This is a genomic window from Blastomonas aquatica (assembly GCF_014639875.1).
GTDB classification, from domain to species: domain Bacteria; phylum Pseudomonadota; class Alphaproteobacteria; order Sphingomonadales; family Sphingomonadaceae; genus Blastomonas; species Blastomonas aquatica.
Map to the genome: position 1 here is coordinate 56039 of NZ_BMGD01000002.1, position 115343 is coordinate 171381.

The 115343-nt window shown below is 62.3% G+C and carries 97 protein-coding genes (2 of these 97 running past the window's edge); 35 read left to right on the plus strand and 62 right to left on the minus strand.

From position 1 onward, the window contains the following. The 10 genes from IEW00_RS04285 to IEW00_RS04330 form a co-directional block, all read right to left on the minus strand. Positions 1 to 499 carry the 5' end (the start) of a CHAT domain-containing protein gene (locus IEW00_RS04285; protein ID WP_188513166.1) on the minus strand. Its footprint begins 659 nt before the window's first position, so 499 of the gene's 1158 nt are visible here — the first part of the coding sequence; the start codon lies at positions 497 to 499; the stop codon falls past the left edge of the window. An 825-nt stretch (positions 500 to 1324) separates the two neighbouring features. After that, complete coding sequence (locus tag IEW00_RS04290) at positions 1325 to 2626, minus strand: TIR domain-containing protein (protein ID WP_188513167.1); 1302 nt, start codon at positions 2624 to 2626, stop codon at positions 1325 to 1327. Between the two features lie 307 nt (positions 2627 to 2933). Then, positions 2934 to 3566, minus strand: a complete 633-nt coding sequence (locus IEW00_RS04295) for a tyrosine-type recombinase/integrase (protein ID WP_188513168.1) — start codon at positions 3564 to 3566, stop codon at positions 2934 to 2936. Positions 3567 to 3918: 352 nt separating this feature from the next. Next, complete coding sequence (locus IEW00_RS04300) at positions 3919 to 4989, minus strand: sugar phosphate isomerase/epimerase family protein (RefSeq protein WP_188513169.1); 1071 nt, start codon at positions 4987 to 4989, stop codon at positions 3919 to 3921. Continuing rightward, positions 4986 to 6137: a Gfo/Idh/MocA family protein gene (locus tag IEW00_RS04305; RefSeq protein WP_229736808.1), complete on the minus strand. Its 1152-nt coding sequence runs from the start codon at positions 6135 to 6137 to the stop codon at positions 4986 to 4988. Before IEW00_RS04305 ends, IEW00_RS04300 begins: the two co-directional genes overlap by 4 nt. After that, positions 6134 to 7798 (minus strand): GMC family oxidoreductase, encoded by a 1665-nt coding sequence (locus IEW00_RS04310; RefSeq protein ID WP_188513170.1) that lies wholly within the window; start codon positions 7796 to 7798, stop codon positions 6134 to 6136. The genes IEW00_RS04305 and IEW00_RS04310 overlap by 4 nt, the downstream gene beginning before the upstream one ends. Positions 7799 to 7806: 8 nt before the next feature. Beyond that, positions 7807 to 9006, minus strand: a complete 1200-nt coding sequence (locus IEW00_RS04315; RefSeq protein WP_188513171.1) for an MFS transporter — start codon at positions 9004 to 9006, stop codon at positions 7807 to 7809. Between the two features lie 11 nt (positions 9007 to 9017). After that, the gene (locus tag IEW00_RS04320; RefSeq protein WP_188513172.1) at positions 9018 to 9407 is read right to left on the minus strand and encodes a C-glycoside deglycosidase beta subunit domain-containing protein; all 390 of its coding nucleotides are present in this window, start codon (positions 9405 to 9407) and stop codon (positions 9018 to 9020) included. A 61-nt stretch (positions 9408 to 9468) separates the two neighbouring features. Continuing rightward, positions 9469 to 10485 (minus strand): sugar phosphate isomerase/epimerase family protein, encoded by a 1017-nt coding sequence (locus tag IEW00_RS04325; RefSeq protein WP_229736809.1) that lies wholly within the window; start codon positions 10483 to 10485, stop codon positions 9469 to 9471. Between the two features lie 85 nt (positions 10486 to 10570). After that, on the minus strand, positions 10571 to 12931 hold the full coding sequence (locus IEW00_RS04330; RefSeq protein ID WP_188513173.1) for a TonB-dependent receptor: 2361 nt from the start codon (positions 12929 to 12931) through the stop codon (positions 10571 to 10573). 209 nt (positions 12932 to 13140) lie between these two features. Between IEW00_RS04330 and IEW00_RS04335 the strand changes: the two genes are divergently transcribed. Next, complete coding sequence (locus tag IEW00_RS04335) at positions 13141 to 14055, plus strand: LysR substrate-binding domain-containing protein (RefSeq protein WP_188513174.1); 915 nt, start codon at positions 13141 to 13143, stop codon at positions 14053 to 14055. A 394-nt stretch (positions 14056 to 14449) separates the two neighbouring features. Here the strand turns inward: IEW00_RS04335 and IEW00_RS04340 are convergent, their stop codons facing one another. From IEW00_RS04340 to ppc, 11 genes are all read right to left on the minus strand, one after another. Beyond that, complete coding sequence (locus tag IEW00_RS04340; RefSeq protein ID WP_229736810.1) at positions 14450 to 15739, minus strand: T6SS phospholipase effector Tle1-like catalytic domain-containing protein; 1290 nt, start codon at positions 15737 to 15739, stop codon at positions 14450 to 14452. Positions 15740 to 15762: 23 nt separating this feature from the next. Beyond that, a complete protein-coding gene (locus tag IEW00_RS04345) occupies positions 15763 to 17070 on the minus strand; it encodes an MBL fold metallo-hydrolase (RefSeq protein ID WP_308419310.1) in 1308 nt (435 codons plus the stop codon). 564 nt (positions 17071 to 17634) lie between these two features. Beyond that, complete coding sequence (locus IEW00_RS04350; RefSeq protein WP_188513176.1) at positions 17635 to 18714, minus strand: helix-turn-helix transcriptional regulator; 1080 nt, start codon at positions 18712 to 18714, stop codon at positions 17635 to 17637. 7 nt (positions 18715 to 18721) lie between these two features. After that, positions 18722 to 19033: a hypothetical protein gene (locus IEW00_RS04355; protein ID WP_188513177.1), complete on the minus strand. Its 312-nt coding sequence runs from the start codon at positions 19031 to 19033 to the stop codon at positions 18722 to 18724. Between the two features lie 76 nt (positions 19034 to 19109). Further along, on the minus strand, positions 19110 to 19793 hold the full coding sequence (locus IEW00_RS04360; RefSeq protein WP_188513178.1) for a hypothetical protein: 684 nt from the start codon (positions 19791 to 19793) through the stop codon (positions 19110 to 19112). An 81-nt stretch (positions 19794 to 19874) separates the two neighbouring features. Next, entirely contained in the window at positions 19875 to 20570 is a 696-nt protein-coding gene (locus IEW00_RS04365) for a hypothetical protein (protein ID WP_188513179.1), read from the minus strand. Between the two features lie 97 nt (positions 20571 to 20667). Beyond that, positions 20668 to 22341 carry a beta strand repeat-containing protein gene (locus IEW00_RS04370; protein ID WP_188513180.1) on the minus strand — a complete coding sequence of 558 codons (1674 nt, stop codon included), beginning with the start codon at positions 22339 to 22341 and terminating at the stop codon, positions 20668 to 20670. Positions 22342 to 22408: 67 nt separating this feature from the next. After that, positions 22409 to 23818 carry a beta strand repeat-containing protein gene (locus IEW00_RS04375; protein ID WP_188513181.1) on the minus strand — a complete coding sequence of 470 codons (1410 nt, stop codon included), beginning with the start codon at positions 23816 to 23818 and terminating at the stop codon, positions 22409 to 22411. Between the two features lie 294 nt (positions 23819 to 24112). Continuing rightward, the gene (locus IEW00_RS04380; RefSeq protein ID WP_229736811.1) at positions 24113 to 25102 is read right to left on the minus strand and encodes a CsgG/HfaB family protein; all 990 of its coding nucleotides are present in this window, start codon (positions 25100 to 25102) and stop codon (positions 24113 to 24115) included. Positions 25103 to 25104: 2 nt separating this feature from the next. Continuing rightward, positions 25105 to 25545, minus strand: coding sequence for a curli assembly protein CsgF (locus IEW00_RS04385; protein ID WP_229736812.1), 441 nt, complete (start codon positions 25543 to 25545; stop codon positions 25105 to 25107). A 657-nt stretch (positions 25546 to 26202) separates the two neighbouring features. After that, a complete protein-coding gene (ppc, locus tag IEW00_RS04390) occupies positions 26203 to 28893 on the minus strand; it encodes a phosphoenolpyruvate carboxylase (RefSeq protein ID WP_188513182.1) in 2691 nt (896 codons plus the stop codon). Between the two features lie 128 nt (positions 28894 to 29021). Here ppc and IEW00_RS04395 point away from each other — a divergent pair, with 128 nt between their 5' ends. After that, complete coding sequence (locus IEW00_RS04395; protein ID WP_188513183.1) at positions 29022 to 30515, plus strand: alkaline phosphatase family protein; 1494 nt, start codon at positions 29022 to 29024, stop codon at positions 30513 to 30515. A gap of 303 nt (positions 30516 to 30818) precedes the next feature. On the opposite strand, the gene IEW00_RS04400 is transcribed toward IEW00_RS04395, so the two are convergent. Continuing rightward, on the minus strand, positions 30819 to 32429 hold the full coding sequence (locus IEW00_RS04400) for an amidase (RefSeq protein WP_188513184.1): 1611 nt from the start codon (positions 32427 to 32429) through the stop codon (positions 30819 to 30821). A 102-nt stretch (positions 32430 to 32531) separates the two neighbouring features. Between IEW00_RS04400 and IEW00_RS04405 the strand changes: the two genes are divergently transcribed. Continuing rightward, entirely contained in the window at positions 32532 to 32696 is a 165-nt protein-coding gene (locus IEW00_RS04405; RefSeq protein WP_188513185.1) for a DUF2256 domain-containing protein, read from the plus strand. A gap of 18 nt (positions 32697 to 32714) precedes the next feature. Here IEW00_RS04405 and IEW00_RS04410 read toward each other — a convergent pair whose 3' ends face one another. From IEW00_RS04410 to IEW00_RS04425, 4 genes are all read right to left on the minus strand, one after another. Then, on the minus strand, positions 32715 to 33587 hold the full coding sequence (locus tag IEW00_RS04410; protein ID WP_188513186.1) for an HpcH/HpaI aldolase/citrate lyase family protein: 873 nt from the start codon (positions 33585 to 33587) through the stop codon (positions 32715 to 32717). 21 nt (positions 33588 to 33608) lie between these two features. Further along, on the minus strand, positions 33609 to 35681 hold the full coding sequence (locus IEW00_RS04415; RefSeq protein WP_229736813.1) for a CHASE2 domain-containing protein: 2073 nt from the start codon (positions 35679 to 35681) through the stop codon (positions 33609 to 33611). Beyond that, positions 35656 to 36570 (minus strand): MBL fold metallo-hydrolase, encoded by a 915-nt coding sequence (locus IEW00_RS04420; protein WP_229736814.1) that lies wholly within the window; start codon positions 36568 to 36570, stop codon positions 35656 to 35658. Before IEW00_RS04420 ends, IEW00_RS04415 begins: the two co-directional genes overlap by 26 nt. 116 nt (positions 36571 to 36686) lie before the next feature. Beyond that, positions 36687 to 37022, minus strand: a complete 336-nt coding sequence (locus IEW00_RS04425; RefSeq protein WP_229736815.1) for an STAS domain-containing protein — start codon at positions 37020 to 37022, stop codon at positions 36687 to 36689. 137 nt (positions 37023 to 37159) lie between these two features. On the opposite strand from IEW00_RS04425, the gene IEW00_RS04430 reads away from it, so the two are divergent. Further along, positions 37160 to 38404, plus strand: a complete 1245-nt coding sequence (locus IEW00_RS04430; RefSeq protein WP_188513190.1) for a Coenzyme F420 hydrogenase/dehydrogenase, beta subunit C-terminal domain — start codon at positions 37160 to 37162, stop codon at positions 38402 to 38404. A 112-nt stretch (positions 38405 to 38516) separates the two neighbouring features. Here the strand turns inward: IEW00_RS04430 and IEW00_RS04435 are convergent, their stop codons facing one another. Continuing rightward, entirely contained in the window at positions 38517 to 39194 is a 678-nt protein-coding gene (locus IEW00_RS04435; protein WP_188513191.1) for a spermine/spermidine synthase domain-containing protein, read from the minus strand. A 41-nt stretch (positions 39195 to 39235) separates the two neighbouring features. Beyond that, the gene (locus IEW00_RS04440; RefSeq protein ID WP_188513192.1) at positions 39236 to 39568 is read right to left on the minus strand and encodes a DUF6481 family protein; all 333 of its coding nucleotides are present in this window, start codon (positions 39566 to 39568) and stop codon (positions 39236 to 39238) included. A gap of 304 nt (positions 39569 to 39872) precedes the next feature. Between IEW00_RS04440 and IEW00_RS04445 the strand changes: the two genes are divergently transcribed. The 4 genes from IEW00_RS04445 (at position 39873) to IEW00_RS04460 (ending at position 46355) form a co-directional block, all read left to right on the plus strand. Beyond that, the gene (locus IEW00_RS04445) at positions 39873 to 40142 is read left to right on the plus strand and encodes a GlsB/YeaQ/YmgE family stress response membrane protein (RefSeq protein WP_188513193.1); all 270 of its coding nucleotides are present in this window, start codon (positions 39873 to 39875) and stop codon (positions 40140 to 40142) included. Between the two features lie 378 nt (positions 40143 to 40520). Next, positions 40521 to 41744, plus strand: coding sequence for an efflux RND transporter periplasmic adaptor subunit (locus IEW00_RS04450; RefSeq protein WP_188513194.1), 1224 nt, complete (start codon positions 40521 to 40523; stop codon positions 41742 to 41744). Between the two features lie 158 nt (positions 41745 to 41902). After that, positions 41903 to 45085, plus strand: coding sequence for an efflux RND transporter permease subunit (locus IEW00_RS04455; protein WP_188513195.1), 3183 nt, complete (start codon positions 41903 to 41905; stop codon positions 45083 to 45085). Positions 45086 to 45101: 16 nt separating this feature from the next. Further along, a complete protein-coding gene (locus IEW00_RS04460) occupies positions 45102 to 46355 on the plus strand; it encodes a DUF445 domain-containing protein (protein WP_188513196.1) in 1254 nt (417 codons plus the stop codon). A gap of 33 nt (positions 46356 to 46388) precedes the next feature. On the opposite strand, the gene IEW00_RS04465 is transcribed toward IEW00_RS04460, so the two are convergent. Beyond that, positions 46389 to 47792 carry a protein adenylyltransferase SelO family protein gene (locus IEW00_RS04465; protein WP_188513197.1) on the minus strand — a complete coding sequence of 468 codons (1404 nt, stop codon included), beginning with the start codon at positions 47790 to 47792 and terminating at the stop codon, positions 46389 to 46391. Between the two features lie 37 nt (positions 47793 to 47829). Between IEW00_RS04465 and IEW00_RS04470 the strand changes: the two genes are divergently transcribed. Together IEW00_RS04470 and IEW00_RS04475 are read left to right on the plus strand one after the other, a co-directional pair. After that, entirely contained in the window at positions 47830 to 48732 is a 903-nt protein-coding gene (locus IEW00_RS04470) for an alpha/beta fold hydrolase (RefSeq protein WP_188513198.1), read from the plus strand. Positions 48733 to 48752: 20 nt separating this feature from the next. Next, the gene (locus tag IEW00_RS04475; protein WP_188513199.1) at positions 48753 to 49916 is read left to right on the plus strand and encodes a glycosyltransferase family 4 protein; all 1164 of its coding nucleotides are present in this window, start codon (positions 48753 to 48755) and stop codon (positions 49914 to 49916) included. A gap of 891 nt (positions 49917 to 50807) precedes the next feature. Here IEW00_RS04475 and IEW00_RS04480 read toward each other — a convergent pair. From IEW00_RS04480 to IEW00_RS04490, 3 genes are all read right to left on the minus strand, one after another. After that, the gene (locus tag IEW00_RS04480) at positions 50808 to 50984 is read right to left on the minus strand and encodes a hypothetical protein (RefSeq protein WP_188513200.1); all 177 of its coding nucleotides are present in this window, start codon (positions 50982 to 50984) and stop codon (positions 50808 to 50810) included. Continuing rightward, positions 50981 to 52345: a hypothetical protein gene (locus IEW00_RS04485; RefSeq protein WP_188513201.1), complete on the minus strand. Its 1365-nt coding sequence runs from the start codon at positions 52343 to 52345 to the stop codon at positions 50981 to 50983. Before IEW00_RS04485 ends, IEW00_RS04480 begins: the two co-directional genes overlap by 4 nt. Positions 52346 to 52481: 136 nt before the next feature. Then, positions 52482 to 53573, minus strand: a complete 1092-nt coding sequence (locus IEW00_RS04490; protein ID WP_229736816.1) for a succinylglutamate desuccinylase/aspartoacylase family protein — start codon at positions 53571 to 53573, stop codon at positions 52482 to 52484. A gap of 303 nt (positions 53574 to 53876) precedes the next feature. Here IEW00_RS04490 and rpsM point away from each other — a divergent pair, with 303 nt between their 5' ends. From rpsM to IEW00_RS04525, 7 genes are all read left to right on the plus strand, one after another. After that, on the plus strand, positions 53877 to 54245 hold the full coding sequence (rpsM, locus tag IEW00_RS04495) for a 30S ribosomal protein S13 (protein ID WP_188513202.1): 369 nt from the start codon (positions 53877 to 53879) through the stop codon (positions 54243 to 54245). A 97-nt stretch (positions 54246 to 54342) separates the two neighbouring features. Then, positions 54343 to 54732, plus strand: a complete 390-nt coding sequence (gene rpsK / locus IEW00_RS04500) for a 30S ribosomal protein S11 (RefSeq protein WP_188513203.1) — start codon at positions 54343 to 54345, stop codon at positions 54730 to 54732. Positions 54733 to 54842: 110 nt separating this feature from the next. Next, positions 54843 to 55895, plus strand: a complete 1053-nt coding sequence (locus IEW00_RS04505; protein ID WP_188513204.1) for a DNA-directed RNA polymerase subunit alpha — start codon at positions 54843 to 54845, stop codon at positions 55893 to 55895. Between the two features lie 229 nt (positions 55896 to 56124). Then, the gene (rplQ, locus tag IEW00_RS04510) at positions 56125 to 56544 is read left to right on the plus strand and encodes a 50S ribosomal protein L17 (protein ID WP_188513205.1); all 420 of its coding nucleotides are present in this window, start codon (positions 56125 to 56127) and stop codon (positions 56542 to 56544) included. Positions 56545 to 56845: 301 nt separating this feature from the next. Continuing rightward, positions 56846 to 59557 (plus strand): glycoside hydrolase family 2 TIM barrel-domain containing protein, encoded by a 2712-nt coding sequence (locus tag IEW00_RS04515; protein WP_188513206.1) that lies wholly within the window; start codon positions 56846 to 56848, stop codon positions 59555 to 59557. 124 nt (positions 59558 to 59681) lie between these two features. Continuing rightward, positions 59682 to 61970 (plus strand): TonB-dependent receptor, encoded by a 2289-nt coding sequence (locus IEW00_RS04520; protein ID WP_188513207.1) that lies wholly within the window; start codon positions 59682 to 59684, stop codon positions 61968 to 61970. A 103-nt stretch (positions 61971 to 62073) separates the two neighbouring features. Further along, positions 62074 to 63339 (plus strand): MFS transporter, encoded by a 1266-nt coding sequence (locus IEW00_RS04525; protein ID WP_188513208.1) that lies wholly within the window; start codon positions 62074 to 62076, stop codon positions 63337 to 63339. Here IEW00_RS04525 and IEW00_RS04530 read toward each other — a convergent pair. Both IEW00_RS04530 and manD read right to left on the minus strand, forming a co-directional pair. Next, a complete protein-coding gene (locus tag IEW00_RS04530) occupies positions 63302 to 64159 on the minus strand; it encodes a sugar kinase (protein WP_229736889.1) in 858 nt (285 codons plus the stop codon). The genes IEW00_RS04525 and IEW00_RS04530 overlap by 38 nt on opposite strands. Positions 64160 to 64189: 30 nt before the next feature. Next, positions 64190 to 65398, minus strand: coding sequence for a D-mannonate dehydratase ManD (manD, locus tag IEW00_RS04535; RefSeq protein ID WP_188513210.1), 1209 nt, complete (start codon positions 65396 to 65398; stop codon positions 64190 to 64192). A 110-nt stretch (positions 65399 to 65508) separates the two neighbouring features. On the opposite strand from manD, the gene IEW00_RS04540 reads away from it, so the two are divergent. From IEW00_RS04540 to IEW00_RS04550, 3 genes are read left to right on the plus strand one after another with little or no spacing between them, the layout of a single operon-like run. Continuing rightward, entirely contained in the window at positions 65509 to 66291 is a 783-nt protein-coding gene (locus IEW00_RS04540; protein WP_188513211.1) for a FadR/GntR family transcriptional regulator, read from the plus strand. Next, positions 66291 to 67709, plus strand: a complete 1419-nt coding sequence (uxaC, locus tag IEW00_RS04545; RefSeq protein ID WP_188513212.1) for a glucuronate isomerase — start codon at positions 66291 to 66293, stop codon at positions 67707 to 67709. Before IEW00_RS04540 ends, uxaC begins: the two co-directional genes overlap by 1 nt. After that, positions 67706 to 69118, plus strand: coding sequence for a mannitol dehydrogenase family protein (locus IEW00_RS04550; RefSeq protein ID WP_229736817.1), 1413 nt, complete (start codon positions 67706 to 67708; stop codon positions 69116 to 69118). Before uxaC ends, IEW00_RS04550 begins: the two co-directional genes overlap by 4 nt. A 14-nt stretch (positions 69119 to 69132) precedes the next feature. Here IEW00_RS04550 and IEW00_RS04555 read toward each other — a convergent pair whose 3' ends face one another. Further along, entirely contained in the window at positions 69133 to 69810 is a 678-nt protein-coding gene (locus IEW00_RS04555) for a GntR family transcriptional regulator (RefSeq protein WP_229736818.1), read from the minus strand. A gap of 137 nt (positions 69811 to 69947) precedes the next feature. On the opposite strand from IEW00_RS04555, the gene IEW00_RS04560 reads away from it, so the two are divergent. Further along, positions 69948 to 71072: a Rieske 2Fe-2S domain-containing protein gene (locus tag IEW00_RS04560; RefSeq protein ID WP_188513215.1), complete on the plus strand. Its 1125-nt coding sequence runs from the start codon at positions 69948 to 69950 to the stop codon at positions 71070 to 71072. Between the two features lie 9 nt (positions 71073 to 71081). Here the strand turns inward: IEW00_RS04560 and IEW00_RS04565 are convergent, their stop codons facing one another. The 13 genes from IEW00_RS04565 to IEW00_RS04625 all read right to left on the minus strand — a co-directional run bounded on the left by IEW00_RS04565 (position 71082) and on the right by IEW00_RS04625 (position 81199). Further along, on the minus strand, positions 71082 to 71453 hold the full coding sequence (locus IEW00_RS04565) for a nuclear transport factor 2 family protein (RefSeq protein WP_188513216.1): 372 nt from the start codon (positions 71451 to 71453) through the stop codon (positions 71082 to 71084). Then, entirely contained in the window at positions 71450 to 72199 is a 750-nt protein-coding gene (locus IEW00_RS04570; RefSeq protein WP_188513217.1) for an alpha/beta fold hydrolase, read from the minus strand. Before IEW00_RS04570 ends, IEW00_RS04565 begins: the two co-directional genes overlap by 4 nt. Next, entirely contained in the window at positions 72186 to 72683 is a 498-nt protein-coding gene (locus tag IEW00_RS04575) for a cupin domain-containing protein (RefSeq protein ID WP_188513218.1), read from the minus strand. Before IEW00_RS04575 ends, IEW00_RS04570 begins: the two co-directional genes overlap by 14 nt. Next, positions 72680 to 73645 carry a fumarylacetoacetate hydrolase family protein gene (locus IEW00_RS04580; RefSeq protein ID WP_188513219.1) on the minus strand — a complete coding sequence of 322 codons (966 nt, stop codon included), beginning with the start codon at positions 73643 to 73645 and terminating at the stop codon, positions 72680 to 72682. The genes IEW00_RS04575 and IEW00_RS04580 overlap by 4 nt, the downstream gene beginning before the upstream one ends. A gap of 19 nt (positions 73646 to 73664) precedes the next feature. Beyond that, positions 73665 to 74597 carry an NAD-dependent epimerase/dehydratase family protein gene (locus IEW00_RS04585; RefSeq protein WP_188513220.1) on the minus strand — a complete coding sequence of 311 codons (933 nt, stop codon included), beginning with the start codon at positions 74595 to 74597 and terminating at the stop codon, positions 73665 to 73667. Beyond that, complete coding sequence (locus IEW00_RS04590; RefSeq protein ID WP_188513221.1) at positions 74587 to 75354, minus strand: SDR family NAD(P)-dependent oxidoreductase; 768 nt, start codon at positions 75352 to 75354, stop codon at positions 74587 to 74589. Before IEW00_RS04590 ends, IEW00_RS04585 begins: the two co-directional genes overlap by 11 nt. 3 nt (positions 75355 to 75357) lie before the next feature. Next, complete coding sequence (locus IEW00_RS04595) at positions 75358 to 76152, minus strand: cyclase family protein (RefSeq protein ID WP_188513222.1); 795 nt, start codon at positions 76150 to 76152, stop codon at positions 75358 to 75360. A 4-nt stretch (positions 76153 to 76156) separates the two neighbouring features. Continuing rightward, positions 76157 to 76606 carry a hypothetical protein gene (locus IEW00_RS04600; protein WP_188513223.1) on the minus strand — a complete coding sequence of 150 codons (450 nt, stop codon included), beginning with the start codon at positions 76604 to 76606 and terminating at the stop codon, positions 76157 to 76159. Continuing rightward, positions 76603 to 76923, minus strand: a complete 321-nt coding sequence (locus tag IEW00_RS04605; protein ID WP_188513224.1) for a DUF2218 domain-containing protein — start codon at positions 76921 to 76923, stop codon at positions 76603 to 76605. Before IEW00_RS04605 ends, IEW00_RS04600 begins: the two co-directional genes overlap by 4 nt. Beyond that, positions 76920 to 78092, minus strand: a complete 1173-nt coding sequence (locus tag IEW00_RS04610; protein ID WP_188513225.1) for an alpha/beta hydrolase family protein — start codon at positions 78090 to 78092, stop codon at positions 76920 to 76922. Before IEW00_RS04610 ends, IEW00_RS04605 begins: the two co-directional genes overlap by 4 nt. A 3-nt stretch (positions 78093 to 78095) precedes the next feature. Further along, a complete protein-coding gene (locus tag IEW00_RS04615) occupies positions 78096 to 78998 on the minus strand; it encodes a VOC family protein (RefSeq protein ID WP_188513226.1) in 903 nt (300 codons plus the stop codon). Between the two features lie 41 nt (positions 78999 to 79039). Then, positions 79040 to 80158, minus strand: a complete 1119-nt coding sequence (locus tag IEW00_RS04620) for an FAD-dependent oxidoreductase (protein WP_188513227.1) — start codon at positions 80156 to 80158, stop codon at positions 79040 to 79042. A 135-nt stretch (positions 80159 to 80293) separates the two neighbouring features. After that, positions 80294 to 81199, minus strand: a complete 906-nt coding sequence (locus IEW00_RS04625) for a LysR family transcriptional regulator (protein WP_188513228.1) — start codon at positions 81197 to 81199, stop codon at positions 80294 to 80296. 138 nt (positions 81200 to 81337) lie between these two features. On the opposite strand from IEW00_RS04625, the gene IEW00_RS04630 reads away from it, so the two are divergent. Beyond that, the gene (locus IEW00_RS04630; protein ID WP_188513229.1) at positions 81338 to 83650 is read left to right on the plus strand and encodes a TonB-dependent receptor; all 2313 of its coding nucleotides are present in this window, start codon (positions 81338 to 81340) and stop codon (positions 83648 to 83650) included. Between the two features lie 32 nt (positions 83651 to 83682). Further along, on the plus strand, positions 83683 to 84621 hold the full coding sequence (locus tag IEW00_RS04635; protein WP_229736819.1) for an MBL fold metallo-hydrolase: 939 nt from the start codon (positions 83683 to 83685) through the stop codon (positions 84619 to 84621). A 15-nt stretch (positions 84622 to 84636) separates the two neighbouring features. Here IEW00_RS04635 and IEW00_RS04640 read toward each other — a convergent pair whose 3' ends face one another. From IEW00_RS04640 to IEW00_RS04650, 3 genes are all read right to left on the minus strand, one after another. Beyond that, positions 84637 to 85521 (minus strand): amidohydrolase family protein, encoded by an 885-nt coding sequence (locus IEW00_RS04640; RefSeq protein WP_188513231.1) that lies wholly within the window; start codon positions 85519 to 85521, stop codon positions 84637 to 84639. Continuing rightward, positions 85518 to 86567, minus strand: a complete 1050-nt coding sequence (locus IEW00_RS04645) for a 4-oxalomesaconate tautomerase (protein WP_229736820.1) — start codon at positions 86565 to 86567, stop codon at positions 85518 to 85520. The genes IEW00_RS04640 and IEW00_RS04645 overlap by 4 nt, the downstream gene beginning before the upstream one ends. Before the next feature lie 117 nt (positions 86568 to 86684). Beyond that, positions 86685 to 87356, minus strand: a complete 672-nt coding sequence (locus tag IEW00_RS04650) for a 4-carboxy-4-hydroxy-2-oxoadipate aldolase/oxaloacetate decarboxylase (protein ID WP_188513232.1) — start codon at positions 87354 to 87356, stop codon at positions 86685 to 86687. A 98-nt stretch (positions 87357 to 87454) separates the two neighbouring features. On the opposite strand from IEW00_RS04650, the gene IEW00_RS04655 reads away from it, so the two are divergent. The 7 genes from IEW00_RS04655 to pobA are packed head-to-tail and all read left to right on the plus strand — an operon-like array spanning position 87455 to position 93974. Beyond that, on the plus strand, positions 87455 to 88660 hold the full coding sequence (locus IEW00_RS04655) for a LysR family transcriptional regulator (RefSeq protein ID WP_188513233.1): 1206 nt from the start codon (positions 87455 to 87457) through the stop codon (positions 88658 to 88660). 54 nt (positions 88661 to 88714) lie between these two features. After that, a complete protein-coding gene (locus tag IEW00_RS04660) occupies positions 88715 to 89578 on the plus strand; it encodes an NAD(P)-dependent oxidoreductase (protein WP_188513234.1) in 864 nt (287 codons plus the stop codon). Further along, positions 89575 to 90600, plus strand: coding sequence for an amidohydrolase family protein (locus tag IEW00_RS04665; RefSeq protein ID WP_188513235.1), 1026 nt, complete (start codon positions 89575 to 89577; stop codon positions 90598 to 90600). Before IEW00_RS04660 ends, IEW00_RS04665 begins: the two co-directional genes overlap by 4 nt. Then, positions 90597 to 91019: a protocatechuate 4,5-dioxygenase subunit alpha gene (ligA, locus tag IEW00_RS04670; protein WP_188513236.1), complete on the plus strand. Its 423-nt coding sequence runs from the start codon at positions 90597 to 90599 to the stop codon at positions 91017 to 91019. Before IEW00_RS04665 ends, ligA begins: the two co-directional genes overlap by 4 nt. Then, positions 91019 to 91861: a class III extradiol dioxygenase subunit beta gene (locus IEW00_RS04675; protein WP_188513237.1), complete on the plus strand. Its 843-nt coding sequence runs from the start codon at positions 91019 to 91021 to the stop codon at positions 91859 to 91861. The genes ligA and IEW00_RS04675 overlap by 1 nt, the downstream gene beginning before the upstream one ends. After that, positions 91858 to 92799 (plus strand): Gfo/Idh/MocA family oxidoreductase, encoded by a 942-nt coding sequence (locus tag IEW00_RS04680; protein ID WP_188513238.1) that lies wholly within the window; start codon positions 91858 to 91860, stop codon positions 92797 to 92799. The genes IEW00_RS04675 and IEW00_RS04680 overlap by 4 nt, the downstream gene beginning before the upstream one ends. Further along, positions 92796 to 93974, plus strand: coding sequence for a 4-hydroxybenzoate 3-monooxygenase (gene pobA, locus IEW00_RS04685; RefSeq protein ID WP_188513239.1), 1179 nt, complete (start codon positions 92796 to 92798; stop codon positions 93972 to 93974). The genes IEW00_RS04680 and pobA overlap by 4 nt, the downstream gene beginning before the upstream one ends. 12 nt (positions 93975 to 93986) lie before the next feature. Here the strand turns inward: pobA and IEW00_RS04690 are convergent, their stop codons facing one another. Next, complete coding sequence (locus tag IEW00_RS04690) at positions 93987 to 96842, minus strand: PAS domain S-box protein (protein ID WP_188513240.1); 2856 nt, start codon at positions 96840 to 96842, stop codon at positions 93987 to 93989. A gap of 382 nt (positions 96843 to 97224) precedes the next feature. Between IEW00_RS04690 and IEW00_RS04695 the strand changes: the two genes are divergently transcribed. The 4 genes from IEW00_RS04695 (at position 97225) to IEW00_RS04710 (ending at position 102869) form a co-directional block, all read left to right on the plus strand. Further along, positions 97225 to 99030 carry an SLC13 family permease gene (locus IEW00_RS04695; protein WP_188513241.1) on the plus strand — a complete coding sequence of 602 codons (1806 nt, stop codon included), beginning with the start codon at positions 97225 to 97227 and terminating at the stop codon, positions 99028 to 99030. A 235-nt stretch (positions 99031 to 99265) separates the two neighbouring features. Then, positions 99266 to 99433 (plus strand): YezD family protein, encoded by a 168-nt coding sequence (locus IEW00_RS04700; RefSeq protein WP_188513242.1) that lies wholly within the window; start codon positions 99266 to 99268, stop codon positions 99431 to 99433. 139 nt (positions 99434 to 99572) lie between these two features. Next, positions 99573 to 102071 (plus strand): TonB-dependent receptor, encoded by a 2499-nt coding sequence (locus tag IEW00_RS04705; protein WP_188513243.1) that lies wholly within the window; start codon positions 99573 to 99575, stop codon positions 102069 to 102071. A 27-nt stretch (positions 102072 to 102098) separates the two neighbouring features. After that, the gene (locus IEW00_RS04710) at positions 102099 to 102869 is read left to right on the plus strand and encodes a sulfite exporter TauE/SafE family protein (RefSeq protein ID WP_188513244.1); all 771 of its coding nucleotides are present in this window, start codon (positions 102099 to 102101) and stop codon (positions 102867 to 102869) included. Between the two features lie 103 nt (positions 102870 to 102972). On the opposite strand, the gene IEW00_RS04715 is transcribed toward IEW00_RS04710, so the two are convergent. From IEW00_RS04715 to IEW00_RS04760, 10 genes are all read right to left on the minus strand, one after another. Further along, a complete protein-coding gene (locus IEW00_RS04715; RefSeq protein ID WP_188513245.1) occupies positions 102973 to 106005 on the minus strand; it encodes a TonB-dependent receptor in 3033 nt (1010 codons plus the stop codon). 86 nt (positions 106006 to 106091) lie between these two features. After that, positions 106092 to 107015 (minus strand): FecR family protein, encoded by a 924-nt coding sequence (locus IEW00_RS04720; RefSeq protein ID WP_188513246.1) that lies wholly within the window; start codon positions 107013 to 107015, stop codon positions 106092 to 106094. Between the two features lies 1 nt (position 107016). Continuing rightward, positions 107017 to 107517, minus strand: coding sequence for an RNA polymerase sigma factor (locus tag IEW00_RS04725; protein ID WP_188513842.1), 501 nt, complete (start codon positions 107515 to 107517; stop codon positions 107017 to 107019). Between the two features lie 67 nt (positions 107518 to 107584). Next, on the minus strand, positions 107585 to 109033 hold the full coding sequence (locus IEW00_RS04730) for a PHP domain-containing protein (protein ID WP_188513247.1): 1449 nt from the start codon (positions 109031 to 109033) through the stop codon (positions 107585 to 107587). 268 nt (positions 109034 to 109301) lie between these two features. Further along, on the minus strand, positions 109302 to 110063 hold the full coding sequence (gene arsH / locus IEW00_RS04735) for an arsenical resistance protein ArsH (RefSeq protein ID WP_188513248.1): 762 nt from the start codon (positions 110061 to 110063) through the stop codon (positions 109302 to 109304). Next, on the minus strand, positions 110060 to 111124 hold the full coding sequence (gene arsB, locus IEW00_RS04740) for an ACR3 family arsenite efflux transporter (RefSeq protein WP_188513843.1): 1065 nt from the start codon (positions 111122 to 111124) through the stop codon (positions 110060 to 110062). Before arsB ends, arsH begins: the two co-directional genes overlap by 4 nt. Positions 111125 to 111141: 17 nt before the next feature. Then, positions 111142 to 111657 carry an arsenate reductase ArsC gene (locus tag IEW00_RS04745; protein WP_188513249.1) on the minus strand — a complete coding sequence of 172 codons (516 nt, stop codon included), beginning with the start codon at positions 111655 to 111657 and terminating at the stop codon, positions 111142 to 111144. A gap of 8 nt (positions 111658 to 111665) precedes the next feature. Then, positions 111666 to 112028, minus strand: a complete 363-nt coding sequence (locus IEW00_RS04750) for an ArsR/SmtB family transcription factor (RefSeq protein WP_188513250.1) — start codon at positions 112026 to 112028, stop codon at positions 111666 to 111668. Positions 112029 to 112076: 48 nt separating this feature from the next. Further along, positions 112077 to 112538, minus strand: coding sequence for a DNA-binding protein (locus IEW00_RS04755; protein WP_188513251.1), 462 nt, complete (start codon positions 112536 to 112538; stop codon positions 112077 to 112079). 298 nt (positions 112539 to 112836) lie between these two features. Next, complete coding sequence (locus tag IEW00_RS04760; RefSeq protein WP_229736822.1) at positions 112837 to 113559, minus strand: Crp/Fnr family transcriptional regulator; 723 nt, start codon at positions 113557 to 113559, stop codon at positions 112837 to 112839. 468 nt (positions 113560 to 114027) lie between these two features. On the opposite strand from IEW00_RS04760, the gene IEW00_RS04765 reads away from it, so the two are divergent. Beyond that, positions 114028 to 115343, plus strand: partial view of an EAL domain-containing protein gene (locus IEW00_RS04765; RefSeq protein ID WP_188513252.1) — the 5' portion only. It continues 1024 nt past the right edge of the window; only the first 1316 of its 2340 coding nucleotides appear in the window; its start codon is at positions 114028 to 114030; its stop codon lies beyond the right edge, outside the window.

A 115343-nucleotide genomic window follows, 5' to 3' on the forward strand; every position in this document is an offset into this window, starting at 1 on the left:
TGGTAATCGACGTGCGATCGACCAGGGCATCGTTATTGCCGAACGGCTTCAGTGCCGGGAATGGTACGGTTCCGATCGAGCCTGCAGGTACAATGATGAGATGTTCGATGCCTGCCAGCGTTGAAGCAATGCTTGGCGGCAGCAGCATGCCGGTCAGATTGGTTTCGGCCGTTCCAGGTGAGAGCAAGACGTCCGGAGGGGGCTGTACTGGCTCGGCCGATCGCCGCGCAGCACGGACCTGCTGCAGTTCCTCGACGCCATAGGCCCAGCGAAGCGCCTGGACCGATTTGAGCAGCGAACTTTCGTCTGTGGCAGATAGCGCTGATGCGACAACCCCAGTTGGATTCACTAGGCACATGGTGAGGCTGCCGTCGGCGCCACGGGTGTAGAACAGAAGTGCGGTTGATGGCGGCAACGCTCCAGCTTCGATTTGGCGTTGGAGCCGCTTTGCAAGCTGTCCGGTCGACGTCTGCTCCGCATTCCTGGCGGTGGCCTGCATTCCACGCGAGGCACCTACTCTCGCCCTGGCGCGCTGTTGCTGCTGCGCCGCCGCGTCGCAATTGGCGGTGCGAGCGTTGAGCGGTGCCCCCGCGCTGAACATGGCCAACGCAGTCAGTGGTAGCAACCACCTGAGAATTGCAGCACATCTGAACACGGAATGCATGATCGGCATCTCCCCCTTGCCCTGTTGACTTGGCTAGCATTGCCATCGGGTCGCGTAAATCTGATCCGCAGGCGCAGCATGGGGCAATGGCAAAGGCAACGTTGTTAGCAACCAGGTGTCACTGGAAGGGCTTATACCAAGGTGCACTGATCCAAACCCATGAGGACGGCCTTGCGGTGGTTCTCGGCAAGGAGCGGCTGACGGGTCGATGTAGTTGCCGCGACGCAGTCCGAGGGCCCCCGCCAGGCCGCCCGCAGGGTTGTCATTCCCGCTTGCTGGCTCGCTCCCTGATCACCGTCGGACCGGCTTGGCGATGAACCACATCGCCTGCGCCAATTCTTCTTGCCAGCAACCGGGAATGACAATCCTCACGGGTTCGGATCAGCGCACCTTGGTATTATGCCCAGTTAATAGCAGCCGTTGAGCGTTAGCTGGAGGCCTCAGAACCTGTCAGTCCTCAACCGACCAAGTTTCGCCATTCCGGGGACGGTGCGCAGACGTCCGTTCCTGACACTAGCGGAGATCGCGTTACGAATAACATGTTTATCGGCGAATTGGCCCCCAACCACCCACACGCCGGCTGATCAATGTAGGCTTGCTGACTCCGATCCATAATTATGATGCTCGCACCGCAAGCACCAGATGCCCAGATACAGAACCCTATTGATCATTGCCTAAAAACAGAGGAATGCCCTCTATCGCTTCCCTCGCCACATGCGCCGGAATCTCGAAAAGCCTTTTACTTCCGAATATCCGCTCTGGATCCTCGTAGTAATCCCAAGCCATTTTTCTATCTTGGAGCTTTAGAACTAGGTCAACGAGGGCATGGTCAACCTTATTTGCCCTAAGGTAGGATTTCACGTCCGGATTCTCGTAAAAATCTTTCATCGCCGTGTTAAACGCCCTTGGATTTTCTCCAAGCTTCCCGCGATAATGGTGTAGATAACGCCAAGTAGCAATCACAGGGTCAATCTTGTCCAAGGATTTAAAAATTATGTAAATAGGGTCAATTGGGTCCGCCATAATCCTATTTGCAGCTTCAAAAGCGCGCCTGTGTTTATCACTCAAAAACATCCAAATGAATTCGTTGGAGATACGTTTCCGTTCAGACGGAGGTACTGTTCTAAGCCGCTCCTCTGCATAAATTCTTGCCGTATTTCTCTTATGATTATTTAGGCTCGTGTAAGTCGGAATGTCTCCCAAAACGACTTCATTTAACTCATGATACGCAATGCAAAGCGCTATGTCGGAAAACTCTTGCTGACTGACTGTATGACTTAAGTGGGGCAATAAACAATCGGCAAGATGCGCAAGTGAGAATAAATGATCATATATTGAGCGGACTCGAACTGGAGGTCTAAATCCCTCAAGTCTGACTTTCTTCCCAGATCTCGGAAGAGTTTTTAATGTCTGAACGATAGGCATTCTTCTGTGCATAGGAAGTGATATCTGCTCTCTGTCAATATCATCTAATATGTCTCTAGTCATCTCGAGCACGGAACCGGACTTAACTGCATTTTCCTTGATGTCATTGGCATCGATATCAAGTGACAGTTCGCTCAAAAACGACAGAAGGGTAGAGAGATTTTCCTCGTATTCTTCCTTCTTTCGAAAGTCCAAATACCGCCTATCCGCCAAAAATGATGGTATCTGGCAATCATTCAAGACAACAGGTACAACAACAACATTATTAAGGTTCATCAATTTGAAGAAACTTGTTTGCCACTCGGTGCTTACCCAGCGTGACGCCACGGATGCATCACTCAGAAAGACGAGTACAACGTTAGCCTTGCTTAGACCCGTTTGCACATGCTCCGTAATGGATCCACCAAGCGGAATGTCCTGCTCGTCAAGCCAAGTTTCGATTGATCTTGACTTCAGATCCTTGTTCAGCCGGCGTACAAATGCCTTGTCACGACTAGAATGGCTGAGGAATACGAGAAGTCGTCTAGAACTTGTCACGTGACCCCCTCCCCAAATTTTGCTTCCAACCTACTCATGTTGACCATTCTTTCCTCTGAAGTAAAGGTTACATTTTCGGTGCGCAAGCCTTGGGTAGGTTTTGGGTGATGTCTGCACCAGAAATAGCTTTCGTTTGAAAGCCACCGTTCCGTTTTCGGCCTTGCCCTTATCTTTCAGAAGTGTCACGCCTCAGCGAATGAATGTCCGCTCCTGCCGCAAAGCGTCTCTGGCGGCCGGCGCCACGAATGACGCCTAAGTCCCAAATGCAGTAAGGTCAGCTCCCCGCTGGAGACGAGGAGCTGATCATTCAAATTTCTGTGTTTTCGGCAAGGGCTAGCGCGTCTTCCACATCGATTCCAAGGTAGCGCACTGTGTTCTCGATCTTGCTGTGACCGAGAAGGATCTGGACAGCGCGCAGGTTGCCGGTGGCCCTGTAGATTATCGACGCCTTCGTGCGCCGAAGCGAATGAGTGCCATACTCGCTTTGCATTAGGCCGACCGCCGTAACCCAATCATCCACGAGCCGCGCATACTGGCGCGTGCTGAGATGCCGAGCATGATCAACGCGGCTTGGAAAAACATAGTCGTCTACCGTACCGCCTCGGCGTTCGAGCCATGCAAGCAAACTCGCTCGTGCGTCCGCAAGCAATTCGAACTGAACTGGGCGACTTGTTTTTTGTTGCATCACGATCGCGCGCGTTCGGATCTGTCCTCCGCTGACAATGTCTCCAATTTTCATCCGTACCAAGTCGCAGCCGCGAAGCTTGCTATCGATTGCAAGGTCAAACAGTGCGCGATCGCGCAGGCGACGGTTATGATTGAGGTAGAACCGGATCTGCCATACTTGCTTTGGCTTCAGCGCACGCTTCGCACCGACGGTTCGTCCCGCATTCCAGACCTGACGTTTGGTCGCAACGGTTTGGGATTCAGTCATTTCCATGGTCATTCTCCTTTGGCCGGATTGGCCATTTGGAGAACGGTCCACAGGTTGGGGTGTGTAGATCCAGTCGGGCTCGTACCGACCCAGAGCCGGTCGTTCACGTGGCCGATTATGAACGTCCGCTTCAGACATCAACTGCCATTTGCATGCCTCGATCTAAACGGTCAGCAGCACGCTCTCGTTCCAGACATTACTGGGTTGAAGCAACCTTCCCAACAGCGGACGACAAATTGGTTGAACCCGTATGGGGGTAGTGGTCGATCGCTGCTGCGTGATTGTTGGCGTAGCATGCACTCACCAAACAATTGATCGCAACCCGCCAGTGGCAGCAATGCAGAAATCTTTTGCACAGTCAGTTCGGGGAGACTTGACCGGGCGTATCGAGACCCAGAACACGCCGATTGCCTTCCTTGTCCGGGGCGGTTGCGGCAAAATCATCGAAGGCGTGGTTGGCCCTGCGGATCATATGGGCGGCGATAAACGGCGCGCCTTCGGCAGCGCCCTGCTCGGGATGCTTCAGCGCGCATTCCCATTCGAGCACGGCCCAGCCATCGAAACCATATTGGGTGAGCTTCGAGATTATCGCGCGAAAATCGATCTGCCCGTCACCAAGCGATCGGAAGCGACCGGGGCGATCAACCCAGTCAGCATAGCCGCCGTAAACACCGGCTCGCCCGTTCGGACGGAACTCCGCATCCTTGACGTGGAAGCATTTGATGCGTTCGTGATAGATGTCGATGAACGCCAGATAATCGAGCTGCTGCAGCACGAAATGGCTGGGATCGTACAGAATATTGGCGCGAGCGTGATTGCCGACAGCGTCGAGGAACCGCTCGAAGGTGATGCCGTCGTGCAAATCCTCACCGGGGTGGAGTTCATAAGCAACATCGACCCCGTTCTCGTCGAACGCATCCAGCAAAGGGCGCCAGCGACGCGCCAGTTCGGCAAAGCCTTCCTCGACCAACCCGGCCGGACGCTGTGGCCATGGGTAGACCGTCTGCCACAACAGCGCGCCGGAGAACGTCGCGTGCGCGGTGAGGCCGAGGCGGCGGCTGGCGAGCGCTGCCAACCGCAACTGATCCATCGCCCATGCCGTGCGTGCTGCGGGCTTTCCGCGCACCTCTTCTGCCGCAAACCCATCGAACAATGCATCGTAGGCAGGGTGAACCGCGATTAGCTGGCCCTGCAGATGCGTGGACAGCTCGGTGATCTGTACCCCCGCCTCGCTGCAAATTCCGGTGACCTCGTCGCAGTAACCCTGGCTTTCGGCAGCGAGCGCCAGGTCGAACAAGCGCGCATCCCAAGTGGGGATCTGCACGCCCTTGTAGCCCAACCTGGCGGCCCACTGCGCGATGCTTTTGAGCGTGTCGAACGGCGCGGCGTCGCCTGCAAACTGCGCGAGGAAAATGCCCGGTCCCTTCATGCGATGTCTCCGTTCAGGTTGATCCACGCGCTGCCTTGGGCGCTGCTTTCATAGGCCGCCTTGATGAAGCGCATTCCGGCAAGGCCATCGTCAAGGCTGGCATAAGCCGGATGCAGCGACACGTTGCCGCGAACGGCATCGGCGAAATCGCGATAGATGTTGGCGAAGGCTTCGAGATACCCTTCGGGATGACCCGAGGGCAGCCGGACCTGCGCCAGTGCCGACGCATCAAGCCACGCGCAATCGGTTCCCGGCACCCAGATTTGCTCGGGCGCACCGCGTCGCGCGACACGCAGCCTGCCCGGCTCTTCTTGCCGCCAATGCACTCCGGCCTCTTCGCACCACACCGATATTTCAAGCCCGTTGGCATCACCGGTGCAGATCTGGCTCGCCACCAACGTGCCGCGTCCACCGCCGGACAGATGGAACATCGCCCCGCCATCATCGTCGAGCTGCCTGCCCGGCACCGCTGCGCGAATATCGGCGGCGATCCGCGTCATCGTTTCGCCGGTGATGAACTCGACGAGGTTGAAGGCGTGGGTGCCGATGTCACCGAATGCGCCGCCCAACCCCGAGCGCGCCGGATCGATACGCCACTCGGCCTGTTTGCCCGATGCATCTTCAGCCTTGGCGAGCCAGCCTTGCGTATAGCGCACCGAAACGCGCCGCACTGCACCCAGGTCACCCTGAGCAATCAGCGCACGCGCCTGCCGCACCATCGGATAGCCGGTATAGGTGTGGGTCACACCGACAAGCCCGCCGGTCTTCAGCGCCACTGCCTGCAGGTCCAGCGCCGCTGCCAGCGTGTCGGTCAGAGGCTTGTCGATCAGAACGGGAAAGCCCGCCTCAAGCGCCGCGATGGCTGCAGGGGCGTGAACATGGTTGGGAGTAACGATCGCGATGAATTCCGCGCGATCTTCGGCGGGCAACACGCGCTCTCGCTGCAGCAATTCCGCATAGCTGCCATAGCTGCGATCCTGCGCAATGCCGACGGCCTCACCCGACCGCCGCGCGCGCTCCGGATCGCTGCTCAACGCGCCAGCGACCAGACGGCAATTGCCCGCAATCGCCGCAGCGACACGGTGAACCGGCCCGATAAACGCCCCTTCACCGCCGCCAATCATCGCATAGCGCGTCTGCCCGGTCATTGTGTCGCCTGATGCGCCGGGGTGCGGCTTCCATCCCGGTCCTCAAGGATCAACTCGGCGGCGCGCCAGCCGATGACCATCGCGGGGCCGTTAGTGTTTCCGGCGGGCGGCACGGGCATCACCGAGCAATCTACCACGCGCAGGCCTGACACGCCATGAACGCGCAGGCGGCTGTCGACGACGCTGTCGCCTGCGTTGCCCATACGGCATGTGCCCGTGGCGTGGATGCCGGGGCTGGTCAGCCATTCGAGCACTTCGCCGATCTGCTCGTCACTCTCGACAGCCGCACCCGGCACGACCTCTTCGCCCACGAAGCGCGCCAATGCTGGCTGGCGCATGTAACGGCGCACCAGCCGCACCATATCGATCATGAAGGCCTTGTCCGCCGGATCACCCCACCAGTTGGCGTCGATCTCGACATTGTCGGCGACGTCCGCACTGCAGATGGAGATAGCGCCGCGGCTCTTGGGGCGCAGCGATATCGCGTTGACGGTGATCCCCGGCCTGTCTTCCAGTGCGCCGCGGCCCGGATCGGCCTTGCGCTCTTCGGACGAGCGCATCGAGAATGGGCCGATGCCGAACTGCACATCGGGCCAGTCCGCAGGCGAGCGCATCGAAAGCAGCGCGGTAACCTCTGGCGAAGTGTAGGCCATCATGCCCTTGCGGGTGAGATAATAGCGCACGACGTGCGACATCATGCGCCAGCCGGAGAACTCGCGGTTTGCACCTTGATCATTGTGCAAGCGATAGGAAATCGAGAACATCGCGTGGTCGGCCAGATTGCGGCCCACTGCAGGCAGATCATGCTTTACCGGCACACCTGCACCGGCGAGCACGTCTGCCGGGCCGATTCCGGACAGTTGCAGCAGCTTGGGGCTTTGCACTGCGCCAGCCGACAGGATGACCTCATGCCGCGCTGTGATCGTGCGGGTGCCATCAGCGGTACGGATGCGCACCCCCGTCGCGCGGCCATTGTCGATCTCGACGCGCTCGACCAAGGTATCGATCATCACCGTCAGGTTGGGGCGCGCCATCGCGGGCTTGAGAAACGCCTGATAGCTGGAAGCCCGCCGACCCCGCCGATCGACCGTCGCCTGCGTATAGCCGATGCCGGTGGTGCCGGGGGTGTTGATGTCCTCCAGCCGGGGAAGCCCCATTTCGACGCCCGCTTCGACGGTCGCGGCGATCGCAGGCGACCGATAGGGCAGCTGCGTGATCTGCAACGGGCCATCGCGCCCTCGCGAGGCGTGCGCGTCTGCGCCTTGATAGCTCTCCATCGCGCGATAGCAGCGCTCGATCTCGGACCAGCGCCATTCGGTGTGGCCTGCGGCAGCCCAGCCATCGTAATCGGTAGGCATTCCGCGCAGATACCAGGTGCCGTTGGTCGAGCTCGATCCGCCCAGCCCTCGGCCATAAGGCCATACCTCGCCTTCGGGGCGACCATGCTGGCCTTTCACCGGAAAGTGCCAGAAATGGATGGGGTTGCCGAACATCTTCATGAAGGCGCGCGGCATGTTGACCAGTTCGGTCTCGTTGGTTCCGCCTGCCTCAATGAGCAGCACCTGCGACTTGCCATCCGCGCTCAGCCGGTCGGCCAGCACGCAGCCAGACGACCCCGCGCCCACGATGATATAGTCAAAAACGGTGTCTTGTGCGGTCATAATGTCGCTCACTGTGCAGCCGCAGCGGCATTGCGCGCGCGGCCCATGAAAAGGAAAACCGCCGCCGCCAGTACCAGCGCGCTGACGCCCATGATGATGATCGCCGGCTGAAGACCGCCTGCCGTTGCGGCCAGGGCGGAAACGATCGGCGGGCAAACGAATGCACCCGCGAAGAACGCCGTCGCCCATATACCCATGCCGCGCCCCCGCTGATCGAACGGCAGCTTGGCCTGGCCCCAGGCGAGCAGTGCCGGGATGATCATGCCGCCGCCCAGTTGCTGGATCGTCGCCCCGGCGGCTGCCGTTTGATAGCTGTCCGACAGACCGATCACGATCATGCCTGCGCCGATCAAAGCGCCAGCAATGCCCAGCAGCACGCCGATGCTTTGCTCATGCAACCGACGGTACAGGAAGGCCCCGGCGATATAGGCGAGGCTTGTCGCCGCCTGGATCAGGCCGACATTGGTGGAAGAGCCTGCGCCCTTGTCCGCCAGCACCGTGGCGATATTGAGCGGCTCGACGTAGTAGACGACCGACGTAATCAGCGTGACCGATCCGATAATGGCGGCGGCGCGCCACGGGAAACCCGCGGGTTTGGAAGTCTGCGCCGCCGCCTTTTGCGTCACCGGCTCATCGATATAAGCGACCGCCATGATCAGCAGCGGCACGGCGAGCAAGTAGATCGCGAACGGCCCCCGCCAGCTGATGTCCGCAAGGATACCGCCAGCGGCGATCAGCGCCGTGCCTGCAATCGATGTTGCCGCCCCGGTCCAGGCGACCCAGCGATAGCGCTGCTCGCCGAAATAATCGCCGATCAGCGCGCTTGAAATGGTGATCGCAAAGGCATCCGCGAGGCCCAGTACGGCGCGGCTGGCAACGATGATACCGAGGTCATCGACGAACAGCGGTACGATGCCTGCAAGGATATATAACGCGATTCCAAAGATGAACGCAGGCCGCCGCCCGAAGCGATCCGCCACCCAGCCCGCGGCAGGCGCGAACAGCGCGGCGCACAGCGATGGCATGGTCACGATCATCGGCACCAGCAACCCTGCGTTGGGCGAGCTGCCAAACTGTTCGAACAGCTTGGGGATGGCGGGGAACAGCGCGACGATCGCCATGACCGGCAACACCTGCGCAAACACCAGGGTCACGCCCTTGGCGGTCTGGCGGTTTGCAGTTTCTCCCTGCAGATATGTTGCGGCCATAATGTGCGTCCTCAGGTCGAAAGATCAGGGGCCAAGGTAAGCGACTTGCTGTCTTCTGCCAGAAGCGGGAACGGCAGGTAGGAAATTCGCAAGACCTCCTTCAGACCCAGGTGATAGGTGCCAGCAGGCATCGGCCCTTCGCGCTTCACACTGATCGTCGCCTTTGCGCCAAATGGCCAGCGGCGATCGAAGACGTGCTCCATTTCGGCGAGGCTCAGCGGCCCCTTGCCTTCATCGAAGCGCACGTCGTCGCGCGGCACTGGCTCGCCGTCCACGCTGATCGCCAGGTCGTCGATCATCGACAGCCCCAGGCCGCGATAATATCCCAGCTTGGCGTCGAACGCGAAGCCATCTGCGGTGCTGCGAAGGCTGTCTTCCACGATGATGTATTTGTCGAACATTTAAGTCACTCGCCTGTCAGGGAAACGCTGGCTTGATGCCGGATGGTTGCGATGGCGCAGATCACGCGAAGGCCTTGGCCGGGGCGAGTGCTTCTGCATCGGCGATCAGCCGCTCGAACATCACATGCTGCCGCCGCACCTGCTCACGGCTGTCGACCGGCTGCACGTCCTGCACCCAGCGATTGCCCTCATATTCGCTCGACAGATACCCGTCCCATCCGCCTGCGACCAGCTCGGCGATCACTTCGGCATAGGCATGGGTGGGGTCGGTGCAGTCGGCATCCATCTCATAGAACTTCGCTTGAATGTGGCGGAAATACGGGATGAAATCGCGGATGCGCTTGGGGTTGGCGAACGGGTGGTGGCGTAGCGTTTCGGCCATCGCGACCTCCGCCTTGTTGCCGCGCAGCTTCACCGCGACCTCGTAGATCGTGTATTCGGCCATGATCTTCTGGTCGTGCTGATCGAGGATGAACTGCACGATTTCAGGCCGCGCCCCCTGCCGGATGAAGCGATCGCGGAACACCGGCGGATAGTGCTTCATGAAAATGCCCATGTCGGGCAACAGCCCCAGATGCTTGGTGCCCAGCCGGTCGGCGACTTCAACCGTGCGCAGAATCCAAGCATGGTCCATGTACCACGGCGCATGGACCTCGACCCCCATATGCACGTCGAGGTCTTCGGCATAAGGCACGCAACGTTCCAGAATGTCTGGCCGCACGAACACCAGCACCCGCATGTTGCGGATGCCCAGCCGGTTGCACAGCACCAGATCACGACGGATCGAAGCGACCTGCTCGTCATCGGTCATCAACCGATCCTTGCGCAGCTTGGTGTCCAGGAACATGTCGTAGCAGGTCAATTCGGTGCCGTGCCTGGCCATCATCTCATGCCACTGGCCAATCTCCCGGTCCGAAATTTCGGGGAACGTCGGCATGTTCTGCTCGGGCAAAACCTCAATGCCTTTTGCGCCGATGGATGCCGCGCAGGCCACGCAATCCTCGACCGTCATCTGCCCCAGAAACATCTCTTCCTGAAAGCTGTACAGGCTTACGCCGCGTTTAATCTTGGAAATCATCGGTAAACACGCTCCAATGGCGACGCGGGCAATGCGTCAGGCAGTATCGCTGGCGGACAGGCATAGGCCCGCCCGCCAGCAGGGATCAGAATTCAAAACCGAAGTTGACGCCGACCTGCACCACCGAGTTGAAGTTGGTGAGGAAGCCCGTGCCAAGGCGGCCCTGGTTCGCTTCACCATTGTCGATGCCGAGGAAGGAGGGGACAAACTTGTCGGTGCAGTTGCGGCAGAACAAGGACATCCGCCAGCCGTCATCACTCTTCACGCCAAAGCTGGCACCCAGCGTCTGAAACGCGCCCAGTCTGGTGCCTGGGGCCTGATTGATGGTGAACCACTGCGACGAGCGATGCAGGATATTGCCCTCAACAAATGCGCTGAGCGATCCGTTGACGGTCCATTCGTACTGCGCCTGCGCGGTGGCAACGAACTTCGATGTCGCCGGGGTCACCAAACCGCCAGCATTGAACTGGCGTCCCGTTGGAACGAGGCAGGACGGCGTCGGCTGCCCGATATAGCATTCGGCACCCGGGAAATCCTGGAACTTGGAGTCGAGGATGGTCGCTGCGACATTGAATGTCAGCCCTTCCACAGGGCGCGCGTTGACCGAAAACTCGATTCCCTGGCTCTTTGACGATGCCGCGTTCTGGATGATGCTTGACCCCAATTCCGGGCTGAATGAGGACACTTGCAGGTTCTTGAACTTCGAGCGGAAGGCCGCGATGTTGAGCGTGATCTTGCGGTCCATCAACGTCGATTTCAGGCCAAGCTCAATGTTGTCGTTCGTTTCCGGCTCAACGATCGGCGACACGCCAACCCGTGGCACGTTCTGCGAAAAGCCCGGCCCCTTGTAGCCGCGGCCAAAAGTGCCGTACGCCATGATGTCTGGCGTGAAATTATACTGCGCGCCCAGCCGATAGCTGAAATTGGTGTTCGATGTTTCCGCACTGGCAGTGAGCGGCACGCCCAGCGTCACGAAGTAGAACATCTGGTTCTGCGCCAGATCAATCTTCAGGCGGTCATGCGTCACACGGCCACCGGCGATCAGCTTCAGCCCATCGACGACTTCGTAAGTAAACTGGCCGAACGCCGCATAGCTTTTGCTATCGAGATCGAAATCGAAATCATTACCGATAAAGAACGCATTGCTGCGGCGACATTGACCCGGATTGGTACCGATGCTGGTCGCGCCAACGCAAAAGGGAAAGCCCGGTCGCACTGCCGGACCATAGTTGGCACCGGCAAGGCCGCCCACACTGGACGTATCGGCGCTATAGAAAAATAGGCCAACCTGCCCGGTAAAGCGGTTTTCGGCAGGAAGCGCGACACGCAGTTCGTTGGTGAACTGTGAGTATTTCGTGTCAGACTGGTTGATGTCTACACCCAGCGCTTCGGTATAATCGGTATCGAAATTCTGCTGACGCTCGGCTGCCTTCCAGGCAAAGATATTGCTGATCTCGATGCCCGATGGCAGCTCGTAAGACAGCTTGGCCTGAACCCCACCGCGCTTCACATTGCGGAAAAACTGACCGTTGCCGCCAATAAACAGGTTTCGCTCGCTTGGTACGATGCCAACAGCGTTGAGAAACGGCAATGCACGGGCGGCAGGGGGCAAGCGGAGATAGGGGCGGTCGAAATACGTCGCGATGCCCTTTTCTTCGTTGTAATCGCCAATGACGTAAAGTGACAGTGCGTCAGTAAACTCGACGAGGTATTTCGCCCGCACACCGAACTGCGTCAGGCCGAAATCGCCACCGCCGGTGCCGATGAACTTCACCACCGGATCCTGCGACGAATAGGTCGCGTTGATGCGCAGCGCCGAATTCGCGCTGACCGGCAGGTTGATCGTGCCCTGCCCCACGACACCAAGCCCGTTGGTGGGGGTGGATGGACGGTAGACGCCTTCCAGTTGCAGCTCTCCGCTGGTTTCGCCAAGCACAGGGCGCCGGGTGACGATGTTGAGCAGACCAGCCGATGCGTTCTTGCCGAACAGCAGGCCCTGCGGGCCGCTCAGCACTTCAACCTGCGCGACATCGTAAAACGTACCGACGGCCCCGCCCAGGATCGAGCTGACGAGGTTGACCTCATCCTGCGCGATCGCGACGCTCGATTCCAGCGTTTGCTGGAAAGCCAGCGTGCCGACACCGCGAATGGTGAAGTTGTTTTCGCCGCTGACCTGAAGGCTCGGCGCTGCCTGGCTGAGCTGTGCCAGATTGTTGATGCCGCGCGCTTCGAGCGCTTCTGCGGTCACTGCGGTAACGCTGACCGGAACATCCTGCAGCCGCTCGGCGCGGCGCTGGGCGGTTACAACGATCTCGCCTTCCATGGCAGGTCGCTCAGTCTGATCGGCGGCGGCCACGGCCAGTTGCTGCACGGCGGCCTGGCCATCGGCCTGCGCCAGTGCGGGAGTCGCGGTTCCAAGAAGCAATAAAAATGTCAGCTTGCGCATATGTCGTCCTCTCCTGTTGCCCAGATCTGTCCTACGGCGCTTGGTCCGTGGCGGTCTGGCTTGCTCGTCATTGCCTTGATGGTCTTGGCCGCGCCGGTTTGCATTGACCGGATCGACCCGCATAAATTGGCACCGGAGCGGCCATTTGCATAATTGTTTGTTATGATGCAAAACTACCGTTTTGTGTGATACCTAATCGGGAGCGGGTGATGCGGTTCAAGGGTCTGGATCTCAACCTCCTCGTCGCGCTCGACGTGCTGCTTGAGGAGCAGAACGTATCGCGCGCAGCCGAGCGGATGCATGTCGGCCAGTCGGCGATGAGCGCTGCGCTATCGCGGTTGCGGCACCATTTTGAGGACGATTTGCTGATGGTCACCGGGCGGCGGATGGTGCCGACGGCGCTGGCAGACTCGATGCGTCAGCCCTTGCGCGATGCTATTTTGCATATCGAGTCCGTGGTCGAGATCGAGCGCACGTTCATCCCATCCACCTCGACCCGCACGTTCACCATCGAGATGCCCGATCATCTGGTGCCGGTGATTCTCCCCGCGCTGATGCGCCGCATGTCGGATGAAGCACCGCGTATCGTGCTGGAGGTGAGTCGCCCCGTCGGCGATCCATCGCCCCTGCTGCACAAGGGTGAGCTTGATCTGGTGTTGACGCCGAACATCTATTCCGACCCCGCCTATGTTACCGAGCAACTGGTGAGGAACGAACTCGTTCTGGTGGGCTGGCGCGACAATCCCGCGCTTCAGACGCAGCCGGACCTTGCGACGGTGATGACGCTGCAGCAGGCCATCGTGAAATTCGATCGCGTTCGTCTGGCCAGCATCCTGTCCGAACAGCAGCTTGCGATTTACGGCGGATCTGGCCGCGTGGCGCTGGTCGCACCGAATTTCAGCTGCATCCCGCCAAGTCTGGTCGGCACCAGCATGGTCGCCGTGCTCAACCGCCGCCTGGTCAACGCCGCCGCACGCGACCTACCCCTGGCCGTATGGGAAGTACCGGTCGCGATGCCATCGATGATGGACGTGATGATGTTCCACCCCATGCGCCGCCAGGACAACGGCCTCGCTTGGCTGCGCGACCAGTTGCGCGAAGCGGTGGCAGAGATGGGCACCTGATCGATCAGATAGGTAGTGAGTGTCGGCTATTTGAAAAACCTGCCGCTTATTATCTCGCCGGGGAATGGCAGCAAAGTCCCAGAAGCGGCATTAATGGAACGCGGCGGCCACAGACTCACAATACGCCGTTCGATGCGAACCTGGGCCTGTCGTCTTATTCCGGAACCGGCCATCCGCAAGTTTGGCGGCTGCCGCGAGACAAGGCTCGCCCTAATCTATCCACTGAGCTGTCATCCCAAGAGCTTGGAAGCTAACCTTTCATAACAGGTTCGAGAAAGCGCTTCGCCTAAGCTGATCCCGCAGCAGCTGGCGCGTGCGGCCCGAGGAAGTGATGGAAGCTGGTGACACACGCCGGGAAGCAGGCGGCCCACGTCCGTAGTGGCGTTGATAGGTGCTACGGTGATAAATCGTAGGGGCAAGAGGGGCTGCCGGGCGGGGCTGGCGGCAGCACAGCGCCAGGGACGTAGTCAGCGAGACGTGACTTCCGACAGTAAATGCTGTCGTCAATGACATGTTCCGAGCGCATCCGCCTGGGTTCGGCAAGCGGCAGATAGAACCCGAAGAGTTTGTGCCGCCGCGTCTCGCGATATCTGGTGCTCTTCGGCAGGATTTCGAGCGGCATCCAGGCGCGGCCCAGCAAATTGTGCATCATCCCAAGCGCGCTGGGCCTGACATATTGATGTTGTGCCATTGGACCTGACGTTCGTGCGCCGGGTCTTGGTTCGCCATAAGCGAGGTGCAGATGCGTGGCAGGGGTAATGACCAGGCCGGCCTTCTTTGCTTCCTCCACCATCCAGATAAGCGGAATTTTGGAAAGCGCGCTCTCGCGTTCGGGATAGCCACCGCCGACATCAGAATGAACTCCTGGGAACCAGCGCTGTTCGATGTCCTGCGCAATCTTCTGACCTGGCTCGAAACGGTTCGGGACGTGCTCCTGTGGCTGCTGCCATTCTGCTACGCGAAACATCCGGCGCCGCTCATCGAGCGCGAGGGCATGCCGGAAGATTTTCACCGCAGGATTGGCGTCAGTGTAAGGCAGCGTCTCCAGGCTTGGCAGCCACATCCGATCGGAGCGGGGAACGAGCACAGAGGCAACCGTATCCCAGCAGCCCATGAAATGGATGGTCGGCGCTCGCGTGCCCATGACCCGCGCAAAATGCCACGCGACAGGCAACGCATTCTCCTTCGCGGCACGCTTGTATGTGGCCAGCGCATTGTCGCACAGATTGATCTGTGACGGGCGGACGAGCCCGACAAGATGGAGCAGTCCGGCGAGGACACGTACCGTCCATGCTCCGCGGCTGAAGCCGAAGAGGAAAATGCGATCCCCTTCCTCCCAGTTCTCGACGAGGAATCGATAGGCACCCAGCACATGGTCGTCGAGGCCGTAGCCGGTCGCAAGGCCGATGACGCTTTCCATCTTCTGGCTCCAGCGAGTCAGCCAGTTGGGGCGCCCGATGGTGCCAATGCCCTGCGCATAATAGACGAGCTGCTTTTTGCCTTTCTGCGCGATGCGGAACAGCTTCAGCACATTAGATATTCGGATGTCTCGGGCATGCTGGGTGAGCGCTCCCCCAAGCTCATTGCCTGTTCCGTCGCACAGAATGACGATGTTGCGTGGTTTTGGTTCGCGCGGCTTTCGCACCATGTTCTCTTCGACAGATACAGCGGGAATGCGAGCCATGTCATTCTGTCCTGTAGTTTGTGTCAGTCCACGAGACCCGAGTAGCCGGCGGTAAGCGGACCGTTCCCGGTGACGCTGATCAGGATATTGTCACATCCACCAGGCGTTTCGTCTGCATCGGGTCCGACCTTGCGGTCCCGCATCTCGCAAGAGCGGGCATCATCCTCGATCCGGAAACCATCTTCGCGGTCGGTGCGCAGAACCTGTCCGCGCCGCTCAAGCTCTTCGACTATGTCTGCATCGGGCAGGCGGACACGGCGATAGGGATATGGCCCTGAAGAGATCGCGTAGACTTTGGCTCCAACCGCATCGAGGAAGCTGGTCCGCGACGATGTCAGGCTGCCGTGATGCCCGACCACGAGCACATCGGCTTTGAGGTCGCTGGCGCAACATTCCAGAAGCTTCGCTTCAATACTGCGCGGGCTGGGAAGGCTCGCAGGTGGTTCGCGCTCTCCACCTTCGGCATCGCCGGCGAGAAGGATGCGCCGGTCGGCAAGGTCAAGCCTGATCACCACGCTGTTACCATTGGGATCTGAATAAGGGTGGGCGTCGCGATAGAGGAAATGCATGCGGGCATCGGCGCCGAGCGCAACCGGTGCGACTGTCATCATTTCGGACTGGCGGACGGTTACAGTCCCGTTGCAGCCGCTACCGGTGAACGTCACGGCGCGACTGCTGTTGGCTGCGATGGCATCATAATAGCGTGAGCCTGGCTCGGCCATGGCCGCTTTCAGAAAATGGCAGTAGCCGTCCGTTTTGTTGACGCGCCCGGATTCCCAGACGTTGTCGATCTGGAAAGCCGCGAACACGCCAGGCATGAGCTGGAGATGGTCCTTGTGCGGATGGCTGAGGATGAGGTGGTTTATCCGGACCAGGTCGGGCCGCGCCGCGCGTATGTAAGCGACGACACGGTTTTCTTCCCCGTCATGCAGATCGTCCTGGCTGCCCGCATCATACAGGACAGCGTACCCCGGGCCTTCGACGAACACAGCCAGGCCTGTGCCCACATCAATGACGTGCACCTTGTGTGCTGAACCGGGGAGGGGCGCTTCACCTTCCTCAGGCAGAACGATCGTCCACGCCTTGCTCACGTAGCCCCGCGTTCCATCCTCGAGAGCAACGATATACCAGCCGCTGACCTCGCCGACCAACGTCGCACTCTCTCCCGGGCGGAGCCGGGCGAGAATGGCAGTATCAGTGGATGGGCCCTCGCGGACCAGTACCGCGCTAGACACGCGTGCGCTCGGCGCGACATCGTCAGCCCTGGCAGGCGCAGTCGCCATAGCCATAAGACAGACCAGCAGGGCAGCTATGCAGGATCGAAGATTCATAAGACCCCCTCCGGGATCAGATTGTATGCGGTATTGCTCCGCATGGACAGCGATGCCTCTATAAGGGAGCGGCGAGACTGATCCAGATTGGAGCCTTTGCCGTCCCGGTGGAGGGAGTATGGTCCTTGGCGGTAGTAGCTTTCCGTACTGCCGGGCCGTGTGGGGGCAATCGCCAGAAAGCAGCAGCTTGGTTAGAACAGCTGTTGGTGGATAGTGAGCGCTTTCGATTGGGAAAGGTTGTCAGTCTAAATGGCCGAATCGGTTTGCCATGAGTGCCTGAGCAATGTAATGAGGAAGTAAGAGACAAATAATTCTGAGAACCCGAACCCTTAAAGAAATTATTTTTAGTGCCACGATTTGTGCCACCGAGAAAAACCAAATTTCCTTTAAAAAACAATATCAAATCGTTATTTGATGTTATTGCGTTCTCTTCTGGCACCATTTTTCCAGGCGGGCGAGCTATGCTTCCGTCGGCCGGAAAATCCTCACACTCAATCTTCGGTTGGCAACGGTGTGCGCGTGAAAGCGCGTGCCGTTTTGCGTCGTTGTTCAGCGCAGCAGTGGTTAGGCGAAGCGGTCGGCGAGGCGCAGGAGGTCGGCTTTGCGGCGGACGCCGGTGCGGTCGTAGATCTGCCCCAAGAACACCCGTGCGGTGTTGCGACTGATCGACATGATGCGGGCTGCTTCGTCGAGTGAGTAAACGCTCCGCATGATCTGCAAAAGTTCGGCCTGCCGGCGGGTCAGACCGAAAGAGCACATGAATATCTGTTCGGTTTCGCTGTTGTGCTTGAGGTACGTCACCTCGATCGCCGCGAGCTTTGCCCACTCCGGTCCCGTGACACCTGATATGTTGAGAATTGTGTTGGCGATCGCGGTCTTGTGCGTAATTTGGACGTCATGATGCGGCGGAGGGTTCTGGAACACGGCGGCAATCGCGTTGCTGAAGTCCATATGGAGCGCGGTCAGCCGGTGTTCGTCGTCAAGCCTTGCCAGCCCCGTCAACGGTAGCCGATACCGGGTCTTGTCATCGACATCCGTCACAAGCAGCGTTTCATCGACGCAGAAATCAAAGCAATCGATGTTACGCAGCGACAGCGCAGGACCGAGAGCATGACGGCGGTTGTGACCATCCAGCCGGACCATTGCGTTGACCGCATTCAGCTTGTCATAGAATTTCGAGAAGAACTGGATGAGGTTGGCGTCGCACTCCAGCTTTCTGTCGCGATGCACTGCGAGCATGATCCGCGCATCACCCACACACGGCATCACCAGGATGGCGGCATCGCGCGGCGCGTTCGACTGCTTGAGCCAGAGCCAGAATTCGTCCTGCTCTTCGGCTGGCCCAGAAGTCTGGAAATCTTCGTTGAAAATGACGCCGTGTCCCGGCGTGTTCTGGACAAACGCCAGCCGCGGATCGATCCGGTGATAATAGCTCGCATAGGCATCGACCGTCGCCTTGTCGAAGCCCAGCGCGCCCAGCGACGTCACCGACTGGTTGTTACCAAAAACCAGGTCGAGAGACATCCGTTCCGCACCCACCAGGGGTGCCATCAGTCCAAGCGCTTGCGACCAACTGATCGACCCCAAGGCTGCCTCTGCAATGTACTCGTCAAGCTTGTCGAACTGGTTGGAGACGATGATCATGTTGCGATCATTGGCCCTCGGCGGATGATCGGAGAATGGTATAATCCTCGCGGCCGTCGATCGACACCGTGAGCTTTACGCTCCACTCGTCCGATCCGCCAAAACGGATGTTGCTCATCACATTGCCTGCCGCGCCGATTGCACTGAACGAGCTGGTGTTGGCGGTGCGGTTTGACGACCCCGATTCGGATTCGATCCGAAACCGGCCCGGACAGGCGCAGCTTGAGGTCGACACGACCTTGGCTTCGACGAGCGGGCCGTTCTGCTGGACGATCAATGTTACGGGTTGGTCAGTGGGCAGTGCGGGGGAGGGTGTCATGGAATCTTCCAGTGAAGAGGCCTGCGCCGTGCCGAGGCACGCAAGAGTGAGCAGGCCGGCAAGCAACCATCGGGACTTATTCGGGAACAGCCGCATTGATCACCCCCAATATGACGTCGATGGCATTGGTGGCATCGGCTGGAATGTCCGTGCCGGTTTCGCTCGCCGGAGGTTGGCGACCGCCTTGGTCGGCGGTGACCGTGGCCGCAATCGCCAGGTCTTCATTGCTGAGGTCCGCGCTGCGTCCGGCGGCCAGCCTGCGCGCGGTGGCATCGGTGGTGTCGCCGGTTGCGGATGTCGAAAACTGCTGCGCGAGCAGCCTCTGCTCGGCAGACAGCTGCGGACGGCCCCTTCCGGCAAACTCGCCTGCCCGGGTTTCAAGCGGATTGGCACATACATCGGGGCCGCTGCCATCTGGCGCGTCATCGCAGGCATCATTGCCCTCGAGGCGCTGGGGTGCCAGCTGGCCGCGATCTTGCCCTGCAGATGTCAGCTGATTGGAAACCGAGGGTCTGCCCAACTGGACAGGCACCTGGTTGGCTCCGGTGATCCCGCGGGTATCGGGGCGCTCATTCGAAACCGCCGGAACGTCGAGTGAACGATCCTTAGCCATCGCCTGGTCGCTCGATACGGCGAGGCTGCGGTCGGAAGCTTGGTCCGGTTCGGCGGCGACGCTGTTTGTATCGCGTGGATCTTGAGCATCCTGCGCGGATGCGCCGGGAAGAAGCTGGGTCGACCCCATCGCCGCCAGCACCAGCAACGCAAGAACGGCAAAACGTCCCAGAGCCCGAGGACCCGGAAAATATCGCCATAGCGTTGTCAAGGACGGCGGTTGAGCCACTTAGTTGCCCCCGTTGGACTGCGTGATCGAGATGGCCTGATTTCCGCTCTGCACGATCTGCAAATCGGAAAGCCCGTTACCGTCCTGCACCCAACGCAGTTGATTGGCCGACCCATTCTGGGTTGCGGTCATCGCGTTGTTGTCACCGGTCTGCACCAGTTCAGCGCGATTGTCGGATCCGGCCTGGTTGAGCTCCATTTTATTTCCCATTCCCTGCTGGGCAAGGACTGCGCCATTCAGATTACCGACTGTTGCAAATTGATCAAGCAGGATCGCATTGTTCTCGCCATCCTGCTCGGCGACGGCGATGTTGCCGCCGCCAGATTCGGCGGTCTGCCGTACGACGAAGCTGTTGAGCAGGCCTGCCTGATCGACCTCGAGATAGGCGATGCCTTCGCCTTGCTGATCGACCCTGGCGGTGCCTTTGTCGCCGGTCTGGGTGATGCTTGCGAACTGGTTGGACGAACTCTGGCTGATGCTGGCGTCATTCGCGTCGCCGATCTGCATCACATAGGCGCTCGTCCTCAGGGGTTCGGGCCGTGAAATCGTGATCGACTGTGAAGATGTGCCCGATACGCAGGATCCGCTGGTTGCAGCAGAGCAGGGGTCGCCCGCAGGCGTCTGGGCAAAGGCCCCATGCGCGGCCATAACACAAGCCACCGTCATCAGGCTGAGCTTCGTCAGGGTGTTGCGCATGGGTGTATTCCTTTTCAGTTGGTCGAGGTGACCCTGCATCCTGGATAGGCCGGATACAGGGTCACATCAGGTCAGATGACCCCAAGGACCGAAGTGATCAAAACCCCTGGGTGACGGTGGCGCTATGGCCGGTGCCGCCCTGGGTGATGTTCGAGGTGTTGAAGTCGGAGTTCTGCGTGACAGTGGCCTGATGTCCGCTGCCGGTCTGGACGATCGTCGAGAGATTGTCCTCGCCGTACTGTGACACGTTTGCCGTCTGGCCAATGCCGCTCTGGTTGATACCCGAAACATTGTTCGCGCCGAGTTGGACTACGTCAGCATTGAGTTCAATTGCACCACCGTTGCCGGTCTGCATGATCATGCTTTCGTTATTGCCGTTGTCACCCTGAAAGACGTCGGCCGAAAGGCCGGTGCCCTGCTGGTTGGTCAACGCACGGTTGGCGTCAGAGATCTGGATGATCGACGCGGCGTTATCGCTGCCATTGTCGCCACCCTGAATGATCCGAGCACCGTAGGCGAAGCCATTGCCACCGACGTTGTTCGATCCGATTTGCTGGATCGTTGCGCTCTGGTTTTCACCGCGCTGGGTGGTCAAGGCCGAGTTGTCGTTGCCTTCCTGCGTGATGCTCGCCATCTGGTCTGCACCGAAGCCGGTATCGAACAGCCCACCGAGGAAGCCACCGCGGTCACGACCCTGATCGATTTCGGCTTCGTTGCCGCTGCCAGGCTGGGTGATCGATGCAGTCTGATTCTCACCGCGCTGGGCGATTTTGGCAAGGTTCTCGTTGCCCTGCTGGTCGACGAACGCATTGTGGTTGCGACCAACGCCGCCACCCTGATCCACAGTAGCGATATTGTCGCCACCACCCTGGAGCACAGCGGCGTTCTCGTTGAAGCCACGCTGTACGACGGTTGCGGTGTTGTCGCCACCATCCTGACGGATGTCAGCGGTGTGGTCGGAGCTGGCATTTGCGCCCTGATCGATCGAAGCGAAGTTGTCGTTGCTGCCCTTCTGTTCGATGAAGGCTTCATGCAGGCCGCCGGCCTGACGAACAACGGCTTCGTTGCCGTCGCTCAGCTGGACGACCCCGGCTGCGGTCGAATTGCCGATGCCGTTACCGGCGCCACCCTGGATGATGTCGGAATCGTTGCCCGAGCCCTGCTGCAGCACGTTGGCGACGTTCGCGCCAAGCCCGGTCTGCACCAGTGTCGATCCGTTGAAGCCACCGCTCTGCGTGACGACGGCCTGGTTCAGTCCGCTGCTCTGCGTGAGAGTCGATTCATTGTTGCTTCCGCTCTGCACGACATCGGCGGTGTTGAGGTTGCCCGACTGGGTCACCGTCGAAAGGTTGTCGTCCCCGGTCTGGGTCACGTCGGCGGTGTCGAGGTCGCCGGTCTGGTTCACTGTCGAGATGTTTCCAAGGTTTTCCTGAGTGACGGTCGCAGTTCCAAAATCGTTGGTCTGGCTGACGTTCGACAGGTTCTTGGTACCTGACTGCGTAACCGTTGCGGTGTTGTTGTCATCGCTGCTGCCGACACCGTTGTCCTGCTCGATGTAGGATTCGTTGCTGTTGCCCGACTGGGTCAGCGTTGCGGAATTGTTGGCACCGCCCTGATCGATTTCCGAGTAACCGAAAACACCGGTCTGGGTGACAGTGGCGTCACCGTTAGTGCCCGACTGGTCAGCGATCGATGTGTTGTTCTGCGCCATAGCGGGAACGGCGGTGAGAAGCGCCAGCGACGATGCACTGAGCATCAAAAACTTTTTCATGATTTTTCTTCCAAAAGAATGCCCTGGCTGGCGCCCCCGTCCGGACGCCAGCCAGAAACATTATGTCTTAGTTAACGCCGGGGGTTCCCTGGATCACCGTTGCAGTGTTTCCGGTACCAGTCTGGCTAACGCTTGAGTCGTTGAAGTCGGAGAACTGTGACACGGTAGCGCTATGGCCAAAGCCGGTTTGGGTGATGTCCGAGACATTGAAATCACCAGTCTGGGTCAGTTCGGCGGTATTTTCGGCACCGTTCTGAATAATCGACGATTCATTGTCATCGCCGCTCTGGATCGCGGTCGCATCATTCTCAGACGCAACAGCATTGATCAGATTATTCGTCTGACTGATTGTGCTGCTATTGTCGCTACCGCTCTGGTTGCTCGAAGCCGTCATAAGTCGAGCACTAGTGGTTGAATCACCGCCAAACTGAGTGATTGTGCTAGTATTGTCGTCACCACCCTGAGTGATATTGGCAACTACGACACGCGGATCAGGGCCGCCCGGAGGGTTTGGGGCATTACTAACAGACTGGGTGATCGTGGCAGTGTTGTCATCGCCAATCTGGCTAACGAAAGCTTCCGAAAGCTGACCGCTTTGAGTGACGGTCGATACGTTGTCGTCGCCCGTCTGATTCACACCGACAAGCGCGGCAGAGATATCACCCGACGAGTTGTCGAACCCCGACTGAACTACCGTCGACAAGTTGTCGTTGCCGCCCTGGTTAACATTAACTTCACCGCTCGAACCGGACTGCGTAACGAACGACTGGTTATCAAGACCGCTCTGGGTCACCAGCGCTTCTTGGCTGTTGGTCTGGAAGTTAGTTGGGGTAGGGCGCCCCTGAATTACAGACGAAAAGTTTCCGTTAGCTGACTGAATGACGGTAGCCTTAGATCCATCGGAAGTCTGACCAACTTCCGAAGTGCTTCCGGTGCCGATCTGTGTCACCGACGCGGTGCCGCCAGCCTGGTCCTGCTGATTGACTGTCGAAGAGTTCAACTGACCGGTCTGTTCGACTTCGGCAAAGTTGGTGTTGACGGCAGTGCCGTTGGTGCCCTGTGTCGTCGTTGCGGTGTTGCCGTCGCCAGCTTGGGTAATGCTAGCCTCATTCTTGTCTGCAGTACCAACGGCATTGCCGAACTGGTTGATTGTCGCGCTGTTGGTTGCGCCCGCAGCATTGTCATTGTCCTGCGTTACTGACGCAGTGCTGAAGCTGCCCGACTGATTGATATCGGAATTATTGGCTGCCGTACCGAACGTAGGTGATCCGGCAGGGTTGGTTTCCTGATCAACGGTGGCGGTGTTGTTGTTGCCATCCTGATCGACATCCGAGACGTTTTCATTACCCACTTGGGTAACTGTGGCACCCATGCTGGCACCGTCCTGAGTGATGACCGAAGTTTGCGACTGCGCCATGGCAGGGGCAGCGAACATCAGCGCAAGCGCCGAGACGGAGGTATAGATGGAGGTCTTCATGGTTGATAATCCTCTTTCAAAGGGTCATAACCATGCTGCTCCGAAAGCGGACTGCCTTCGGGGTCAGCATGATTGTTTCACACGCACTCATTGTTGTCACGCTCACGCATCGGAGTTGCACCTCCGGTGCGTGAGTATTGTCAGGCTTTTGTTACATCGCCGAATACCGCCTGACCGGCTCCAGCTCTCTTCCGCGATCCTAAGGCTTTGAACGACCCTGAATTACCAGGCTTGCCCTTTACCCTTGTTATTGCCGGTCAGGTCGCAGCAACTGCGACTGACCGGGGAAAACTGTTAATCCGTTTCCGAATTCCCCTTATTGCCTTCCCCGTTATTCTTTTTTTCCTTAACTTTCATTGGGGCCAGTGAACGCGCCTTTTCTTCGGCGCGCTGGACCTGGCCCGGGGTAAACTTGCCATCGCGTTCCTGCTGATACTGCAGCAGCTTCGCCATGCCCGCGGTGCGATCGGCGAAATCCCACAGCTTCAGCTCTACGCCTTCCATCACCAGCGCATAAACCGCCTTTTCGATGGCCTGCTGCAGCGCCAGCTGGTCGGGTTCGTTGGTCGTGAAGCCGGCTTCGGCCTCGAGCAGTTCGCGGAATGCGACGAACTTGAAGGCGCTCGCACCCATCGATTGCGATGCGATGGTTTTCGATGCGGTAACCGTCGTCAGAACTTCACCTGTGCGCACCGACACAGCGCGCAAATAAACCGTCACCGTGTCCTGGCGATATTCGGTGCGGCCGCCGATGCCGAGGAACGCAGCGCCTGCGCCACCGGTCAGCGTGTTGGTGTCATAGCCGATCACGCCGCCTTCAAGCAGAACGCCGGCAAACAGCAGCGCGGGAAGCGCATCGGGGTTGACCGCGCGCTCGCCAAGATAGCGTTCGCGCATCTCGCGGATGATCTGCCGTTCGTTGAGCAGGTTCTTGAGGTTCTCGCGCTCGACGATGGTGAACCACGACCGACCGCCGACATCCTGCAACGCCTTGACCAGCACCGAAGCACCGCCCTGGCTGACCGCACGCGAGAGCGTCTGCCCGGTAGAGCTGGGTTTGAACTGGCCGGTCTGGTCGGTGAAGTTGTAGACCGCGACCGCGACTTGCCGCGATGGGGCAGGGATGCCCTGCAACAGCAGCTGGGTCTGGGTGGCGTTGGGCAGAAAGGCATAGCTGGTGGTTTCGGGAATGGCAGCCTTGCCGCTTCCACCCACGGTGGTGCAACCTGCCATCAGCGCGGTCGTCATCAGCGCCGCAAGGCGTATGGTTTTGCCCCCCATCATGGTCAGTTCACATCGATGAAGGTTGGCACGACGATCACGGTCTCTTCGCCGGTATCGTCGTTGATGATGGTGATGGTCACTTCGGTCAGCGAGCGGATGAAGTTGACCGTCTGTCCGCCGAAGCTGATCGTTCCGTTCTCTTGCGGATTTTCACCAAAGATGGCGTTCACGAGCTGAGAAGACAGCGCTGACAACAGCCGCGACTGCAGCTGGCGGGCAAAAATGTCTGCCTGCGAAGAGCTGCTTGAAGACGTAGGATTGGTGAAATCGTTCTGTGCATTGGCAATGCCAAGCAGGTGATTGGAATTGAAGGGGTTACCACCGAAGCTCGGATTGATGGGTTGATAAACAATATCCTGGGCTTGAGCGGTAGCGCACAGCGGAGCTGTGACGCACAACACTCCAATCAAGACCGAAAGCCCGGCCTTGGCAGCACCTGTCAACGAGTGCACAATCGATCTCCTGCGTTATGCCCTGCGAACCTTTTCGTCCGTCAGGTGCATCAATATTTCTTGCGACTCGAAGTTGTTAAGGTGACCTTAAGGAGGTTTAATGAGGGGTAAAATAATGCAAAATGACTATAAGCCTGCCCCGAACTGATGGTGATTTTTTCAGGCTCGCCCGCATATTGCTCGGGCGATCGCCCTCGATCCCAGCATTTCTCCCGCATTCGCGAAGGATCAGCGCTCCGACAGCGCGTCGGCCAGCCCGCTTCAGGCTCTGGAACCAGACGCCAAGCCGCTGATTGATTTTACATTATGTCCGGAATTGACACAATAAATTGTCAGAAAAGCGGCAATTAGGTGTCATCGCGGGTGCTGAATTCGACCTTCGGGACCCGATTTCAGACCTCGCGCAGTGGGTCAGCAGTGATTTGATGAACGTTAACGACGTTTGGTAACATATTGGAATCGCATAACGCCATGCGCATCATCGTCGGTGACCGGGTTGCATCAGCCCATTTTGGGACAATACACGACGTGCGCCGGCTCGGACAACGGCCTGCCATGATGAACAGCCTTTGGGCGTGCCCAAAGCTCACCGGCCGGACCTTGGCGATCACCGCCCGGAAGATGTGGCAGCGGATTGATCCGCCACTATCATCCGCTGTTGCGTAACGCGGTCGCGATCGCATTGATCGAGAGCTGAATGCCTTCGGGGATGCGCTCGTCGGCTTCGCCCGCACGGTGGCGCTTGATCAGTTCGATCTGCAGCAGGTTGAGCGGCACGATATAGGGCAGCCGCAACCGGATCGAGGTGTCGAGCGCGGGGTTGTTGGCGAGCAGCCGCGACTGTCCGGTGATGGTCAGCAGATTGTCATGCGCGGCGTCCCAGCCTGAAGTGATCGCGCCGAAAACGTGATCGCGCAGCGCTTCATCGGGCACCAGCCCGGCATAATGGCGGGCGATATCCATGTCGGATTTGGCCAGCACCATCTCCATATTGCCAAGCAGCGCCTGGAAGAACGGCCATCCTTGCGCCATCGCGCTCAACAGCCCCTTGTCGGCATGGGTCTCAAGCGCCTGGCCGACGCCATACCAGCCCGGCAGCATGATCCGCGCCTGCGCCCAGCTGAACACCCAAGGGATCGCCCGCAAATCCTCGATCTTCTGGCTTTTCGACCGGCTTGAAGGGCGCGATCCGATCTTGAGGTCGGCGATCTCGCTGATTGGGGTCGCGGCACGGAAGAACTGGTTGAACCCCTCGGTGCCGTAAACAAGGTCCCGATAGGCACGGAACGCCTCGCGCGAGATCATGTCCATCGCCGAGGCAAAGCGCGCCTCGTCGGCTTCGCTCAAGCCGTCATGGTCGAGCGTCGCGATCAGCGCGGCCGAGGTGATCGCCTCGAGATTGAGCTCGGCGCTTTCCACGGTTCCGTATTTGGCAGCGATGACCTCGCCCTGTTCGGTGATGCGGATGCGGCCCTGCACCGTGCCTTTAGGCTGCGCGCGGATCGCGGCAAAGCTCGATCCGCCGCCACGCCCCACCGCGCCGCCGCGCCCGTGGAACAATTGCATCGCTATGCCCGTCTCGGAGAACACCTTGGCCAGCGCGCGGCTGGCGTGGTTGAGGCTCCAGGTCGAGGTGAGGTAGCCACCGTCCTTGTTGCTGTCCGAATAGCCGACCATCACCTCTTGATAGCCGCGCGCCTTCACCAATGCTGCGATCTCGGGGAGCGCGAAATAGGCGCGCATGATCTGCGGCGCGTTTTCCAGATCGCCGATCGTCTCGAACAAGGGCACGGCCATGATCGCAGCCTGAGGCGTTGGTCCCGGGCGGTAAAGGCCTGCTTCCTTGAGCAGCAGGTTGACCTCGAGCATGTCCGAGACGCTTTCGGCCTTGCTGATGTTATATGCGGTGATCGCCTGCGTGCCATAATCGCCGTGTGCTTGGGCCGCGGCCTCGATGATCGCGAGCTCCTTGGCGGTTTCCTCGCTATAATCATGCCAGCGGTTGACCAGCAGGCGGCCATGGCCAAGCTCGGCGCGCAGCAGTGCAACCCTCGCAGCCTCGTCCAGCGCCAGATAATCGGGGCAGACTCCCGCGACCTTGAACAGCTCTGCCACCACGCGTTCGTGAACATCGCTGTTCTGGCGCAGGTCGAGCGTGGCCAGATGGAAGCCGAAGATCTCGACCGCACGGATCAGCCGCCCGAGCGCGCCGCCGCTGGCCAGCATCCCCGCACCATCATCGGCCAGGCCATTGGCGAGCGCTGCCAGGTCGTTGCGCAGATCGCCGGGGCTGGCATAGGCGTCTCCCGTCAATGCCGATGGGCGCGGGGGCTGCTTGCCGGTCAAATGAATATGGGTCGCACACAGCCGGGCATAGATGCCGGCCAGCGCGCGGCGATAGGGTTCATCGGCGCGGCTGGGCGAGATATCGCCGCTGCGTGTCGCAAGCGCCTGGACGGCTTCGGGGGTGTTCGACAGCCCGGTGGCGATCGAAAGGTCCTGTCCCAGCGCGTGGACGCAATCGAGGTAATGGATCATGGCGGTTTCGGCCTGCCGCCCCAGCGCGTGGCGCAGCGCATCTGCGGTGACGAACGGATTGCCATCGCGGTCGCCACCGATCCAGCTGCCCAGCCGCAGGAAAGGCCCCGGGCGGCGGCCCAGCACGCGCTCCCAGCGCGCGTACAGCATCGGCAGTACGGGCAGGAACACGTCCTGCATATAGGCGCGCGCGTTCTCGACCTCATCGGCAACAAACAATCGTTCGCGGCGCAGCGGGCGGGTTTGCCACAGCAGCGCGATCTGGCGGTGCAGCGCCTCGTCGATCGGGTCGCCATTGGGGGTCTGGTCAAGCCCTGCGTCCTTCATCTTCATCAGATCGGCGACACGGTTCTTGTGGTCGATCATCGACTTGCGACGGACTTCCGTGGGGTGCGCGGTCAGCACCGGCACGATCAGGCTGTGGTCGAGCAGGTCGGTGATAGCGGTGTCACTCACGCCGTTGGCGCGCAGCCGCGCGACCGCTTCGGCGACGGTCGCGCCGGTTTCCTGCGCCACGCCCTGACGGTCTTCGGCCAGGTTGGCGAGCATCGAAAAGTGCATGAACCCGCGCACGAATGCCAGCGTATCATCAAGGCTCAGCGCTTCGAGGCCGGTATCGATCGCCTCGGCGCCCGCGACGCCGCGATGCCGGTCGACACTGGCCGAACGGATGTACTCGGTCTGGCGGAACAGCTTTTCTCCGCCATATGCGCGGATGACGTCGCCGAGAATCCGGCCAAGATAGCGGATGTCGGGGTTCTGACTGATGGGGGCGGGCGGGTTGTTTTCGATATCGGCCATGCGCTTATGCTGCGCTGCAAAAATCACAGGGTCAAGGCGTAGCGGACGACATTGCGACGGGAGATCGAAATGTCTCGAAATTGTCACGCGTTCATGAAAGACGGGCCCAAAGTCGAGGAGACCTTCCCATGATCCGTTTGTTTGCCGCCGCGCTGTTGATATCCACCGCGATCGTTTCACCCGCCATCGCGCAGGACACCGCTGGCGCAAAGGCACCCGAGCAGACCGCCGAGAGCTACGCCGCGCAGGGCCGCGCACAGCTTGAGGCGCGGCTGGCGATGCCGGTGAACGAGGGCAAGGCCAAGAACCTGATCATCTTCATTGGCGATGGCATGGGGGTCAGCACGTTGACCGCTGCGCGCATCTGGCAGGGGCAGAAGGCGGGCAAGGATGGCGAATCCACCGAAACCGCGATGGATTCGCTGCCCTATTCGGCCATCGTCAAGACCTACAGCCACGATTTCCAGGTGTCCGATTCGGCGGCGACGGCGACGGCGCTGGTCACGGGTACCAAGACCCGGTCGGGAATGTTGGGACTCACGCCTGCCGCCCTGCGCGGCAAGTGCGACACAGCAGCGGGGCAGGAGGTGTCGACGCTGTTCGAGCAGGCCGAAACCGCAGGAAAAGCACTGGGCGTGATCTCGACCGCGCGCATCACCCATGCCACGGGCGCGTCCGCCTACGCTCACAGCGTCGATCGGAACTGGGAGAGCAATGCGGATCTGCCAGCGGGCGCGGCGTGCAAGGATATCGCACGCCAGCTCGTCGAATGGCCCCATGCCAAAGGGTTGAAGGTCGTATTGAGTGGCGGCCGCGCGGCGTTCATGCCCAACACCCAGGCGGATCCTGAATATACCGACAAAATGGGAAGTCGCAGCGATGGCCGCGATTTGATCGCCGAGTGGCAGCAGCGCAACCCGCAAGGCGAGTATGTCTGGAACGCCGCGCAGTTCAACCTGCTTGACGGCGCAAAGGACACGCCGGTGTTCGGCCTTTTCGAGCCCAGCCACATGCAGTTCGAGGCCGACCGGGAGAAAGATAAAGCAGGCGAGCCATCGCTTTCGCAGATGACGGCGTTGGCGATCACGCGTCTGCAGCGCGCCGACAAGGGCTATGTGCTGATGATCGAGGGGGGCCGGATCGACCACGCCCACCACGGCGGCAACGCGCAACGCGCGCTGGAGGATACCGTGGCGTTTGACGAAGCGGTGGCGCGGGCTTTGGAGATGGTCGATCTCGACGAGACCCTGGTGCTGGTCACCGCCGATCACAGCCATGTCTTCACCATCGCGGGTTATCCGCCGCGCGGAACCTCGATCTTCGGTCTCGCCAGCGTCACCGAGGATGGCGAGCCACTCAATGCCAAGGACGGAAAGCCCTATACCACGCTGGGTTACGCCAACGGCCCGGGCGCCAAGGTCGATGGCCCGCGCAACGATCCCGCGCAGGAAGACACCGAAGCGCTCAACTATCAGCAACAGGCGACGGTGCCGACATCGGGCGAGACCCATGCGGGCGAAGACGTGGTGCTGAAGGCTGCTGGCCCCAGCGCGCACCTGTTCGGCGGCACGCTGGAACAGCACAGCATCTACCACATTGCCAAGCATATCTTGGGGATGTGACCTCTGTCTCCCCTTCCGCAGGCGGGAGGGGAGAGGATTGGCATCCGCCGCGCCCCGCAAAAGCCCTCCCCCTTGATGGGGGAGGGTTGGGTTGGTGTGATCTCGCCGGCTTGCGCTAAAGGTGCGACGCCGCGACGCATGTACCCAGCCGCACCATCGCCCTCACCGCTGCGACTAGGTGGCTAAGCCACCAAGTCTCACCGCCTCTCCCATCAAGGGAGAGGCCAACAGGGCCGCCTCTCCCATCAAGGGGGCCGCCTCTTTCATCGAGGGAGAGGCCAGATATGCGCGCCTGTCTCGGTTTTATCGCTGGATCGGCTCGGCCGCCGCATCTGCGGTTGACGCATAGCCCGGAGCGACGCGGGCCTGGCTTGCCTGCTCGAAGGCATATCCCGCCTTGATCACATCATGGTCCTGCCATGCCCCGCCAATGATCGACAGGCCGATAGGCAGCCCAGCCACGTATCCCATCGGCACGGTGATGTGCGGATAGCCTGCGATCGCGGGCATCTGGCTCTGGCTGGGGCCGCTGCCGTTATCGCCATTGACCAGGTCGCTGACCCAGGCAGGCGCATTGCTGGGGCCGATCAGAAAGCGCACGTCATGCGTTTTCATGAGCTTGTCGATGCCCTCTGCTCCCGCCAGCCGCTTCGATTTGGCCAGCGCTTCGATGTACTCCGGATCGTCGAGCCCCTTTTGGCTTTCAGCCAGATCGAACAATCCCTGGTCGAACCACGCCAGCTCGGTGGCGGCATTGGCGGCGTTGAACGCGATGATGTCCTTGAGCGTCCGATGCTTCACCGCGGCGGGGGTGCTCGCCAGATAGGCATTGAGATCGGCCTTGAGCTCGACCATCAGCACCTTGAACTCGGCTTCGCCCAGGCTCTCGAGCCCGGTGCGGCTTTCTTCGATCTCGACCAGTTCGGCCCCGGCTGCGATGAACCAATCGAGTGCGCCCGCGAACACCGCCTGCACCCGTGCATTGTTTCCGGTGCGATCCCTCAGCACCCCGATGCGGACGCCTTTCAGATAATCCGCCGACAGCCCGGCAGCGTAATCGGTCTTGCGTGCATCCGCCTCTGCGGTGGCCGGGTCAGCCGGATCTGACCCCGCCAGCGCGGTCAGCACCAAGGCGGCGTCGGTGACGCTGCGCGCCATCGGTCCTGCGGTATCCTGGCTGTGGCTGATGGGTACGACATGCGTGCGCGAGACGAGGCCCACGGTAGGTTTGAAGCCGACCAGCCCGTTGGTCGATGCAGGGCAGGTCACAGAGCCATCGGTCTCGGTGCCGATCGTCGCCGCCGCAAGGCTCGCCGCGCCCGCAGCGCCGCTGCCCGAAGAAGACCCGCAACTGTTGCGATCGAGCGCATAGGGGTTCTTCACCAGCCCGCCGACACTCGACCAGCCGCTGGTCGCGTTGTCCGATCGGATGTTGGCCCATTGCGACAGGTTGGTCTTGCCCAGGATGATCGCGCCCGCCGCGCGCAGCCGCGCCACCAGAGGTGCATCGCGGTCGGTGACGTTGTTCAGCAACGCGGTCGATCCGGCGGTGGTGGGGACGGGGCCCTTGGCCTCGATATTGTCTTTGATCAGGATCGGGATGCCATGGAGCGGCCCGCGAACATCGCCTCTCTTGCGATCGGCATCGCGCGCCCGCGCTTCCTCGATGGCACCGGGCATGACCGCGATAACACTGTTGAGCTTCGGCCCCTTGCGGTCGAGTGCCTCGATCCGGTCCATATGGGCGCGCACCAGTTCCTCGCTGCTGATCGTTCCTGCCGCCAGCATCGCGGCCAGTTCGGGGATCGATTTTTCCTCGACCTGCACCGCCATGCGGGCGATGCGCGGCGGTTCATCTTGGGCAAGGGCAGGGAGCGGGGCGAGGGCGGCAAGCGCCAGGGCAAGGGTTCGCATGTCGCCACGATAGCGTGGCGTTTTCGCCCGGCAAGATGGTGCGCGGGCATTTTGTTGTCCATGCACTGGCCAAGGCCCGGTGCAGCGCCCATATCGCGCGGGATGCCCGAGAAACGCTACACCAAATCGAACCTGCCCGAGAAGATCTGCGCGGCGTGCGGGCGGCCGTTTGCCTGGCGCAAGAAATGGGAGCGCGACTGGGACAACGTGAAAACCTGTTCGGAACGCTGCAAGGGTGACCTGAGGCGCAAGAACCGCCCGGCCTAACCCGCCAACACTCCTGTTTCAGGCCTGCTCGGATATTGCCTCGGCAATCGCCACCTGCTGCCGGGCCTGTTCGAGGTGCAGCAGTTCGACCATCCGGCCATCGACCCGGATCGCGCCCTTGCCGGCATTCTCGGGCAGGGCGAACGCTGCGATCACCGCTTGGGCGTGCGCCAGTTCGGCTGCGCTCGGCGAGAACACAGCATTGCACGGACCGATCTGGTCGGGATGGATCAGCGTCTTGCCGTCGAACCCGAACATCAACCCCTGCCGCGCCTCTGCCTCGAAAACATCCAGATCGCGGAACTCGTTGCACACCCCGTCGAGTACGGCCACGCCATGGGCACGCGCTGCCACCACCGCTAACGACATGATCGGCAGGAAGGGCGTGCGCTCGGGCGTCAGCTTCGCGCGCATTTCCTTGGCGAGATCGTTGACCCCCATCACGAAGAGCGACAGCCGGGTTCCCGCCGACAGCGCGGCGAGCGCATCCAAGTGCGGCACCACGGCGCAGGTCTCGATCATTGCCCACAGTTGCACCCGCGACGGTGCGTCGGATAAAGCTGCGTTGCAGGCTGTGATGTCCGAGGGACGATAAACCTTGGGTACCAGCACCGCGTCGATCTGGGCATGCGCGACGGCGGCGAGATCGTCTTTGCCCCAGGGTGTGTCGAGAGCGTTGATCCGGATCACCAGCTCGCGGTTGCCGAAGCCTCCTTCAGCAGCCGCAGCGATCGCAGCCTCACGTGCGCTTTCCTTGGCCTCGGGCGCGACCGCGTCTTCGAGATCGAGGATGATCACATCGGCAGCCAGGCTGCGCGCCTTGGCCAGCGCGCGCGGATTGGAGGCGGGCATGTAGAGCGCGCTGCGCCGGGGGCGGACGGTTTCGGTCATGGCGGTTGTCCTGGCTGAAGGTCACCCCGGATTAGCACCCAGATAGCGGAAGGCAACCACGGTGAGGTCGTCGCTGGGGTCGGTGCCATCTTCGAACGTGCGCACCTCACCGCACAGGGTGGCGACCATCGCAGCCGCGCTCGACTGGTCGGCGACCAGCGCATCGCGGGTGCGCTTTGTGCCGAACAGCTGCTCCTGCCGGTTCTGCGCTTCGGTCACGCCATCGGTGATCAGCACCAGCGCCTCGCCGGGGAGCAAGGTGAGGTGCTCGGCGGGCCAGGGATAATCCATGATGCAGAACGGCGGCCCACCCTCGAGCGGTTCGTCGATCACCTCGCCTGCGGTGGTGATCCGCAGCGGGTTGTCGTGCCCGGCATTGACCATCTCGACTCGTCCGGTGGCAAGGTCGATCAGGCACAGCAGCATCGTCAGCCCCAACTGGTCGCCGCTGTCGCGCATCAGCTCGGCGTTGAGCATCGCGGCGGTATCGGCCAGATCGCCCGGGCTGCGCAGCATCACGCTGCGCGACAGCGCCTTGGACAGCGCCATGAACAAGGCGGCAGGGACGCCCTTGCCGGTGATGTCGGCGATCAGGATCACCACCCGGTCAGAATCGAGCGGGATGATGTCGTAAAAATCGCCGCCCACCGACTTGGCGGCTTCCAGCTGTGCGGCGATATCGATGCGCGGATCGAGCTTTGCCAGCGCAGCACGATCAGGCAGCATGCCAAGCTGGATTGCGCGCGCTGCGCCCAGTTCGCCCTCGCTGCGGCTTTGTGCATCTCGGAGCACCGCGCGTTCGCGTCGCGCCTCGCGGAACAGCGCGCCGAACACCGCGAGCGCGGCGCCGCTGCCGAGCAACAAAGGCCGCAGCGGATCGAACAGCGTATCGGCCAGGCTGAACAGCAGCCATGATGCCATCGGCAGGACCAGCACCGCGCCTGCGAGCACGGCCCACGTCATACGCCCCCGGGTCTGGCGCGCGGCGAGCAGCAGCAGGATGACCGCCAGAGCCACGCCTGCGATCCATTCGGCAGCTTTGCTCCACATCGGCCGGACCAGCCAGCCACCGCGCCGGATCGCGTCGGCTGCCTGCGCCTGGACCAACACCCCGAACATCTCCGACCCCAAAGGCGTCGCGACGATATCGGGCGAACCTTCGGCGGTCAGCGAGACGATCACCGTCTTGCCGCGCAGCTGCGAGAGGTCGAAGTCCTCGGACAGGATTTCGATCGCCGAATAGACGTGGGCCTGCGGGATCTCGGCAAAATGCAGCCGCATCCGGCCGGATTCGTCGACCGGGATCGTGCGGTCGCCGATCCGCACGCTGCCCGGGGCCATCGTGATCTCAGTGTCCGCACCGCTCTGCTGCTCGAGCGCGACCCGCGCCAACTCGAGCGCAAGCCCGGGCACCACCGCCTCGCCGGTCTGCAGCACCAAAGGCACCCCGCGCACCCGGCCATCGCTGTCGGGCTTGCCGTTGAGCAGGCCGAAGCCCGGTGCGCGCTGCTCGAGCGTTTCGAGGTTGCGCTGGACCAACGGGAAGCGGGGCAGGGCGGCGGGCGGTTTGCCGGTGATCGTCGCCCATTGGGTGAGGCCGGCAGGGTCGGCGCCGCCCAGGGTTACCCCGGCGCGGCCGAGCACCACCGGCGCGGTGCTGATCGCATCGGCAAATTCGTCGTCCATGCTCCCCAGCCCGTCCAGCCAGGCCTCGGTCGCGGGGCTGTCGGGCGGGTACAGCCGGGAGAAGCGCGAGGGGCTGACCGCGTCGGGTTCGGCAAAGATGATGTCGAAGCCGATCGCGCTGGCGCCGCCTTCGGTGAGACGCTGGGTCAGCGTGGCAAACACCCGGCGTGGCCAGGGCCAGCTGCCGATGACATCGAGGCTCTCGTCGCCGATCGCGACGACCCGCACATCGCTGGCCGAAAGATCGCGCGGGGCAAGCCATTGCCAGCCATCGAAAACGGTGTTCTGCGCGCGCGGGCTGAGCGCCAGGCTAAGCAATGCGGCGAGCGCAAACCCCGCCAGCGCCGCCAGCCACAGCGTGCGCGAGGGGAGCGCGGCGGCGCTAGAGGACGACTTCAAGGCCGTCATAGGCGCACAGCACCTCCAGCGGAGCATGCTCGCGGGTCAGTTCCTCGTAGCGGATGCTCTCGGCGTGCATCCGCGCGATGTCGGCGTCCGAATAGACCGGCTCATGGTGGAACAGCGCGAGGCGTTTGGCACGTGCACCATGGCACAGGTCGATCGCGACGATATTGCTCGAATGGCCCCAGTCTTCCTTCATCGAAACGCTGTCGGCGAGCGAATACATCGTGTCGCAGATGACCAGATCGGCCTGGCTGAAGAACTGCTCAACATCGGCCTCGCCGTGCATCTTCTCCATCTTGTGCTCGCTGTCGGTGCTGAACACCGCGACCTTGCCTGCAGCATCGGTGAAGCGGTAACCGAAGCTGCTGTGCGAATGGTGCTGCTCCATCACCTCGACCTGCACCGAGCCGATCTGATAGACCTCGCCCGCGCTCAGCGTCACGAATTCGATTTTTGCGCGCAGCCAGTCGAATGCAACTGGGAACGAGATTTCCTCCTGCTGGCGGCGCAACGCGGTCTCGGCATCGGCATGGCCCGAATGGATGATGATGTGGGCGTTGGGGTCGAACGCCGGCACGAAGAACGGGAAGCCCATGATGTGGTCCCAGTGCAGGTGCGACATGAAGAAGTGATAGACTCGCGCATGCCCCCCGGCGCAGCGGCGCATGGCATCAAGGCCAAAGCCGCGCAGCCCGCTGCCCATGTCGCAGATGATGTAGGGATCGCCCGCCGCCGGATCACCGGCCTCGATCTCGACGCAGGTGGTTGCCCCGCCGAAGGTGCCGCCGGTGGCAAAGTCGAGCTCGTTACGGGTAAAGCCGCGCGCCTCGTTGATATCCGCAAATCTGCGCCCCGATGCGGCAAGCAGTGCATTCGCGACCTTTTCCTGCATGATGGACGCCGTTGCCGCGACTGGCAAAGACCCGCGTGTTCCCCAGAACCGGACCAGCATCCGCACCCCCCTCAGTTCAGTCTACCGCCGGTGCGCCCCGCCGCTGCCGGCATGGTCTATAGTGCATCCTCGATCGTATCGCTGACCACGAACAGCTTGTCGTAGCGGCTGATCGCCAGAATTTCGCGCATCACCGTGTTGGGGCGCGCGAGCGACATCGCCACGTCTGCGGCATCGGCCTCGCGCTTGGCCAGGGTCAGCGCGCGCAGGCCGCGCGACGACATATAATCCAGCCCTGCGAAATCGACCACCAGCTTGCGCCCCGGCGACTCGGCGGCCATCGCGACGCTGCTTTCCAGATGATCGGCAAACGCCTGCGCGGTTGCCTCGTCTACCCGGCCGTCGGGGCTCGCGACAACGCATCCCTGCCGCTCGGTGCTGGACCACTGCATGTCTTCTGCCTTTCGCATCTCGAGCAAAGCGTAGCGACAAATTAACCTCGTGGGAAGTTGCCCTGAGCACCGTGGCTGCAGTGATATGAAAAGGGACAGATTGCTGTCCGGTGCCGCACCGGCTAGTGTCAACTCCAATGGACACTGTACCCGCGCCGAACCCGCATATCACCACGGTGGATTTCGCTCCCGCCGTCCCGCGCAGCCTGTGTACCGATTGCGGTATCTCGCGCAGCAGTGACCCCAAGGCGTGCGGGCGGGCGTGCCAGTTCATCCAGCCCGATTACCCCGCGCTCGAGGCGCAGGCGCACGGGCGCGCGCGCGATATCGGCAAGCAAGACGAACTGTTCTTCGGCCCGTATCAGCGGATGGTGATGGCCGAACTGGTGCCCGCATCCCCCGGAGCGCAATGGACCGGAATCACCACCCGCATCGGCGCGCGGTTGCTGGAAACCGGCGCGGTCGATGCGGTGCTGGCGATCGGCCCGCATCCCGATGATCGCTGGCGCCCGCTGCCGATGCTGATCACCCGGGCTGAGGACATGGCAAAGGTGCGCGGCATGCGGATGGGCTATGCACCGTTGCTGGCGTTGCTCGAACCCGCGCGCGCGGCGGGCCACAAGCGGATCGCGGTGATCGGCATTCCGTGCCAGATCCATGCGCTGCGCGCACTCGAGGCGGAGCTGGGGTTCGAACGGATCTACGTCATCGGCACGCCATGCTCGGACAACACCACCACCGAGAATTTCCACACATTCCTGGGGCTGCTCTCCGACCAGCCCGAGACGATCAGCTATCTGGAGTTCCGCGCCGATTACCACGTCGAGCTGCGGTTCGATGATGGCAAGACCCGGGACATTCCGTTCCTGCAGCTGCCGATCTCGGACCTGCCGGGGGATTTCTTTCCGCTGACCTGCCGGACCTGTGTCGATTACACCAATGTGCTCGCGGACATCACGGTGGGGTACATGGCGGGGCAGGGCAAGCAATGGCTGCTGGTGCGCAACGAACGCGGCGAGGAGCTGGTGCGGCTGCTGGGCGATGAACTGCACTGCGCCGAGGTCGGCAGCGCGGGCAAAAGGGCAGGGCCGGTCAAGGGCTTCAAGACCAACACCGAACTGGCGGCAGGCGGTCTGCCACTGCGGCGGATGCCCAAGATGCTGCGCAGGATCTTTGGCTGGCTGATGCCGCGCATCGGCCCGCGGGGCAAGGAGTTCGCCCGCGCGCGGCTCGAGATGAAGGCGATCGAAACCGTGCTCCACCTGCGCCGCGCAGAACCTGCGCGAATGAAGACGATGATCCCCGATCACATCTGGGCTTTGGTCAAGCCGTACGGGATCGAGCCGAAGCCCGGGGAGCGGCACGAGCCAAGCGACGCCTAACGCGCCATCTCTCGTCACCCCCGCGAACGCGGGGGTCCCGCTTTTTTGCCACCTTCGCCCACAAGCGTCATTCCCGCGTTCGCGGGAATGACGGGGTTGGGAGGTGCTGAGGTCAGCTACGCCGAACCGCGATCCAGATGGTGTGGCGTGCGCCGCGGCCCGATGCGGTGGCGCGGACGGTTTCTTCGGACACATCGAAGCCCGCCTTGCGCAGCCGTGCGGTAAAGCGCGGATCGGGCCCGCTCGACCATACAGCCAGCACGCCGCCGGGGCGCAAGGCCGCGCGCGCCTCGGATAGCCCGGCAAGCGTGTAGAGCGCATCGTTGCCTTCGCGCGACAGGCCATCGGGGCCGTTATCGACATCAAGCAGGATCGCATCATACCGGCCGCGCCCGGCGCGGATCAATCCGCCGACGTCCTGCACACAGACCTGCACCTGCGGACTGTCCAGGGTGCCTTCGTGAAGATGCGCCATCGGTCCGCGCGCCCAGTCGACGATTTCGGGGACCAGTTCTGCCACGGTGATCTGGGCTTGCTGCCCGAAGGAGGCGAGCGCGGCGCGCAGGGTGAAGCCCATGCCCAGCCCGCCGATCAGCACTGCGGGCTTTTCAACATCGGTCAGCCTGGCCTGTGCGAGCGTGGCGAGCGCCTCTTCCGACCCGCTCAACCGGCTGTTCATCAACTCGTTGGCGCCGAGCATGATCGAGAATTCGGTCCCGCGGCGGATCAAGCGCAGGGGATCGCCGCCGCCGGGGACGACGGCGGTCGCAAGGAGTTCACGCGGGATCATGAAGCCTGACCGGGATTATTGGCCAAAGCGCATACGCTCGGTTATCTGCGCTTCTTGCGCGCGGCATACCGCGCATCGCGCTTCTGCTTCTTTTCCGCCTCGGTTTCGACGACCTGCTGCGCGGCGTTTTCGGCCTCGGCTTCGGCAGCGGCGATCTTGGCGGCGGCGTCGATCTTGGCCTGCTCGCGTTCGGCGATCTTCTCGGCGCGCTTGGCGGCCTGGGCAGCTTCCTTGGCTTCTTGTGCAGCCAGACGCTGGGCCACGACTTCGGGATCGGGCGCAGGCTTAGCTTTCAGCTTGTCGAGTGCTGCCTGCCGCGCCTTCTGCGCGAGGGCCTGACGTTCCTGAAAGCCCGGATCCTTGTAACCTGCCATGTTATCTCAATTCTTCATTCTGATTCGGGAAGGTGCCGCGCACGATCGACCCGATATGCCACGCAGACCATCTGCGCGGATCGTTGATTGCGCCGCCTTAGTCCAGCGGCCTGCAGAACGCAAAGATTGAAGCTCTTGCCGGTCGAGCAATCACGCAGTTTCTCCGCTGTGCAGGCCTCGCGACGGGCGGCATTGCGGGCATTGCCCAGATTTACCCGTCGTAACCCGGAACCACTTCATCGCTGTGCCGTAATCCTCGCCAAGATGACCGAAGACCGGCATCGAGCTATCACGGGAGACTAACATGGGTTTGATTCTGGCGCTGATTATGGGCGGTATTATGGGTTGGCTCGCCAGCAAGGTCATGAACCGCGATGCGCAGATGGGCGTTTTCTGGAATGTCGTCGTCGGCTGTATCGGATCGATTTTGGGCCGCTTTCTACTGGGTGGTCTCATCGGCGGTGGCAGCCTGCGCGCGAATGCGTTTGATCCGCTGACGCTGCTGACCTCGTTTATCGGTGCAGTCATTCTGCTTGCGATCGTAAACATGATCCAACGCGGCCGTGCCCGCTAAGAGCATCCAACCCCTTCTATTGCGCAGGTGAAAGCATAGCGATCTTGCGCAGGCCGACTCAGTTACGGGGAGCAGCGGGCGAATTTGCCTTCTGCTCCCCGAATGCTGTTTACCAGCCGCGTTATCGATCAGGTATATTAAGAGCAATCGCCTCACCAATTGCCATTGACACTGTCAGGTCCTAAGGACGGTGCGCCCGGGCAGGATTATGGCTTGCACGTGGTGACTTAATTGGATAACACAGTGCCATGCAGTCCGGGACCCGCGGTGGCGGTGTTCCGGCTATAAAGCCTCCGGTTCCGGGCGGGTCTGGCTCTCGCAGCGCGGGACGATCAGGGCCGCAACTGGCGCGGTGGCGGGGTTTGGACGGATCTGGCGATGAATTACGAAAGCAGTTTTGGCGGAGATTCGATTACCGCGCGCAGCGAAGATCTCTACGGATCGGACGTTGACGAAACCGTAAAAAAGAAGCGCCGCAACACCATTATCGGGGTGGTTATCGCGATCGCGCTGCTGATTGCAGCCGGCCTATACTTTTTTGGCGGCGACGCGGAAACCGCTGCGGGCGAAGGCGCGCAGGCAGGAGCAGGCGGCAGCGATTCGCAGGCGCCGGCGGTTACCGTCATCGTGCCGGGTTCCGGGTCGGTCGAACGCGTGATCAACGCCACCGGTACGCTGGCGGCACGCCGCGAGATGCCCGTGGGTATCGCCGGAGAAGGCGGTCAGGTCATCCGCGTGCTGGTGCAGCCGGGTGACTGGGTCAGAACCGGCCAGGTGCTCGCAATCATCGACCAGGATGTCCAGGCCCAGCAGGCGCGCTCGCTTGCCGCGCAGATCGAGGTCAGCCAGGCCGATTCGGTGCTGGCACAGAGCGAACTCGACCGAGCGCTGCAGCTGGTTGATCGCGGTTTCATTTCCAAGGCTGATGTCGATCGCCGCCGCGCGACGCGCGATTCTTCAGTGGCCCGCGTAGAGGTTGCGCGCGCCCAGCTGCGCGAGGCGCAGGCCCGTAACGGACGCCTGAATATCCGCGCGCCTGAATCAGGTCTGGTGCTCGAGCGCAATGTCGAGCCGGGCCAGGTTGTTGGCGCAGGAACCGGCGTGCTGTTCCGGCTGGCCGCAGGCGGCGAAATGGAATTGCGCGCTCAGATGGGGGAGGCCGACCTTGCCAATCTGAGCGTTGGCGTGCGCGCCGAAGTCCGCCCTGTGGGTGCCGGACGGACCTTTACCGGCCAGGTCTGGCAGCTTGCCCCGGTGATAAACGAAACCTCGCGTCAGGGTATCGCGCGAATCGCGCTGTCGTATGACAAGGCGCTGCGCCCCGGCGGCTTTGCCAGCGCCGCGGTAATCAGCGGCTCGTCGCAGTCACCCGTGCTGCCTGAATCGGCAGTACTGAGCGATGACAAGGGCAGCTATGTCTATGTCGTCGGCAAGGATAACAAGGTCGAGCGGCGCGATGTTACCACCGGTACGGTAACCCCGCGCGGCATCGCGATCGTCAGCGGCATCACCGGCCAGGAGCGCGTCGTGCTCTATGCAGGCGGCTTCCTCAATCCCGGTGAAACCGTGCGTCCGCAGGCCCAGGGCGCCAAGGCCAGCTGATTGCCTGCCGGTTGTCGAACAGGGGCATGCGTTGGTCGAGCCGTGGGTATGGATAGCGGGGTTTTGGACGGCATTGCCTGCGTGGCCCTTGCATCTGGCCGTATCAGGATGCCGTAACTGTATACAGGCCGGGTTTCCGGCGGGTTGAGGATTGAGCGATGAACTTCCGGAACATGTCGGCGTGGTCGATCCGCAACCCGATCATCCCGCTCGTCTTCTTCACGGGACTGCTGTTCGCGGGCATTCTCAGCTTCATGCGGATGGATGTCGTCAACCAGCCCGACATCGATTTTCCGGCAGCGCAGATTATGATTTCGCAGCCGGGCGCTGCGCCTACCGAGATCGAAAACCAGATCACCCAGCGGATCGAGGCTGCGGTGCGGGGTATCAATGGCGTCAAGAACATCAGTTCGACCGCGAGCGAGGGTAGCTCAAGCACCTTTGTCGAATTCGAGATCGGCACCGACACCATCGAGGCGGTGAACGAGGTCAAGAACGCGGTCGATCAGATCCGCGGCAATCTTCCTGAGGGCATCCTTGAACCGTCGGTGACCAAGGTCGATGCCACTGGTGAACCGATCGCTTATTTCGCGGTCGAAGCCGATGACATGACAATCGAGCAATTGAGCTGGTTCGTCGATGACACGGTCACCAAGCGGCTGCTGTCGATCGACGGCATGGCCGAAGTCGATCGCTTTGGCGGGGTCGATCGCGAAATCCGGGTGATCCTCGACCCTGCACGGATGCAGGCGCTGGGCGTGACCGCAAGCGTGGTCAACAATGCGCTGCGCCAGATCAACGTCGATGCCGCCGGTGGCCGTGCCGATGTTGGCGGGACCCGCCAGTCGCTGCGCGTGCTGGGCAATGCCGATACCGCGTTCGAGCTGTCGCAAATCCAGGTGCCGCTGGGCGGCGGGCGCACGATCAAGCTGACCGATGTTGCGACCGTGAGCGACGGTTTCGGCGAGCCGACCTCGATCAGCAAGGTGCGCAACAAGGAGGTCGTCAACTTCGCGATGACGCGCTCCAGGGGGGCATCGGACGTTACCGTCTACGACGACGCGATCCTGGCGATGGAAGAGCTCAAGGAGCAGAATCCCGGGGTCAGGTTCATCCGGCTTGGCTCGAGCGTCGATTACACCAAAAGCCAGTATGAAAGCTCGATCGCTTCGATGATCGAAGGCGCGGTGCTCGCCGTGGTTGTGGTGTTCTTCTTCCTGCGCGACTGGCGCGCGACGATCATCTCGGCGATCGCCATCCCCTTGTCCGCAATCCCGACCTTCTGGTTCATGGATCTGCTGGGTTTCAACCTCAACTTCCTCTCGCTGCTCGCATTGGGTCTGGTGGCAGGGGTGCTGGTCGATGACGCGATCGTGGAGATCGAGAACATCGTGCGCCACATGCGCATGGGCAAATCGGCCTATCAGGCCTCGATCGATGCCGCTGATGAAATCGGTCTCGCGGTGGTTGCAACCTCGTTCTGCATCGTCGCGGTGTTCCTGCCGGTGGGCCTGATGCCCGGCATTTCGGGCCAGTTCTTCAAGAATTTCGGAGTCACCGTCGTGATTTCGGTGCTGATGAGCCTTGCGGTAGCGCGTATGATCACGCCGATGGTCGCGGCGTATTTCCTCGAGGCCAAGGGCCACGCCGAGCATGGCGGTGGCAGGATGATGGACCGCTATATGCGGATACTGGCCTGGTCGCTCGACCAGAGCCGCGCACGCGCGTTCCGCGGTGAAAACCCGCGCTTCGGCCGCAAGGTTGCCGCCATGTTCCTTGATCATCGTATCTGGATGATGGGTGTCGGCTTGTTTGCGTTCGTCATCACGATCGTTCTGTTCGCGGTCACCCCGGTGCAGTTCCTGCCGAAGACCGACGAAGACAACAGCCGCATCCAGATCGAGATGGTTCCGGGCACCACGCTCGAGCAGACCGAGGTCGTCGCCGACAAGGTTGCCGCGATCATGTACCAGCAGCCCGAGGTCGAGCGTGCGCTGATCCGCATCCGCGAGGGCAATGGTACGATCTTCGTCACGTTGAAGGACGATCGCGAGAAGACCTCGATCGAGTTCGAGCGTGATCTGGCCGAGACGCTGCAGGCGGTCCCCGATGCGCGTGTCAGCTTTGCCTCGCAATCGGGCGGCGGTGGCACCAACCGCGACATCTCGATCATGCTCACCGGGTCTGACCCCGAGAAATTGTACGAGACTGCAGGCACGCTCGTCGAGCAGATGAAGGGCGTGAAGCTCATTACCGGCCCACGGGTGAATGCCGACATGCGGCGTCCGGAGATCATCATCAAGCCCCGTGCCGATCTGGCCGCCCAGCTGGGTATAACGACAGCTGCGCTCAGCCAGGCGATCCGTATCGCGACTTTGGGCGAGATCGAGCAGAACTCCGCGCGCTTCTCGCTGTCTGACCGCCAGATCCAGATCCGCGTCGTGTTGCCCAAGGAATCGCGCAACGATTTCAACACGATCCAGAACCTGCCGGTGCAGACTGCCGCCGGTGGCTCGGTTCCGCTCAACCGCGTCGCCGATATCTCGTTCGGGTCGGGGCCGACGACGATCCAGCGCTACAACCAGGAACGCCGTGTGTTCATCGGTGCCGATCTGGCTCAGGGCGTGGTGACCGGCGAGGCGATGACCGCGATCAACAACCTGCCGATCATGAAGAACCTGCCCACTGGTGTTGGCAACAAGCCCTTCGGCGAACAGGAATGGCAGGCCGAACTCGCGGTCAACTTCGTCATCGCGTTGGTATCGGGCATCCTGCTGGTATTTGCGGTGCTGGTGCTGCTATACAAGCGTCTGATGTCGCCGCTGGTCAACATGGGCTCGCTGGCGCTGGCACCTTTGGGCGGCATCTTCCTCGTGTGGGTCGTCGGCCAGCCGGTCTCGATGCCGGTGCTGATCGGGGTGCTGATGCTGCTGGGGATCGTGTCCAAGAACTCGATCCTGCTGATCGATTTTGCCATCGAGGAAATGCAGCGCGGCGTGCCCAAGTTGGAGGCCATCCTCGAAGCGGGGCACAAGCGTGCACAGCCGATCGTGATGACCACCGTGGCGATGACCGCAGGCATGGTGCCCACCGCCTTGTCGCTGTCGGGTGATGGCGCGTTTCGTGCGCCAATGGGCACGGTGGTGATCGGCGGCCTGATTGTCTCGACGTTGCTGACATTGGTGATCGTGCCTGCGGGCTTCAGCCTTGCCGATGGCGTCGAAAAGCGTGTCGGGCCATGGCTGAGCAAGAAGCTGCTCACCTACAAGACCGGTGACAATGCCGATGACCAGGCGATGATGGCTGGGGGCAAGCCGCACGGGATTCAGCCCGCGGAGTGACCGGCAGACGTTGGTCATGACCGCACCAGGCCTGCCAAGAAGCGCTGATCCCGCTTGGCGCATCCGGGCTATCGCCACCGGCATGCTGGTGGTGATGGCAGCGGTGTTCCTCGCCGCGCATTGGGCCGAGGGGCATGTCGACGTGCGCTGGGGCTATGTCCGCGCCTTTGCCGAGGCCGCGATGGTAGGCGGGCTGGCCGACTGGTTCGCGGTGACAGCCTTGTTCCGCCATCCCTTGGGCCTGCCGATCCCGCACACCGCGATCATCCCGCGCAACAAGGACCGCATCGGCGACACGATGGCGCAGTTTTTGCGCAGCAATTTCCTGACGCCGCTGGTGGTCGCGCGGCGGATGCGGACGATGAACGTCGCCGGTGCTGCCGGTCGTTTCCTCGTGCAGCCCACCGGCGGCGAGGGGCGGCTGCGGCTGGGCGCATCGAACATGATCGCCGATGTGCTCGAATCGCTCGACCAAGACCGGCTGGGCGGCAACGCCAAGGAGGCGCTCCGGGTCCAGCTCGACCGGCTCGACGTCGCGCCGCTGCTCGGGCAGATCCTCACCGCCGCGATCGCCGACAACCGCCATCTGCCGCTGATGGACGGGATCATCAAATGGACCCAGCGCACGCTGTTTGCCAATGAAGAGGTGCTGCGCGACATGGTGCGCAACCGCGCCAACACGATCATGCGCTGGACTGGCCTCGACGAGCGGCTCGCGACGGGAATCGTCGATGGCCTGCACAACCTGCTGTTCGATATGGCCGAGGACACCAACCATCCCTTGCGCGGCAAGGTCGAGGAGGGGCTCGAGACGATGGCGTTCCGGCTGCTCAACGATTCCGAGATGCAGGGCAAGGTCGCAGGGATCAAGGCCGAGATGCTCGCCAACCCGGCGATGGCGCGCTGGCTTGAGGGCCTTTGGGAGCGCAGCCGCACCGCGCTGATCCGCGCCGCACGCGACCCCGATCATGCGCTCTCGGGCCAGTTCGGCGACGGCCTGCGGCAGATCGGCGAGGCGCTCCAGACCGACACGCGGATGCAGACCCAGATCAACCGTTTCGCGCGCCGGACCTTGGTGGGTATCGCCAACCGCTATGGCGACCAGATTGTCCGGCTGGTGTCCGAAACGGTCCACCGCTGGGATGCGCGCACGATCACCGACCGGGTCGAGAACGCGGTCGGCAAGGACCTGCAGTTCATCCGGATCAACGGCACGCTGGTCGGCGGGCTGGTCGGGCTGACGATCCATACGGCGGTGGTGTGGTTGTAAATAAATCCTCCCCCAGACAAGCTCGGGGAGGATTTAGGCGGCGCGCATAGCATCCCCCATCGCCCGCACCGCCTCGACCTTGGCGAAAAGCGGACCCCAGTCGTCGCGTTCGGCGATCGCGGCCCAGATCGCCTCGACCTCACCGATCAGCATCGATTGTGGTGCATCGCCGTGCCAGTACGCATGGTCACGCGACCGCGCGGAGACATAGCCCGCCTTGATCGCGCCGAACGCCGCCCACAAGGCTTCGCTTTCGGTGCCGACCAGATCGGCAGGGCACTCAGGTTCCGCATCGCCCATCCACGCGAAGAAGAACGCGTCGATGCCGACCCCGCCCTGCATCATCACCGCCTCGGCCGCCGCGACCAAGGCGCGGTCCGCCTCGAGCCCCTGGCTCACCACCCCCAGCCGCCAGCAGAACCGCCGCACCAGCGCCTGCTGGTACAGCGGCGCAAAGCGTTCGAGCGCGGCGATCAGCGGCGGCGCATCGCTGATCAGCCGCAGGGCGACCGCAAGCTGCCCCAGGTTCCAGTGGATCGCCTCGGGCTGGCGGGCAAAGGCATATAGCCCCGAATGATCGAAATACGCCGCAGTGAACCCCGGCTCCCAGGTCGGCGCAAACCGCCATGGGCCATAGTCGAAGCTCTCGCCGGTGATGTTCATGTTGTCGGTGTTGAGCACGCCGTGGACGAACCCTGCGACCATATAGCTCGCCGCCAGGTCCGCCATCCGCTCGACCGCAAGGGTCAGCAGCAGCGCCGCGTCGTTCTCTCCACTCTGGCCATCGTACAGCGTATCGAGCGCGTATCGGACCACCCTGCGCATCTTGTCGGCATCGTCCTCGAACGCGATCCGCTGGAAGGTACCGAAGCGGATATGGCTGTGGCTCAGCCGCACCATCACCGCCGATCGGGTGGGCGAAGGCTCGTCGCCGCGCCACAGTTCCTCGCCGGTTTCGATCACCGAGAAGGTCTTGGAGGTGTGCACGCCCAATGCCTCGAGCATCTCGGTAGCGAGGATCTCGCGCACCGCACCTTTCAGCGTCAGGCGTCCGTCGCCATCGCGGCTGAACGGGGTCTGCCCCGATCCCTTGGTGGCCAGGTCGAGCAACCGCCCGGCATCGTCGCGCAGCTGCGCGAACAGGAACCCGCGCCCGTCGCCGATCTGCGGATTGTAGGTGCGGAACTGGTGGCCGTGATAGGCGAGCGCCAGCGGCTGCGGCAGGTTGCCGGGCAAGGCTTCGAACCGCCCGAAATGCCGCGCCCATGCGGCGTCATCGAGGCTATCGAGCCCGACGGTCGCGGCATGCCGATCGTTGCGGAAGCGCAGCACCGTCTGCGGAAAATCCGCCGCCTTGACCGGGTGGGCGATGGCGTCGGCAATCGACAGGATCGCGGGATCAGCGCGGGTGGAAGCGGCTTGCGGTTCTGATGTCATCCAGCGATAGTGGGGTTCCAACGGAGCCCGCGCAACCATGTCCAAGCCAGATCAACCCTATAGCGATGGTTTCTGGTGGTCGAACGACGGCCTTCGGCTGCATTTCCGCGATTATCCCGCGCGCCCCGAAAACGCGCACCGCCCCCCGGTGATCTGCATCCCCGGGCTGACCCGCAACGCGCGCGATTTCGAACAGGTCGCCGCGCGACTGGCGGGCGACTGGCGGGTGATCTGCGTGGACCTGCGCGGGCGCGGCGACAGCGCCTATGCCAAGGACGCGATGAGCTATGTGCCCTTGACCTATGTCCAGGACATGGAGGCGCTGCTGCGTGAGCAGAAGATCGAGCGGTTCGTTGCGATCGGCACCTCATTGGGCGGTCTGATCACCATGCTGCTCGCCTCGACCCGCCCGGGGCGCGTGGTGGGCGCATTGCTCAATGATGTCGGCCCGCAGATCGAGCCGGCGGGGCTGGCGCGGATCCGCGATTATGTCGGCCAGGGGCGATCGTTCCCCACCTGGATCCACGCCGCCTGGGCCTTGTCCGAGGTGCAGGGCGCGGTGTTCCCCGGCTACGGTGTCAGCGACTGGCTCGACATGGCGAAGAAGGCAATGAAGGTCGGCGCAGGGGGGCGGATCGTCTATGATTACGACATGAAGATCGCAGAGCCGTTCGCGGTTCCCGGCGGCGAGGCGGGGGTCGATCTGTGGCCGACGCTCGCCGGGCTCTCCCCGGTGCCGGTGCTGCTGGTGCGCGGCGCGCTGTCTGATCTGTTCAGCGTGGCGACTGCGCAGCGGGTGCTGGGCGTGCTGCCGCATGGCCGCCTGCTCACGGTCGCGAACAAGGGCCATGCGCCCTCGCTCGAGGAGCCCGAGGTCACCGATGCGATCCAGACATGGCTTGCCCAGGTCGATGCCACCGCGCTTGCGACCCAGGGCTGAGCGGTTATAGCCCCGCATCTATGAAGCCTCCGATCAAAGCCGTGTCGAACCCGGCGCGCATCCTGCACCTGCACAGCACGTTCGATCTGGGCGGCAAGGAGGCGCGCGCGGTGCGGCTGATGAACCATTTCGGCGGCACCGCGCAGCACACCATCCTGACCGCGGTGCCCGGTGCGCTGGGTGCGCGCGCCGCGATCGCTCCGGGCATCCGCGCCGATTTCCCGGAGAACGCCCCCTCGCTGGCGGGCAAGCCCAGCATCGCGCGCTACCGGGTGTTCGTCGAGTATTTCAAGCAGTTCGACCTCATCCTCAGCTATAACTGGGGCGCGATCGATGGCGTGATGGCGCGCACGCTGTTCGCCGGGCAGACCCGGCTGCCGCCGGTGATCCATCACGAGGATGGCTTCAACGAGGACGAGGCGGTTCGGCTCAAGCGCAAGCGCAACTGGTTCCGCATCGTCGCGCTCGCGCGCACCGAGGCTCTGGTGGTGCCCTCGCACACGCTCGAGCGGATCGCGTTCGATGTGTGGAAGCAGCCCGACAGCCGGGTGCGGCGGATCGCCAACGGCATCGATATCGCCGCCTATGCCAAGCGCCCGCAGCGCGGCGCGCTGCCCGGCTTCCAGCGCCGCGATGGCGAGATCGTCATCGGCACGCTGGCTGGCCTGCGCGCGGTCAAGAACCTGCCGCGGCTGGTCCGCGCGGTTGCCGCGCTCGACAGGCCGGTGCGGCTGGTGATCGTGGGCGAGGGGCCCGAGCGCGCGGCCATCGAGGCCGAGGCGGCGCGGCTGGGGCTGGGCGACCGGCTGCTGATGCCCGGGTTCCTCAAGAACCCTGCGCGCTATATCGGGCTGTTCGATATCTTCGCCTTGTCATCGGACAGCGAGCAGCAGCCGATCTCGGTGATGGAGGCGATGGCGGCAGGCCTGCCGGTGGCAGCGCCGATGGTCGGCGATGTCGCGCATATGGTCACGCCCGACAATGCGATCCTGCTCGCCGAGCCGGGCGATGAGGCGGGGTTGACCGATTGCCTGCGGCGTCTCGCCAGCGATCCCGCGCTGCGCGCGTCGCTGGGCGCCGCCAACCGCGTCAAGGCCGCCGAAGAGTTCGACGAACGCAAGATGATCGAACGCTACGCCGCGCTCTATGGCCGCGCGATGGGACGGCCCGAATTCGGGCGGTGAGGGGGTAGCGGCGCACCCGCACCTAGTCCCGCCCAGCCCGAGCCTGTCGAAGGCCCCGCACCCAAGCCCGCCCAACACTCCCGTCATGCTGAACTCGTTTCAGCACCCATCGCGCGTCCGGGTGAGGATGGTGCGAGAGAAGAAATGGCCGCTGAACCAATCCCTGCGTTAAGCGTCGCCGAAGGGGTACAGGGTGGCGGAAAGGGGGAGAGGGGCAGGAGGTCGGCGGTAAGGGCATCGAAAGACCCAACCCGCCCAACTTCATCGTCACCCCCGCGAAGGCGGGGGGCCCGCTACCGCACGAACGTCGGTGCAAAAAGCGGGATTCCCGCCTACGCGGGAATGACGGGAAGGCAGAGCACATCGTTTTCCGGCGAAAGCCGGAATCCAGGGCGGCTGCCGTGCCACCCAACCCCTGGACTCCGGCGTGCGCCGGAGAACGGCAAGCCATCGCTGGCCATAAATCTGTTGGATTTGCGCCTGCACCCCTCCCGCTCCTGGAAACGCGCAAAGGCGGCGGGCCGGGGACGGTCCGGTCGAGACCGGAAGCGTGCGGCGGACTGGCGGATGATTTGGGCAAAGCCTCATTCCGCCAAGGGCTGATGGTCCTTCCTGCGTGGTCTTGCGGTGGCATCTGCGCGGCGAGGAAGGAAATCCAAAGCGACCGCACGCTGACCGTCTGCCTGCTGGGTTCGGCTCTCCGATGGGCGTCCGAGCTCTCGCGAAAAGCCCGCCCACCAACCCCAACCCGCCGCCCCCGGACGATCCCGGGAAAGCACATGCCTTGAGGCCGTACCGGGCAGATTTGGTACGGAGGCGGGGATTGTTTAACCTATTTGGTTGTATCTTTCAAGCCAAGTATGCCGTTCGATATCAAATTTGTCCTGGAACCTATTTCTCCCGACGCGGGCGCACGTCGGCAAACACATTTTGCAACGCTAATGAAACGCGAATTACGCCTGCTTGTGCAGCTTGCGAGGGGCTGGTTTCCCTCTGCCGGACGCGTTCCGCAACAGATTTGTCTTCGCTTACGCTATCATCGGTCAATCCAAAGCTTGGCTTTATCATGCTTCAGTCTCCTCCGTGTACGCGTTTGAGACGGTTTGGTTAGCCGAACCATACCTACGGTGAAAATATCTTGGGTTTAAACGGGCTTCAAAAAAATGCTTGCGCTTCACCCACACGAACCCCTCGGCCCGAGTTATCATGGCAACGTCTATCGGACCACCCACCGACTCAGCATCCGCTGAGAATTTTCGTTTCAATGACGTTATATTGACCAAGCTCTCGCTAAGGGCAGCCAGCTCCTGTTTCGGCATCGAGCGAATGATGTCTGACAGTTGTTCTTTAGAGGATTTCAGATGTTGAGGAACGAGAGTGTCACGAAACTCGTCCATGATTGCGGCCGACGCGGCTCCAAGGGCACCCACGATCGTTCCAGTTGTGTCACCGTCAAGATCTTGAAGGCTTTCCTCCAACCGTTCAGCAAGAGAGTTCAACGATCCTTCAAAAAAATCTACACACAATTGTAGGAACTGATTGTCTAATCCGTAAATGAACCTATCAACCATTTCCTTTTGTGCAAACGGTAAAACCGTAGAAATGGGATATAATGCTCGATCAACATCAAATTTCCTAGTTTGTTTGTATTTGAGTTTTCCCGCTACTACTCCGTAGATTTCATAGGAAACTAAAGAAGGAAAAATTTCATCTTCTCCAAATCCCGCAAAAACTAGTCCGGTCAATCTTTCTGGAATGTATTCATGAATAAGACACAAGCTGCCTGCTCGCACGAGCAATTTAATAACCTCGTCTGGAAATACTGTTTCGTCAAAAACTATTTTTATAGCGTCATTGATATGGGCATCGTGCGCCGCAATTACATGATCTTCGCTTATGTCTACGCACCAGTCGTGCCCTGTGCTAGATGAAAGCCTATCGATATGCGAACTAACTAATTTCAAGTCCGCGTCCAAGAAGACTTTCGCCAGTTTCTCAGGAGTAAAATCTTGAGCATCTTCTGGTAGTGATCGGAGCGCGTCGACTATTCGGCCAAACTCGTCCGCTCTCTGCATCTTAATCTGTTCAAATAATGGTGTGACAGAGAATACAATATTTTCAGCTATCGTATTCTCTGGAGCGCTGAGATTTTCTAAGTGAGATAGAAAATCTTCGGAAAATTTAAAAACGGTAGATGATTTATTTTTGCATACGGTGTCACGATAGCGCTTCGCTATCACCTCGATTGGTATGCCTTGAACCTCAGGATTATTATAAACCATGAGTCCAATTGGATCATGGTTTGTAATCTCAAAAATCTTATCGGCGGAATTGTATACTTTTTGAGCGCCACCAACGCCAATTGTGACGGCGCTATCAGCTGCAAGAGTAACCGCAAGCTTGTTTAAAACCGCAATCTCGGCAGTCATTTCACCTCTCCTTATGAGGCCCGAATTCTGGGGTCGGCATCAAAATTCAGAATTAGGTTGTGAAAAAGGGTCTAATGACAAATCTCGTATCCGTAACATGAAAATGCTGCCGTAATGGACCAATTTGCAGGGCCCCTCAAATCAATTCATCCTCATCCAACAGCCTATCGTTCAACAACCCATCGGTAATCTGATCCACCCGTTGCTCGACATCGCCAAAGCGCATCACCTCGGCGATGTGGACCAGTGCATCGCCCTGGTTGACCACGGGGAGCACCGCGTGGCCGATGATCATGCCGTCGATCGGCGCGCGGATGTCTTCCGGGTCGTCGCCGAAGATTCCCGCGACGCGGCCGATGATGTCGCCCTTGTGCACCGCGTCGCCCGATTTCTGCTGGAGCACGCATAACCCGCCGCGCGGGGCGCGGACCCAGATCGAGCGGCGGGAGCGGGCAGGGATGGTGACCTGGGTCGCCTCGGGGTGCGGCTGGATCATGCCCAGATGCGCCATGACGTTGAGCACGCCGTTGACGCCGCAGCGCACCGAGAGCTCGTCGAAGCGCAGCGCCTCGCCCGCTTCGAGCAGCAGCATGTCGACGCCTTCGCCGCGCGCGATATCGCGCAACGAGCCGGGGCGCAGCGGGCTTTCGATCACCGCATGCGCGCCGAACAGCATCGCCAGCTCGCGCAAGGGGGCATTGTCGGGCGCGATGCGGATCTGCGGCAGGTTGTAGCGGTGCACGGCAGCGGAGTGGATATCGATGCCCAGCGAACAGTGGCAGATCACCTCCTTGAGGAAGGTGTTGGCGAGCTGCGCTGCGAGCGATCCCTTGGCGCTGCCGGGGAAGGAGCGGTTGAGATCGCGCCGGTCGGGCAAATAGCGGCTGTGCGCCTGAAAGCCGAAGATGTTGACCGCCGGCAGGAACAGCACCGTGCCCGCCATGGTCTGTGCGTCGAGCTTTGGCAGCAATCGCTGGATCACCGCGGTTCCGGTGATCTCGTCGCCATGGATCGCAGCCGAGACGAAGATGCACGGGCCGGGGCGCTGGCCATGCAGCACGCGGACATACAGGCTGGCGGGTAGCCCGGTGGCGGTGTTGCTGACCGGAAGCGCGATCGTTTCGCAGCCGCCGGGTTCGACCACCATATCCGCGATGGCGAAGGGCGTGGCTTTGCCTGGGATGGGGGTGGGGGCGGCGGGTTCTGCGGTGCTTTGGCTGTCGGTCAATCTGGCCCCCCGGCTGGCCCTGATGGAATGCGTCCGGCTTGCGCGCGGGGCCAGCGGGGAGTATGGCGCGCAGGCATCGACCGGCGCAATACCATTTGTCGTGCGCCCGATCGCTTTTGTCTTGTCGCGTGCTTGACAGCATCGGCGACTCCGCTTATGCGCGGCATTCATTTTCATTAAGCGGCTTCAAAACAGGCGACGCATCTAAAAATGCGTGTGTCCTGTGTTTTGCGCTTTTTGGCCGTGAAGCTATGAGATGGGGTTAGCGACAGTCCGCGCCCTGTGGAGCAGGAGAAGTATTAAGTGGCACGTATCGCCGGGGTCAATATCCCTACCAACAAGCGCGTAATCATTGCGCTGACCTACATTCATGGAATCGGGCGCACCAAGGCGCTTGAAATCGCCGACAAGCTGGGCATCGACCACGCTCGCCGCGTTCAGGACCTGAGCGACGCCGAAGTGCTGCAGATCCGCGAAAGCATTGACGCTGACCACACCGTGGAAGGCGATCTTCGTCGCCAGACCGCGATGAACATCAAGCGTCTGATGGATCTGGCCTGCTATCGCGGCCTGCGTCACCGCAAGGGCCTTCCGGTCCGCGGCCAGCGCACGCACACCAACGCCCGCACCCGCAAGGGCAAGGCCAAGGCGATCGCCGGCAAGAAGAAGTAAGGACGTCGGGGCGCACCAGCTGCGTCCCGCCCTTGTTTCATTCTTCCAAGCACCCTCCCTGTTTCGTGCAGGGCATTATTTTCCAGGATAACACATTATGGCACGCGAACCGCAAAGGCTCAAAAAGCGCGAGCGCAAGAACATCTCGGCCGGCATTGCCCACGTCAACGCCAGCTTCAACAACACCATGATCACCATCACCGATGCTCAGGGCAACACGATCAGCTGGTCGTCTGCCAGCACGATGGGCTTCAAGGGCAGCCGCAAGTCGACCCCGTATGCCGCACAGGTCTGTGCCGAAGACGCGGGCCGCAAGGCAGCCGAACATGGCGTCCGTACGCTCGAAGTCGAAGTCAAGGGCCCGGGTTCGGGTCGTGAATCGGCACTGCGGGCCTTGCAGGCTGTTGGCTTCACCATCACATCTATCCGCGATGTGACGCCGATCCCCCATAACGGGGTTCGTCCGTCCAAGCGGCGCCGCGTCTGACACCCAGGCTGTCAATGGGGGTGGCGGACGCGTCATCTCATGAAATTTCCGGCCAGGGCTCCCAAGCGCATCCTATAGCGCCGCCCTCGCCCAACACTCAGGGGAAGTCCATGACTGTCAACATCAAGAACTGGCAGGAACTGAAGAAGCCGAACGGTCTTGAAATCAAGACCGGCGGTGATCCCAAGCGCAAGGCTACCTTTGTCGCAGAGCCGCTCGAGCGGGGCTTTGGCCTGACGCTCGGCAACGCCCTGCGCCGGGTGCTGCTGTCGTCACTCCAAGGCGCGGCCATCACCTCGATCAAGATCGAAAACGCGCTGCACGAGTTTTCCTCGCTCGCTGGCGTGCGCGAAGACGTGACCGATATCGTCCTCAACATCAAACAGATCGCGCTGAAGATGGAAGGCGAAGGCCCCAAGCGGCTTCAGCTCTCCGCAACCGGCCCTGCGCAGGTGAAGGCGGGCGACATCGCCGTGTCTGGCGATATCGAGGTGATGAACAAGGATCTGGTGATCTGCCATCTTGATGAAGGCGCCACGCTGAACATCGAACTGACCTGCGACACCGGCAAGGGCTATGTCCCTGCGGTTGCCAACCGTCCGATCGATGCGCCGATCGGCCTGATCCCGGTCGACTCGCTGTTCTCGCCGATCCGTCAGGTGTCGTACAAGGTGGAAAACACCCGCGTCGGCCAGGAACTGGATTACGACCGGCTTTCGCTGACCATGGAAACCGACGGTACCGTCGCTCCCGAAGACGCGCTGGCTTATGCCGCCCGCATCCTTCAGGACCAGCTGCAGCTGTTCGTCCACTTCGAAGACAGCATGACCCAGGCGAGCTCGGGCTCGGTCAGCCAGGCTGCTCCCGAAGAAGGCGATGCCAACCAGATCAACCGTTACCTCCTCAAGAAGGTCGACGAGCTGGAACTGTCGGTGCGTTCGGCCAACTGCCTCAAGAACGACAACATCATCTATATCGGCGATCTGGTCCAGAAGACCGAAGCCGAGATGCTGCGGACCCCGAACTTCGGCCGCAAGTCCTTGAACGAGATCAAGGAAGTGCTCTCGAGCATGGGTCTTCGCCTCGGCATGGACATCCCCGGATGGCCGCCTGAGAACATCGAAGAAATGGCCAAGAAGCTCGAGCAGGAACTGCTGGGTTAAAATTCAATCCTCCCCCAGCTTGCTGGGGGAGGGGGACCATCCGCAGGATGGTGGAGGGGCAGGGCGCTATCGTTGGCGCAGAACCCCTCCACCACTGACCTGCGGTCAGCGGTCCCCCTCCCCGAGACAAGCTCGGGGAGGATTTATAAGATCGGCATTGGCGGTGGCCGTTAACACTGCCTGGACCGGGGTACCTCGAACGGCCCCCTTACGAACGGAGTACTGAAAAATGCGTCACGGAATTGGCAAGCGCAAGCTGCAGCGGACCAGCTCGCACCGTATTGCGATGCTGCGCAACATGGCAGCCTCGCTGATCAAGCACGAGCAGATCACCACCACGCTTCCAAAGGCGCGCGAACTGCGTCCCTATGTCGAAAAGCTGATCACGCTGGCCAAGCGCGGCGGTCTTTCGAACCGTCGTCTGGCAATGGCGCGGTTGATGGACGAAACCCAGCTCGCCAAGCTGTTCGACACGCTGGCCCCTCGTTATGCCGATCGTGAAGGCGGTTATACCCGCGTTCTCAAGGCCGGCTTCCGCGCTTCGGACGCTGCCCCGATGGGCATCATCGAGCTGGTCGATCGCGACTTCAGCGCCAAGGGCCAGGATTCAGGCCCGGTGATCAGCGACGAAGACGACTACGAAGGCTGATCTCGCCAGGTACGCCCCGCGCTGCCCCGAAATTCATCGCCACCCCCGCACCACGCGGGGGTGGCGATTTTCGTTTGGGGTGAAGGGATAGCCGCTGTGTGGGCTTTTCTGCCCCAAATCCTGCGACAAGAACGCCCGCTTGGCTGTGCTGGTGAGGCAGCCGCCGACCATTCAACGCCGGTCACGCCAACGCCGCGTAGCGGCGGATACGTGTCGTGTCCGCGCAGTGCCTACAGTGCGCCCCGTTGACACTCGACCAAAACTTTGTATCTGGTCTTACCAATAATAAAGGAGCAGGGACATGAACGGCGCGGGTACCAGGTTGACGGGTTCACTTATTCTTGGCCTCGCCGGTGCGGTTGCGGCCTGTACTGTCCCGGCTGCGGCCAGCGCCCCTGCGGCTGCGGCGTCGGCACAGCAGGCGATCGGCTCCCAGGTGGCGCGGCAGGTCATCCCCATCACCTCGGGCTGGCGTTTCCGGTTTGGTGGCGATCCGGCGGGGGTCACCGCCACAGATTATGACGACAGCGGCTGGGACACGGTCGATCTGCCGCACACCTGGAACCGGATGGGCGAATACGCACAAAGTCGCTCGGCGAGCACCAATGTCGATCAGGGCGAAGGCTGGTACCGGCTGCATATGACCGGACCGGTGCTGGGCAAGAGCCGCAGCGCGGTGCTCGAGTTCGATGGCGTCGGCAGCATCGCCGATGTCTGGGTCAACGGCGCGCATGTCGGCACCCACAAGGGCGCATTCTCGCGCTTCCGCTTCGATGTGACCGATCATCTCAAGCCCGGGCAGGACAATGTCATCGTCGTCAAGGCGGACAACAGCAAGCCTGCGCCCGGAAGCACGACCGAGCATGTCATCCCGCTGGGCGGCGACTTTTTCGTCCATGGCGGCCTGTATCGCGGTGTCTCGCTGATCACCACCGACCGCGCCTCGATCGATCTGTTCGATCACGGTGGCCCCGGGGTCTACGTCTCGACCCCCAAGGTCACATCGCAAAGCGTTACGGTCGATGTGCTGACCCGGCTGCGCAACTCCGGCTCCGGATCGCGCGCGCTTCAACTGGTCACACAGATCATCGACGCAGAAGGCAAGGTGGTGGCCACCGACACCAGCCCGGCGCGTCTGCGCAAGGGTGAGAGCGCGGAGGTTCGCCGCTCGCTGGCGCTGGCCAATCCGCGGCTGTGGAACGGGCGCGCGGACCCCTATCTCTACACCGTCACGGTCGATCTGCGCGCGGGCGACCGGGTGATCGATTCAGTCAGCGTGCCCTTGGGCGTGCGGACCTTCGCGTTCGATGCCGACAAGGGGTTCATCCTCAATGGCAAGCCGACGCGGCTATATGGGGCATCGCGCCACCAGGATCGGCAGGGCAAGGGCTGGGCATTGACCGCCGAAGACCATGCCGAGGACATGGCGATCATGGCCGAGATGGGGGTCAACACCGTCCGTCACGCGCATTATCAGCATGCGCAGGAATGGTCGGATGAAGCCGACAAGGCGGGCATGGTGGTCAAGGCGGAGCTGCCGTTTGTCCACCAGTCGGCGTTCGGCGGTGCACCTGTCGCGCCCGAGCTGGTTGCCAATGCGCGCCAGCAACTGGTCGAGCTTGTCCGCCAGAACTACAACCATCCCTCGATCATGATCTGGTCGGTCGGCAACGAGATTGACATCGGCGCGGCGATCGATTCACTGCGCCAGGGTGGCAAGGGGCCGGTTGCACAGTCGCGCGATATGCTGGTCGAACTCGATGCGCTGGCGCGTAGCGAAGACCCCAGCCGGCCCACCGCTTATGCCGATTGCTGCGAGGGTACGCCATCGCCGCTGTCGCGGCCCGGCGCGCAAACGCTCAACGATGTCAGCCAGATCATCGGGCTAAACCGCTATTTCGGATGGTATTACGGCGGTTTCGCCGACATCGAGGGCGCACTCGCCAAGCTTCGCGCCAAGTATCCCGATCGCCCGATCGCCCTGACCGAATATGGCGCAGGCGGCGCCTTGACCCAGCACACCGACAATCCGCTGGGCGGGCGGGTCAACGAAAACGGCCGTCCACACCCCGAAGCCTATCAGGCATGGGTGCATGAAGAGACCTGGAAGGTCCTCAAGCAGCAGGATTACCTCGCCGGATCGTGGATCTGGAACATGTTCGATTTTGCATCGACCAGCCGCGAAGAGGGCGAGGCCTTCGATCTTAACGACAAGGGGCTGGTCAGCTATGACCGCAAGACCCGCAAGGACGCATTCTATTTCTACAAGGCGAACTGGTCGGACGAACCGGTGCTGCACCTCACCGGCAGGCGCTATGTCGACCGCCCCTATGCGGTGGTCGATGTCCGTGCCTACAGCAACGCGCCCAGCGCCAGCCTGACGGTCAATGGACGCGATGTCGGCAGCGCGCCGTGCCCGGACCGGATCTGCGTATGGCCAGGCGTGGTTCTGGCTGCAGGCGAGAACGCGGTATCGGCGAGAGCCACCGTCGGCGGCAAGCAGGTTGAAGACAGCCTGCGCTGGATCGCGCCCGATGCCAGCAAGGGGATTCATGTCCGCACCGGTAGCCTCACCGGCCTGACCACTTCAGATGGCCTGCGCTTTGGCTCGGATACGTTCTTCACCGGTGGAAACGTCCCGCCGATGCGGATGACCGGTCGCGGCAAGGCGGCCGACAGCAATGTCACGCAAAGCCCCGATCCCGAGCTCTATGCGTCGTACCGCCAGGGCAGTTTCGATTATGCGCTGCCATTGCCCAATGGGCGGTATGACGTGGTGCTGCATATGTTCGAACCCGACGCTGCGCAGGCCGCAACACGGACATTCCATGTGAGTGCCAATGGTCGCCGCGTGCTGACCAATTTCAACCCCGCCAGTGCCGCTGGCGGCCCGCTGCGCGCAGTGACTCGGACATTCCCGGTCCAGATCACAGACGGAAAGCTGGCCCTGCAATTCACTGCAGCAGGCGGGGATGCGCTGGTTTCCGCGATTTCGGTCATCCCCCAACGCTGATCGGCAGGGGCCATGCAAACGACATGGCCCCCTGTGACAGATTTGTGATTGACACCGTCTTTGGATCCATTATTGGTCAGTCCAATAAAAATGAATTGATCAGAATTGGTTTAGGGGAGGTTTCATGCGGTACACTTCGATTCTGGCTGCGTCCGTGGCGCTGTCGGGGCTCTGCTCGCCTGCGGTTGCGCAGGATTCGTCAGCAGCTGACGATCAGCAGGCCGGTTATGGCGAGATCATCGTCACCGCGCAAAAGCGCGATCAGAACATTCAGGATGTGCCTGCAGCGGTCACTGTGATCAGCGGCGATGCGTTGTCCAGCGTCGGCGGCAGCCAGCTGCAGGATCTCACCAAGCTCGCTCCCAGCCTCACGATCACCCAAGGCGGTGATATCAACAACAACGTTATCGTGCTGCGCGGTGTCGGCACGGCGGCATTTTCGGTCGGTGTCGAGCAGAGCGTGCTGGTGATGGTCGATGGCGTGGTCAACGGCCTGCCGGGTCAGGGTTTCAGCGATCTCGACGATATCGAGCGGATCGAGGTTCTGCGCGGGCCGCAGAGCACGCTGTTCGGCAAGGCAGCCTCTGCAGGTGTCATCAACATCACCACCAAGGCACCCTCGACGACGTTGACCGCCAACGCCGAGGTCCTGCTGACCAACGATGACGAGCAGCGTTATGCCGCGGGTATCTCGGGGCCGATCAGCGACTCATTGTCGTTCCGGGTTAACGGATCGGTTGGCCGGTTCGACGGCAATATCCGTGAATTGCAGAGCGGCACGACGATCAACGGACGCAACAGCGAAAACATCCGCGTGAAGTTGCGTTTCGAGCCGTCATCAGACTTCGATGCGACCTTGATCGGTTATTACAACAACACGCGCACCGATTGCTGCGCGCTGACCGCGATCGAGCGGACACCGGGGATCACCTCCGGCTTTGGGGTGCCATCTTCAGTCAGCCTCGCCGGGATTACGCCGGGCCGCGACAATTTCGCGATCCGCGTCGATCCGTTCACCACCGCCGATTCCGAAAGCTATGGCGGCTCGGTCAACATGAACCTTGCGATCGGCAACCATCTTCTGACGCAAATATTCGCGATGTCGCACTATAACTCGCAGGACAACTCGGATTTCGATGGTGCCTTCGGGCCGCTGTTCGGCCAGCCCAATGGTCTCGTCCAGGGCGGGACCTTCAAGGGCGAAGTGCTCAGCCACGAGCTGCGTCTGACCTCGCAGTCGGACTCGCCGCTGCAATATGTGCTGGGCACCTTCATCGCACGCAACGACAACTTCCGCACCTTCCAGCGGGTTGGCCCGATCGCGGGTGCCAACTGGGCAGGGCGCTCGGTCTCGGAAAGCGTCGCTGTCTTCGGTCAGGGCGACTTGGAGATCACGCCGGGCACCAAGATCATCGCCGGTCTGCGCTTCAACCACGAAAAGGTCGCGTTCCAGTACGAGCGCTTCAACGCCAGCGGCGGCAACCCGCCGTTCTTCACGAGTGGTTCGGCCAAGGACTCGGTCGTCACCGGCAAGATCGGCCTGCAGCAGGATTTCACGCCTGATATCATGGCGTTCGCGACCTATTCGCGCGGGTATAAAGGCCAGGGCTATGACCTGACCTCGTCGTTCGTGCGGCCCACCCATCCGGCCAGCCGTCCGATCCAGCCCGAGACCGTCGACAACTACGAGCTGGGATTGCGCACCAGCCTGTTCGATCGCCGCGTTTTCTGGAATATCACAGGGTTCTGGAGCGATTACAGCAACTTCCAGTCTCAGACGCTTGAGCCTGAACTGGGCGGTGCCTTCATTCTCGCCAATGTTGGTGCGTTGCGCACCCGTGGGGTCGAATCGGACCTGACAGTGCGGGCATCCGACTGGCTGAACCTGAATGGCAGCGTCGCCTATATCGATGCCAAGGTCCAATCCTATCCCAACGGCGAATGCTATTTCGGCCAGACCGTGGCGCAGGGCTGTCTGCCCAATGCGTCGGGTGGTCGTTCTCAGGACCTTTCGGGGGCACGCCTTGCCAACTCGCCCGAATGGAAATTCAACGTCGGCGCGGACATGAACCTGCCGCTGGGCGAGTTGCCGGTCAATCTGACCTTCAACACCAACTACACCTGGCAGAGCGCAACCTTCTTTGCACTGACCAACGATCCGGCGAGTCGTCAGGGCGCTTATGGGATCGCCAACCTCAGCCTGGGTTTCGAGGAAAAGGAAAGCCAGCGCTACAGCATCACGTTCCTGGTCCGGAACCTGTTCGATCGCAATTACTTCGCGACGATCCGCAACGATGCGAGCAGCTTTACCGACAATCCGTATCCCAACGCATCGCCGGTTACCAACATCATCGGTATCCAGGCACGTGACTCCGCGCGCTATCTGGGGGTCCGGTTTGCGGTCAAATACTGACCGGGTGGATCGCTTGAACACGCATTAAGACATCTCCCTATGGCCGGGCCACGTGCCCGGCCGCTTTTTGTTGCCCTGGCAACCCAATCAAAGGTTCATCGCTATGACCCCCGCGAAAACGGCACGGCTGCGCTGGTGGATCATCGGGCTGGTGACTTTGGGGACGATCCTCAATTATCTGGCGCGCTCGACGCTTTCGGTGGCTGCGCCCACGCTTAAAGCTGAATTCTCGATGACGACCGAGCAGTACAGCTGGGTCGTTCTCGCGTTTCAGGCGAGCTATACCGTGATGCAGACCGTGGCAGGATCGGTGCTCGATACGCTGGGTGCGCGGCTGGGCTTCTTCCTGTTCGCGCTGGGCTGGGCATTCGCCAACATGGCGCACGCGTTTGCGACCGGCTGGCAGAGCCTCGCGTTTTTCCGTACATTGCTCGGCGCGACCGAGGCTGCGGCGATCCCCGCCGGGGTCAAGACCGTCGCGACCTGGTTTCCGCCGCGCGAACGTTCGCTTGCGACCAGCCTGTTCCAGATGGGCACCAGCGTCGGCAACATGATCGCGCCGCCTTTGGTCGCGTTCTGCATCCTCGCATGGAACTGGCAGGCCGCGTTCATCGTCACCGGCGCGCTCAGCGTGGTGTGGGCAGGGATGTGGTGGGTCGGCTATCGCGACCCGCAAGACCATCCGCGGCTGACCAAGGCCGAAGCCGACCTGATCGCCAGCGGGCGCAAGGACGATGTCACGCACAAGCCCGCGACCAAGAAGGACGTGCTCAAGAGCCGCTCGTTCTGGGCGATCGCGACGCCGCGCTTCCTGTCAGAGCCCGCGTGGCAAACCTTCAACTTCTTCATCCCGCTCTATCTGGTCGCGGTGTGGGATCTCGATCTCAAGTCGATCGCCCTTTGGGCGTGGATGCCGTTTCTCGCGGCCGATTTCGGGAGCCTGGCCGCCGGGCTGCTGCCCACCTGGCTGATGAAGCGTGGTGCCTCGCTGCTCGCCTCGCGCAAGATCACGATGACGATAGGAGCGCTGTGCATGATCGGCCCCGCGTGTATCGGCCTGGCCACCTCGCCGGCTATGGCGATCGCATTGTTCTGCGTTGGCGGCTTTGCCCACCAGATGCTCAACGGCGCGCTGATCACGCTCTGCTCGGACGTGTTCGACCAGAGCACCGCAGGCACCGCGAGCGGCATGGCGGGGACATCGGCGTGGATCGGGGGCATGCTGTTCACGCTGCTGATCGGCCAGAGCGCTGATACCTTTGGCTACAACCCGCTGTTCGTGGCGCTGGCCGCGCTCGATCTGCTCGCTGCCGTGGTGTTGTGGAGCCTGCTCAGGGCGCCCGCGCCGGGATCGCGCCAGGCCGCATGATCGTCCAGCCAGCCAGCGCGTGACCCGCGCGCGCCGCGTCAGCACAATCGGCACCATCGATCCGCGCGGCCAGATATCCCGCGTTGAAGGCATCGCCCGCGCCGCTGGTATCGACAGGCGCAAGCACCGCACCGGGCGCGATCACGCGGCCATCGGGCAGGCGGCACCCGCCCGCGCCCAGCTTGACCACGGTTTCATCACAACCCAGACCTTGCCAGTGAGCGGCGACGGCCCCGGCATCGCGCTCGCCCGATAACGCGGTTTCGTCCTCGAGCGTGGGCAGGCCGATTGTCGCAACCATGATGGCGGCATCGCGCGCGCGCCGGGTTTCAGCCGGGTCGCTCCACAGGCGCGCGCGATAATTGCCATCGAACACCACCTGTCCGCCGCGTTCGCGCACCGATCGCGCGGTGGCGATCAGCCGCGCGCGTCCCTCGGGCGGCAGGACGGCGAGCGTGATCAGCGAAAAGCCCAGCACATCGGCGCAGGCGGCCTGTTCGAGCGCGGCGCCCGATTGCGGCAGGTCGAACATCGCGCGCGCGGCGCTAGTGTCGCGCCAATAGGAAAAGCTGCGCTCACCCGCCGCATCGGTGCTGATCGCATACAGCCCGGTGCTGCGCGAAGGATGCGCGAGAACAAGCCGGGTATCGAGCCCTTCGGCCTCCCACCGCGCCGTCATGTCGCCGCTCAGCGGATCACTGCCGATCGCGGTCAGATACGCGGTGTCATGCCCCAGCCGCGCGATATGGATCGCGGTGTTGAGCGTATCGCCGCCATGGCCCAGCTGCCAGCCGGGTCCGGCACGCGTCAGCTCGAGCATCGCTTCCCCGATGAAAACCAGGCGCACCGGTCACCAGTTCCACATGGTTCCGTCTTCAAGCCGTGCGACCGGGAGGTACGCGGGCTTGTAGGGATATTTCGCCGCCAGCGTCTCGTCGATATCGACGCCATGGCCCGGGGTCTCGCCGCAGAACAGTTCGCCGGCCTCGAAGTGGTAGTCGTGCGGGAACACCGCATCGGTCTCTTCGGTGTGGCGCATATATTCCTGGATGCCGAAATTGGGGACCCAGGTGTCGAAGTGCAGCGCGCAGCCCATCGTCACCGGTGACAGATCGGTCGCGCCGTGGCTTCCGGTGCGGATCTGGTAGAGCGCGGCAAAATCGGCGATCCGGCGCATATGCGTGATCCCGCCCGCGCCGACGATCGTGCAGCGGATGTAATCGATCAGCTGGTTCTGGATCAGGTCCTTGGCATCCCAGATGGTGTTGAACACCTCGCCCACCGCAAGCGGGGTCGTGGTGTGCTGCCGCACCAGCTTGAAGGCTTCCTGGTTTTCAGCAGGCGTGCAGTCTTCGAGCCAGAACAAGGAATAGGGTTCGAGCGCCTTGCCCAGTTGCGCGGCTTCCATCGGGGTATAACGATGATGGCCGTCATGGAGAAGGTGATGGTCGAAGCCATAGGTTTCGCGCAGTTTTTCGAACAGTTTGGGCACATAGTTCAGCGCCTTGCGCGTGTCCCAGCCGGTGACCGAGGGGAGCTGCGCATCGGCAGGCTCGTAATACAGTTTGCCGCGCCCGACGCCATAGGCATCCTTGACGCCCGGAACCCCGGTCTGTGCGCGGATCGCCTTGTAGCCCATGTCGATATAGTGGCCGACCGCGTCGACGGTCTCGGCGATGTCGCTGCCATTGGCATGACCATAGACCATCACGCCATCGCGGCTGCGCCCGCCGAGCAACTGGTACAGCGGCATATTGGCCATCTTGGCCTTGATGTCCCACAATGCCATGTCGACCGCGGCGATCGCGCGCATCGTCACCGGACCGCGCCGCCAATAGGCACCGCGATAGAGATATTGCCAGATGTCTTCGATCCGGCGCGGATCCATCCCGATCAGGCAGGGGACGACATGGTCCTCCAGATACGACACCACCGATTTTTCGCGCCCGTTGAGCGTGGCATCGCCGATGCCGTAGACACCCTGATCGGTGACGATCTTGAGCGTGACGAAATTGCGCCCCGGACAGGTCACGATCACTTTGGCCGACTGTATCTTCATGAGATCCGCTTTCCTCTCCCGGACGCTATGCTATGGTGCGGTGATAAAGATTATATTGCCGATTTCAACCAAATTGGTAAGACCCGTTTTCAGCAAGGAGCAAGGCAGCGATGGCGCGCCCAAAAAAAGAGATCAGTCTTCAACCCGCCGACGGGCCGGAGCGCCTGTATCAAAAACTGGCGCGGCAACTGTTTTCTGAACTGGCCAACGGGCGGTATGCAGTGGGTGATCGGTTGCCTGCCGAACGCGAGCTTTCGATCCAGTACAATGTCAGCCGTCCTGCGGTGCGCGAGGCGATGATCGCGCTCGAAGTCCAGGGTCTGATCGATGTGCGGATCGGCTCTGGGGCGTATGTCTGCGCCCTGCCCGGAGAGACCGAATCCCCCGGGTTCTCGGTCACCGCTTTCGAGCTGATGGAAGCGCGGATGCTGATCGAGGGCGAGGCCGCCGCGCTGGCCGCAGTGCATATCCAGGACGATGAGATCGCCGAACTCGAACAATTGGTAAGAGAGATCGACAATGAAAACCGCCTGCCCGGGGTCAGGACCAAAGCGGATCAGGCGTTTCACCTGTTGATCGCATCGGCCACCCGCAACGCGGTGATTCTCAGCCAGGTCGAGGAGATGTGGCGTCTGCGCTCGACCTCGCCCAACTGCGCACTGCTGCTCGACAAGGCGCGGACCGCCAATGTCCAGCCGGTTGTCGAGGAGCATCTTGCGGTGCTCGAGGCGCTGCGTGCGCGCGACCCGGCGGCGGCACGCGCCGCGATGCGCGGCCATATGGGCTCGGTGATCGATCACCTGCTGTTTGCCACCGAAGAAGAAGCGATCGAAGCGGCGCGCCGCGATGTCGCCACCACAAGGGAGCGCTATGCGCGCGCGGTGAACCTGTAATGAGCATGCGACCCCTGACCCTGCACGATGACCGGCTTTTTCCCGTAGACCCCGATGTCCGCGCCATCACCCGGCGGCTGTACAAGCATGTGGCTGGTCTGCCGATCATCAGCCCGCACGGGCATACCGACCCGCAATGGTTTGCCGACGATGCACCGTTTGCCAATGCCAGCGAGCTGCTGCTGCAGCCCGATCATTACGTGTTCCGCATGCTCTACAGCCAGGGCATTCCGCTCGAGGCGATCGGCCTGAAGCCTGCGGGCGATGGCGGACCTGCGGTTGATCCGCGCGAGGCCTGGCGCATTCTGGCGGCGAACTATCATCTGTTCCGCGGTACGCCCTCGCGGATGTGGCTCGACTGGGTTTTCGCCGAAGGCTTCGGGCTCGATGTCCAGCTGACCGCCGAGACATCCGATCTGTATTACGACCGCATCACCGAGGCGCTGGCGACACCGGCGTTTCGTCCGCGCGCGCTGTTCGACCGGTTCAACATCGAGGTGATCACCACCACCGAATCACCGCTCGACACGCTCGCGCACCACCAGAAGATCGCCGCGAGCGGCTGGCAGGGCCGGGTGCTGACCGCGTATCGTCCCGATCCGGTGATCGATCCCGAGTTCGAAGGCTTTGCCGACAACCTTGCACGGTTCTCCGAGCTGACCGGCGAGGATGCGTTCGGTTATGCAGGGTATCTCGCGGCGCACCGCAAGCGCCGGGCGTTCTTCGCGGCGAATGGCGCGACCTCGACCGACCACGGCCACCCCACCGCGCTGACCGCCGGTCTGTCGCGGGCTGAGGCCGAAGCGCTATTTGCCCGCGTCACCCGAGCCGATGTCTCGCCGCAAGATGCCGAACTGTTCCGCGCGCAGATGCTCACCGAAATGGCGGGGATGAGCATGGACGACGGGCTGGTGATGCAGATCCATCCCGGTGCGCTGCGCAACCACAACCGCGATGTGTTCGAACGCTTCGGCCGCGACAAGGGCGCCGACATGCCCACCCGCACCGATTATGTCCATGCGCTGCGGCCACTGCTGGCGCGCTATGGCAACGCGCCCGCCCTCACCATCATCCTGTTCACGCTCGATGAGACGGTTTACGCCCGCGAACTCGCGCCGCTGGCCGGGCACTATCCCGCGCTGAAGCTGGGTCCGGCTTGGTGGTTCCACGACAGCCCCGAAGGCATGCGCCGGTTCCGGCTGTCGATGACCGAGACCGCAGGCTTCTACAACACAGTGGGCTTCAACGACGATACCCGCGCGTTCCTGTCGATCCCCGCACGGCACGATGTCGCCCGCCGGATCGATTGCGGGTTCCTGGCGACATTGGTGGCCGAACACCGGATGGAGGAATGGGAAGCCGCCGAGGTGGCGCACGACCTGTCCTATGCGCTGGCGAAACAGGCCTACAAGCTGTGAGAATATCGCAAGCCACGCTGAGCGGTCTGGCAGGCGATGTCGCGCGTCCGGGCTATGACGTGGGTGCGCAGCGCTGCGGCATCGTGCATTTCGGTATCGGCGCCTTCCACCGCGCGCATCAGGCGGTGTACACCGATGACGCGATGGCGGCTGGCGATCGCGACTGGCGGATCATCGGCGTATCGCTGCGGTCGGGCGATGTCGCCGATCAGCTCAATCCGCAGGACGGGCTGTACACCGTCGTCCAGCGATCGAGCGGGGGGGCATCGGCACGGCTGATCGGCGCGGTGTCGCACGTCATCGTTGCGCCGCAGGACCCCGATGCGGTGATCGCGGCGCTGGCATCGGCGGACACGCACATCGTCAGCTTCACGATCACCGAAAAGGGCTATCATCGCCGACCCGATGGCGCGCTTTCCCGCGAGGATGCCGCGCTTGCCTCTGACCTTGCAGGGCAGGGGCCGCCGCGCACGATCTACGGCTTTCTGGCAGCCGGGCTGGCGCAGCGGCGCGCTGCGGGGCTGCCCGGTCTGACATTGGTCAGCTGCGACAACCTGGCCAACAATGGCGCGCGGCTGATGTCGCTGATGCGCGATTATCTGGGCGGCACCGATGCTGCGCTGGCCGAATGGTTCGTGCAGACCTGCCGCTGCCCCAGCACGATGGTCGACCGGATCGTGCCAGCGGTGACCGATGCCGACCGCAGCTGGCTGGCAGACCGGATCGGGCTTCAGGATGCCGCAGCGGTGATCACCGAGCCATTTTGCCAATGGGTGATCGAGGACGATTTTGCAGGGCCACGCCCCCGCTGGGAAGCGGTCGGCGCGCAGATCGTGGCCGATGTCGGGGATTTCGAGGCCGCAAAGCTGCGGATGCTCAACGGCGCGCATTCGGCTCTGGCGTATCTGGGGCTGGCGCGCGGGTATCAGTTCGTCCACGAGGCGATTGCCGATCCGGCGCTGGCCGCGACGGTCCGCACGCTGATGCGGTGTGAAGCTGCGCCGACGCTGCGCCCGGCACCGGGGTTGGACCTCGATGCCTATGCCGATGCGCTAATCGCGCGCTTTGCCAACACCGCGCTGCCCCACCGCCTGATCCAGATCGCGATGGATGGATCGCAGAAGATTCCGCAGCGCTGGCTTGAAACGCTGGCGGTCAACCAGGCGGAGGGTCGCAGTTGCGCGGCGATACTGGAGGCCGTGGCCGCGTGGATCGTGCATGTGCGCGGTGATGTGCGTCCGGTCGATGACCCGATGGCAGCCAAGCTCGCCGATCTGTGGGCAGAGCATGGCGCAGAAGGCATCGCTGCCGCGCTGTTCGGTGAGGGCGGCGTGTTCAGTGCCACCTGGACCGCATCGCCCGAAGCGATCGAGGCAATCAAGGGTCAGATCGCGGGCGTCGCGGCCTGATCCGCGCCCCGCGGCTACAGCATCGGGGCGTGGGTGAGCCTGCCGTTCGCCAATGGCGCGCGCGCATGGCGGCGCATCAACTGCTCGGCCTCTTCGGCATCGCCTGACAGAATGGCATCGCACACCGCGACATGATCGCGGTGTGCGGCGGACAGGTGCGCGTAGGTCGCGGGCAGATCGTCCCAGTCGAGCGCAAGGGCCGCTGCCGATCCGAACGGCAGATGGTTGTTGCGCGACAGCGCATACGCAATGGCCGAATTGTTGCTGGCATCGACCAGCAGATCGTGAAACGCCAGGTTATAGGTGTAGAACCGTTCGAGATCGGCCTCTTCGAGATACCCCTTGGCGAACAGCGCTTCGCCTTGTGCCAGGCAATCCTTGAGCTTTTGCGCCAACTGCGGCGCAGGCGGGGAAGAAGCCACGATCCGCGCGGCCAGCCCTTCGAGCACGCCGCGCACCTCGATGGCATCGGTCACCTGGCTGATCGTTGGCCCCCGCGCGGCATAGCCACGCGCGCCGATCCGGGCGACCAGGCCTTCCTGCTCCAGCGTCCTGAGCGCGGTGCGCACGGGCATGCGCGATACGCCGAGCCGCTCTGCGGTCGGAATTTCGGCGATGCGCTCGCCATCTGCCAGTTCGCCCGATGCGATCATCTTGCGCAGTGCGACGACCACGCGCTGCCCCGGTTTCATCCGCTTTTCCATGGTGTTTTCTTAAAGTCTGCCCGCCCCCCGGCAAGCCCCAATCGCACTTGACGATTCTACGGCATCATGCTTATTGGATCCAATAGCGGTCGGTTATCACGGCCGGGGATACCAGGGAGAGCGACATGGCTACCGCAGCAAATGCTTCATTGACCAATGCGGCTCAGACGTCGCTTATCAAGCCCTGGCCGGTGAACACCTGGTACGTCGCGTGCACCCCCGCCGAAATCGACGGCAAGCCGCTGGGGCGCCAGATCTGCGGCGAGCGGATGGTCTTTTTTCGCAATGGTGAGGGCAAAGTCGCGGCGCTTGAGGATTTCTGTCCGCATCGCGGCGCGCCTCTGTCGCTTGGCTTTATCGAGAACGGCGCTCTGGTGTGCGGCTATCATGGCCTCGCGATGGGCTGCAACGGCCGGACGGTCGGCATGCCCGGCCAGCGGGTTGGGGGCTTCCCGCCGATCCGCACTTTTCCGGTGATCGAGCGCTACGGCTTCATCTGGGTCTGGCCCGGCGATGCCGAGGCGGCCGATCCAGCCAAGCTGCGGCATCTGGAATGGGCCGAAAGCGACGAATGGGCGTATGGCGGCGGGCTGTATCATGTCGCCTGCGATTATCGGCTGATGATCGACAACCTGATGGACCTGACCCACGAGACCTATGTCCATGCTGGCAGCATCGGGCAGAAGGAGATCGACGAGGCACCGGTGAAAACCCGGATCGAGGGCGACGAGATCGTCACCAGCCGCTTCATGGATGGCATCATCGCCCCGCCGTTCTGGCAGATGGCGCTGCGCGGGGCAGGGCTCCCCGACCAGCAACTGGTCGATCGCTGGCAGATCTGCCGCTTCTCGCTGCCCAGCAGCGTGCTGATCGAGGTCGGCGTCGCACTCGCTGGCAATGGCGGCTATCACGCCGATGACAGCCAGAAGGCATCCTCGACCGTCGTCGATTTCATGACGCCGGAAACCACCACCTCGCACTGGTACTTCTGGGGCATGGCGCGGCGGTTCGCGGTCGCGGACGCAGCGCTGACCGACACGATCCGCGAGGGCCAGGGCAAAATCTTCGGAGAGGACATGGAGATTTTGCAGCTGCAACAGCGCAATCTCGATCTGTATCCGGATCGCAAGCTGCTGCTGCTCAACATCGATGCCGGCGGGGTGCGATCGCGCAAGATGATCGATCAGGCGATTGCCGCCGAGCAGGCCGAGGTCGCAGCTGCCGGTCAGGTGCTCGCGCCGGCGGAGTGATCGGCGCGCTCAGAAGGCGAGCGTGCCGCGCCGCTCGGCAAACAGCCAGGCTCCGTCGTGCAGTTCCAGCCGGTCGTGGAAATCGCCGACCAGCGTCTTGTCCGCCATATACAGCACGACATAGCTGTGCGCGCGGACCTCGGTTTCGCTGATGGGATCGACCAGGGTGTTGGCCATCACATGCCGGGTGGTGCGTTTGGGCCGGTCGCGGAAGAACGCGCGGATGTTTTCGCGCCCGACCACCGGCGCATCGGGCTCGCTGGGGCGGGCAAAGCTGCCATCAGGGGTGAACATCGCCGCCAGCCCATCGGCGTCATGCGCGTCATTGAGCATCGCAAAGCGTCGGATCAGCCGTTCGACGGCCCATTCGATTTCCATCATGCCGATTGTCCCTCGGGTTCGTGCATCCATTGCAGCAGCGCATCGCTGACCGCTTCGGCGGCTTCCATCGGTGCCATATGGCCGCTGTCTTCAAACACGACATAGCGGGCATGCGAGATGACGGAGGCGATTTCGCGATGCTGGTCGGGCGGGCTCCAGCGGTCGAGCGCGCCCACCCCGATCAGCACCGGGCAGCGGATCAGCGGCAGCAGCGGCCGTGCATCGGGTCGCGCGAGCAACGCGGCGATCTGCGCGCGGTGGATCGCTGGCGACATGCGCCCGACCATCGCGTACAGCGCCGCCCGCAACATCGGATCGGTATCGAGCAGGCCATCTTTCACCATCGGTGGCAGCCAGACATCGGCGAGCGCGGTCATGCCCCGGTTCGCGCTGATGTCGAGCATCGCCTGCCGCTTGGATGGTTCGTCGGGTCCTGCCGGGTGCACCCCGGTATCGAGCAGGGCGAGCCGCTGCACCCGATCGGGCGCCTGCTGCCACACTGACAGCGCGACGCGCGCGCCCATCGAATGCCCCGCGATCGCAAAGCGCGGCGGCGCATCGGCGAGAACCTGCGCGGCCATTGCGGCGATCGAATCCTGCCGGGTCAGATCGGGGACGAGGACATCGTATTCGCGCGAAATCGCCGCCTGCTGGTGCTGCCACACCGCCCCATCACACAGCAGCCCGGGGACCAGGATCACGGTCTCGCGGGATGAGGGCGCGGCGTTCATCTCAGGGTTCGACATCGGGCAGCGCCTCGCCATTCACCTGCACCGGGGCGGCTTCGATCAGCACGAACGCGATCCGGCAGACCGTATCCGCCGAGGGGTTGCGCCACAGGTGCAGCGTGCCGCGCTGGACGATGATGTCACCCGCGTGCGCGGTCGTGACCGCGCCGTCGTCAAGCTCGAGCTCGACCGAGCCTGAAAGCACGATGCCATAATCGATGCTGCTCGACCGGTGCATCGGCGATGCGCCGCCGGGCAGCATATCGACGATGCGGATCACCGATCCGCGATGCAGCGTCAGCCCGGCGTCGCGCAGGCGGCCATCGGTCTCGTCGTTGTTGTCGGCAGGCACGCTCGCGGTGGTCCACACCAGGCTGAAGCCGGCATCGCCCGAGGGAATCGGCTCGACCGGCAGGAGGTCATCGCTGCGGATGACCGCCTTGCCCGCAGCATCATGCCCGGTGACGATGCGCCGGACGGGAGACGAGGCGGGTGCGCTCATCCTTTCACCACGCGCTGGTCGATCGCGCCGAACAGCAGGCTGCCATCGGACAGGCGTGCCTCCATCCGCACGGTGTCGCCAAAGCGCATGAACCCGGTGCGCGGCTTGCCCTCGTCGAGCATCTCGATCCCGCGCCGTTCGGCGATGCACGACGATCCGATTTCGCGGAAGTTGCTGTTGGAAACGGTTCCCGATCCGATGATCGTGCCCGCGCACAGCGACCGCGTGCTCGCGGCGTGCGCGATCAGATCATGAAAGCCGAATTCCATCACCCCGCCCAGCGCATCGCCAAAGCGCTTGCCGTTCCACTCGACGCTGAGCGGCAGATGGACGCGGCCATCGCGCCAGGCATCGCCCAGCACATCGGGGGTCACCGCGAACGGCGCGACGGAGCAGGCGGGCTTGGCCTGGACCCAGCCGAAGCCCGTCTTCATCTCGACAGGGGCGAGCGCGCGCAGCGACCAGTCGTTGATCTGCACGATCAGCTTGATGTGCGCCAACGCCTGCTCGGGCGTGACACCCATCGGCACGGCATCGGTGATGATGCCGAACTCGCCCTCGAAATCGATGCCGTCTTCCTCTCGCGGCAGCGGCATGTCGGCGGTGGCGGAGAGGAACTGGTGCGACAGGCCCTGATACATCAGCGGGCGGCCCGCAGGCGGCGGTTCGGTGCCGAACAAGGTCTCCATCAGCTCGCCATGGCTGCGGAAGGCCGAGCCATCGAGCCATTGCCACGCGCGGGGCAGGGGCGCGGCGAAAGCGAGGCCCGCCGCGCTTTCGCCTTCGCCATTGGCCAGCCGATCGGCCAGCGCGCGCAACGCGGGCTCGGCGGTGGACCAGTCATCGAGCGCTGCCTGCAAGGTGGCAGCAATCTCCGATGCGGCCAGATAGCGAGTGCCGTCGGCGCTGACGACGACCAGCGCGCCATCGGGTGTGCCATTGTCCTGGGTGGCAAGTTTCATGTTGGTCCTTTCAAAAGGGTCAAAGATCGGCCAGCGCATGGGCGACCAAAGCGGCAAGGCTGCCATCATGGCGGAGCCCTAGCGCATTGGCGCGCGGCGTGGACAGCGGGGGCTGGCGACCGAAAGCCGCCTCGATTGCGGGATCGGGCGCGTAGCGCACCAGCGATCCTGCGCTGCCCGTTTTCTGCGCGACCTCAGCGACCAGATCGCCGAAGACCACCCGCAGCGCAGGGAGGTTGAGGCGGGTATCGGCAGGGGCGGCAGGCAGGGCGAGGGCGTGCTGGATCTGCCCCGTCAGCGCGTGACGCGACAGAAGCCAGCAGCTGGCATCGGCGGACACCGGCAGGCTGATCGGCGCGCCGGCCTTGAGCGCATGGAACAGGTTGCTCAGGAACGCCGATTTCATCCCCGATGGCCCCAAGGGCCGCGCAACGATGCCGGGCAGGCGCAGCGAAAGTCCGCGGATCGCGCCGCGCCGGCTCATCGTCGCGATCCACTCCTCGATCATCGCCTTGTGCGCGCCATAGCGCAGCATTGGGCGTGCTGGCGTTACATCATCGACCTTGGCAGGGAGCGGATCGCCGAACACCGCGATGCTGCTGGCGAACAGCACGCGGGGGCAGTTGCCGTGCGCAGCTGCTGCATCGATCAGCGCCATCGAGGCCGCGACATTGATGCGCGTCGCCAGTGCCGGATCGGCCTCGGCGGCGCCGCCGGGAACGGTAGCGAGATGCACGATCGCATCGAAGGGCGTCGCCGCGAGGTTGGCGATCAGTTCGGGGTCATCCAGATCGCCGGGCAGCGCCGTAACGCCGGGCAAATCGGCAAAGCCCAGCCCGGTCTGGTCTGTCGCAGTGACGTTCCAATCCTTTGCCAGCGCGCGAACGAGAGCCTGACCGACAAAGCCGCCTGCGCCGGTGACGAGTACGCGGGGAGGCCGGTCAGCTGCCATCGGTGATCGACGTTCCGCCATCGATGGCGATCTGCTGGCCAGTGATGAAGCTGCTGGCGGGGGAGGCAAGGAAGACGCTGGCCGAGGCGACATCGGCGACGGTGCCGACCCGGCGCAGCGGGGTCATCTGCATCCGCCGCGCCATGAAATCGCCATCCGCCATCAGCGGCTCGGACAAGGGCGTGGCGATCAGCCCCGGGGCAAGCGCGTTGACCCGCACATTGTCCGGCCCCCATTGCACCGCGAGGTTGCGCGCAAGCTGCGCCACGCCAGCCTTGGCGAGTGCATAAGCGTTGATCGCCCCGTTGCCGCGCAGCGCCGACAGGCTAGACATCAGGATGACGCTGCCCCCACCGGCTGCGGCGATATGCGGGATCGCGAGCGTTGTCAGCGCAACGATCGATCGCAGGTTGACCGCGATCACCCGGTCGAAGTCATCCAGCGCCCAGCTTCCTGCCTCGCCGGTGATCCCGGCATTGCAGACCAGAATATCGAGCCCGCCGAACCGGGTGACGGTCTCCCCCACAAGCGCGGCGAGCGCATCGCCATCGGTGACATCGCAGGCGATGCCGTGGACCTTATGGCCAGCATCGCCAAGCGCTGCAATGGTGCTGGCGACCGCCTGCGCATCCTCGCTCGATATGACGACCTGCGCGCCCGCGTTCGCCAGCGCCTGTGCAATCCCCAGGCCGATCCCCTGCGTCGATCCGGTGACGATGGCCGTCCGGCCCGACAGGCAGTGGGCAGCAAAGGGCATCGTTCAGTCTTCGATGATCGCCACAGCCCGCGTCCAGCCCGCCGATGCACCGCGGATCTTGTGCGGGAAGCAGCTGACTGTGAAGCCGTGCGCGGGCAGGCTTTCGAGGTTGTGCAGCTTTTCGAGATGGCAATAGCCGATGTCGCGCCCCGCCTTGTGGCCTTCCCAGATCAGCGAGGTGTCGCCGCTTTCGGCGACCTTCTTGGCGGTATAGCTGAACGGCGCGTCCCAGCTCCAGGCATCGGTCCCGGTGACGCGGATGCCGCGCTCGAGCAGGTACATCGTCGCTTCATAGCCCATGCCGCAGCCGGTATCGACGAAATCGGGCTTGCCCACCGCGCCGCCTGCAGCGGTGTTGACCAATACAATATCGAAGGGCTGCAATTCATATTCGATCCGCGCCAGTTCGGCCTCGACATCGGCGGCAGTGACGACATAGCCGTTGTCGAAATGGCGGAAGTCGAGCTTCACGCCGGGGTTGAAGCACCATTCGAGCGGCACCTCATCGATCGTGATCGCGCGCTGGGCACCTTCTTCGGAATTGCCATCCATGGTGGGGTGGAAATGCCACGGCGCATCGAGATGCGTGCCGTTGTGCGTGGTCAGCGTCACCCATTCGGCAGCGGCAAAGCCCGCGCCATCGGGCAACTGCTCGGCGGTGACGCCGGGGAAGAAATGGCCCAGCTCGGTCACCGTATCGGCGTGCTGCTGATAGGTGATCTTGGGGCGCATGAACGGCGGATCGGTTACGACGTCGTTTTCCAGATAGATGGACAGATCGATGAATTGGCGCGGCATGGTCTTATCCTTTTGTCAGCACAGCGCGCACCGCAGGGGGCGTGATGAGCAGCCCGAGCAATGCACCATAGGCTACCTTGATAGCAAATGCGGTTCCCCACGCGAATGAGGCAGCACCGCTGAACTGCAGCACGCCGATGACGATCCCAGCCAGCCCCAGCGCCAGCAGCGCGAGCATGATTGCGCGCACGACGATCGAGCCAACCGACGGCGCGGTTCCGGGAAGCGCACCCTTGGCGATCGCGGAGCGGGTCTGCAGCGCGGGCATCAGCGCCGCCATGAACGAGGCAGCGCCCGATTGCGGCAGAAAATCGAGCGCCAGATTGTGGGGCGCCCAGACCGCGATGGGATCGGTGGTGCCGAAGATCAGCAGGAAAAACCCCGCGCTGATCGCCATGGTGATCACCATCGAGAAAAGCGTCTGCCTGCGCACATAGGCTTTGGGATCGGTCACGCGTCTGCCCAGTTATACGCCAGCGGAACTTCGCGGAAGGCAAACCGGTCGATATGGCGTTCGAGCGCACCTTTAAGGCCATCGCGCTGGTCCTCTGCGCTGGCGCTGATCGTGCAGACCAGCGCGTCGGCCTCGGCATCGAGGGTCACGATGGCATCGGCAGGCCAGTCCGCACCGCGCGCATCCTTTGCAAACGTGATCTGCCCATGATCCTTGTCAAAGGTGACCGGCAGATTGTGTTCCCAGTGCTTGCAGACCTGTTGAAGGTACTTGCTCGCGCTGGTTGTTGGGATGCGCGCGGTTGCGGTGAAGCTCATGCCTTGCTGCCTGCAGAGGTACGGCCACCCAGCGTTTCGGCGAACCAGTCGGCGATGTAATCGCGCCCGAACGACATGTTGTCCGCGCCGACATGCTCGACCCCGCCTTCACGTGGCGTGAAGATCTTGAGCTCGCGCTGCGGGCTGTTGGTCAGTTGCTCGAAGCTCTGGTGCGCATATTCCAGACCGATCTGGCGATCCTTTTCGCCATGGGTGACGAGGAACGGTACCTTGATCCGGTCCATCACGCCGTTCAGCGTCATGTCCTTCGACTTGGCATGGAAATCGTCCATGTCACTCGCGCCGAACACCCACATCACATGCGCCCAGTAATGCGGCACGGGGTTCTCGCCCTCGCGGCGCAGGCGCTTTTGCTGGACCTCGGCCCAGTTGTGGTTGGCACCCCAGACCGCGCCCGAGGCGAAGCGCGGCTCGAACGCGACCGCACGCGGCGCGAAATGACCACCCAGCGAGATGCCGGTCATGCCTATGCGCGTCGGGTCGACATCGGTCTGCTTTTCCAGCCAGTCGACCGCAGGCGATGCCCATTTTTCCGAATGCGGCGTGGCGGGAAGGTTGTTGAGGCGCAGCGCCTCGCCGGTGCCCGGCTGATCGACACACAGGCTCGAGATGCCGCGCGCGGCCAGCGCATGCGGCAGCTTCGACCAATAGAGCAGCTCCTTCGAGCTATCGAGGCCGTTACAATAGACGACAACCGGCTTGGGGCCATCGCCCGGCGCGCGGCAATACAAAGCGGGGAAGGTGCTGCCCTCATAGGGGATCTCGACGCGTTCGACCGCGTGATCGCCCAGCGTCATCGCCCGCTTGAAGGTGTCGAGCGCCTTGGCATAGGTCGCGGCGCGATCGGGGCTGCCCTGGCCCTGCATCCGTTCGGCGACCAGCAGATAGAGTGCGGCGCGCTCGAGCTTGGCAGCGGCGGAGAACGCACGGCCGCGCTCCTCGTCCTCGTTCGCAAGACCGATCAATTTGTCGCCGGTTTCGACCCAGGCGCGCATGAACTGCGGCGTGCCGGCATCGGCACCGTTGGCCGCCGCATCACGGATCGGCTGGCACATATCGATGATTTCACCGATCTGGCCCCCACTCTCGATCGCGATCGCGACTGAGAGGTTCCAGATGTAGTTCGGAAAATATTCAAACAATGCCATGGCTTACACTCCTGCCGGCTGGAACAGACCCTTGTCGGGCGCGGGGTGCGGCATGGTCTGCGGACCACCGGTGCCGATGCCCCACTGGTCCATGACGAGGGGCGCGGGTGTGTGTACCGTCGCCTGCCAGGTGGCATCATCGACCTCTTCGAGATCGGCGGTGTATTCGACCGCAAAGCCGCCCGGCGTGGTGAAATAGCTGAAGGTGTTGTTGCCGGCGGTGTGCCGTCCGGGGCCCCAGCGGATATCGGTGCCCTGCTGCTTGAGGCGGTGGATGCCGCGCATCATGTCGTCGACGCCGAGCATGTCATAGGCGACATGGTTGAGACACGCAGGGCCGGGCAGCAGCGCGATGCGGTGGTGCCACTGGTTGCAGCGCAGGAAGCACATGAAATCGCCCAGCCAGTCGCTGACCTTGAAGCCCAGCGCATCGGTGAAGAAGCGCACCATCTCCTGGTGATCGGGCGAGTGCAGCACGATGTGGCTGATCTTCTGGGGGATGCCCTCCCAACGGGTCAGCTCGCGCGAGGTGCCACGCGCGACATCGCTCGAAATCTCGAACGGCAGCCCATCCTTGCTGAAGAAGCGGAAGCCATAGCCGCCGCCCAATGTGTCAAGGTCCCTGGGTGCAAAAACGATCTGGCAGCCATAAGCGGCCACCTTGTCGTGCAACGCATCGACATCGGCGCGGCTGTCTGCCGCCAGCGTGATGATGTCGATCTTCTGGACGTCGGACTGACGCAGGCGGACGACATACAGTTCGTCGTTTCCTTCGGCGGCGAAGTGCAGCATGCCGTCCTTTTCACCGGCGTCCTTGAGACCCCAGGTATCGCGATAAAAGGCAGCCTCAGCTGCCAGATCGGTGACGGCGTAGCCGACGTGGCGAATCTCGCTTACTCTGGCCATGATGAATTCAACTCCTTGAAAGATTTGGGGGAACGCCTGCCTCAAATGGGCTCGGCAACCTTCATGAACATTTCCCGGGTCGCGACGGCGTTATCCACCAGCGGACCCTTGCCGATCTGGCCGAAGCAGATCGCCTTGGATGAATCGACGATGTAGCGGCAGCGCTCGAAGCGGCGATCGCGATAGGTGGCGAGCGCGGTTTGGATGTCATCGGCGGCAACCAGTTCGTCGGCGAGCACCAGCCCGTCCTCGATCGCCATGCCTGCGCCCTGTCCCAGATGCGGGGTGGTGGCATGCACCGCGTCACCAAGCAAAGCCACGCGACCCTTGTGCCACGGCCCTTCCAGAAACATCCATTCGAGCGGCTTGTAGACCACCTCGTCGTCTGCGGTGATCTGCCCGACCAAGGCCTGGATAGCGGGGGAGGGGACATTGGCGATCTTGGCGCGCATCGTGCTGGCCAGATCTTCCTTGGCGTACCTAGGATTGTCCGGCTCGGGCGTGGTGACATACATGTACATCAGCTCGTTCGACAGCGGCACCAGCCCGATCCCGGTCTGCCCTTCATAAGCCTGCAGCCCGATGACATCGGGCGTGCGCTTGAAATTGTAGCGCCACACCGACTGGCCGGTGAACTCGGGCTTGGGCGCATCGGGGAAGATCGTCTGGCGGGTCTGCGAGTACAGGCCGTCTGCGCCGATGACGAGATCATAGCGCCCTGCGCTGCCATCGCTGAAGGTCACCGAAACGCCCGCGCCATCATCATCCATCGTCGCGACCGTCAGCCCAAGCCGGACGTTCGCGCCTGCGCCTATCGTGCGGTCGCCCAGCACCTTGTGCAGCGCGCGCCTGCCGATGCCGACATTTCCGGGATAGCCATCGACCAGCCTGGGGGTGGGAATATCGGCCACGCACTGGCCGGTGGGGATGTACACCTGAACCCGGTCAAAGCCGAAGCCTGCGCTGATGTAATCGTCGACCAGGCCCAGTTCGGTCATCGCCCGGATGACATTGCCCTGCTGGATGATGCCGACGCCATAGACCGACCAATCGGGGTCGCGCTCGATCACTTCGACTGCATAACCCTTGCGGCACAGCGCAATGGCCGACGTCAAACCGCCGATGCCGCCACCAACAATCAGAATGCTCAGATCTTTCACGCGATCACCTCTCCACGTCCCCCCGTTTTCGGGGCGCTCTTGATGGTGCTGAAATAGAAGGAGAGCCGTAAATCTGTAAATTCTATTGTTTGGATTGATAGCCATTTGTTTTATGGATGCATTGCGGAGAGCGGTTCAGGGAAGCGCGCTGTCGTGCCGCAACTGGTCGCGCAGCCAGCGCAGACCCTCGTCGTTGCTGCGCGCGCGGTTGTACTGCATCATCTCGCGCATCATCGGGAACGCAAACGGAATGGGCGCGATCGCCAGCGGGAACATGCTCGCCATCCGGCGCGCCAGCCGTTCATGCATCAGCGCCAGCCGGTTGGTTTCGATCACCAGCCAGGGCACCGCAGTGAAGGACGATGCCATCATGTCCATTCGGCGCGAGCGGCCCAGTTGCTCCATCATGCTATCGGCAAACGCCCGCGTACGCTGGTTGCCCATGTGCACGCCGACATGGCTCGCATGCATCACATCCTCGTCGCCCAGTTCGGTTTCAAACAGCGGGTTGCCTGTCCAGCCGACCACGACGTGCCGTTCCTCGAACAGCAATTCGGCAGGCTGGCTGGGATTGATGAAGTCTTCGGGCGTAATCAGCAGATCAAATGAACCCTGCACGATCAGATCGGCGCTGCCATCCGAAGGGAGCACGGTTTCCAGCCGAATCGTCGGCGCAACCTGCGCCAGCCGCCGCGACAAAGGCGCGATGACGGCAGCGGTGATATAGTCCGATGCAATCAGCCGGAAGGTGCGCTGCGATGTCGCTGGATCGAAGCTGGTCGAGGTCGTGATCAGCGCATCGACCTGCCGCAGCGTATCCTGCACCATCGGCACCAGCGTTTCGGCATAAGCGGTGGGAAACATGCGCTTGCCCTGCAAAACCAGCAGGTCGTCGCCGAAATAGTCGCGCAGTCGTCCGAGTGCGGCGCTCATCGCCGGCTGGCTCAAATGCAGCTGCTCGGCGGCGCGCGACACGCTGCGCGTCTCCATCAGCACGCTGAAGGCAACCAGCAGATTGAGATCGAGACCCTTGAAGCGCATCGCGTTAACCTATCAATATGGTGATTGGATTACCATTAAAACAAAAAATTTAACCTATGGCTAGTCGATGATCTAAATGCAGATCAACAAAAAGCAGCGGCCCGAGCAGGCTGCCTGCAATTTTCAGGGAGATGATGAATGAGGGCATTGCTGCTGGCCACGACCGTTCTTGCCGGACTGGCCGTTCCGGAAATCGCGATTGCACAGGATACGACCGCGCCCGAGGCTGCTGCAGAAACGCAGGAGTATGAAGGCCTCAGCGAGATCGTCGTCACCGCGCAACGCCGCGAAGAAAGCCTGCAGCGCGCCGCCGTCGCCGTCACTGCGGTTACCGGTGATGACCTCACCAAATCGGGCATCACCGAAGCTGCCAATCTTGGCCGGCTCGTGCCTTCCTTGGTCGTCCAGCCCACCGGCGGCACCACCAGCTTCTTCCTGCGCGGCGTCGGCACCAATTCGCAGAACTCGTTCGCCGAAAACGCGGTCGCGTTCAACTTTAATGGCATCTATGTCGGCCGTCCGACCGCGCCAGCCGGGGTGTTCTACGACCTCGAGCGCGTCGAGGTGGTCAAGGGACCGCAGGGCACGCTCTATGGCCGCAACGCCACCGGCGGTGCGATCAACGTGCTCCCCAAAAAGCCTGTGCTCGGCACGTTCAGCGGCGAAGGCCTGTTCGAATACGGCAATTACGACAGCAAGAAAGCGTCGCTGGCGCTGAACATTCCGCTCGGCGACACCGTGGCGCTGCGCGTTGCAGGGCAGATCGTCGATCGCGATGGCTACATCTCCGATGGCTATGACGACGACAAGGGCGAAGCATTCCGCGCATCGCTGCTGATCGAGCCTTCGGACATGTGGTCGATGACGCTGGTTGCCGATTACTACAACCAGCGCGGCAAGGGTGCAGGCGCGGTGCTGCTGCCCGAGGGACGCTATGCCGTCCCCGCGCTCGAAGACCGGGTGAGCATTTCCGATCCGCGCGCGCAGGCTTCGATCCGCCAGCTGGCGTCGGGCATTTCGGCGCCGCCGTTCTGCGGAGGCTTCGGCAATTTCGTCAACAGCGGCTGCGTGGCGCTCGCAGGCACTGACGGCTTTCTGGACAATGAATTCATCGGCGTCAGCGCCACGGTCGTCGGCGACATGGGCTTTGGTACGCTGACGGTCATTCCGGCCTATCGCAAGTCCGACGTCAACCTGCTCACCTATCTTCCAGGCTTTGCAGGGACGATCAACGACAAGGCCGAGCAGATGTCGCTCGAGGTACGGCTGGCCTCCAACGAAGACCAGCGGCTGCGCTACGTGCTGGGCGCTTTCTATTTTGGCGAGGACCAGATCACCGAAAACTTCTTCCGCCAGGGCAACATCTCCACCACCCGCTTCACGCCGCGGCTCAGCACCGAGAGCATCGCTGCCTTCGGCCAGCTGACATTCGATATCGCCGATAGCCTTCGGCTGGTCGCCGGCGGGCGGTACACCAGGGAAGACAAGTCGCAGTTCACGTCCGTGGCCGCCGGCGGTCTGCCGGGACCGGTCCAGCCGCCGCTCAGTGCGCCGTTCACCGGTGACCTGTCGTTCGAAAAGTTCACCTGGAAGGCCGGAGTGGAATGGGATGCGGGGCCGGCCTCGTTGGTCTATGCCAATGTGGCGACCGGGTTCAAATCGGGCGGGTTCTTCGTCGCCCAGCCGCCCAACAACACCTTCGCTCCCGAAGAGCTGACCGCTTATACCGTCGGCGCCAAGAACCGGTTCTTCGACAACAAGCTGCAGCTGAACATCGAGGCGTTCTACTGGGACTATCGCGACCAGCAGATCACCTTCGTCGGTGGCGTGCCCACCGCAGGCGGCATCTTCGCGCAAGGCTCGACCACGGTCAACGCGGGCAAATCGCGGATCTATGGCGCAGAGTTCGAAGCCAAGTTCGCGCCGAGCAGCAACGATCTGTTCAGCGTCAACGTCCAGTACCTCAACGGCAAGTACAACAGCCTGCAGACCGCCAACTTCTCGCCCACCGGCGCACCGGTGACCACGGGCTGCACCACCGTCGGCAGCCGTCTGGCCAACCCGGGTGTCAACGGCGCACGCTTCTTCGACATCGATTGTTCGGGCAGGCCGACGGTCAACTCGCCCAAATGGGCGGTGAACCTGGGCTATGAACGCACGTTCGAACTGACGGGTGACCTCAATCTGATCTTCGGCGCGCGTGGCAACATCGAGAGCGGTCGCTTTCTCAATTCCAATTACCGGCCCGAAGAGCGGCAGGGCAGCTTCGCGATGGCCGATGCGTTTGCGACGCTGGAAAGCCTGGGCGGATGGAGCATCACCGGCTTCATCAACAACATCACCGACGAGGTGGTGCTGGCACGCGCAGGGACCCGGCCGATCCTCGACTTCCCCGTCGGTACTCTGCGTCCGCCGCGGACCTATGGCGTGCGGGTCGGTTTCAACTTCTGATGGGCAGACGGGCAGTTTGGTTGGCATTGGCGGTGCTGACCGCCGCCACGCCGGCAAACGCTCAGCCAGCGCCAACTTCGACGGGCGCCTTTATCACGCTGGGCACGATGGGCGGACCGGTGCCTTCGCCGGACCGGTCGCAGCCCGCCAATGCGCTTGAGCATGCGGGGCGGATCTATCTGGTCGATGCAGGCGACGGCACGGTGCAGCAGCTCAGCCGCGCCGGGATCATGCTGCCACGCGTCAAGGCGGTGTTCCTCAGCCATCTCCACGCCGATCACACCGGCGGGCTGTCGGCGGTACTGGGCTTGCGCAACCAGACCAATGCGCGCGAACGGCTGACGGTGTACGGGCCGCCGGGGACGCGTGAGCTGGTTGCGGGCATGGTGGCATCGATGCAGCCCGCCGCGCACGTCGGCTATGGCATCCCGGGCCAACCCTGGACCCCGCCCGCCGATACCGTCACCGTCATCGAGATGTCAGGCGGCGAGGCGCTGGCAGTCGATGGGATGACCGTCACTGCCGCGCAGAATTCGCATTATGATTTCGCAGCCGGAAGCACCGAAGACCGCAACTACAAGTCGCTGTCCTTCCGCTTCGGCCTGCCCGGCCGATCCGTCGTCTACACCGGCGATACCGGACCCAGCGCCGCCGTCGAAAAGCTCGCCCAGGGTGCCGATCTGCTGGTCAGCGAGATGATCGACATGGGCGGGACGATGGCCAATGTCGCACGCAATTCCCCCGATATGCCCGCCGATGCCAAGCGGCAGCTTGCGCAGCATCTGTCGACCCATCACCTGACCCCCGACGCGGTGGGGCAACTGGCGGCAAGCGCAGGGGTGAAGGCACTGGTGATCACCCATTTCGCCGCCGGAACCCCCGACCCTGAGCGGACCAAAGGCTATCTGGCCGAGATCACGGCGCGCTATCGCGGGCCGGTGACGCTGGCCAACGACCTCGACCGTTTCTGAGGCGCCGGGGCGGGGTCAGTCCGCCCAGTACAGCCGCATCGGATTGTCGACGAGCAGCTTGCGCTGCAGCGCTGGCGTCGGTGCGATCTGCGCAATCGTATCGACCAGCGCGCCATCATCGGGCAGCACGCTTTCCATATTCGGATGCGGCCAATCGGTGCCCCACAGCACCCGGTCGGGATAGTCCGCCACCAAGGGGCGGACGGCGCGGACGAAATCGGCATAAGGCGGGCCTGCGGGATCGAGCCGGTCGGCGCAGGTGACCTTGGTCCAGATGTCGTCGCGGCTGTCCAGCAGGCGGCGGAACGCGGCCATATCCGCGCCAGCGGGGCCCTGGCGCACATCGGGTCGGCCCATATGGTCGATGACGATCGGCACCGGGATCGCGGCGAGGAAGGGTAGCATCTCGTCCAAGATATCCGCCTCGAAATACACCACGACATGCCAGCCCAGCCGCTCGATCCGGCGCGCCACCTCGAGAAACCTGTCCTTGGGGGCGTCATCGACCAGCCGCTTGAGGAAGTTGAAGCGCACACCGCGGATGCCGCCTGCGTGCAGCGTGTCGAGCTCAGCATCGGTGATCGCCGGATCGACCACCGCGACCCCGCGCGCCATGCCGTTCGACAGCGCGATCGCGTGCAGCGTCGCGCGGTTGTCGGTGCCGTGGCAGCTCGCCTGGACGATGACGTTGCGGGCAAAGCCCAGCCGGTCGCGCAAGCCGAACAGCGCCTCGGGCCCCGCGTCCTGCGGCAGGTACTTGGCCTTGGGGCTGAACGGAAACTGCGCCATCGGGCCGAAGACATGACAATGCGCATCGACCGCGCCGGGCGGGAGCGTAAATCGCGGTTTCGATGGCTCGAGCGTCCAGCTGCGGACACGCCCCTGGGCGTCGGTGCTCATGCGAAAATCTCTCCGTCCATCAGCTTGCGCGTGGTGCGCAGCATGCCCGCCTCGATAGGCGCGCCATCGTCATCGATCGTCACCACGCATTCGGTGACCCCGCTCGGATGCTCGACGCCGAGGGTCTTGGTGCGGCCATCAGGAACGCGGGCCACCTTGGCGGCAGGCGACCCCTCGATCAGGCAGGCGGTGGCGACGCTGACCGCGCCGAGCACGCCGATCGAGGCATGGACACGGTGCGGGATCAGCGAGCGCACGGTGATCGCGCCATCCGTTTTGGGCGCTGCAACCAGCATCATCTTGGGCACCGTTTTTTCCGTGACATCGCCCAGGTTCATCATCGGCCCGGCCTTCAACCGGATCGCCTCGACCTTCGCCTTCATCGCCGCGTCGGCATCGAGCGTGTCGCGGTCCTCATAGCCGGTCACACCGACATCGCACGCCGCCATCACCACACAGGGCATGCCGTTGTCGATCAGCGTCACCGCAACGCCATCGATAATGTCCACGCCGTTGCCGGTCGGCAACAGCGCGCCGCACGAGGACCCTGCCGTATCGCGAAACGCCAGCGGGATGGCGGCGGCGGTGCCGGGAACGCCGCTGATCGCCGCATCACCGTCGTAGCGCACCAGGCCGCCGGGCGTTTGCACGCTGGCGACCGCGATCTGGCCGGTGTTTTCCATGAACACCGCAACCCGCGTCACCCCGTCCACTGCCGCCACCAGACCGCGCTCGATCGCGAACGGGCCGACGCCGGCGAGGATATTGCCGCAGTTCTGCGCATCGGTGACGATCGCCTGATCGACGAACACCTGCAGGAAAAGGTAATCGACGTCGACACCGGGCCGCTCCGATTTGCTGACGACCGCGACCTTGCTGGTCAGCGGATCGCCGCCGCCCATGCCATCGATCTGGCGCGGATCGGGCGAGCCCATCGCGCGCAGCAGAAACGCGTCGCGTTCAGCCGTGTCGGCGGGCAGATCGTCTGCCAAGAAGAACCCGCCCTTCGACGTGCCACCCCGCATCCACATGCAGCGGACCTTCATTAGCTCCTCCCCTTCAGGGGAGGGGTTGGGGTGGGGAAGGAAAATACAGCCCCACCCCCGGCCCAGTTTTGGAGGCACGTGACTCCAAAACTCCTGAAGGGGAGGGGAGCGTTTTGATCACACATATTTCAGCCCCATCTCGGCGAGGCGCGGGCGCATGTCGTAGATGTCGAGCCCCAGTTCGCCCGCCGCCAGCCGCTGGCGCTTGGCCTCCTCGGCGGCTTCGCGTGCCTGCGCCTTGGCCAGGACGGCACCGGCATCGGCGCGCTTGACTACGCACACGCCATCGTCATCGGCGACGATCACGTCACCCGGCTGGATCGAGGCGCCAGCGCACACGATCGGCACGTTGACGTTACCGAGCGTATTCTTGACCGTGCCTTGCGCGAACACCGCCTTCGACCAGACGGGGAATCCCATCTGGGTGAGGTCGCGGACATCTCGGACGCCTGCATCGATCACCAGCCCCCGGCAGCCGCGCGCCATCGCGCTGGTCGCTAGCAGATCACCAAAATAGCCGTCTACGCACGGGCTGGTGGGGGCGAGCACCAGAATATCGCCGGGCTGCAACTGCTCGATCGCGACATGGATCATCCAGTTGTCGCCCGGAGCCGCCGAGATCGTGACCGCGTTGCCCGCGACCCGCGCGCCGGCATAGATTGGCCGCATATGGTGCGCGAGCAGGCCGGTGCGGCCCTGCGCCTCGTGGACGGTCGCGACCCCTGCTGCACCCAGGCCATCGACGATGTCCAGCGCCGTCCGTTCGATATTCTGCACTACCACGTTCATGCCACACACTCCTTTGGATGCTCCCGTGCCCGCAGGGGCGGGGCACGCGCCAATCCAACTTGTGGACAGGCAATAGGTTTTTGCTATGTCTGGTCGCAATGACAGCTCCGTTCGATCTCAATTTGCGGCACCTGCGGGCGCTTGGCAATGTGGTGGCGTTGCGCAGCCTCAATCGCGCGGCGGAGGCGGCTGGGTTGTCGCAGCCTGCGCTCACCCAGGGGCTGGGCAAGCTCGAGAAGCAATTGGGCGTGCTGCTGTTCGATCGCCACTCGGGCGGGGTGACCCCGACGCCTGCGGGGCTGGCGATGGCCGAGCGCGCGGAGCTGGCGTTCAGCCATCTGGCAGCGGCCACGCGGCGGCCGGGGCGAACCGGCGCGCGCGGATTTTCTCGCCCCGAACAATTGATGACCGCGACCCAGCTTGAAGCGTTCGTCCATTTTTCGAACGCGCAAGGTTTTGCCGGAGCGGCGGCTGCGAGCGGCCTGTCGCAGCCCGGCATCCACCGCGCGGTGCGCGAGCTCGAGCAGATCTGCGGCGCTGCGCTTGCCGAACGGCGCGGACGCGGCATGATGCTGACCCCGGCCGGGCGGGCGATGGCACGCGGGGTGCGGCTGGCGGCGCGCGAAATCGCCGCCGGGATCGACGAGGCGCGCGGCGATCCCGAGGGTGGCGCGCGGATCTCGATCGGCGCGATGCCGCTCAGCCGTGCGCTGGTCGTGCCGCGCGCGATCGCGCATTTCCTGCGTGAAAGCCCGGGCACGGTAATCGATGTGGTCGAAGGATCGTGGCGCGAACTGGTCGATCCGCTGCTCGATGGCGTCATCGACGTGATGGTCGGCGCGCTGCGCGACAATCCACCCGCCGAGATCGATCAGGTGGCGTTGTTCACCGACCGGCTGGCGGTCTTCGCGCGCAAGGGGCATCCGCTGGCTGGGCGCCCGGTGACGCTCGCCGATCTGCATGGCCAGTCCTGGGTCGTCGGGCCGCACGGAACGCCCTTGCGCGCGCACTGGCAGGAGCTGTTTGCCGGTGATCCGCCTCCGGTGCCCGTCGAATGCGGGTCGGTGATGGTGATCCGCGGTCTGGTGATGCAGAGCGACCTGCTGACCTTGCTGTCGCCCGACCAGATCGCGGTCGAACTCGACACCGCGATGCTGGTGCGGATCGATCTCGATCTGCCCGGCAGCATCCGCACGATCGGGATCAGCACCCGCCACGGCTGGCGCCCGACCCGTGCGCAACAGCGGCTGGTCGATCTCCTCCATCAGGCATCTATTGAAACCAGACTTCACGAAAACCAATAGGTACCGCCGCAATTGGATTGGTGGGCGGTGCACCGGCCGGTCTAGGGCATCCCCATGATGACAGCAGCCACATTCATCGGGTTCGGGGAAGCGGGCCGTGCCTTTGCCTGGACAGGAGCGCGCGCGTTCGATCGCAAGACGCTCGATCCGGACATGCGCGGCAGTCTTATCGAGGCCTATAAGACTGCTGGCGTGACCGGCGCCAATGACGCGGCCACGGCGCTCTCTGGCGCGAGCGCGGTGCTGTCGCTGGTCACGGCAGATCAGGCCTTCATCGCCGCGCGCGAGTATGCGCCGCTGCTCGATGCCGGCGCGCTCTGGCTCGACATGAACAGCGTCGCGCCGGGCACCAAGCGCCGCGCGGCAGAGGTGATCGAGGCGGAAGGCGGTCGCTATGTCGATGTCGCGGTGATGGCGCCGGTGCTGCCCGCGCGCCGGTCGGTGCCGCTGCTGGTCGCAGGGCCACATGCGGGCGCGGCATCGCAGGCGCTGATGGCGCTGGGCTTCTCCTATGTCTCGATCGCCGGGCCCCATATTGGCGATGCGTCGGCGATCAAGATGATCCGTTCGGTGATGGTCAAGGGGCTCGAGGCGCTGAGCGCGGAGTGCGCGCTGGCCGCCGACCGGGCAGGGGTATCGGATGCGGTGCTCGCCTCGCTCGACGCCAGTTGGAAGCCCCAATCCTGGGGCGACCGGTTCGATTACAATCTCGACCGGATGATGGCGCACGGCCTGCGCCGTGCCGCCGAGATGGAAGAGGTCGCAGTCACGCTCGAGGAGCTGGGGGTCGATCCGGCGATGACCCGCGGTATCATTACCCGTCAGCGCGACCTGGGCGCGCTTGGCATTGCGCCGCCCGCCGGGCTTGCCGCCAAGCTGCAGGCGATCAACCTGACCAACACGAGTGACGCTGTATGACCCTGATCATCGACTGCCACGGCCATTACACCGTGCTGCCAAAGGCCCATGATGCCTGGCGCGAGGAACAGAAGGCCGCGTTCAAGGCGGGAACGCCTTGCCCGCCATACCCCGAGATCTCGGACGACGACATCCGCGAGACGATTCAAGCCAACCAGCTGCGGCTGATCAAGGAGCGGGGCAGCGATCTCACCATCTTCAGCCCCCGTGCTTCGGCAATGGCGCCGCATGTCGGCGACGAGGCGGTGGCGCTCGAGTGGGCGCGGCGCTGCAACGATCTGATCGCGCGCGTCGTCGGGCTGTTTCCGGGCGTGTTCGCAGGCGTGTGCATGCTGCCGCAAAGCCCCAAGGCTGACATGCAAGGCTCGATTGCCGAGCTCGAACGCTGCGTCACCGAACTGGGCTTTATCGGCTGCAACCTCAACCCTGATCCGGGCGGCGGCCGTTTCGAGCATCCGCCGCTGACCGATCGCTTCTGGTATCCGTTCTACGAGAAGATGGTCGAGCTCGATGTCCCTGCGATGATCCACGTTTCGGGCAGCTGCAACCCGGCGATGCACGCCACCGGCGGATATTACATCGCGGCGGACACCATCGCCTTCATGCAGTTGCTCGAGGGCGATCTGTTCGCCGATTTCCCGACCTTGCGCTTCATCATCCCGCATGGTGGCGGTGCGGTGCCCTATCACTGGGGGCGCTATCGCGGGCTTGCCGACATGCTCAAAAAGCCCGCGCTCGATACGCACCTGATGAACAACATCTTCTTCGACACCTGCGTTTATCACCAGCCGGGGATCAACCTGCTCGCCGATGTGATCGACAACAAGAACATCCTGTTCGGCAGCGAGATGGTCGGCGCGGTGCGCGGGATTGATCCGACCACCGGGCATTATTTCGACGACACCAAGCGCTATGTCGATGCGCTCGAGATCAGCGATGCTGAGCGGCACATGATCTTCGAGGGCAATGCCCGCCGGGTCTTCCCGCGGCTCGATGCGCAACTGAAGGAGCGCGGCCTATGACTCATCGGGCGAGCCAGCCAACCGACATCCATGCCTATCTCGCCGATCTCGAGGATATCCCGGGAACCCGGGTGTTCACCGCGGCGCGTGCGCGGCAGGGCTATCACCTCAACCAGTTCGCGATGAGCCTAATGAAGCCTGAAAACCGCGCGCGGTTCAAGGCCGACGAGCGCGGCTATCTCGACGAATGGGCGATAACGCCCGAGGCCAAGAAGGCGGTGCTGGCGCGCGATTACAACGCCTTGCTCGATCTGGGCGGCAACATTTATTTCTTCTCCAAGCTGTTTTCCACCGACGGGATCGCCTTTGCCGAAGCGGTGAGCACCATGACCGACATGCCATGGCCCGACTACCGCCAGATGATGATCAATGGCGGCCGCTCGCCCGAGGGTGTCCGATCGATCAGGGAGAAACGCTGATGGCCCGCTTGACCGCTGGCGTCGCCAGCAGCCACGTTCCGCTGATGGGCGTCGCGCACGACCAGAAGAAGGACCGCGACGATTATTTCGGCCCGATTTTCGCAGGCTATGACTGGACCCGGCAATGGGAAAAGGAACAAAAGCCCGATGTCGTGATCCTGGTCTATAACGACCACGCATCTGCCTTCGACATGAAGATCATCCCGACCTTCGCGATCGGCTGCGGCGAGCATTACAAGCCTGCCGATGAAGGCTGGGGCCCGCGCGCGGTGCCCGATGTGATCGGCCATCCGGACCTCGCCTGGCATATCGCGCAGAGCCTGGTGCTCGACGAGTTCGACATGACCATCGTCAACGAGATGGACGTCGACCACGGGCTCACCGTGCCGCTGAGCATGATGTTCGGCGATGTGGCCGAATGGCCGGTCAAGGTCATCCCGCTCGCGGTCAACGTGGTCACCTATCCGCCGCCGACGGGCAATCGCTGCTGGGCGCTTGGCGAGGCGATCGCCCGCGCGGTGGCGAGTTTTCCAGAGGATTTGAACGTGCAGATCTGGGGCACCGGCGGCATGAGCCACCAGCTGCAGGGGCCGCGTGCCGGGCTGATCAACCGCGCATGGGACAACATGTTCCTCGACGGTCTGGTCGGCGACAGCGACCATCTGCGGCACATTCCGCACATCGAATATCTGCGCGAAACCGGGTCCGAAGGGATCGAGATGGTGATGTGGCTGATCATGCGGGGCGCATTGGGCAAGACCACGCGCTGCCTGCACCGGCATTATCACGTCCCGTGCAGCAACACGGCCATCGGCCATATGGTCTTGGAGCCACAACCATGAAAATAGCACTCGCAGGCGCAGGCGCCTTTGGTGAAAAGCATCTCGACGGACTGAAGAACATCGACGGCGTCGAGGTGGTCTCCCTGGTCGGACGCAGGCTCGATCCGACCCAGGCGATCGCGGAGAAATACGGCATCGGCCACGCCACGACCGAGCTGGCCGAGGCGCTAGAGCAGCCTGGGCTCGACGCGGTGATCCTGTGCACCCCCACCCAGATGCACGCCGCGCAGGCCATTCAATGCATGGATGCGGGCAAGCACGTGCAGGTGGAAATCCCGCTCGCCGACAGTTGGGCGGATGCTGAGGCCGTCGTAGCCAAGCAGCAGGAAACTGGCCTTGTGTGCATGGTCGGCCATACCCGGCGCTTCAACCCCAGCCACCAGTACGTCCATAACGAGATCACCGGCGGCAGGCTGAACATCCAGCAGATGGATGTGCAGACCTATTTCTTCCGCCGCCGCAACATCAACGCCAAGGGCGAGCCGCGCAGCTGGACCGATCATCTGCTGTGGCACCACGCCGCGCACACGGTCGATCTGTTCGCGTATCAGGCGGGCAAGATCGTGGCAGCGCACGCGATGCAGGGGCCGATCCATCCCGAACTCGGCATCGCGATGGACCTGTCGATCCAGCTCAAGAGCGAGAGCGGCGCGATCTGCACCTTGTCGCTGAGCTTCAACAACGAAGGCCCGCTGGGCACCTTCTTCCGCTATATCGGCGACACCGCGACCTATATCGCGCGTTACGACGATCTGGTGAACGGCAAGGAAGAGCCGATCGATGTCTCGAACGTCGCGGTCTCGATGAACGGCATCGAGCTGCAGGACCGCGAGTTCATCGCTGCGATCCGCGAGGGGCGGGAGCCCAACAGCTCGGTCGGCCAGGTGCTCGATTGCTACCGCGTGCTCGGCGATCTCGAGCGGCAGCTCGGCGCGTGACGACGCACCGCACCCAGGTCGCGATCATCGGTTCGGGTCCCGCCGGCTTGATGCTGGGGCATCTGCTCAGGGCCGAGGGTGTCGATTGCGTGGTGCTCGAGCGCCAGACCCGCGCGCATGTCGAAAGCCGCATCCGCGCAGGCGTCCTGGAAACGGTGACCACCGACATCATGCACCGGCTGGGGCTCGATGCGCGGATGAACGCCGAAGGGCTGGTCGAGGACGGCTTCAACCTGGCCGATGGCGACATGATGGTGCGGATCGACATCAAGGCGCTGACCGGTCGCAACGTCATCGTCTACGGCCAGACCGAACTCACCCGTGACCTGATCAAGGCCGCGGCCGAGCGTGACCTTTCAATCGTGTTCGAGGCGGCCGATCTGGCGCTGCACGATATCGACAGCGATCATCCCAGCGTGACCTACGTCTCGGGCGGCGTCGCGCACACGCTGCACTGCGATTTCATCGCCGGGTGTGATGGTTTCCATGGCCCCTCGCGTCGCGCCATCCCGGCCGAACTGGCACGCGAATATACCCACGAATATCCGTTTGGCTGGCTGGGCATCCTTGCCGATGTGCCGCCCTGCCATGACGAACTGATCTACGCCAACGGCCCGCGCGGCTTTGCCTTGGCATCGATGCGATCGCCGACCCGCAGCCGCTATTACATCCAGGTGCCGCAGGGCGAAAAGCTGGCCGACTGGAGCGAAGACCGGCTGTGGGACGAGCTTGAAGGCCGCTTCAACGGGATCTCGCGGCACGGCGTGACCAGGGGGCCGGCGCTGGAGATGTCGATCGCGCCGCTCAGGTCCTATGTGTTTGAAACCATGCGTTACGGGCGGTTGTTCCTGGCAGGCGATGCCGCGCACATCGTGCCGCCGACCGGTGCCAAGGGCCTCAACCTTGCGGCATCCGATGTCACCTATCTGGCCGACGCACTGATCGGCCATTACCGGCAGCGCGGCGAGGGCGGGTTGCTGGACTATCAACGCCGCGCGCTGGCGCGGATCTGGAAGGCCGAGCGGTTCAGCTGGAGCCTCACCAGGCTGATGCACAGCTTCCCCGAACAGCGCCCGTTCGAACGCCGCATGCAGATCGCCGAACTCGATTACCTCGCTGGTTCGCATGCGATGCAGACAGCGATTGCCGAAAATTATGTCGGGCTTCCGCTCTAGCACTACCGGCAATTATCGTTCGATGAGCTCTCGAATCCGCGTCGCAAGCACGTCGATGGCAAAGGGTTTGGTCAGCACGTGCATGCCAGGATCCAGATGACCGTGGCTGAGCACGGCGTTTTCCGCATAGCCGGTGATGAACAGCACCTTGAGGTCCGGGCGGACGGCGCGTGCGGCATCGGCGACCTGCCTGCCGTTCAGACCGCCGGGCAGCCCAACATCCGTCACCAGCAGGTCCAGCCGCAGATCTGAATTGACCACCTTTAGACCGGCAGCGCCGTCGACCGCCTCGATTGCGGTGTACCCCAGATCGGTGAGCACCTCTGCCACCAGCATCCGCACCGTGGGCTCGTCATCGATCACCAGCACCGTTTCACCCACTTCGGCGCGCGGTGCCGGCTCGACGTCGGTTTCCATGGCTTCGGCTTCGGCGTCGCCCAGATGGCGCGGCAGATAGACGCAGACCATCGTGCCCTGATCGATCTCCGAATAGATCGAGACCGACCCGCCGGATTGTTTGGCAAAGCCGTAGATCATCGACAATCCGAGCCCGGTGCCTTCTCCAATCGGCTTGGTGGTGAAGAACGGGTCGAACGCCTTGGCGATCACGTCGGCACTCATCCCCGTGCCGTTGTCGGATACGCACAGCGAGATGTAATGACCGGGCTCCAGCCCGCGCTGCTCGGCAGTGTGTTTGTCCATCCACCGGTTGCAGGTTTCGATCGTGATGATCCCGCCCTTGGGCATTGCGTCACGCGCATTGATGCAAAGGTTCAAGATAGCGTTTTCAAGCTGGCTGGGATCGATCAGGCTGGACCACAGACCTGCTGCATTGACCGTTTCCAGCTCGATCGCCGGGCCGACCGTGCGCCGGATCAGGTCTTCCATCCCGGAGATGAGATCGTTCACATTGGTCGGCTTGGGCGCGAGCGTCTGACGGCGCGCGAACGCCAGCAACCGATGCGTCAGTGCAGCTGCGCGCTTGGCTGCCCCCTGCGCAGCGCCCACATACCGCTCGACGTCCGACGTCCGGCCTTGCGCGATCCGGATCTGCATCATCTCGAGACTGCCCGAAATACCGGTGAGCAGGTTGTTGAAATCATGCGCAAGACCGCCCGTCAGTTGCCCGACGGCATCCATCTTCTGCGCCTGGCGCAGCGCATCCTGGGCGGCAACGAGCTCGGCGGTACGCTCCGAAACCCGCGTCTCGAGCGTTTCATTCAAGACGCGCAGCTCGTCCTCGGCCCGTTTTCGCTCAGTCAGGTCAAACATGGCGCCGATCATGCGCACCGCTTCGCCATTCTGGTCGCGGAAAACGTGGCCTCGGTCAAAGACGTCAGCAAACGTCCCGTCACTGCGCCGAAACCGATATTCGGCAGTCCACTGGTCGCGGTCGCCGTCGATCACCTGTTGGATATCCCGCTCGACCCGGACCCGGTCGTCGGGGTGGATATTGGCCACCCACCAGTCGGCGGTCGGGGTAACCTGTTCGGCGGTGTACCCGAACAGCACACTGACGGCTTCGTTCCATTCAACCCGGTTCGCGCCAAGATCCCAGTCCCAGATGGCATCATTGGTCGCCTTGGCGGCGAGCCGGTAGCGCTGCTCGGTTTCACGCAGGATGGCATCGGCTGCACGTCGCTCGGTTTCATCGCGGGCAATCTTGATGAAGCCGGTAATCTTGCCGTCGGCATCGTGAAGCGGTCGAACCGAACCATTGGCAAAGAACCGCGTGCCATCGCGGCGCACGTGCCAACGTTCGTCGTTTGCGCAGCCCTTGGCGCGGGCCGTTTGAAGTTCCAGTGCTGGAATGCCCTGTTCCTGGTCTTCCGGGGTGTACAGGATGTCAACGACCTGTCCCTCGATTTCACCCGCCTGCCAGCCAAAGATGGCCTCGGCGCCAGGAGTCCAGTCGATGATCGTGTTGTCGACATCGACAGTAAAGATCGAATGGTCCTTCACCCCCTCGATGATGCGGCGGCTGCGCTCTTCGCTCTTGCGCAGCTCGGCCTGGGCACTCCGTGCCTCGGTGGCGTCGTGCCCTTCCACAAAGATGCCGGTGACCTGGCCTGCATCGTCACACACAGGCGCGTAAATGAAATCGAGGAAGTGCTCCCTTGGGCCAGCGTCCTGTTGATCTAGCACCACTTTGATCTGGTCCGCGACGAAGCGTTCGCCGGTCTGGTAGACGCGGTCGAGCAGTTCGAAGAAACCCTGACCGCTCAAATCAGGATAGGCCTCGCGAACGGATTTGCAGACAAATTCGCGGTTGCCGAACAGGCGGCGGTATGTCGCGTTGGCAAATTCGAAGATGTGGTCCGGCCCCTGGAGGATGGCGATGAAGCCTGGCGCCTGCTCGAACATCCGCCGCTGTCGCTGACTGTCGGCCTCACGGCGCCGATCGGCGAGCACCTGTTCGGTGATTTCGTTGCAAGCGCAGAACAATCCCTCGACCAAGCCATTCTTGACGATGATCGGCGTGTAGGAAAACGCAAAATGCGTCTCTTCCAGATAGCCGCGACGGTTCATCATCAGCATGATGTCGTCCATCTGGACCGGCAAGCCGCTATAGGCTTGATCGACGATCGGAATGAGGTCGTCGCGAATTTCGGACCAGACCTCCAGAAAGGGGCGGCCAAGGGCATGGGGGTGCTTGTTGGCCAGCACCGTGGCATACGCATCGTTGTAGAGCAGGACTTGATCGCTGCCCCAGGCGACGAACATGGGCTGATTTGAGCCGAGGATAACCCCAACCAGGGTCTTGAGCGGTGTTGGCCAGTCAGCCGGCGACCCTAGTCCCGTTTCTTCCCAATCGAAGTTGCGCAACAACAAGCCCAGCTGACCGCCACCTTCAAGAAAACTCTGCATTCACGACCCCGAATCATCGAGCAATCTTCTACCGGCATCCTGTCTGGATAATCGGCCCGATATGCGGTGGCGTAAACTTGCACGTTACGGACCAAAAATAGATCAGGGATTGCACTTGCGGGTTACGTGTGCCGTGTGGTTCCGTTCCCGCCAGTGGCTCCATCCGGCACCCGGCATTGGCGGTGTTTTCTGCCGTTTGGGGCTGTCTGGCGGCATGGCTGGGCAGGCCATGCGCGCCGGGCGTTGAAGATCGCTGCTGGCCCAGGCACCCGACGACGCTGACCAGGGGTGGAAATGTTTCTGCTGGCATGCAGACCTGACCGTCGTCAAAGGTGGGCAGCCACACAAACGTGGGCGGGTTTCCCAAGGCAGACGCAGATTCATGATCGAGACGATTTACCAGTTTATCGATAGCTACAGCGCGCAGATCGGCCTGGCGGTCCTTGCCCTCATTTTTGCAGCCTTCATCACCGAGCGCTTTCCTCCAGTCGTCGTCGGTGTGACGGGCGCGGCCGTGGTCATGGTGCTGGGATTTGTCTCGGTTGCCGATGTGCGGGGGGTGTTTTCAAACTCCGCGCCGCTGGCAATCGGTGCCCTGTTCGTGCTGTCGGGCGCGCTGGTACGCACCGGCGCGATCGAGGCCGTCATGGGAGTGCTCATTCGCCGGGCCGAAAGCAACCCCAAGAGGATCATGGTCGAGGTGTTCGGCGGAACCTTGGCGTCTGCGGCTTTTGTCAACAACACACCGGTCGTCATCATCATGATTCCGATCATCAAGAAGCTGGCCAAGGCGCTTGGAATATCCGCCACCCGGTTGTTGATTCCCTTGTCCTATCTGGCGATCCTGGGTGGGACGCTGACGTTGGTGGGAACATCGACCAACCTTCTGGTCGATGGCGTCGCCCGCGAGCTCGGCCAGCCTGCCTTTGGCGTGTTCGAGATCACCGGCGTGGGCCTGCTGACCGCGCTCACCGGCGCGCTGACCTTGCTGCTGCTGGGGCCAAGGCTTCTGCCGGACCGTCCAGAGAATGCGCCTGCAGACAGCGAGGCCCACGAATGCCTTTCCGAGCTGCTGGTCCAGCAGGATTCGGACATGATCGGCAAGGTGATCGCGGACATAGCTGCCCTGAAGCCTGAACGGGCACGCCTGCTCGGGTTGAAGCGTCAGGGGCAGTTTATTCGCAGGGGCTATGAGGACACCGTGCTCGAATCTGGCGACCGGTTGGTGATCTCTGCATCGCCGCATGAACTGGCCGCATTTGCGTCGGGCACAGGGTTCCAGACCGGTCTTGCTGGCCTCGGGGGAGGGCTGGCACTGCACGGTGAAGAGCGTCCCGAGGATGTGACGCTGTATGAAGCCACGATTGCCCCCACCCACCCGAGCATCGGTCGGCAGCTCAACGAAATCCCGATGCTCTCACGCCTGCGGATTCGCATTCTGGGGATTTCACGCGGGCGTCATCTGCCCGGTCCCGATCTTGCCACCGCACGGCTGCGCGCCGCCGACACATTGCTGATTGCAGCGCGACCTGCAGAACTTGCGCGGCTGCAGGAAAATATTCATCTTGCTGGAATCTCCACGGCCAAGGCGACCCCGTATCGCCGCGCCAAGGCCCCGATTGCGGTGCTGACGCTCCTGGTAACGGTGTTTGCAGCGGCCATGGGCGTCATGCCCATCGAGGGTCTTGCGATCATTGGTGTTGCAGTCGTCCTGATCACCAGGACGATCGACCCTGCCGAAGCCTGGGCCGCGATCGATGGCAGTCTGCTCGTCCTCATCTTCGCGATGCTCGCGATCGGTACGGGATTCCAGAATGCCGGGAGTGTCGATCTGATCGTCGGATTTGCAGCGCCTCTGTTGAGCACCGCGCCGATGTTTCTGCTGATCCTGGCAGTCTATACCCTGACATCGCTGCTCACCGAAACGGTGACCAACAATGCCGTCGCGGTGGTGTTGACCCCGATCGTTATCGGTATCGCAGCCAATGTCGGGATCGATCCGCGGCCATTGCTGGTTGCTGTCATGCTAGCCGCTTCGGCAAGCTTTGCGACCCCGATCGGTTATCAGACCAACACGATGGTTTATGCCGCTGCGGATTATAGGTTTGCCGACTTCTTGAAAATCGGGATCCCGATGAATGTCATTGTCGGCTTCGCAGCCTCCGCCGCGATCTATTTCATCTTCTGATGCAGATCAGGGACGGCAACGGACACCGCATGATCGCGCCAGACATCGCCAACCATCGCCACAATCACATCGGCTGATTGCGTTCAGCCTGTCCTACCGATCGGGCCTGCTATCGCAGATTGAGGCCCCGGCAAGCAAAACTATCTTGCCAACTAAAATAGTTGAGATTAGCTCTATGGGCGTGGGCCATGCTGCATGCAGCCGGTCCACACCAGGTTTCATAGGGGTTTTAACGATGCCACCTTCAAAACTGCCCGGGTCGCTTGCTGACGCGCAGCGCGACATTCCGATCGCTGCAATCGCCGATGCCATTTCAAAGCTCCGCTTCGGCGCGGTGGTGCTGACCGTGCACGATGGCAAGCTGGTCCAAATGGACGTGACCGAGCGCCAGCGCTTTAGCTGATCGTCATTTTTGAATTCCCTCGACTGCCGGGACCGGGACACCGGACCGGCGTTTTTCTGAGGTCACGCTTTGTGCAACAGCCATACAGCCGTGCCGACCGGACAGCCGGAAGCACTTCCATCGTTGGGGGTCTTTCCAAATGTCCATTTCCTTTACTGCGCGCACCTCCGTTGCTGCGCTGGCCTTCGCGCTTGCGTCTCAGGCTCCGGCAATCGCTGCTGACACCCACGGCGCCGCGGCCGAAGCCGCATCCGAAGCAGACGTGCAGGCCGATGCCGTCGCAGAAGCCGAGCAGCAGCCCGACAACGTGATCATCGTGTCTGCCCGGCGTCGCGACGAATCCTCGCAAGACGTGCCGATCGCGCTCTCCGTCGTCGATGTCACCACGCTCGACAACACTGGCAGCTTCAACGTCAGCCGCCTGACGCAGCTCCAGCCGACATTGCAGTTCTACTCCTCCAACCCGCGCAACTCGGCGATCAACATCCGCGGGCTCGGCGCGCCGTTCGGTCTGACCAACGATGGCATCGAGCAGGGCGTGGGCATCTATATCGACGATGTGTTCGTCGGCCGGGTCGCGGTGGCGACGCTCGATTTCCTCGATATCGCGCAGGTTGAGACGCTGCGCGGGCCGCAGGGCACGCTTTACGGCAAGAACACGACGGCAGGCGCGATCAACATCACCTCGAAGGAACCGAGCTTCGATTTCGAGGGCCGCGCCGAGGTCACCGCAGGCAATCTTGAGTTCCGCCAGGCCAAGGCGTCGGTCTCCGGGCCGCTGTCGGATAATCTGGCGGTGCGCTTCGGGGTTGCGACCACCGATCGGCGGGGCACGATCTTCAACGTCGCCACCGGCACCAACGTGAATGAGCTGAACAATTTAGGGGTTCGCGGCACGCTGCTGTGGAAGCCGAGCGATTCCCTCAAGGTGACGCTGGCGGGCGACTACAACCGCCAGAACCCCGAATGCTGCGCGCAGATCTATGCGCGTTACGGCAGCACCCAGCGCCCCGCCAACCGCCAGTTCCCCGCACTGTCGGCCGCGTTCGGCTATGCCCCGCCCAGCCTCAACGCGTTCGACCGGGTTACCGATGTCGATGCTGAACTCAGCGCCAAGAGTATCCTGGGCGGCGCATCGCTCAAGGTCGAATGGGATGTCGGGCCCGGCACGCTGACCTCGGTTTCCGCCTGGCGGTTCTGGGACTGGACCCCGTCGAACGACCGCGACTTCACCGGCCTGCCGATCACGCTCAAGGTCAACAACCCCTCGCAGCAGGAACAGTTCACGCAGGAAGTGCGCTATGCCGGATCCTTGGGCGACCGCGTCGATTTCGTCGCAGGCGTGTTCGGCTTCTACCAGACGATCGACACGCAGGGCATCCAGGAGCAGGGGCCGGCCGCCAGCCGCTGGCTGCTCAACCCGACCAGCCCGCTTGCCAACAATCCCGCCGTGCTGAACGGGCTTGTTGCGAACAACACCATCGGCTTCAAGAACACCAGCGTCGCCGCATTCGGCCAGCTCAGCTGGAAGGTCACCGATGCCCTGACCATCCAGCCAGGCATCCGCATCAACTACGACAAGAAGACCGGATCGTACAACTCGGTGGTGACCGGGACGGCATCGAACGGCACGCGGCAGTTGGTGACCTTCAACGGCCCGTTCGCGAATGATCCGTGGATCGTCGCGCAGCGCGGGGTGCTCGCTCCGCAATTCTTCGAGCCCGAGTTCAGCGACTGGAACCTGTCGTACGACCTGACCCTGGCCTATCGCGTGTCCGACGATGTCCGCGCGTATGCAACCTATGCCAAGACCTTCAAGACCGGCGGCATCAACCTGTCGGGCGTGCCCAATGATGCGGCGGGCAACCCGCTGCTCGCTGCCGGATCGGTCGCGCCCGAAAAGGTCGATCATTTCGAGGTGGGCTTGAAGACCCAGTTCTGGGATCGTCGCGCAACACTCAACCTCGCCGGCTTCTGGACCGAGATCGGCGACTATCAGGCGACGGTCAACAACGGCCAGTTGGGCGTGCTGCGCGGCTATCTCGCCAATGCGGGCAAGGTGCGGGTGCGCGGGATCGAGGCGGATTTCAGCGTGCGGCCCTCGGAGCGGTTCACCGCCTATGTCAGTGGCGCTTATACCGACCATGAATATGTCCGCTTCGTCGACGCGCCATGCCCGCCCGAATTGGCCGGCGGTACGACGGTGACGGGAACCCAGGTCCCCGGAGCTCCCGGGGTGCCAGGTGCGCTCAGCCCGGCCAACTGCGATATCTCGGACCAGTGGCTGCCCGGTATCTCGAACTGGGCGTTTTCGTATGGCGCAGAGGCCAATGCGCCGGCCTCGATCTTCGGGCTCGACGGCTTTGCCTATATCGGGTTCGACGGCAACTACCGCTCCAAATTCTCGTCGAACCCTTCGCGCTCGATCTACACCGACATCGATGGCTATGCGCTTACCAACTTCCGGCTGGGCTATCGCACCGATGACGGGCTCAACGTCTTCGCCTGGGTGCGCAACGCCTTTGACGTGAACTATTTCGAGCAGCTCGCGGCCAACACCGGCGGCAACACCGGCCTGATCGCCGGACAGCCCGGCGACCCGCGCACCTTCGGCCTGACCCTTGCCTCCAGCTTCTGACCCCTCCAGCCAAGAAAGGGACCAGACATGCTGGACCTGAGTATCCTGAACCCCGCCGATATCTGGCCCTTCGTCCTCGCGGGCTTTGCCGCGCAGATGGTGGATGGCGCGCTGGGGATGGCGTTTGGCGTCATCTCCAGCACGCTTTTGGTCTCGGTGCTGGGCGTGCCGCCCGCACAGGCTTCGGCGGGCGTCCATCTGGCCGAGGTGTTTACAACCGGTGCCTCGGGGCTCAGCCATGCCTGGCAGCGCAACATCGACTGGAAGCTGTTCGGTCGGCTGGTGCTGCCGGGCGTTGGAGGCGGTATCGTGGGCGCGTACATCCTGTCCAGCATCGACGCGGATATCGCCCGTCCGCTGGTGATGGCTTACCTTGCGGGCGTCGGCGTTCTACTGCTGTACCGCGCCTGGAAATTCCCGCCGAACAAGTTCAAGGATCCGCGCATCGTCGCGCCGCTGGGTGCTGCGGGCGGGTTTCTGGATGCGGCGGGTGGCGGCGGCTGGGGGCCGGTGGTGACCTCGAATCTGCTCATACAGGGCAGCGAACCGCGCAAGGTGATCGGTACGGTGAGCGCATCGGAGTTCTTTCTCACCGTTTCGATCTCGGTAACGTTCATTCTGACACTGGGCTTCGAGGCGTTCACCAATGCAACCATCGGCTTGCTGATCGGCGGGGTGCTCGCCGCGCCATTCGGGGCGCTGTTGGCCAAGCGGGTCAAGCCGCGTGCGCTGTTGCTGCTGGTGGGCGCCGTGCTGACTGTCACCAGCATGTTCAGCATCTACAAAGCCCTGGTTTGATCAACCGGCCGCTTTGGCGGTGCGCCATGACTGGCACCCGTTTCTCAATCGTCCAGGGCGTGAGAAACGGGTGCCAGCGGCGGATATTGCTAGGTGGTCATCATTAGAACTGGGCGCGAACCCCGAAGTTGATCGAACGCCCGAAGGTATGGATTTCGGTAAAATCCTCCTTCGTCCCGGCATAGGATACCTGGCGTTGGTTCAGCACGTTCACGGCTTGCGCAAACAGTTCGACATTGGGGCGAAGCTTGAAGCTGGTTCCGATATCGAGAATGCCGAAACCATCCTGAAAATTGGCCACCACATCGTCTGGCGTCGGCAAGGATGTGACCACCGCTCCGGCGTCGGTCATATAGTTGCTGCGATAGGTGTAGCTGGCGTTGATCTCAAACGGCCCGCTTTCGAAGAACGGGGTGATCGAATAGCTGACATCCGAAATCCCCTTGATGCCTGCGGTCTGGACGCCGACGTCGAGGCGGTCGAGGGTAAGCTTGGATGAAGCGAACGTTGCGGTTGCCGTGATGCCCAGGCCAAAAGGCAGCTTGTTGGTATAACCGAACTCGACACCGCGGATTTTGGCGTTGCCGACATTGACCGGGCTGGCAACCAAGATATCGACCGGCAGCGTGGTGCCGTTGCTCACCGCAAAAGCCAGCGATCGGACCTCGAAGTCGGAGGCGATGTAATCGGTCACGTCCTTGTAGAAGACGGCCGCGGTCAGTGCGCCGAACTCATCGAAGTACCATTCAAACGACGCATCAAAGTTCCACGAGCTGTATGGCTTCAGATTGGGATTTCCAGCCGATCCCTGAAAATTCAGCGTCGTGTCGTTGAGCGCTGCGGCGCCTTCGTTGAAGATGCGCGCCACGGTCAGGCTATTGGTGCCGACCGAATTGCGAAGCTCCGACAAAGATGGCTGGGTCATGGTGCGGGCAACGCCGAGCCGCAGCTGAACGTTATCGCGAAACTTGATGGTCGAATTGAAGCTGGGCAACCACTCGGCATAATTTGCGCGGGTCGTTTGCGGAGTGACCATGGTGGTCACGGCCCCCGCCGCGTTGCGTACCGGCGACACGGTTGTGCCGTCGACTTCGGTCGCCACGCGCACATAGCGTATGCCGATATTGCCGGTGACCGGAAAATCGCCAATCGCCGAGGCGAAATCCAGTCGCCCATAGCCGGCGACAATTTCCTCACCGATCCGATAGGAGTTCTGCAGATCCGCTGCGGTGGCGACGAGGTCTTTGGCGCTGGGGTTCACGCCATCGAATTCGTTGGGCAGCACATAGGAACTGTTGAACAGTTCCCAATCGACATTGGTCCACGGCTGAAATGTCCCGATCGACTGGTTGAAGGCATTCGACGGCACAGGGAAGCTCAGGAAGGCGTCGGTGCGTGTGACACCGGGACGCAATACGGTGGAACTGCGATCGCGACGTTGATAATCGCGCGTGCGGTCCGAATATTGGCCGCCAAAGCGCAGGCTGGTAAACCGCAGGTTGCCAATGCCGAAATCGGTTTGCCGGAACATGTTGAGCACCGCTGTGGTGTCTTCATCCTTCGAGTTGATCGGGCGGATCTGCAGCGATTCAAACGGCATCAGCGCGGGGTTGGTGAGGTCCAGATCGGTGAACAGGGCAGGCACCTTGGCCTTGCTCGCCACGTCGCCGCGAAAGTCGAAGGTGACATTGCCGCCCCGACCGCTGCCGGTGCGGAATTGCGCCCGCTGGATGGGAGTCTCCAGGTCGCTGAGCGCACGCGAATAGCTCAGCCGCGGTTCGATCTTCCAGCCCGCCAGGTCCAGCCGCACGGTGCCGTTGAGCTGGAGGTTCTGGTGCGACTGATCCAGAAACTCGCTGTAGTTGCGGATGCGGCCACCACGGATGGTGCCGGCAACCAGCCGGCCGTCCTCGACCACGGCGCTGGAAACGTCCAGGCGCGAAATCTCCGAGTTGATAAAATAGGTGAGGCGGCGCTCGTAGGTTTCGTTGTTGAACTGCGACAGCAACGCGTCGAAGTCGAACTCGACGTTCGAGGAAGGTCGCCATTGCAGGCCAAAGACGCCGCTGATCCGTTCGCGGTCTTCCAGTTCGAGATAGGGTTGCGCATCGAACGGTGCCCGGACGGTACCGAGACCCGCGACCGCAACATCAACCCAGCCGGTGCGCAGACGATCGAATTGCACTTCGCGGCGCGAGTAGGAGACGCCGGCGAGTATGCCGAAGGTTTCGTCCGCGTTGCGCCAGCCCGCCGCGATCGAGCCATTGGGATTGACCGTATCGGTGCGTTCTTCAAAACCGGCGTGCGCGCTTGCCGCGACGAACGTGCCCCGGTCCAGCGGGTTGATGAGGCGAATATCGACATTGGAGCCGACACCGTTTTCAACCAGATCGGCCGTGGGCGATTTGGTAATGACGATGCTATCGATCAACGACGCGGGCAGCACCTGCAGGCGAAACTGGCGACCCGACTGGCCCGAATTACGAATATTCTCGTTATATGCCAGCGGCATTCCGTTGAAGGTCACCGCCTGGAAATTGGGACCGAGACCGCGCACGGAAATGAACTGGCCTTCGCCAGCTTCACGAACGATCGTGACTCCTGGCACGCGCTGCAGCGCTTCGGCAATGTTGAATGCTGGCAGCTTGCCGATGTCGGCGGCGACCACGGCATCGGAGGTTGAATCTGCCTCGCGCTTGAGATCCAAGGCACGCGCAATGCCTTTGGAAAAGAAGGCGGTGACGACAATTTCCTTTTCCGTGTTCACGCCATCGGCTGCTGCCCCCTGCGGCGCGCGGCGGGCGTCGGATGCCGAACGAATGATCAGTGCGCCGCTGGCATCGCGGGTTACGGTGAGCTGGGTGCCCTTGATCAGCCGGCGTACAGCGGTCTCAGCGTCGAATTCGCCAACCAGCGATGGCGCGCGCAGTCCTGCCACAGTGGCCCGGGTAAACAGGATGTCGGTGCCGCTGTCTCTTGCCAGCTGCTCCAGCGCGCGATCCATCGGCTGCGCAGCGATAGCAATCTGGACCCGGCGGGTCGCGTTCTGCGCCTCGGCAACGCCGCTGATGGACGTAGCTGAAAGCGCGAGCGCAAGTGCAACCGATCGGCACAGGTGCCGTTTGAAATTCGTCATCGTGATTGTCCCCCGTCATCGCTCCCATCGAGCGTCACATACCCGACGATGGCCAGACGATTTTCCTCAGCTGCCTTGAAAAAAAATCAGCTGACAGAGGAAATGGAGACGGAGTCCGGGGTTGCTCGAACGCGGATGGACAACAGCACCGCAAGCGATTGCGCGAAGGCTTCCGGATCACCGACGCGATAAACACCGCTGACCCTCAGCCGGCCTGCCTCGGGATCGGATATCACCAGGGGCCGCTGGGAGTAGCGATTCATCTCGGCGACAGCGGTTGCAAGCGGCTCATCGCGGAAAGCCAGCCTGCCGGCCTGCCACGCGGTCAGGTCGCCCAGCTCCGGGCGGTCCATCTGATAGCCATGGTCCTGCGCCACTGAGACGCGTTCGCCGACCCCGATATCGACGACAGCCGGGTGCCCAACAGCAGAGATGCGTGCGCGCCCTGCCAGCGTCGTCAACGCTATCGCATCGCCATCGCGCCGCACATCGAGACGCGCAGCGCGGGACAAGGCACGCCGCCTACCCGCATCGATAACGAATGGCCGGGGATCGGCCGCGATCTCGACATCGATCCGGCCCGCGATCAGCAAAAGCGTCCGCAAATCGGTTTCGGCAACGAATCGGATGCTGGTGGCGGTATCGAGGATCACCCGGCTGCCATCGCCCAGCACGACGCGGCGTTGCTCGCCGACTGCGGTTTCATACTCGACGGCGCCAGCCTCTTGCCAGCCCAGCGTTGCAGCGCCCGTCACCGCAACGACCGCAGTGCCAGCCAGCACCATGCGACGTGACAGTGCAGGCGATGGCGCACGCGGCTCCTGCGCCAAGCCGCCCAGCGAATCCCAGATAGCAGACGTGCGCTCGAAGGTTTCGGCGTTGCGGGGATCGGCAGCGACCCATCTGGAAAATCCGGCTTCATCCGCTTTGCTGCGGTCATCCGCATGGAGCCTTGCCAACCAGTCTGCTGCCTGCCGGTTTGTGCTGTCGGGCTTGCCGCGGAAGATCAAGCTACCAATCCTCCATCCAATCCGTCAGGCTTTCCATGGCCGACGCGATATGTTTTTCAACGGCGCTTTGACTGATCGCGAGCGCCTCTGCAATCTCGCGATATTTAAGCCCTTCCAGCCGATGCATCAAGAGGATCTGACGCGTCCGCGGTTTCAACTGGTTCACGCCGTGGCGCAGACGTTCCAGACGGTGCCTGGCGATCAGCACTTCATCTTGAAGCGGCGTCAGGTCGGCAATCGATTCTGCGGCCTGGTCCGCCGAGATGGCAGAGCCTGTTCTTTGCTCTCGCCGGAAGGCATCGACGCCCCGGTTCGCCGCTGCCCGCACCAGCAACGCGGTGGGGTTCCTGGCGGCGATCTGCCGTTCTGCAAGGCCCAGCCAGGCATCGTGCATCAGGTCTTCGGCATCGTCGCGGTTGGTCATGCGGGCGACCTGGCCGCGCACACGCTCCCAGCCCAGTCCGATCAAGCCCGACCATGTTACCGATTCACTAGCCTTCATGCGTCGGCGTGTAGTCCGCCAGCGATACAATTCTGTGACATTCTGGAGACAGAAAAAGCAATCCAAGCTATTGGGAGCGCAGATACACCGGGTTGGAGTAGAACCACAGATCGTCCCACGGGTTCTCGCCAGCAACGTCCGGCGCGGGCTCTGCCTGGTCGGTGCTCGAGCCTCTGAGCCGCAGATAGCCGGACACATCCGGCGCTGGCATGCGGAAGCGAATGACATAGCTTTCGCCATCGCGTTGCCAGTCGGCTGCAGTGAAGCGGCGCACGACCCTTGTTGTCGGATTGCTATCCCCCTGCTGGCCATTCGCGTCCCCTGCGATCAGATCGACATGATCGACAGACACTGTCGCACCCCCGGCGTTCGCAACTGGCGATGAGCGAAAGCGAATGGTGCCCTGCAACATGGTCTTGCTGTCAACGGCAAGGCTATCCCCCATCGCCGCTGGCGTCTGTCCGGAGCCAACGGCTGCGACGGTGAATTCAAGCCGGTCGATCAGCCCACCGGTGGCGACGAACACCCGCCCGGATCGCAGCCCGTCCATGATGTCGGCGGCCTCTGGCTTGGCATAGACCCAAGTCTTGGCATATTCGCCGGGCCAGAAATCCGCACCACCTTCGCTCCAATGTCCGTGCGAATCCGATGTCGCGGTGATGGTCCAGCGCAGGCCCTGACCCAGCAACCCATCCCAGGCACCGCCCAAGGTAGCCACCATCTGGTCAAAGCCGCCCAAGGTGGGCGACCCGCCATATAGACCGCGCGACCCATGGGCCACATCCAGCCCAGACTTGGGCTGCGCTGCCTGATGCCCGGGAGCGCCTTCCATGCCGATAACGACATTTGGCGCGGCATCGTGCCAGGCGCGATATTCCGCGGGCGTATGCCGGCCCCACAAGCCTGGGCCGGTCGCTGTGCGCGATGGGTGGTTGGCAATGATGATCGGCGGTACGGGGAACTGAGCCATGAAGCGCAGGGCCTCGATCATCCGCTCCTTGGTGTTGCGCGCCGAATCATCCGGAAATGCTTCGCGCTTGCCAAAGCCAGCCTCGATCTGCCGCAGAATGTCGCGTTCGGCAGCATTGATGGGCAGGATCAGGCTGGCATGCTCGCCGCCGGGCACGTCGAATTCCATGCCGTAGAACAGTACAAGGTCGGGCAGGGCGGCGCGAGCTGCCACCACGTCGGGCCACGCCATGTCGTAGTTGAGCTGCGAATGGCCCGGACCGCCGTGATCGGTCGAAACCATCCAATCCAGCCCGAACCGGCGCGCCATCTGCGCGTTCTGCAGCACCGGATACCAGGCGTCGCCACCCAGAAGGGGTTCAGGTGGCTCGCCAGGACGCTCCGGATCGGACCGATAGCGCGCGCTGTACACGCTGTGCACATGGTGATCGCCCGCCAGCCAGCGGCGTTGGTCCTGCGGTGGAGCCTCATCCGCTTGCGCCATGGCCGACGCAGCAGCAACCGGCGCCAAGACCATGCCGAAAAGCCACCCGAAAAATCGCTGCATAACCCCAACCCCTGTGCATCGACACCAGCTTCATGTCCGCTAACGATCAGCAGGCACGGAGCATACCGACCGAATGGATCTTCGACTTGCTGATGGCTTGCCTCAATTCGGCATGCGTGATCCTATGGCTGATCCTGATGGTGCCGTCGAGCATCTGTAATTCCACCACAGCAGCGCCGAGGCACGCAGCACAGCGCGCAAAACCCATCGTAAAGAAGATAATCGCTTGACGCTTTATCGGCGTGCGGGTCGACGCCGGCGTTCGTTCCTATTGTGCGCGGGCAATGCCTGCAGCCTCGACCGGAGTTGCAACCGGCTGCCCGCTGTCCTTTCGTTCGGAATAGCGATCGACGAGCTGGTCGGCATGCGGGCGCAGCAGCACGGTGAAGCGCACCAGTTCCTCGACCACATCGACGATCCGGTCGTAATAGGCCGATGGCAACATCCGCCCGGCCTCGTCGAACTCCTGATAGGCCTTGGCGACGCTCGACTGGTTGGGGATGGTGAACATCCGCATCCAGCGGCCCAGGATGCGCAAGGTGTTGACGCTGTTGAAGCTCTGCGACCCGGCGCTCACCTGCATCACCGCGAGCGTGCGGCCCTGGGTGGGGCGCATCCCCTGATAGGCCAGCGGCAGGTGGTCGATCTGTGTCTTCATAATCCCGGTAATTTGACCGTGGCGCTCGGGGCTGCACCAGATCTGGCCTTCGGACCACATCGAGTGCGCGCGCAGCTCTGCCACGGCGGGATGATCGTCACCCTCGACCTGATCGGGCAGCGGCAGGTCGAACGGATCGAAGATCCGGGTTTCGCAGCCGAAATACTCCAGCAAGCGCGCCGACTCCTCGATTACCAGCCGCGAGTAGGAGCGCTCGCGCAGCGATCCATAAAGCAGCAGGATGCGCGGCTTGGGGTCGAGCGGTCCGAGTCCGGTCGCGGGGATGCGGTGCGCAAATTCGGGATTGAGCGCGGGCAAATGGTCTGCGTCGGCCAGATGCCGCAGGCGTTCGAAGGCAGGCTCGGCGGTCATACTGCTGTCCCGGTAAAGCGGCTGCGCGTGGCATTGGCGAAGGCGACAAGGGTGAGCATCACCGGAACCTCGACCAGCACGCCGACCACGGTCGCCAGCGCCGCACCGCTCGAAAGGCCGAACAGACCGATGGCGACGGCGACTGCAAGCTCGAAAAAGTTGGACGTGCCGATCATGGCGCAGGGCGCGGCGATGTTGTGCGGCACCTTCCAGGCAAACGCCCAGGCATAGGCAATCGCGAAAATGCCGTACGACTGGATGATGATCGGGATCGCGATCAGCACGATCAGCAGCGGGTTGGAAACGATGGTTTCGGCCTGGAAGGCGAACAGCAGCACTACCGTTGCCAGCAGGCCGATCACCGACCAGGGCTTCAGCTTGGCGGTGAACGCATCGACGGCGGCTACGTCACCATTGTGCGAGGAAATGACGCGCCTGCGGGTGAGCGCGCCCAGCGCCAGCGGGATCACGACGTAAAGCACCACCGAGAGCAGCAGCGTCTCCCACGGCACGACAATATCGGTCACGCCCAGCAGCAGCGCGACGATGGGCGCGAAGGCGACGATCATCACCAGATCGTTCACCGAGACTTGCACCAGCGTGTAGGCCGGATCGCCCTTGGTCATCTGCGACCAGACGAACACCATCGCGGTGCACGGCGCAGCGCCCAGCAGGATAAGCCCTGCGATATACTGCTGCGCGTCGTCCTGTGGCAGCAGCCCGGCGTACAGATAATCGAAGAACAGCACCGCGATGGCCGCCATCGTGAACGGCTTGATCAGCCAGTTGATCACAAGAGTGATGATCAGCCCGCGCGGCTTCTTGCGGATATCGCGGATGCTGGCGAAATCGACGCCGACCATCATCGGGAAGATCATCGCCCAGATCAGCACCGCGACCACCAGATTGACCGACGCCACCTCCAGCGCGGCCAGCGCCGAGACGGCTGTCGGGGCAATATTGCCCAGGATGATTCCGCCTGCGATGGCGAGCGCTACCCACAGCGACAGCCAGCGTTCGAAGATGCCCAGCGGAGAGGAAGCGGGGGATCGGTCTGCAATGGAAGCCACGCCCTTCGTCACATGCTCGCCCCGCTGCTGGCGCCCTCGGCGCTGCCGATCTCGGTAAGCTTCTGCTTCATCGCCAGCGCGTCGATGCTGTCGATCGGCAACGCCAGGAACAGCGAAATGCGGTTGGACAGATAGCGCAGCGCCTGCAGGAACGCCTCGCGCTGGCCATCGCCTTCGACCGCAGCGGGGTCCTCGATCCCCCAATGCGCAGTCATCGGGTGGCCCAGCCACACCGGGCAGACCTCGCCCGCGGCATTGTCGCAAACCGTGAAGATGAAATCGAACTCGGGCGAGCCGGGCGCGGAAAAGGCGTCCCAGCTCTTGGAGGACAGGCCATCGGTGTCGAAGCCCATGCCATCCAGCACCGACAGCGCCATCGGATGGACCTCGCCCTTGGGGTGGCTGCCCGCGCTATAGGCCTTGAAGCGGCCTTGGCCCATCTTGTTGAGCACCGCCTCACCCAGGATCGAGCGGGCGCTGTTGCCCGTGCACAGAAACAGGACGTTGTAGATCGGAATCGCCATGGTGAGCCTCAAGCGTTCGGGGTTGGGGATGGTTCGCAGGTCAGTCCGGCAACGAGGTCGCCGCACATTTCGGGCGCGCCCTGGCAGCAATCCTGCATCAGGAACATCAGCAGACGGCGCATGCCGGGATAATCGGCGCGGTAATGGATCAGACGGCTCTCGCGTTCGGACTGGACCAGCCCGGCGCGCTCCAGCGTCGCCAGATGGTGCGACATAGTCGACGGCGGTACCCCCTGATGCTCGGCAATCGCGCCGGCGATCATCCCGTCGGGCCCGGCCTTCACCAGCATGCGGAACACTGCGAGCCGCGTTTCATGGGCAAGTGCTCCTAGGGCATCCACCGCCCAGACCTGCGCGCTGAGATCGTCCATCACCACCACCTTTCGAGTAACGTCGAAATAACGTGTTGCGTGGCCGGGTCAACCCTCAATTCGAAGACCATCGAAATGATTCGTGTGACCTTGATATGGGCCAATGACCTGGTCCTGGACTGGGTCAGTACCGGCGGCGAGTTCCTCTTGCAGGGTCTGCACGCGGGAAAACTCACAATCGATGCTCTGTTCAAGCAAGTTGCCGATGGAATGCTCAATGGATGTTACTACCGAAGCGAGGGTCACACGCCCATCATTCGGATTGCTGTCACGCATTTCTCGCCGCGCCTTGGTGTATTTTTCGACTGTTCCCTTCCCGCCGCGCCCCAAATGTTTCCAAACCGCGTGGCCCTTCACTGCCGCGCGCGGTAAACGCTGCGATTCCATAACGGCGTCGCAGGCCGAATATACTTCTTCCGGGGTCAGGTCTGGGCGCACGATCCGTCCTGCTGAACAATACGTACAGGCGTACAGCAATACATATTGGGGAAACGTTATCGCATCGAGCAAATCAATCTCTCTGCCAGTCTCGCTCAGGATCCGGTCGTCAAAAAGCAGACGGGTGGCTCGCGAGAAAGGTAATCGGCCGTCTGCTGACCGGCAGGTTCCAGGGCGCGAAAGCACGATATCTGCAGTCGGTCTGGGTGGTCCGTGAATTGCAGCTGCCGACCGAGACACGGTCATATACGAAATTTGCTGTAAATGTCCGCTCAGAACGAATGCTGCCGATCAGGCGCTACAAAGCGACCACTCAGTTAACCGAAATCCGTTGCAAAGGCGCATCACCGACCCAGGGCAGTATTTGTGGTTAGCCAGCCCGGCGCATCCTACGATGAAGGTAGTTTTCATCAAATCCCGCAATTTGTATAAGCGCTATCGGGTCCAGGATGGTCACGCTTCCACGTTTAATCGACATAGCTCCAGCAACCCGCAATTCCTTTAAGATGCGATTGACGTGGACTGCTGTCAAGCCGAGAGCGTCAGCCAATACCGCTTGTGAAAGCGGTAGGGCAAATTCACCTTCATCTGCCAGTCCGATTGATCTTGCGCGAATGTAAAGTTCACAAATTAAATGGGCAACGCGTTCGGTGGCATTGCGTCGTCCGATGCTTACAATCCACGCACGCATAATGCCCTCGTCGATAAGTTGCGCGGCATACATTGCCCTGGCAATATTGTGATGCGTAGCGAGCATTTCGCTCATTTCATCCTTAGAGATAGTTGCGACGGTTGCCTTGGTGACCGCTTGGATGCTGTGGTCCATCTCATTCAGTAGCGTTATATGCAGATCGCAACCGTCGCCTGGCATAAGGAACGCCATGATTTGTCGCGCACCGTTCGGTAGTATCTTGTATCGACATACCCAGCCTTCAAGAACGACAAACATCGGCCCCGGCTCATCGCCTTCGCGGATCAAGTCCTGACGCGGTTGATACTCCCTTGGTCGGGCTGCTGCGTCCTCCAGAATAGCGATATCGCTAGCGGTCAACGGCACTAACCCATTCAATTTGCTGATAAAACGGTTGGTCATAGAGCTAACATAACGGCAATCACCCGAGCTAGACATTGATGCAAATCATTGTTTATTATTAATATGCATTGTGGTTTCGTTGGCGGCTTTCGGGTAACTGCAGCAAATCGTCGGCAATCCGGCCCGGCAAACCACACTGAAGGTATGCTTCTGCTTCCCCATTGAATGAGGTCTCTTTTGTGCACAGCAATGACAATTTTGGCACGCCAGGCAACTCCACTGTGGAGGAAAAGTGCTTTGATGCCCACGGAAAGGCAGCGCTGCTGCTTGTGGAAAGTTTGGTCCACGGCCTTTGCGAAAAGTCGGCATTGAGCACTATTGAAGCCGTGGAGATTACCCAAAGGGCGAGCAGTGTCCAATACGACAGAGCGATCGAAACCAAAACCGGTTGTGAATCCGCGTGGCGATCTTTCGAGTTGCTAGCCGCGATCGCTAGCTCACTCGAGGTCGATATACCGGTAGATCCTGATGTGTAACGGTCGCGATCTAAAACGTCGTCCCAATAGAACTGGCTCCCTTGCGCTGACGGTCAATGATGATCAGCTTACAAATTGGGCCAGTCCGCAGACCATCGCCGCTGAGCCTAGCAACATGGAGGGTCCAGCTAGCGATCGTTGTCACGCGCTGATTATCGAGGACGAATGTCTCATTGCTATGGACCTTGCAGCCCTTGTCGAGACGGCAGGCGCAACATCTGTGGCCTTCGCAACAACTGAAAGCGAGGCTGTTGAGTCCGCACGAAAACAGCCACCTGACGTTATACTCTCGGATGTAAATCTGTTTGAAGGCAGTGGCCCATGCGCTGTCCGATCGATCATCAGGGACCACGGGGAAATTCCCGTCATCTTCATCACAAGCTCACCTGAAGGATGCAAGAATTTCGGCCGAAACTGCACAGTGTTCCAGAAGCCGGTGTCCCCGGAAGAATTGATAGCCAAATTTAGTCAGGTCGCAGCGGACCGACTGGGGCAGCGCCGCCGAGCGCAACGTCGCAAAGCGATTGGCGAGTACCAAATTCTCGATAGCCCGCCCGAAACGAATTTCGACGAAATTACGATGCTGGTTGCCCGTCTTTGCGAGACAAACTCGGCAGCGATTAGCTTTATAGATGATCATCGGCAGTGGTTTAAGGCCACTTGCGGTATAGACGAGCGCGAAACCCCAATCGATGTATCGTTCTGCTTACATGCTATCGCGTCTGAGACAGTTTTCGTTGTGAACGACGCTCATCTAGATCCGTTATTTGCAAACAATGCGCTGGTCACCGGCGCACCGTTTATTCGTTTTTACGCGGGCATGCGGATTCTTTCGGGTGACGGTACACCCATTGCCTCGCTATGCGTGTTCGATCCCCACCCTCGTGCTTTAGGCCTCACGACTGATCAGGAAGCTACCTTACGCGTTCTTGCCGGACAGGTGCAGTCTCTGCTGGAATTACGCCGCTTATTGATCGAGCGCGAGGAGCAGGTGGCGGCGCAGATCGCGCTGGCTGATGAATTACGATATGTCGCCGAACATGACGTCCTGACAGGACTGCCTCATCGGGGCCCATTCAATACAAGGCTACGGACGGCGATCCTTGATGCTGAGGAGGACGGCACCCGCATCGCGCTGATGCTGATCGATGTTGATCACTTCAAACAAATCAACGATTCATTGGGGCACATGGTTGGCGATGCAATGCTTATTAGCTTTGCTAATCGCCTGCGCACGATCATCCGAGCTAGCGATAACGTTGCCCGGCTTGGCGGCGACGAGTTCGCCGTGTTGTTGACTGGCATCAA

Bases quoted from the DNA above. Each gene is read 5' to 3' on its own strand.
- IEW00_RS04760 (WP_229736822.1), bottom strand. From the start codon at position 113,559: ATGACCAACCGTTTTATCAGCAAATTGAATGGGTTAGTGCCGTTGACC.
- IEW00_RS04520 (WP_188513207.1), top strand. From the start codon at position 59,682: ATGCGGTACACTTCGATTCTGGCTGCGTCCGTGGCGCTGTCGGGGCTC.
- IEW00_RS04725 (WP_188513842.1), bottom strand. From the start codon at position 107,517: ATGAAGGCTAGTGAATCGGTAACATGGTCGGGCTTGATCGGACTGGGC.
- IEW00_RS04605 (WP_188513224.1), bottom strand. From the start codon at position 76,923: ATGAGCTTCACCGCAACCGCGCGCATCCCAACAACCAGCGCGAGCAAG.
- ppc (WP_188513182.1), bottom strand. From the start codon at position 28,893: ATGGCCGATATCGAAAACAACCCGCCCGCCCCCATCAGTCAGAACCCC.
- IEW00_RS04370 (WP_188513180.1), bottom strand. From the start codon at position 22,341: ATGAAAAAGTTTTTGATGCTCAGTGCATCGTCGCTGGCGCTTCTCACC.
- IEW00_RS04435 (WP_188513191.1), bottom strand. From the start codon at position 39,194: ATGATCCCGCGTGAACTCCTTGCGACCGCCGTCGTCCCCGGCGGCGGC.
- IEW00_RS04745 (WP_188513249.1), bottom strand. From the start codon at position 111,657: ATGGCGATTCCGATCTACAACGTCCTGTTTCTGTGCACGGGCAACAGC.
- IEW00_RS04690 (WP_188513240.1), bottom strand. From the start codon at position 96,842: ATGCAGAGTTTTCTTGAAGGTGGCGGTCAGCTGGGCTTGTTGTTGCGC.
- IEW00_RS04595 (WP_188513222.1), bottom strand. From the start codon at position 76,152: ATGCCGCGCCAATTCATCGATCTGTCCATCTATCTGGAAAACGACGTC.
- IEW00_RS04675 (WP_188513237.1), top strand. From the start codon at position 91,019: ATGGCCCGCTTGACCGCTGGCGTCGCCAGCAGCCACGTTCCGCTGATG.
- IEW00_RS04420 (WP_229736814.1), bottom strand. From the start codon at position 36,570: ATGCAGGAAAAGGTCGCGAATGCACTGCTTGCCGCATCGGGGCGCAGA.
- IEW00_RS04470 (WP_188513198.1), top strand. From the start codon at position 47,830: ATGTCCAAGCCAGATCAACCCTATAGCGATGGTTTCTGGTGGTCGAAC.
- IEW00_RS04680 (WP_188513238.1), top strand. From the start codon at position 91,858: ATGAAAATAGCACTCGCAGGCGCAGGCGCCTTTGGTGAAAAGCATCTC.
- IEW00_RS04410 (WP_188513186.1), bottom strand. From the start codon at position 33,587: ATGACCGAAACCGTCCGCCCCCGGCGCAGCGCGCTCTACATGCCCGCC.
- IEW00_RS04430 (WP_188513190.1), top strand. From the start codon at position 37,160: ATGGACACTGTACCCGCGCCGAACCCGCATATCACCACGGTGGATTTC.
- IEW00_RS04530 (WP_229736889.1), bottom strand. From the start codon at position 64,159: ATGCTCGAGCTGACGCGTGCCGGACCCGGCTGGCAGCTGGGCCATGGC.
- IEW00_RS04700 (WP_188513242.1), top strand. From the start codon at position 99,266: ATGCCACCTTCAAAACTGCCCGGGTCGCTTGCTGACGCGCAGCGCGAC.
- rpsK (WP_188513203.1), top strand. From the start codon at position 54,343: ATGGCACGCGAACCGCAAAGGCTCAAAAAGCGCGAGCGCAAGAACATC.
- IEW00_RS04460 (WP_188513196.1), top strand. From the start codon at position 45,102: ATGACCGCACCAGGCCTGCCAAGAAGCGCTGATCCCGCTTGGCGCATC.
- IEW00_RS04560 (WP_188513215.1), top strand. From the start codon at position 69,948: ATGGCTACCGCAGCAAATGCTTCATTGACCAATGCGGCTCAGACGTCG.
- IEW00_RS04375 (WP_188513181.1), bottom strand. From the start codon at position 23,818: ATGAAGACCTCCATCTATACCTCCGTCTCGGCGCTTGCGCTGATGTTC.
- IEW00_RS04640 (WP_188513231.1), bottom strand. From the start codon at position 85,521: ATGAGCACCGACGCCCAGGGGCGTGTCCGCAGCTGGACGCTCGAGCCA.
- IEW00_RS04425 (WP_229736815.1), bottom strand. From the start codon at position 37,022: ATGCAGTGGTCCAGCACCGAGCGGCAGGGATGCGTTGTCGCGAGCCCC.
- manD (WP_188513210.1), bottom strand. From the start codon at position 65,398: ATGAAGATACAGTCGGCCAAAGTGATCGTGACCTGTCCGGGGCGCAAT.
- IEW00_RS04330 (WP_188513173.1), bottom strand. From the start codon at position 12,931: ATGCGCAAGCTGACATTTTTATTGCTTCTTGGAACCGCGACTCCCGCA.
- IEW00_RS04625 (WP_188513228.1), bottom strand. From the start codon at position 81,199: ATGCGCTTCAAGGGTCTCGATCTCAATCTGCTGGTTGCCTTCAGCGTG.
- IEW00_RS04345 (WP_308419310.1), bottom strand. From the start codon at position 17,070: ATGAATCTTCGATCCTGCATAGCTGCCCTGCTGGTCTGTCTTATGGCT.
- IEW00_RS04310 (WP_188513170.1), bottom strand. From the start codon at position 7,798: ATGACCGCACAAGACACCGTTTTTGACTATATCATCGTGGGCGCGGGG.
- IEW00_RS04305 (WP_229736808.1), bottom strand. From the start codon at position 6,137: ATGACCGGGCAGACGCGCTATGCGATGATTGGCGGCGGTGAAGGGGCG.
- IEW00_RS04455 (WP_188513195.1), top strand. From the start codon at position 41,903: ATGAACTTCCGGAACATGTCGGCGTGGTCGATCCGCAACCCGATCATC.
- IEW00_RS04480 (WP_188513200.1), bottom strand. From the start codon at position 50,984: ATGATAAAGCCAAGCTTTGGATTGACCGATGATAGCGTAAGCGAAGAC.
- IEW00_RS04450 (WP_188513194.1), top strand. From the start codon at position 40,521: ATGAATTACGAAAGCAGTTTTGGCGGAGATTCGATTACCGCGCGCAGC.
- IEW00_RS04570 (WP_188513217.1), bottom strand. From the start codon at position 72,199: ATGTCGAACCCTGAGATGAACGCCGCGCCCTCATCCCGCGAGACCGTG.
- IEW00_RS04750 (WP_188513250.1), bottom strand. From the start codon at position 112,028: ATGGACGATCTCAGCGCGCAGGTCTGGGCGGTGGATGCCCTAGGAGCA.
- IEW00_RS04710 (WP_188513244.1), top strand. From the start codon at position 102,099: ATGCTGGACCTGAGTATCCTGAACCCCGCCGATATCTGGCCCTTCGTC.
- IEW00_RS04475 (WP_188513199.1), top strand. From the start codon at position 48,753: ATGAAGCCTCCGATCAAAGCCGTGTCGAACCCGGCGCGCATCCTGCAC.
- IEW00_RS04730 (WP_188513247.1), bottom strand. From the start codon at position 109,033: ATGCAGCGATTTTTCGGGTGGCTTTTCGGCATGGTCTTGGCGCCGGTT.
- IEW00_RS04395 (WP_188513183.1), top strand. From the start codon at position 29,022: ATGATCCGTTTGTTTGCCGCCGCGCTGTTGATATCCACCGCGATCGTT.
- ligA (WP_188513236.1), top strand. From the start codon at position 90,597: ATGACTCATCGGGCGAGCCAGCCAACCGACATCCATGCCTATCTCGCC.
- IEW00_RS04320 (WP_188513172.1), bottom strand. From the start codon at position 9,407: ATGTTCGACAAATACATCATCGTGGAAGACAGCCTTCGCAGCACCGCA.
- IEW00_RS04645 (WP_229736820.1), bottom strand. From the start codon at position 86,567: ATGAAGGTCCGCTGCATGTGGATGCGGGGTGGCACGTCGAAGGGCGGG.
- IEW00_RS04515 (WP_188513206.1), top strand. From the start codon at position 56,846: ATGAACGGCGCGGGTACCAGGTTGACGGGTTCACTTATTCTTGGCCTC.
- IEW00_RS04365 (WP_188513179.1), bottom strand. From the start codon at position 20,570: ATGCGCAACACCCTGACGAAGCTCAGCCTGATGACGGTGGCTTGTGTT.
- IEW00_RS04350 (WP_188513176.1), bottom strand. From the start codon at position 18,714: ATGATCATCGTCTCCAACCAGTTCGACAAGCTTGACGAGTACATTGCA.
- IEW00_RS04695 (WP_188513241.1), top strand. From the start codon at position 97,225: ATGATCGAGACGATTTACCAGTTTATCGATAGCTACAGCGCGCAGATC.
- IEW00_RS04315 (WP_188513171.1), bottom strand. From the start codon at position 9,006: ATGGCCGCAACATATCTGCAGGGAGAAACTGCAAACCGCCAGACCGCC.
- IEW00_RS04715 (WP_188513245.1), bottom strand. From the start codon at position 106,005: ATGACGAATTTCAAACGGCACCTGTGCCGATCGGTTGCACTTGCGCTC.
- IEW00_RS04540 (WP_188513211.1), top strand. From the start codon at position 65,509: ATGGCGCGCCCAAAAAAAGAGATCAGTCTTCAACCCGCCGACGGGCCG.
- IEW00_RS04465 (WP_188513197.1), bottom strand. From the start codon at position 47,792: ATGACATCAGAACCGCAAGCCGCTTCCACCCGCGCTGATCCCGCGATC.
- IEW00_RS04575 (WP_188513218.1), bottom strand. From the start codon at position 72,683: ATGAGCGCACCCGCCTCGTCTCCCGTCCGGCGCATCGTCACCGGGCAT.
- IEW00_RS04655 (WP_188513233.1), top strand. From the start codon at position 87,455: ATGACAGCTCCGTTCGATCTCAATTTGCGGCACCTGCGGGCGCTTGGC.
- IEW00_RS04630 (WP_188513229.1), top strand. From the start codon at position 81,338: ATGAGGGCATTGCTGCTGGCCACGACCGTTCTTGCCGGACTGGCCGTT.
- IEW00_RS04590 (WP_188513221.1), bottom strand. From the start codon at position 75,354: ATGCCCTTTGCTGCCCACTGCCTGTCGGGCCGGACGGCCATCGTCACC.
- IEW00_RS04300 (WP_188513169.1), bottom strand. From the start codon at position 4,989: ATGAAGGGACCGGGCATTTTCCTCGCGCAGTTTGCAGGCGACGCCGCG.
- IEW00_RS04650 (WP_188513232.1), bottom strand. From the start codon at position 87,356: ATGAACGTGGTAGTGCAGAATATCGAACGGACGGCGCTGGACATCGTC.
- IEW00_RS04565 (WP_188513216.1), bottom strand. From the start codon at position 71,453: ATGATGGAAATCGAATGGGCCGTCGAACGGCTGATCCGACGCTTTGCG.
- IEW00_RS04445 (WP_188513193.1), top strand. From the start codon at position 39,873: ATGGGTTTGATTCTGGCGCTGATTATGGGCGGTATTATGGGTTGGCTC.
- IEW00_RS04440 (WP_188513192.1), bottom strand. From the start codon at position 39,568: ATGGCAGGTTACAAGGATCCGGGCTTTCAGGAACGTCAGGCCCTCGCG.
- IEW00_RS04405 (WP_188513185.1), top strand. From the start codon at position 32,532: ATGCCCGAGAAACGCTACACCAAATCGAACCTGCCCGAGAAGATCTGC.
- IEW00_RS04485 (WP_188513201.1), bottom strand. From the start codon at position 52,345: ATGACTGCCGAGATTGCGGTTTTAAACAAGCTTGCGGTTACTCTTGCA.
- IEW00_RS04380 (WP_229736811.1), bottom strand. From the start codon at position 25,102: ATGATGGGGGGCAAAACCATACGCCTTGCGGCGCTGATGACGACCGCG.
- IEW00_RS04580 (WP_188513219.1), bottom strand. From the start codon at position 73,645: ATGAAACTTGCCACCCAGGACAATGGCACACCCGATGGCGCGCTGGTC.
- IEW00_RS04415 (WP_229736813.1), bottom strand. From the start codon at position 35,681: ATGACGGCCTTGAAGTCGTCCTCTAGCGCCGCCGCGCTCCCCTCGCGC.
- uxaC (WP_188513212.1), top strand. From the start codon at position 66,291: ATGAGCATGCGACCCCTGACCCTGCACGATGACCGGCTTTTTCCCGTA.
- IEW00_RS04505 (WP_188513204.1), top strand. From the start codon at position 54,843: ATGACTGTCAACATCAAGAACTGGCAGGAACTGAAGAAGCCGAACGGT.
- IEW00_RS04325 (WP_229736809.1), bottom strand. From the start codon at position 10,485: ATGATTTCCAAGATTAAACGCGGCGTAAGCCTGTACAGCTTTCAGGAA.
- arsH (WP_188513248.1), bottom strand. From the start codon at position 110,063: ATGACCGCCGAGCCTGCCTTCGAACGCCTGCGGCATCTGGCCGACGCA.
- IEW00_RS04555 (WP_229736818.1), bottom strand. From the start codon at position 69,810: ATGAAACCGGGGCAGCGCGTGGTCGTCGCACTGCGCAAGATGATCGCA.
- IEW00_RS04340 (WP_229736810.1), bottom strand. From the start codon at position 15,739: ATGGCTCGCATTCCCGCTGTATCTGTCGAAGAGAACATGGTGCGAAAG.
- IEW00_RS04610 (WP_188513225.1), bottom strand. From the start codon at position 78,092: ATGGCATTGTTTGAATATTTTCCGAACTACATCTGGAACCTCTCAGTC.
- IEW00_RS04335 (WP_188513174.1), top strand. From the start codon at position 13,141: ATGCGGTTCAAGGGTCTGGATCTCAACCTCCTCGTCGCGCTCGACGTG.
- rplQ (WP_188513205.1), top strand. From the start codon at position 56,125: ATGCGTCACGGAATTGGCAAGCGCAAGCTGCAGCGGACCAGCTCGCAC.
- IEW00_RS04400 (WP_188513184.1), bottom strand. From the start codon at position 32,429: ATGCGAACCCTTGCCCTGGCGCTTGCCGCCCTCGCCCCGCTCCCTGCC.
- IEW00_RS04525 (WP_188513208.1), top strand. From the start codon at position 62,074: ATGACCCCCGCGAAAACGGCACGGCTGCGCTGGTGGATCATCGGGCTG.
- IEW00_RS04355 (WP_188513177.1), bottom strand. From the start codon at position 19,033: ATGACACCCTCCCCCGCACTGCCCACTGACCAACCCGTAACATTGATC.
- IEW00_RS04705 (WP_188513243.1), top strand. From the start codon at position 99,573: ATGTCCATTTCCTTTACTGCGCGCACCTCCGTTGCTGCGCTGGCCTTC.
- IEW00_RS04665 (WP_188513235.1), top strand. From the start codon at position 89,575: ATGACCCTGATCATCGACTGCCACGGCCATTACACCGTGCTGCCAAAG.
- IEW00_RS04585 (WP_188513220.1), bottom strand. From the start codon at position 74,597: ATGGCAGCTGACCGGCCTCCCCGCGTACTCGTCACCGGCGCAGGCGGC.
- IEW00_RS04660 (WP_188513234.1), top strand. From the start codon at position 88,715: ATGATGACAGCAGCCACATTCATCGGGTTCGGGGAAGCGGGCCGTGCC.
- IEW00_RS04295 (WP_188513168.1), bottom strand. From the start codon at position 3,566: ATGGAAATGACTGAATCCCAAACCGTTGCGACCAAACGTCAGGTCTGG.
- IEW00_RS04615 (WP_188513226.1), bottom strand. From the start codon at position 78,998: ATGGCCAGAGTAAGCGAGATTCGCCACGTCGGCTACGCCGTCACCGAT.